At 69.4% G+C, this 111,810-nt stretch carries 109 protein-coding genes, 1 tRNA gene, 3 pseudogenes and 1 riboswitch (2 of these 114 running past the window's edge); of the genes and pseudogenes, 64 read left to right on the plus strand and 49 right to left on the minus strand.

The window, feature by feature from the left end; genetic code table 11:
- From ACYVKA_RS11780 to ACYVKA_RS11795, 4 genes are all read right to left on the minus strand, one after another.
- Positions 1–166, minus strand: partial view of a DEAD/DEAH box helicase gene (locus tag ACYVKA_RS11780; protein WP_460705623.1) — the 5' portion only. It extends 2,108 nt beyond the left edge of the window; only the first 166 of its 2,274 coding nucleotides appear in the window; it begins with the start codon at positions 164–166; the stop codon falls past the left edge of the window.
- Complete coding sequence (locus ACYVKA_RS11785; protein WP_460705625.1) at positions 138–440, minus strand: hypothetical protein; 303 nt, start codon at positions 438–440, stop codon at positions 138–140. The genes ACYVKA_RS11780 and ACYVKA_RS11785 overlap by 29 nt, the downstream gene beginning before the upstream one ends.
- 53 nt (positions 441–493) lie before the next feature.
- On the minus strand, positions 494–1,015 hold the full coding sequence (locus ACYVKA_RS11790; protein WP_460705627.1) for a hypothetical protein: 522 nt from the start codon (positions 1,013–1,015) through the stop codon (positions 494–496).
- 771 nt (positions 1,016–1,786) lie between these two features.
- Positions 1,787–3,493, minus strand: a complete 1,707-nt coding sequence (locus ACYVKA_RS11795) for an alpha-glucosidase (RefSeq protein WP_460705629.1) — start codon at positions 3,491–3,493, stop codon at positions 1,787–1,789.
- 229 nt (positions 3,494–3,722) lie between these two features.
- Between ACYVKA_RS11795 and ACYVKA_RS11800 the strand changes: the two genes are divergently transcribed.
- The 6 genes from ACYVKA_RS11800 to ACYVKA_RS11825 all read left to right on the plus strand — a co-directional run bounded on the left by ACYVKA_RS11800 (position 3,723) and on the right by ACYVKA_RS11825 (position 12,458).
- Entirely contained in the window at positions 3,723–5,204 is a 1,482-nt protein-coding gene (locus tag ACYVKA_RS11800; protein ID WP_460705631.1) for a DUF7059 domain-containing protein, read from the plus strand.
- 147 nt (positions 5,205–5,351) lie between these two features.
- Complete coding sequence (gene topA, locus ACYVKA_RS11805) at positions 5,352–8,216, plus strand: type I DNA topoisomerase (RefSeq protein WP_460705633.1); 2,865 nt, start codon at positions 5,352–5,354, stop codon at positions 8,214–8,216.
- Positions 8,217–8,222: 6 nt separating this feature from the next.
- Positions 8,223–9,659, plus strand: coding sequence for a hypothetical protein (locus ACYVKA_RS11810; RefSeq protein ID WP_460705635.1), 1,437 nt, complete (start codon positions 8,223–8,225; stop codon positions 9,657–9,659).
- Positions 9,656–10,354 carry a dTMP kinase gene (gene tmk / locus ACYVKA_RS11815; RefSeq protein ID WP_394277281.1) on the plus strand — a complete coding sequence of 233 codons (699 nt, stop codon included), beginning with the start codon at positions 9,656–9,658 and terminating at the stop codon, positions 10,352–10,354. The genes ACYVKA_RS11810 and tmk overlap by 4 nt, the downstream gene beginning before the upstream one ends.
- 2 nt (positions 10,355–10,356) lie before the next feature.
- On the plus strand, positions 10,357–11,565 hold the full coding sequence (locus ACYVKA_RS11820; RefSeq protein ID WP_460705792.1) for a DNA polymerase III subunit delta': 1,209 nt from the start codon (positions 10,357–10,359) through the stop codon (positions 11,563–11,565).
- A 98-nt stretch (positions 11,566–11,663) separates the two neighbouring features.
- Complete coding sequence (locus ACYVKA_RS11825; RefSeq protein ID WP_460705637.1) at positions 11,664–12,458, plus strand: hypothetical protein; 795 nt, start codon at positions 11,664–11,666, stop codon at positions 12,456–12,458.
- Positions 12,459–12,563: 105 nt separating this feature from the next.
- On the opposite strand, the gene ACYVKA_RS11830 is transcribed toward ACYVKA_RS11825, so the two are convergent.
- Positions 12,564–13,151 (minus strand): Ltp family lipoprotein, encoded by a 588-nt coding sequence (locus ACYVKA_RS11830; protein WP_460705639.1) that lies wholly within the window; start codon positions 13,149–13,151, stop codon positions 12,564–12,566.
- Positions 13,152–14,197: 1,046 nt separating this feature from the next.
- Here ACYVKA_RS11830 and ACYVKA_RS11835 point away from each other — a divergent pair.
- On the plus strand, positions 14,198–14,893 hold the full coding sequence (locus tag ACYVKA_RS11835) for a DoxX family protein (protein ID WP_460705641.1): 696 nt from the start codon (positions 14,198–14,200) through the stop codon (positions 14,891–14,893).
- 98 nt (positions 14,894–14,991) lie between these two features.
- On the opposite strand, the gene ACYVKA_RS11840 is transcribed toward ACYVKA_RS11835, so the two are convergent.
- Together ACYVKA_RS11840 and ACYVKA_RS11845 are read right to left on the minus strand one after the other, a co-directional pair.
- On the minus strand, positions 14,992–15,939 hold the full coding sequence (locus tag ACYVKA_RS11840) for an SDR family oxidoreductase (protein ID WP_460705643.1): 948 nt from the start codon (positions 15,937–15,939) through the stop codon (positions 14,992–14,994).
- Between the two features lie 131 nt (positions 15,940–16,070).
- Positions 16,071–16,319 carry a hypothetical protein gene (locus ACYVKA_RS11845; RefSeq protein ID WP_460705645.1) on the minus strand — a complete coding sequence of 83 codons (249 nt, stop codon included), beginning with the start codon at positions 16,317–16,319 and terminating at the stop codon, positions 16,071–16,073.
- 83 nt (positions 16,320–16,402) lie between these two features.
- Between ACYVKA_RS11845 and ACYVKA_RS11850 the strand changes: the two genes are divergently transcribed.
- The 7 genes from ACYVKA_RS11850 (at position 16,403) to ACYVKA_RS11880 (ending at position 21,656) form a co-directional block, all read left to right on the plus strand.
- On the plus strand, positions 16,403–17,071 hold the full coding sequence (locus ACYVKA_RS11850; protein WP_460705794.1) for a substrate-binding domain-containing protein: 669 nt from the start codon (positions 16,403–16,405) through the stop codon (positions 17,069–17,071).
- 10 nt (positions 17,072–17,081) lie between these two features.
- Complete coding sequence (locus ACYVKA_RS11855; RefSeq protein WP_460705647.1) at positions 17,082–17,273, plus strand: hypothetical protein; 192 nt, start codon at positions 17,082–17,084, stop codon at positions 17,271–17,273.
- A gap of 61 nt (positions 17,274–17,334) precedes the next feature.
- On the plus strand, positions 17,335–18,621 hold the full coding sequence (locus ACYVKA_RS11860; protein WP_460705649.1) for a Na/Pi cotransporter family protein: 1,287 nt from the start codon (positions 17,335–17,337) through the stop codon (positions 18,619–18,621).
- Positions 18,609–18,785 carry a hypothetical protein gene (locus tag ACYVKA_RS11865; RefSeq protein WP_460705651.1) on the plus strand — a complete coding sequence of 59 codons (177 nt, stop codon included), beginning with the start codon at positions 18,609–18,611 and terminating at the stop codon, positions 18,783–18,785. Before ACYVKA_RS11860 ends, ACYVKA_RS11865 begins: the two co-directional genes overlap by 13 nt.
- Positions 18,786–18,803: 18 nt before the next feature.
- Positions 18,804–19,004 (plus strand): hypothetical protein, encoded by a 201-nt coding sequence (locus ACYVKA_RS11870; protein WP_460705653.1) that lies wholly within the window; start codon positions 18,804–18,806, stop codon positions 19,002–19,004.
- A 154-nt stretch (positions 19,005–19,158) separates the two neighbouring features.
- A complete protein-coding gene (locus ACYVKA_RS11875; protein ID WP_460705655.1) occupies positions 19,159–20,025 on the plus strand; it encodes a PSP1 domain-containing protein in 867 nt (288 codons plus the stop codon).
- Positions 20,022–21,656 (plus strand): alpha/beta hydrolase, encoded by a 1,635-nt coding sequence (locus ACYVKA_RS11880; protein WP_460705657.1) that lies wholly within the window; start codon positions 20,022–20,024, stop codon positions 21,654–21,656. The genes ACYVKA_RS11875 and ACYVKA_RS11880 overlap by 4 nt, the downstream gene beginning before the upstream one ends.
- Positions 21,657–21,795: 139 nt before the next feature.
- On the opposite strand, the gene ACYVKA_RS11885 is transcribed toward ACYVKA_RS11880, so the two are convergent.
- Both ACYVKA_RS11885 and ACYVKA_RS11890 read right to left on the minus strand, forming a co-directional pair.
- Positions 21,796–23,268: an NAD-dependent succinate-semialdehyde dehydrogenase gene (locus ACYVKA_RS11885; RefSeq protein WP_460705659.1), complete on the minus strand. Its 1,473-nt coding sequence runs from the start codon at positions 23,266–23,268 to the stop codon at positions 21,796–21,798.
- Positions 23,269–23,383: 115 nt separating this feature from the next.
- Complete coding sequence (locus ACYVKA_RS11890; protein ID WP_460705661.1) at positions 23,384–24,310, minus strand: PfkB family carbohydrate kinase; 927 nt, start codon at positions 24,308–24,310, stop codon at positions 23,384–23,386.
- Between the two features lie 40 nt (positions 24,311–24,350).
- Between ACYVKA_RS11890 and ACYVKA_RS11895 the strand changes: the two genes are divergently transcribed.
- Together ACYVKA_RS11895 and ACYVKA_RS11900 are read left to right on the plus strand one after the other, a co-directional pair.
- On the plus strand, positions 24,351–25,544 hold the full coding sequence (locus ACYVKA_RS11895; RefSeq protein WP_460705663.1) for an amino acid aminotransferase: 1,194 nt from the start codon (positions 24,351–24,353) through the stop codon (positions 25,542–25,544).
- 69 nt (positions 25,545–25,613) lie between these two features.
- A tRNA-Thr gene (locus ACYVKA_RS11900) sits at positions 25,614–25,689 on the plus strand.
- A 109-nt stretch (positions 25,690–25,798) separates the two neighbouring features.
- Here ACYVKA_RS11900 and ACYVKA_RS11905 read toward each other — a convergent pair.
- From ACYVKA_RS11905 to ACYVKA_RS11945, 9 genes and pseudogenes are all read right to left on the minus strand, one after another.
- Positions 25,799–26,644, minus strand: a complete 846-nt coding sequence (locus ACYVKA_RS11905) for an IS5 family transposase (RefSeq protein ID WP_460705665.1) — start codon at positions 26,642–26,644, stop codon at positions 25,799–25,801.
- Between the two features lie 141 nt (positions 26,645–26,785).
- The gene (locus ACYVKA_RS11910; protein ID WP_460705667.1) at positions 26,786–27,829 is read right to left on the minus strand and encodes a hypothetical protein; all 1,044 of its coding nucleotides are present in this window, start codon (positions 27,827–27,829) and stop codon (positions 26,786–26,788) included.
- Between the two features lie 111 nt (positions 27,830–27,940).
- The gene (locus ACYVKA_RS11915; protein WP_460705668.1) at positions 27,941–29,092 is read right to left on the minus strand and encodes a tyrosine-type recombinase/integrase; all 1,152 of its coding nucleotides are present in this window, start codon (positions 29,090–29,092) and stop codon (positions 27,941–27,943) included.
- Positions 29,089–29,265, minus strand: coding sequence for a helix-turn-helix domain-containing protein (locus tag ACYVKA_RS11920; protein WP_460705670.1), 177 nt, complete (start codon positions 29,263–29,265; stop codon positions 29,089–29,091). The genes ACYVKA_RS11915 and ACYVKA_RS11920 overlap by 4 nt, the downstream gene beginning before the upstream one ends.
- Before the next feature lie 37 nt (positions 29,266–29,302).
- Complete coding sequence (locus ACYVKA_RS11925; protein ID WP_460705672.1) at positions 29,303–29,683, minus strand: replication initiator; 381 nt, start codon at positions 29,681–29,683, stop codon at positions 29,303–29,305.
- A gap of 62 nt (positions 29,684–29,745) precedes the next feature.
- Positions 29,746–30,873 (minus strand): annotated as a pseudogene (locus ACYVKA_RS11930) (replication initiator); the annotation flags it as partial.
- Positions 30,774–31,940: a hypothetical protein gene (locus ACYVKA_RS11935; protein WP_460705674.1), complete on the minus strand. Its 1,167-nt coding sequence runs from the start codon at positions 31,938–31,940 to the stop codon at positions 30,774–30,776. The gene ACYVKA_RS11935 and the pseudogene ACYVKA_RS11930, both read right to left, overlap by 100 nt.
- Before the next feature lie 54 nt (positions 31,941–31,994).
- The gene (locus ACYVKA_RS11940) at positions 31,995–32,219 is read right to left on the minus strand and encodes a hypothetical protein (protein ID WP_460705676.1); all 225 of its coding nucleotides are present in this window, start codon (positions 32,217–32,219) and stop codon (positions 31,995–31,997) included.
- Positions 32,216–32,620, minus strand: coding sequence for a hypothetical protein (locus ACYVKA_RS11945; protein ID WP_460705678.1), 405 nt, complete (start codon positions 32,618–32,620; stop codon positions 32,216–32,218). Before ACYVKA_RS11945 ends, ACYVKA_RS11940 begins: the two co-directional genes overlap by 4 nt.
- A gap of 104 nt (positions 32,621–32,724) precedes the next feature.
- On the opposite strand from ACYVKA_RS11945, the gene ACYVKA_RS11950 reads away from it, so the two are divergent.
- Positions 32,725–33,375, plus strand: coding sequence for a GntR family transcriptional regulator (locus tag ACYVKA_RS11950; RefSeq protein WP_460705680.1), 651 nt, complete (start codon positions 32,725–32,727; stop codon positions 33,373–33,375).
- 426 nt (positions 33,376–33,801) lie between these two features.
- On the opposite strand, the gene ACYVKA_RS11955 is transcribed toward ACYVKA_RS11950, so the two are convergent.
- From ACYVKA_RS11955 to ACYVKA_RS11975, 5 genes are all read right to left on the minus strand, one after another.
- The gene (locus tag ACYVKA_RS11955; protein WP_460705682.1) at positions 33,802–34,683 is read right to left on the minus strand and encodes a hypothetical protein; all 882 of its coding nucleotides are present in this window, start codon (positions 34,681–34,683) and stop codon (positions 33,802–33,804) included.
- A 672-nt stretch (positions 34,684–35,355) separates the two neighbouring features.
- Complete coding sequence (locus ACYVKA_RS11960; protein WP_460705684.1) at positions 35,356–36,204, minus strand: hypothetical protein; 849 nt, start codon at positions 36,202–36,204, stop codon at positions 35,356–35,358.
- Between the two features lie 24 nt (positions 36,205–36,228).
- A complete protein-coding gene (locus tag ACYVKA_RS11965) occupies positions 36,229–37,290 on the minus strand; it encodes a DNA adenine methylase (protein ID WP_460705686.1) in 1,062 nt (353 codons plus the stop codon).
- A gap of 508 nt (positions 37,291–37,798) precedes the next feature.
- Positions 37,799–39,097: a restriction endonuclease gene (locus ACYVKA_RS11970; protein WP_460705688.1), complete on the minus strand. Its 1,299-nt coding sequence runs from the start codon at positions 39,095–39,097 to the stop codon at positions 37,799–37,801.
- Between the two features lie 61 nt (positions 39,098–39,158).
- Complete coding sequence (locus ACYVKA_RS11975) at positions 39,159–40,100, minus strand: alpha/beta fold hydrolase (protein WP_460705690.1); 942 nt, start codon at positions 40,098–40,100, stop codon at positions 39,159–39,161.
- A gap of 144 nt (positions 40,101–40,244) precedes the next feature.
- Here ACYVKA_RS11975 and ACYVKA_RS11980 point away from each other — a divergent pair, with 144 nt between their 5' ends.
- Entirely contained in the window at positions 40,245–40,835 is a 591-nt protein-coding gene (locus ACYVKA_RS11980; protein ID WP_394277580.1) for a winged helix-turn-helix domain-containing protein, read from the plus strand.
- Complete coding sequence (locus tag ACYVKA_RS11985; protein WP_460705692.1) at positions 40,832–41,293, plus strand: hypothetical protein; 462 nt, start codon at positions 40,832–40,834, stop codon at positions 41,291–41,293. Before ACYVKA_RS11980 ends, ACYVKA_RS11985 begins: the two co-directional genes overlap by 4 nt.
- A 17-nt stretch (positions 41,294–41,310) precedes the next feature.
- Here ACYVKA_RS11985 and ACYVKA_RS11990 read toward each other — a convergent pair whose 3' ends face one another.
- Together ACYVKA_RS11990 and ACYVKA_RS11995 are read right to left on the minus strand one after the other, a co-directional pair.
- Positions 41,311–42,021, minus strand: a complete 711-nt coding sequence (locus tag ACYVKA_RS11990; protein ID WP_460705694.1) for a hypothetical protein — start codon at positions 42,019–42,021, stop codon at positions 41,311–41,313.
- A gap of 29 nt (positions 42,022–42,050) precedes the next feature.
- Positions 42,051–42,168, minus strand: a riboswitch (SAM riboswitch).
- Between the two features lie 114 nt (positions 42,169–42,282).
- Positions 42,283–42,924, minus strand: coding sequence for an HAD-IA family hydrolase (locus ACYVKA_RS11995; RefSeq protein WP_460705696.1), 642 nt, complete (start codon positions 42,922–42,924; stop codon positions 42,283–42,285).
- A gap of 217 nt (positions 42,925–43,141) precedes the next feature.
- Between ACYVKA_RS11995 and ACYVKA_RS12000 the strand changes: the two genes are divergently transcribed.
- From ACYVKA_RS12000 to ACYVKA_RS12010, 3 genes are all read left to right on the plus strand, one after another.
- Positions 43,142–43,702, plus strand: a complete 561-nt coding sequence (locus tag ACYVKA_RS12000; RefSeq protein ID WP_460705698.1) for a DUF2382 domain-containing protein — start codon at positions 43,142–43,144, stop codon at positions 43,700–43,702.
- A 129-nt stretch (positions 43,703–43,831) separates the two neighbouring features.
- Entirely contained in the window at positions 43,832–45,073 is a 1,242-nt protein-coding gene (locus ACYVKA_RS12005; protein ID WP_460705700.1) for a sensor histidine kinase, read from the plus strand.
- Positions 45,070–45,747: a response regulator transcription factor gene (locus ACYVKA_RS12010; RefSeq protein ID WP_394275346.1), complete on the plus strand. Its 678-nt coding sequence runs from the start codon at positions 45,070–45,072 to the stop codon at positions 45,745–45,747. Before ACYVKA_RS12005 ends, ACYVKA_RS12010 begins: the two co-directional genes overlap by 4 nt.
- 70 nt (positions 45,748–45,817) lie before the next feature.
- On the opposite strand, the gene ACYVKA_RS12015 is transcribed toward ACYVKA_RS12010, so the two are convergent.
- Both ACYVKA_RS12015 and ACYVKA_RS12020 read right to left on the minus strand, forming a co-directional pair.
- The gene (locus ACYVKA_RS12015; protein WP_460705702.1) at positions 45,818–46,762 is read right to left on the minus strand and encodes an ROK family glucokinase; all 945 of its coding nucleotides are present in this window, start codon (positions 46,760–46,762) and stop codon (positions 45,818–45,820) included.
- A gap of 71 nt (positions 46,763–46,833) precedes the next feature.
- Positions 46,834–47,841 carry a Gfo/Idh/MocA family protein gene (locus ACYVKA_RS12020; RefSeq protein ID WP_460705704.1) on the minus strand — a complete coding sequence of 336 codons (1,008 nt, stop codon included), beginning with the start codon at positions 47,839–47,841 and terminating at the stop codon, positions 46,834–46,836.
- A gap of 150 nt (positions 47,842–47,991) precedes the next feature.
- On the opposite strand from ACYVKA_RS12020, the gene ACYVKA_RS12025 reads away from it, so the two are divergent.
- Positions 47,992–48,918, plus strand: a complete 927-nt coding sequence (locus ACYVKA_RS12025; RefSeq protein WP_460705706.1) for an alpha/beta fold hydrolase — start codon at positions 47,992–47,994, stop codon at positions 48,916–48,918.
- 79 nt (positions 48,919–48,997) lie between these two features.
- Positions 48,998–49,360 carry a hypothetical protein gene (locus tag ACYVKA_RS12030; RefSeq protein WP_394275350.1) on the plus strand — a complete coding sequence of 121 codons (363 nt, stop codon included), beginning with the start codon at positions 48,998–49,000 and terminating at the stop codon, positions 49,358–49,360.
- Positions 49,361–49,773: 413 nt separating this feature from the next.
- Here the strand turns inward: ACYVKA_RS12030 and ACYVKA_RS12035 are convergent, their stop codons facing one another.
- A complete protein-coding gene (locus tag ACYVKA_RS12035) occupies positions 49,774–51,462 on the minus strand; it encodes a DUF885 domain-containing protein (protein WP_460705708.1) in 1,689 nt (562 codons plus the stop codon).
- 185 nt (positions 51,463–51,647) lie between these two features.
- Between ACYVKA_RS12035 and ACYVKA_RS12040 the strand changes: the two genes are divergently transcribed.
- A complete protein-coding gene (locus ACYVKA_RS12040) occupies positions 51,648–54,347 on the plus strand; it encodes a S8 family serine peptidase (RefSeq protein ID WP_460705710.1) in 2,700 nt (899 codons plus the stop codon).
- A 199-nt stretch (positions 54,348–54,546) separates the two neighbouring features.
- Positions 54,547–55,884 carry a flavin monoamine oxidase family protein gene (locus tag ACYVKA_RS12045; RefSeq protein ID WP_460705712.1) on the plus strand — a complete coding sequence of 446 codons (1,338 nt, stop codon included), beginning with the start codon at positions 54,547–54,549 and terminating at the stop codon, positions 55,882–55,884.
- Between the two features lie 21 nt (positions 55,885–55,905).
- Here ACYVKA_RS12045 and ACYVKA_RS12050 read toward each other — a convergent pair whose 3' ends face one another.
- Positions 55,906–56,505: a TetR/AcrR family transcriptional regulator gene (locus ACYVKA_RS12050; RefSeq protein WP_460705796.1), complete on the minus strand. Its 600-nt coding sequence runs from the start codon at positions 56,503–56,505 to the stop codon at positions 55,906–55,908.
- 159 nt (positions 56,506–56,664) lie between these two features.
- Between ACYVKA_RS12050 and ACYVKA_RS12055 the strand changes: the two genes are divergently transcribed.
- From ACYVKA_RS12055 to ACYVKA_RS12070, 4 genes are all read left to right on the plus strand, one after another.
- Complete coding sequence (locus ACYVKA_RS12055; RefSeq protein WP_460705714.1) at positions 56,665–58,776, plus strand: MDR family MFS transporter; 2,112 nt, start codon at positions 56,665–56,667, stop codon at positions 58,774–58,776.
- 179 nt (positions 58,777–58,955) lie between these two features.
- The gene (locus ACYVKA_RS12060; RefSeq protein ID WP_394277546.1) at positions 58,956–59,330 is read left to right on the plus strand and encodes a hypothetical protein; all 375 of its coding nucleotides are present in this window, start codon (positions 58,956–58,958) and stop codon (positions 59,328–59,330) included.
- A gap of 240 nt (positions 59,331–59,570) precedes the next feature.
- On the plus strand, positions 59,571–60,932 hold the full coding sequence (locus tag ACYVKA_RS12065) for an ammonium transporter (RefSeq protein WP_394277547.1): 1,362 nt from the start codon (positions 59,571–59,573) through the stop codon (positions 60,930–60,932).
- Positions 60,929–61,267: a P-II family nitrogen regulator gene (locus ACYVKA_RS12070; protein ID WP_394277548.1), complete on the plus strand. Its 339-nt coding sequence runs from the start codon at positions 60,929–60,931 to the stop codon at positions 61,265–61,267. The genes ACYVKA_RS12065 and ACYVKA_RS12070 overlap by 4 nt, the downstream gene beginning before the upstream one ends.
- A 12-nt stretch (positions 61,268–61,279) precedes the next feature.
- On the opposite strand, the gene ACYVKA_RS12075 is transcribed toward ACYVKA_RS12070, so the two are convergent.
- Positions 61,280–61,771, minus strand: a complete 492-nt coding sequence (locus ACYVKA_RS12075) for a SixA phosphatase family protein (RefSeq protein WP_460705716.1) — start codon at positions 61,769–61,771, stop codon at positions 61,280–61,282.
- On the minus strand, positions 61,768–62,805 hold the full coding sequence (locus ACYVKA_RS12080) for a TRM11 family SAM-dependent methyltransferase (protein ID WP_460705718.1): 1,038 nt from the start codon (positions 62,803–62,805) through the stop codon (positions 61,768–61,770). The genes ACYVKA_RS12075 and ACYVKA_RS12080 overlap by 4 nt, the downstream gene beginning before the upstream one ends.
- 51 nt (positions 62,806–62,856) lie before the next feature.
- Here ACYVKA_RS12080 and ACYVKA_RS12085 point away from each other — a divergent pair, with 51 nt between their 5' ends.
- Entirely contained in the window at positions 62,857–63,267 is a 411-nt protein-coding gene (locus ACYVKA_RS12085; RefSeq protein ID WP_460705720.1) for a fluoride efflux transporter FluC, read from the plus strand.
- Positions 63,267–63,638, plus strand: coding sequence for a fluoride efflux transporter CrcB (gene crcB, locus ACYVKA_RS12090; protein ID WP_394277552.1), 372 nt, complete (start codon positions 63,267–63,269; stop codon positions 63,636–63,638). Before ACYVKA_RS12085 ends, crcB begins: the two co-directional genes overlap by 1 nt.
- Positions 63,639–63,801: 163 nt before the next feature.
- Here crcB and ACYVKA_RS12095 read toward each other — a convergent pair whose 3' ends face one another.
- Positions 63,802–64,365, minus strand: coding sequence for an inorganic diphosphatase (locus ACYVKA_RS12095; RefSeq protein ID WP_394277553.1), 564 nt, complete (start codon positions 64,363–64,365; stop codon positions 63,802–63,804).
- A gap of 66 nt (positions 64,366–64,431) precedes the next feature.
- Here ACYVKA_RS12095 and dacB point away from each other — a divergent pair, with 66 nt between their 5' ends.
- The 4 genes from dacB (at position 64,432) to ftsH (ending at position 70,095) form a co-directional block, all read left to right on the plus strand.
- Positions 64,432–65,937: a D-alanyl-D-alanine carboxypeptidase/D-alanyl-D-alanine endopeptidase gene (gene dacB / locus ACYVKA_RS12100; protein ID WP_460705722.1), complete on the plus strand. Its 1,506-nt coding sequence runs from the start codon at positions 64,432–64,434 to the stop codon at positions 65,935–65,937.
- Positions 65,937–66,899 carry a tRNA lysidine(34) synthetase TilS gene (gene tilS / locus ACYVKA_RS12105; protein WP_394277555.1) on the plus strand — a complete coding sequence of 321 codons (963 nt, stop codon included), beginning with the start codon at positions 65,937–65,939 and terminating at the stop codon, positions 66,897–66,899. The genes dacB and tilS overlap by 1 nt, the downstream gene beginning before the upstream one ends.
- Positions 66,900–66,908: 9 nt before the next feature.
- The gene (gene hpt / locus ACYVKA_RS12110) at positions 66,909–67,460 is read left to right on the plus strand and encodes a hypoxanthine phosphoribosyltransferase (protein WP_460705724.1); all 552 of its coding nucleotides are present in this window, start codon (positions 66,909–66,911) and stop codon (positions 67,458–67,460) included.
- Positions 67,461–67,788: 328 nt separating this feature from the next.
- Positions 67,789–70,095: an ATP-dependent zinc metalloprotease FtsH gene (ftsH, locus tag ACYVKA_RS12115; RefSeq protein WP_460705726.1), complete on the plus strand. Its 2,307-nt coding sequence runs from the start codon at positions 67,789–67,791 to the stop codon at positions 70,093–70,095.
- A gap of 79 nt (positions 70,096–70,174) precedes the next feature.
- On the opposite strand, the gene ACYVKA_RS12120 is transcribed toward ftsH, so the two are convergent.
- From ACYVKA_RS12120 to ACYVKA_RS12130, 3 genes are all read right to left on the minus strand, one after another.
- On the minus strand, positions 70,175–71,317 hold the full coding sequence (locus ACYVKA_RS12120; protein WP_394276321.1) for a cytochrome P450: 1,143 nt from the start codon (positions 71,315–71,317) through the stop codon (positions 70,175–70,177).
- 82 nt (positions 71,318–71,399) lie between these two features.
- Positions 71,400–72,434 (minus strand): LLM class flavin-dependent oxidoreductase, encoded by a 1,035-nt coding sequence (locus ACYVKA_RS12125; RefSeq protein WP_460705728.1) that lies wholly within the window; start codon positions 72,432–72,434, stop codon positions 71,400–71,402.
- The gene (locus ACYVKA_RS12130) at positions 72,431–73,195 is read right to left on the minus strand and encodes an MBL fold metallo-hydrolase (protein ID WP_460705730.1); all 765 of its coding nucleotides are present in this window, start codon (positions 73,193–73,195) and stop codon (positions 72,431–72,433) included. Before ACYVKA_RS12130 ends, ACYVKA_RS12125 begins: the two co-directional genes overlap by 4 nt.
- A 139-nt stretch (positions 73,196–73,334) precedes the next feature.
- Here ACYVKA_RS12130 and ACYVKA_RS12135 point away from each other — a divergent pair, with 139 nt between their 5' ends.
- The 7 genes from ACYVKA_RS12135 (at position 73,335) to ACYVKA_RS12165 (ending at position 77,289) form a co-directional block, all read left to right on the plus strand.
- Positions 73,335–73,601, plus strand: coding sequence for a metal-sensitive transcriptional regulator (locus tag ACYVKA_RS12135; protein ID WP_301408284.1), 267 nt, complete (start codon positions 73,335–73,337; stop codon positions 73,599–73,601).
- Between the two features lie 49 nt (positions 73,602–73,650).
- Positions 73,651–74,256: a GTP cyclohydrolase I FolE gene (folE, locus tag ACYVKA_RS12140; RefSeq protein WP_394276325.1), complete on the plus strand. Its 606-nt coding sequence runs from the start codon at positions 73,651–73,653 to the stop codon at positions 74,254–74,256.
- Positions 74,253–75,095 carry a dihydropteroate synthase gene (gene folP, locus ACYVKA_RS12145; protein WP_460705732.1) on the plus strand — a complete coding sequence of 281 codons (843 nt, stop codon included), beginning with the start codon at positions 74,253–74,255 and terminating at the stop codon, positions 75,093–75,095. Before folE ends, folP begins: the two co-directional genes overlap by 4 nt.
- A gap of 97 nt (positions 75,096–75,192) precedes the next feature.
- Positions 75,193–75,555, plus strand: coding sequence for a dihydroneopterin aldolase (gene folB, locus ACYVKA_RS12150; protein ID WP_394277637.1), 363 nt, complete (start codon positions 75,193–75,195; stop codon positions 75,553–75,555).
- Positions 75,552–76,103 (plus strand): 2-amino-4-hydroxy-6-hydroxymethyldihydropteridine diphosphokinase, encoded by a 552-nt coding sequence (folK, locus tag ACYVKA_RS12155; protein WP_394277638.1) that lies wholly within the window; start codon positions 75,552–75,554, stop codon positions 76,101–76,103. Before folB ends, folK begins: the two co-directional genes overlap by 4 nt.
- An 83-nt stretch (positions 76,104–76,186) precedes the next feature.
- Positions 76,187–76,642 carry a DUF3180 domain-containing protein gene (locus ACYVKA_RS12160; RefSeq protein WP_394277639.1) on the plus strand — a complete coding sequence of 152 codons (456 nt, stop codon included), beginning with the start codon at positions 76,187–76,189 and terminating at the stop codon, positions 76,640–76,642.
- Positions 76,643–76,701: 59 nt separating this feature from the next.
- Positions 76,702–77,289 carry a hypothetical protein gene (locus ACYVKA_RS12165; protein WP_460705734.1) on the plus strand — a complete coding sequence of 196 codons (588 nt, stop codon included), beginning with the start codon at positions 76,702–76,704 and terminating at the stop codon, positions 77,287–77,289.
- A 101-nt stretch (positions 77,290–77,390) separates the two neighbouring features.
- Here the strand turns inward: ACYVKA_RS12165 and ACYVKA_RS12170 are convergent, their stop codons facing one another.
- Positions 77,391–78,572 (minus strand): NADH-quinone oxidoreductase subunit D-related protein, encoded by a 1,182-nt coding sequence (locus tag ACYVKA_RS12170; RefSeq protein WP_460705736.1) that lies wholly within the window; start codon positions 78,570–78,572, stop codon positions 77,391–77,393.
- 160 nt (positions 78,573–78,732) lie between these two features.
- Between ACYVKA_RS12170 and ACYVKA_RS12175 the strand changes: the two genes are divergently transcribed.
- From ACYVKA_RS12175 to ACYVKA_RS12190, 4 genes and pseudogenes are all read left to right on the plus strand, one after another.
- Positions 78,733–79,050, plus strand: a complete 318-nt coding sequence (locus tag ACYVKA_RS12175) for a histone-like nucleoid-structuring protein Lsr2 (RefSeq protein WP_394277642.1) — start codon at positions 78,733–78,735, stop codon at positions 79,048–79,050.
- 263 nt (positions 79,051–79,313) lie between these two features.
- Positions 79,314–81,797, plus strand: a pseudogene (locus ACYVKA_RS12180) (ATP-dependent Clp protease ATP-binding subunit); the annotation flags it as partial.
- A gap of 496 nt (positions 81,798–82,293) precedes the next feature.
- Positions 82,294–82,389 (plus strand): annotated as a pseudogene (locus ACYVKA_RS12185) (hypothetical protein); the annotation flags it as partial.
- A gap of 365 nt (positions 82,390–82,754) precedes the next feature.
- Positions 82,755–84,458, plus strand: coding sequence for an FG-GAP-like repeat-containing protein (locus ACYVKA_RS12190; RefSeq protein WP_460705738.1), 1,704 nt, complete (start codon positions 82,755–82,757; stop codon positions 84,456–84,458).
- Between the two features lie 24 nt (positions 84,459–84,482).
- Here ACYVKA_RS12190 and ACYVKA_RS12195 read toward each other — a convergent pair whose 3' ends face one another.
- A complete protein-coding gene (locus tag ACYVKA_RS12195) occupies positions 84,483–85,385 on the minus strand; it encodes a phosphotransferase family protein (protein ID WP_460705740.1) in 903 nt (300 codons plus the stop codon).
- A gap of 123 nt (positions 85,386–85,508) precedes the next feature.
- Between ACYVKA_RS12195 and ACYVKA_RS12200 the strand changes: the two genes are divergently transcribed.
- The gene (locus tag ACYVKA_RS12200) at positions 85,509–86,219 is read left to right on the plus strand and encodes a rhomboid family intramembrane serine protease (protein ID WP_460705742.1); all 711 of its coding nucleotides are present in this window, start codon (positions 85,509–85,511) and stop codon (positions 86,217–86,219) included.
- 175 nt (positions 86,220–86,394) lie between these two features.
- The gene (locus ACYVKA_RS12205; protein WP_394276155.1) at positions 86,395–86,556 is read left to right on the plus strand and encodes a hypothetical protein; all 162 of its coding nucleotides are present in this window, start codon (positions 86,395–86,397) and stop codon (positions 86,554–86,556) included.
- Between the two features lie 129 nt (positions 86,557–86,685).
- Here ACYVKA_RS12205 and ACYVKA_RS12210 read toward each other — a convergent pair whose 3' ends face one another.
- The gene (locus tag ACYVKA_RS12210) at positions 86,686–88,197 is read right to left on the minus strand and encodes an MFS transporter (protein ID WP_460705744.1); all 1,512 of its coding nucleotides are present in this window, start codon (positions 88,195–88,197) and stop codon (positions 86,686–86,688) included.
- A gap of 88 nt (positions 88,198–88,285) precedes the next feature.
- Here ACYVKA_RS12210 and ACYVKA_RS12215 point away from each other — a divergent pair, with 88 nt between their 5' ends.
- Positions 88,286–88,804 carry a hypothetical protein gene (locus ACYVKA_RS12215; protein WP_460705746.1) on the plus strand — a complete coding sequence of 173 codons (519 nt, stop codon included), beginning with the start codon at positions 88,286–88,288 and terminating at the stop codon, positions 88,802–88,804.
- On the opposite strand, the gene ACYVKA_RS12220 is transcribed toward ACYVKA_RS12215, so the two are convergent.
- The 6 genes from ACYVKA_RS12220 to ACYVKA_RS12245 form a co-directional block, all read right to left on the minus strand.
- Positions 88,774–89,343, minus strand: a complete 570-nt coding sequence (locus tag ACYVKA_RS12220) for a hypothetical protein (RefSeq protein ID WP_460705748.1) — start codon at positions 89,341–89,343, stop codon at positions 88,774–88,776. The genes ACYVKA_RS12215 and ACYVKA_RS12220 overlap by 31 nt on opposite strands.
- Positions 89,344–89,601: 258 nt before the next feature.
- Entirely contained in the window at positions 89,602–90,129 is a 528-nt protein-coding gene (locus ACYVKA_RS12225) for a nucleoside/nucleotide kinase family protein (RefSeq protein WP_394276151.1), read from the minus strand.
- A gap of 13 nt (positions 90,130–90,142) precedes the next feature.
- Positions 90,143–90,904 (minus strand): energy-coupling factor transporter transmembrane component T family protein, encoded by a 762-nt coding sequence (locus ACYVKA_RS12230; protein ID WP_394276150.1) that lies wholly within the window; start codon positions 90,902–90,904, stop codon positions 90,143–90,145.
- A complete protein-coding gene (locus ACYVKA_RS12235; protein WP_460705750.1) occupies positions 90,901–92,430 on the minus strand; it encodes an ABC transporter ATP-binding protein in 1,530 nt (509 codons plus the stop codon). Before ACYVKA_RS12235 ends, ACYVKA_RS12230 begins: the two co-directional genes overlap by 4 nt.
- A gap of 36 nt (positions 92,431–92,466) precedes the next feature.
- Positions 92,467–93,072 (minus strand): ECF transporter S component, encoded by a 606-nt coding sequence (locus ACYVKA_RS12240; protein ID WP_460705752.1) that lies wholly within the window; start codon positions 93,070–93,072, stop codon positions 92,467–92,469.
- A gap of 170 nt (positions 93,073–93,242) precedes the next feature.
- Positions 93,243–94,103, minus strand: a complete 861-nt coding sequence (locus ACYVKA_RS12245) for an HhH-GPD family protein (protein WP_460705754.1) — start codon at positions 94,101–94,103, stop codon at positions 93,243–93,245.
- 102 nt (positions 94,104–94,205) lie between these two features.
- Here ACYVKA_RS12245 and ACYVKA_RS12250 point away from each other — a divergent pair, with 102 nt between their 5' ends.
- A complete protein-coding gene (locus ACYVKA_RS12250) occupies positions 94,206–94,925 on the plus strand; it encodes a hypothetical protein (protein WP_460705756.1) in 720 nt (239 codons plus the stop codon).
- A gap of 44 nt (positions 94,926–94,969) precedes the next feature.
- On the opposite strand, the gene disA is transcribed toward ACYVKA_RS12250, so the two are convergent.
- On the minus strand, positions 94,970–96,049 hold the full coding sequence (gene disA, locus ACYVKA_RS12255; protein WP_460705758.1) for a DNA integrity scanning diadenylate cyclase DisA: 1,080 nt from the start codon (positions 96,047–96,049) through the stop codon (positions 94,970–94,972).
- A 144-nt stretch (positions 96,050–96,193) separates the two neighbouring features.
- Here disA and hcp point away from each other — a divergent pair, with 144 nt between their 5' ends.
- Together hcp and ACYVKA_RS12265 are read left to right on the plus strand one after the other, a co-directional pair.
- Positions 96,194–97,858, plus strand: a complete 1,665-nt coding sequence (gene hcp / locus ACYVKA_RS12260; RefSeq protein ID WP_460705760.1) for a hydroxylamine reductase — start codon at positions 96,194–96,196, stop codon at positions 97,856–97,858.
- A complete protein-coding gene (locus tag ACYVKA_RS12265; RefSeq protein ID WP_394276143.1) occupies positions 97,855–98,916 on the plus strand; it encodes an FAD-binding oxidoreductase in 1,062 nt (353 codons plus the stop codon). Before hcp ends, ACYVKA_RS12265 begins: the two co-directional genes overlap by 4 nt.
- Before the next feature lie 108 nt (positions 98,917–99,024).
- Here the strand turns inward: ACYVKA_RS12265 and radA are convergent, their stop codons facing one another.
- From radA to ACYVKA_RS12280, 3 genes are all read right to left on the minus strand, one after another.
- Positions 99,025–100,419 carry a DNA repair protein RadA gene (gene radA, locus ACYVKA_RS12270; RefSeq protein ID WP_394276142.1) on the minus strand — a complete coding sequence of 465 codons (1,395 nt, stop codon included), beginning with the start codon at positions 100,417–100,419 and terminating at the stop codon, positions 99,025–99,027.
- A 143-nt stretch (positions 100,420–100,562) separates the two neighbouring features.
- A complete protein-coding gene (locus ACYVKA_RS12275; protein WP_394276141.1) occupies positions 100,563–101,201 on the minus strand; it encodes a VOC family protein in 639 nt (212 codons plus the stop codon).
- Positions 101,202–101,262: 61 nt separating this feature from the next.
- Entirely contained in the window at positions 101,263–102,093 is an 831-nt protein-coding gene (locus tag ACYVKA_RS12280; protein ID WP_460705762.1) for a hypothetical protein, read from the minus strand.
- A 48-nt stretch (positions 102,094–102,141) separates the two neighbouring features.
- Between ACYVKA_RS12280 and ACYVKA_RS12285 the strand changes: the two genes are divergently transcribed.
- The 5 genes from ACYVKA_RS12285 to proC all read left to right on the plus strand — a co-directional run bounded on the left by ACYVKA_RS12285 (position 102,142) and on the right by proC (position 106,719).
- Positions 102,142–103,062 carry a sugar phosphate isomerase/epimerase family protein gene (locus tag ACYVKA_RS12285; protein WP_460705764.1) on the plus strand — a complete coding sequence of 307 codons (921 nt, stop codon included), beginning with the start codon at positions 102,142–102,144 and terminating at the stop codon, positions 103,060–103,062.
- Positions 103,059–104,018, plus strand: a complete 960-nt coding sequence (locus ACYVKA_RS12290) for a proline dehydrogenase family protein (RefSeq protein ID WP_460705766.1) — start codon at positions 103,059–103,061, stop codon at positions 104,016–104,018. Before ACYVKA_RS12285 ends, ACYVKA_RS12290 begins: the two co-directional genes overlap by 4 nt.
- Entirely contained in the window at positions 104,015–104,797 is a 783-nt protein-coding gene (locus ACYVKA_RS12295; RefSeq protein ID WP_460705768.1) for a CPBP family intramembrane glutamic endopeptidase, read from the plus strand. Before ACYVKA_RS12290 ends, ACYVKA_RS12295 begins: the two co-directional genes overlap by 4 nt.
- 62 nt (positions 104,798–104,859) lie before the next feature.
- Positions 104,860–105,909: an aspartate-semialdehyde dehydrogenase gene (locus tag ACYVKA_RS12300; protein ID WP_460705798.1), complete on the plus strand. Its 1,050-nt coding sequence runs from the start codon at positions 104,860–104,862 to the stop codon at positions 105,907–105,909.
- 3 nt (positions 105,910–105,912) lie between these two features.
- A complete protein-coding gene (gene proC, locus ACYVKA_RS12305; protein WP_460705770.1) occupies positions 105,913–106,719 on the plus strand; it encodes a pyrroline-5-carboxylate reductase in 807 nt (268 codons plus the stop codon).
- A gap of 132 nt (positions 106,720–106,851) precedes the next feature.
- On the opposite strand, the gene ACYVKA_RS12310 is transcribed toward proC, so the two are convergent.
- The gene (locus tag ACYVKA_RS12310) at positions 106,852–106,983 is read right to left on the minus strand and encodes a hypothetical protein (RefSeq protein ID WP_460705772.1); all 132 of its coding nucleotides are present in this window, start codon (positions 106,981–106,983) and stop codon (positions 106,852–106,854) included.
- 325 nt (positions 106,984–107,308) lie between these two features.
- On the opposite strand from ACYVKA_RS12310, the gene ACYVKA_RS12315 reads away from it, so the two are divergent.
- The 6 genes from ACYVKA_RS12315 to ACYVKA_RS12340 form a co-directional block, all read left to right on the plus strand.
- Positions 107,309–107,410, plus strand: a complete 102-nt coding sequence (locus ACYVKA_RS12315; RefSeq protein ID WP_002550589.1) for a 30S ribosomal protein bS22 — start codon at positions 107,309–107,311, stop codon at positions 107,408–107,410.
- A 195-nt stretch (positions 107,411–107,605) separates the two neighbouring features.
- Positions 107,606–107,857, plus strand: coding sequence for a glutaredoxin family protein (locus ACYVKA_RS12320; RefSeq protein WP_460705774.1), 252 nt, complete (start codon positions 107,606–107,608; stop codon positions 107,855–107,857).
- A 157-nt stretch (positions 107,858–108,014) separates the two neighbouring features.
- On the plus strand, positions 108,015–108,701 hold the full coding sequence (locus tag ACYVKA_RS12325) for a redox-sensing transcriptional repressor Rex (protein WP_460705776.1): 687 nt from the start codon (positions 108,015–108,017) through the stop codon (positions 108,699–108,701).
- Positions 108,698–110,071, plus strand: coding sequence for a glutamyl-tRNA reductase (locus tag ACYVKA_RS12330; RefSeq protein ID WP_460705778.1), 1,374 nt, complete (start codon positions 108,698–108,700; stop codon positions 110,069–110,071). The genes ACYVKA_RS12325 and ACYVKA_RS12330 overlap by 4 nt, the downstream gene beginning before the upstream one ends.
- Complete coding sequence (hemC, locus tag ACYVKA_RS12335) at positions 110,068–111,036, plus strand: hydroxymethylbilane synthase (RefSeq protein WP_460705780.1); 969 nt, start codon at positions 110,068–110,070, stop codon at positions 111,034–111,036. Before ACYVKA_RS12330 ends, hemC begins: the two co-directional genes overlap by 4 nt.
- Positions 111,033–111,810, plus strand: partial view of a uroporphyrinogen-III synthase gene (locus ACYVKA_RS12340; RefSeq protein WP_460705782.1) — the start only. It continues 857 nt past the right edge of the window; 778 of the gene's 1,635 nt are visible here — the first part of the coding sequence; its start codon is at positions 111,033–111,035; the stop codon falls past the right edge of the window. The genes hemC and ACYVKA_RS12340 overlap by 4 nt, the downstream gene beginning before the upstream one ends.

Below are 111,810 nucleotides of genomic sequence, written 5' to 3' on the forward strand. Positions count from 1 at the left end.
CGAGCACGGCCTGGTGGCTCCACAGGCGGGCCACCCCGCGGGCCTCGATCGAGGCACGCACCGGTTCGGGCAGCCAGGCGGGCCACTCGGTGGTGCGCCCGGCACTGGCGGGCCGGTGGTGCACGTGCACCACCTCGTCACCCGTCATCCACGCTGGAAGAGCCATGGGTCTCAGGATGCCACGCAGCACTGACACGGCGACGGCCCGCGCCGCCCGTGGGTGGGGCGCGGGCCGGTGTCGGTGCCGGCGGTGGGCTCAGCGACGAGCAGCCGCCCAGGGCGCCGTCGAACCAGGAGGCGCGGTCGTCGGGCAGCACGCCGGCACGGTTGCGGGCCACGCCGATGCCGTTGGTGAGCGCGTTGGTGTCCCTCTGGTCGTTCATGCGGTTGCCACTGGTCTCGCCCAGGCGCCAGGAGTGGGTGGGTTGGCTGCTCAGCACGGCCTTGGTCCAGGTCTCGGAGGGTGTGGTCGGGGCGGCGGTGATGGTGGGCTTCAGTTCGGTACCGCCCTCGAGCGGGCCCTGCTGGCCAGGGGCGATGCGGGACGGGCGAAGCGCGCCAGGCCCTGCTGGGCGGTGCCGGTGGCCTGATAGGTGAAGGCCTGGGCGTACTTGAACGTGGTGCTGTTGACCTGCGGGAAGGAGTTGATGTTGTCGCAGTGGTGGTGATGGCTGGCGACGTAGACCAGGCCGTGGCCCGCGGCGGCGGAGTAGGAGTCGCCGTGGCAGTCGGCCATCCAGGCCAGGGCGCCGGTGCCGGGTTCGATCAGGGCGGCCCCTTCGAACTGGCCCGACAGGTAGCTGTAGCCGGTGGCGATGATGTTTCGGCCGTCGGTGCCAAGGCTGTAGATGCCGGCATTGGTGCCGGAATTGTGCACGACCTGGTTGAAGTCCCAGCGCTGGACGTTGCCGTCGGTTGCCGAGAGGGCGGCGCTGCCGCGCCGGGTGGTGCCGTTGACGAGGTTGAAGTTGCCGCCGATGTGGACGGCGTCGTCGGTGACGGCGATGGCGTCCACGGTGGCGTTGATGGTGGGGCGAAGCCGGGCACGACGGCTCCGGTGGCGATGTCGATCGCGGCGAGGCGGTAGCGGGTCTGGCCGGCGATGCTGGTGAAGGAGCCGCCGACGTAGAGCCGACTGCCGTCGGACGACAGGGCCAGCGCCTTGACGGTGGCGTTGGTGTCGAACCTCAGCTCGCTGCGCAGCTCGCCGGTGACCAGGTCATAGGCCAGCAGGTTGGCGCGCGGGGTCAGCTGGGTGCCGGGCGCGGCGCCGGCGGGGCGGGCATTGGCGAAGTCGCCGCCGATGAAGACGGTCGTGCCGGCGATCACCTGGGTGTAGGCGACCCCGTCAATCTGGGTGGTGGGCAGGGCATCGGCGGTGACGCCGTCGGTCTCGGCACGGTCCACGACGCGGTAGTCGGCAGGGTTGGCCTGCGCCGGCGCGGCCAGAGGCCCCATGGCAGCGGCCAGGGCCAGAACGGTGGTGGACACGCAGGTGCGCAGGCGTGCTGACATGGTTCTCCCCGAGCTCGTGCCCAGGGGGACGTGCGAGGTGCCCCCTGCACCTCGCTCGGGATCGAAGATAGCCCAGTCAGGTGTCCCACAGTTTTCGTGGAGGAGACGGGGTGGCGGGTTGTCGCGGCGGGGCGGGGGGACGGATCCTGTGTTTCCGCAGGGGTCGCGCCGTCTGGCCCGCCACCTGGGGATGGCCTGAGCGGACTCTTGGCCCGTGCCGGGGACGGGCCGCCGGGTGGCATGACCGTCCCCCGGTCCTCGCCTGGACCTTTCAGGCCAGCCGCAGGATCCGCGACTCCCACGGCTCCAGCCGTGCCGGATCCTGGCCCTCATGGGTGCCGAGCAGCAGCTCCGCCCCCTGGCTCGACGGCAGGCCCTCCGCAGGAATCTCCACCCCTTGTGAGGAGCAGTTGGCCAGCACCAGCAGGCGCTCGCCGCCGTCCAGGGTGCGGGTGAAGGCCCACAGCTGCGGATGGTCGGCCAGCAGCAGCTCGAAGCGGCCCTCTCGCACCACCTCCACCTCATGGCGCAGCGCGATCAGGCGCCGGTAGTGGTTGAAGACCGAGCCGGGGTCGTCGTACTGGGCCTGGGCGTTGATCTCGGTGTGGTTCGGGTTGACCGCGAGCCACGGCCTCGCGGTGGTGAAGCTGGCCTGGTCCTCGTCGCTCCACTGCACCGGCGTGCGCGCGTTGTCGCGGCTCTTGGCGCGCAGCGAGCGCAGCACCTCGTCCTCGGACTGCCCTGCAGCGGTCGCGAGGCGGTGGTGGTTGAGGCTCTCCACGTCCTGGAAGTCGTCGATGGAGGTGAAGGGGAAGTTGGTCATGCCCAGTTCCTCGCCCTGGTAGACGTAGGGCGTTCCCTTGTGCAGGTGCAGCACGGTCGCCAGGGTCTTGGCCGAGGCCACCCGGTGCTCGGGGGAGTCGTCCCCGAAGCGCGAGACGGGACGCGGCTGGTCGTGGTTGCCGAAGTAGAGCGAGTTCCAGCCGGCCTCGGCCAGGCCCTCCTGCCAGGTGGCCAGGTTCTCCTTGAGCCTGGGCAGTTCCAGCTCGGCCAGGTTCCACTTGGCGCCGTCGGAGTCGAGGTCCATGTGCTCGAAGGTGAAGACCATCGACAGTTCGTCGCGGGCAGGGTCGGTGACGCGGCGCGCCACCTCCAGCGTGGCGCCGGGCATCTCGCCGACCGTGAGCAGGTGCTGCTCGGTGAGGCCGACGGCCTGGTTCATCTCGTGCAGGAACTCGTCCAGCCGCGGGCCGTTGGCGATCTGCTCGAAGCTGGCCGCTCCGGGTGCGACGGCCCCGCCCCGGGTGAGGCCCTCGGGCTTGGAGATGAGGTTGATGACGTCCATCCGGAAACCGTCGACGCCGCGCTCGATCCACCAGCGCATCATCTGGTGCACCGCCTGGCGCACCTGGGGGTTCTCCCAGTTGAGGTCGGGCTGGCCGTGGCTGAACATGCTCAGGTAGTACTCGCCGCTGGTCTGGTCGAAGAACCAGGCCGACGGCGCGAAGGCGGCAGCACTGTCGTCGGGTTCCGCGCCGGGCTCGCCAGGGGTCATGCCCTCGCGCGCGGGACGCCACCAGTACCAGTCGCGCTTGGGCGAGTTGGGGTCGCGGGACTCGACGAACCAGGGGTGCTCGTGCGAGGTGTGGTTCACCACCAGGTCCATCACGAGCTTCATGCCCCGCGAGTGCAGTCCCTCGAGCAGCTCGTCGAGGTCGGCCAGCGTGCCGAAGGTCGGATCGATGTCGGTGTAGTCGCTGATGTCGTAGCCGTTGTCGACCATGGGGGAGCGGTAGACGGGGGAGAGCCACAGCACGTCGACACACAGGCGCTGCAGGTGGTCGAGCCGGCTGGTGATGCCGGGGATGTCGCCGATGCCGTCGCCGTCGCTGTCCTGGAAGGAGCGCGGGTAGACTTGGTAGACGACGGCGGAGCGCCACCAGTCTTGGGGGCGGGCCTGGGTGTCGATGGTGGGCATGGGATTCCTCTCGTGCTGCTGGATGTTTCGACCCTAGCTGTCGCCACGGGGTGGGCTCCGGGCTGCGCTGCCGTCGCCAGCCCGATCGCAGGTCCGGGCGCTCCCTGAACCTCGGGGCGTCTCCCGGACGCTGCAACGTCCGGGTCGTGCTCCTCGTTTCAGGGTGCGGTGACGAGCGTCGGGGTGCGCGCAGTTGCCGTCGCCCACCCCACCCGGGGACGATGGGCGCATGCTCACCCCCGACCAGATCGAGTCCCTGCGCCAGGCGCTGGTGGCTGCCCACTACACCGTCGACGAGGTGGTGGAGCGCATCGGCGAGGCCGGGCAGGCAGGTCTGGGGCGCAATTCCACCATTCCCGCGCTCGACATCCTCGGTGACGCCACCGATCCGCAGGCCACGCTGGTGCGGCTGTGGCCGCTGCAGCGACCCGTCGCCCGTGCCGATGCCGCGGCGGCGCTCCCACTCGACGACCTGGTGGCGGCAGGCCTGCTGCGCCTCGACGGCAACCAGGTACTGGCCGAGGTGGACATCCGGCCCTATGGCTCGCCCGACGACGGTGCCTCGGGCTGGGTGGTCAGCGACCTGTCGCCCGGCCTCGACCAGATGGTCACCCGCACCCGTCCCGACTACGTGCTGGGCGTCTCACCGGCCTCCACCTCGCTGGCGCAGATGACGATGCGCACCCCGGTGGGCAGCGCCCTCGACCTGGGTACCGGCTGCGGCGTGCAGAGCCTGCATCTGCTGCAGCACGCCGAGCAGGTGGTGGCCACCGACGTCAACCCGCGCGCGCTCGAGCTGGCCCGGCTGACGGCGGCCCTCAACCGGGCCAGCGTCGACATCCGCGACGGCTCCCTCTACGAGCCGGTGGCCGGCGAGACCTTCGACCTGATCGTCACCAACCCGCCCTATGTGATGAGCCCGCCCAGCACCGACGGCGAGCGTCTGGTCTACCGCGAGGGCTCCTTCGCCGGCGACGGGCTGGTGGAGGCCGTCGTGAAGGGGGCACCCGCCCACCTCAATCCGGGCGGTTCGCTGCAGGTGCTGGGAAACTGGGCGATCGTCGAGGGCCAGCCGTGGCAGGGGCGGGTCGCGGGCTGGGCCGCCGGCAGCGACTGTGACGTGTGGGTGGTGGAGCGCGAACGGCTCGACATCTACGACTACATCGAGGTCTGGCTGACCGATGCCGGACTGGCCGGCAGCCCCGAGTGGGAGCAGCGCTACCGCGAGTGGCTCGACTACTTCAAGGGGCTGGGGATCGTCGGGGTCGGGATGGGCTGGATCACACTCACCCGCGCGCTTCGCCCCACGCCCGACGTGCAGGTGGAGAGCTGGCCGCACGCCATCGCCCAGCCCGTCGGACAGGCGCTGGCCGAGCACCAGTCCTGTGTCACGCATGCCCTGCTGGGTGACAACGAGCTGCTGGCGGGCCACTGGCGGCTGGCCGAGCACGTCGACCAGGAGACGATCGGGGAGCCGGGCGCCGAGGACCCGCGCCACATCGTGCTGCGCAGTTCGGCGGGGCTTCGCCGCGCCATGGAGGTGGACACGGTGCTCGGCGGCGTCCTGGGTGCCTGCGACGGGGATCTCTCGCTGGGGCAGATCATCGAGGCGATCGCGGTGCTGCTGGAGGCCGATCCGCAGGCGGTGCGGGCCGAGGTGTTGCCGAAGCTTCGCCAGGCCCTGCGCGACGGCCTGCTGGTGGCCGCCTGAGGGCACACTCGCACGGGACGGGACCGTGCTGTGCGGGGGTGTGGATAGCATGTGCCCCAATGGCCCCGGCAGGACTGCCGAGACCGAGGCCCTCATCACCGAGGTGTCCGCACCACCGCACACTCCCGACCCAGAGGTATGGTCCCCATGTCTTCAGCCCCCCGCCGTCTCGTGATCGTCGAGTCGCCCACCAAGGCGACCAAGATCGGGAGCTATCTGGGCGACGGCTACATCGTGGAGTCCTCCCGCGGCCACGTCCGCGACCTTCCCGGTGGCGCCTCCGAGGTGCCGGCCAAGTACAAGGGTGAGAAGTGGGCGCGCACCGGCGTGAACGTCGACGGCGACTTCGAGCCGCTCTACGTGGTGCAGGCCGACAAGAAGGCCACGATCCGCAAGCTGAAGGACGACCTGAAGGGCGTCGACGAACTGCTGCTGGCCACCGATGGTGACCGCGAGGGCGAGGCCATCGCCTGGCACCTGCTGCAGGAGCTGAAGCCGAAGGTGCCGGTCAAGCGGATGGTCTTCCACGAGATCACCCAGCAGGCCATCACCGAGGCCGTCGAGAACACCCGCGACCTGGACCTCGACCTGGTCGACGCCCAGGAGACCCGCCGCATCCTCGACCGCCTCTACGGCTTCGAGGTGAGCCCGGTGCTGTGGAAGAAGGTGAAGCCGCGCCTGTCGGCCGGCCGCGTGCAGTCGGTGGCCACCCGCCTGGTGGTGGACCGCGAGCGCGAGCGCATCGCCTTCCGCGCCGCCTCCTACTGGGACCTGGAGGCCATCCTCGATGCCGGCGAACAGGCCGAGCCGCGCCAGTTCAGCGCCCGGCTGGCCACCGTCGACGGTCACAAGGTGGCCGCGGGCCGCGACTTCGACGCCTCTGCACAGTTGACGGCCAAGGGTGCGGTGGCGCTGGACGAGACCGCCGCGAAGGCCCTGTCGAAGGGCCTGGAGCAGGCCGGCTACCGCGTCGTCTCGGTCGAGTCGCGTCCCTACACCCGCAAACCCTATGCGCCCTTCCGCACCACCACGATGCAGCAGGAGGCCGGCCGCAAGCTCGGCATGAGCGCGCAGGTGGCGATGAGCGTGGCGCAGCAGCTCTACGAGGGCGGCTACATCACCTACATGCGTACCGACTCGGTGCAGCTGTCGAGCCAGGCGATCACTGCCGCACGCAGCCAGGCCGAGCAGCTCTTCGGCGCCGACCACGTGCCCGACAAGCCGCGCATCTACTCCTCCAAGGTGAAGAACGCGCAGGAGGCGCACGAGGCGATCCGTCCCGCCGGCGACTCCTTCCGCACCCCCGCCCAGACGGGGCTGCGCGGCGACCAGTTCCGCCTCTACGAGCTGATCTGGATGCGCACCATCGCCTCGCAGATGGCCGACGCCCGGGGCAACACGGTCACGGTGCGGATCGAGGCCACCCCCGGCCAGCCGATCACCATCGACGGCGGCACCAGCGGCCTGCAGCAGGTCTCGGGGGCTGGCTTCGTCGCCAGCGGCCGCGTGATCACCTTCCACGGCTTCCTCAAGGCCTACGTGGAGGGCAATGACGACGTCGAGGAGAAGTCCGACGACGCCCAGGCGCGCCTGCCGAAGCTCGCCGAGGGCGCGGCCCTGGAGGCGGCGAAGGTCAATGCGGCCGGCCACGAGACCCGTCCGCCGGCCCGTTACACCGAGCCGAGCCTGGTGGCCAAGCTCGAGGAGCTGGAGATCGGCCGCCCGTCCACCTATGCGTCGATCATCCGCACCATCACCAGCCGCGACTACGTCTTCAAGAAGGGCTCGGCGCTGGTGCCCACCTGGCTGGCCTTCAGTGTCACCCGCCTGCTGGAGGAGCACTTCCCGAAGCTGGTCGACTACCAGTTCACTGCCTCCATGGAGGGTGACCTGGACGAGGTCGCCAAGGGCAACATGAAGCGGCTGCAGGTGCTCAACCAGTTCTACTTCGGCAGCGAGGAGCGTCCCGACGACGTCGAGACCCCCACCCCCGACGGCCACGAGGGCCTGTACCAGCTGGTCAACCACCTGGGCGACATCGACGCCCGTGGGCTGTCGACCTTCCCGATCGGCGACATCGACGACGGCATCTACGTGCGGGTGGGCCGCTATGGCACCTATGTGGAGGGCGAGGACGAGAAGCGCGCCTCGGTGGCCGACGACCTGCCGCCCGACGAACTGACCGTCGAGCTGGCCCGCGAGCTGCTGAGCAAGCCGATGGGCGAGGAACGGGAGCTGGGAATGGACCCCGAGACCCACACCATGATCGTGGCCCGCAATGGCCGCTTCGGTCCCTATGTCACCGAGGTGCTGGGCGAGGACGTGCCCACCAGGGGCAGGAATGCGGTCAAGCCGCGCACCGGCAGCCTGTTCAAGACGATGACCGTCGAGGACGTCACCCTGGAGCAGGCGCTGCGCCTGATCAACCTGCCGCGCGTGGTGGGCACCGACGCCGAGGGCGTCGAGATCACCGCCCAGAACGGCCGCTACGGCCCCTACCTGAAGAAGGGCACGGACTCGCGTTCGCTGACCAGCGAGGAGCAGATCTTCGACATCACGCTGGACGAGGCGCTGGCGATCTATGCCCAGCCCAAGCAGCGGGGCCGGGCGGCCGCGAAGCCGCCGCTGAAGGAGCTCGGCAATGACCCGGTCAGCGGCACCCCGGTGCTGGTGAAGGACGGCCGCTTCGGGCCCTATGTCACCGACGGCGAGTACAACGCGACGCTGGGCCGCGACGACTCGGTGGAGGAGATCACGCTGGAGCGCGCCGCCGAGCTGCTGGCCGAGAAGCGCGCCAAGGGACCGGCGAAGAAGGCCACGCGCAAGAAGACCACGGCCAAGAAGACGACCGCGAAGAAGACGACGGCCAAGAAGGCCACCGCCACCAAGACGGCCGCCACGAAGACCGCCACCAAGACCACCGCGAAGAAGACCGCGAAGAAGACCACCACCAAGACCACCGCGAAGAAGACCACCGCGAAGGCCGCTGCCACGACCCCTGACGCGAGCTGATCCGCCATGGCCGGCAAGACGCGGGTGCTGCGCTTCGCCCTGCCCTATGGCGCCACCAATCCGGTGGTCGTGAACCCGGAACTGGGGCTCGACAAGGTGGTTCGTCGCGGCGGCGGGCACTCGGCCGCGACCGATGTGACGCTGCTCGACAGCGCCGACCACCGGCTGCTGCGCGCCGGGATCGTCCTGGCCCACCGGGTCAGCGAGGGCCTGGGGGAGTGGTTCCTGGACGCCCTGGGTTGGCAGCCCTGGCTGCCGGCCGGGATGGTCGACCAGCACGGGGCCGTCGACGAGCTGCCCGAGCAGATGGCGCGCCTGGTGCACCCCTTCCGTCGCAGCGCCCCGCTGGGGCCCGTCGCGGCCCTGGGGCGCCGGCGCACCGGCTGGCTGCTGGTGGACGCCGAGGGCGCCACCGTCGCCCGGTTGCGCGACGACCAGATCACGATTCGTCGCGGGGGCGTCACCACCGCCCGCTACCGGGAGGTGACGGTGAAGCTGGAGCCGGGTGCCACCCGCGCCCAGCGCCAGCACCTGTGCGACGCGATGCTGGCCATCGGCGGTGCCAGGGTGGAGTCCTTCCCGAGCCTGCCGGCCCGCATCGGCCCGCCCGCCACCGGCCTGAGCGACTTCCGCGGGCCCTACGAGCTGGGCGAGGACAGCACACTGGAGGCCTTCGTCAGTTGGCTCTTCGCCCGGCGCCTGGACACCATGATGCGCGCGGACCTGGCGCTGCGCAGCGGCGAGAGCACCGACATGGACCTGCTGCGCGAGCAGCTGGCCGGGCTGCGCGGCGAACTGCGCAGCCTGTCCTTCGCCCTGGAACCGGCCTGGCGCGAGCGGGTGGAGCACGAGATCGGGCTGGTGCTGCCCACTCTGGCCAGCCGCACCATCGGCCAGCTGCCCGAGGACTACTTCAACGTCATCGACTCGCTGGTGTTGGGCGTGCGCGCGCCCAAGCTCGGCAACCTGTCGCAGCACCGGGCGGTCGAGGTGCTCGACGACCAGGTGATGCTGGGCGCCACCCTGCTCTTCGACCGGGCCCACAGCCTCACCCTGTCCTCCGGTGACGAGCGGTGGGCGGCCACGCTCACCGCGGCACGGCGGGTGGTGACGATGGCGCACACCGCCGCTCTGCTGGGCGAGAAGCGGGCCCGCAAGCTGGAGGAACGACTGGACGAGAGCATCAGCCTGCTCGAGCACTGCCAGATGCCGCCCGGTTTGGACGAGCCGCACCTGGAGCTCGACTGGGACGCGGCCACCGCCTTCCAGGAGGGGCGGCGCTTCGAGCGCGGCCGCCAGGAGCGGATGGGCTGGCGCGGTCGCTTCATCGAGACCTGGCCCGAGGTGGAGAAGCGGCTGCGCAAGCTGCGCAGGAAGAAGCCCGAAACCCGCGGCCACCGGAACCACGAGCATGAGCACGAGCACGACAGGGGGCAGCAGTGAGCAGGCCGTCGGACGGGCTCTTCGTCGTCCTCGAGGGTGGCGACTCGGCCGGCAAGTCCACCCAGGTTCGCCAGCTGGCCGGCTGGCTGCAGCGGGCCGGGCACCCTTACATCGTCACGCACGAGCCGGGGGACTCCTGGCTTGGAGCCCAGGTGCGACGCCTGGTGCTCAGCCCCGATTCGGGCGACATCACCGCCCGCGCAGAGTGCCTGCTCTACATCGCCGACAAGGCCCAGCACGTCGTCGAGGTGGTGCGCCCGGCGCTGGCCCGCGGCGAGGTGGTCGTCTGTGACCGCTACGTCGACTCGACGATCGCCTACCAGGCTGCCGGCCGCAACCTGCCGCCCGACGATGTCGAGACGATCGCGCTGTGGGCGACGCAGAGCCTGCGCCCCGACCTGACCGTGCTGCTCGACGTCGACCCGTCGCAGGCGGTGAGCCGGATCGCCGACAAGGACCGAATCGAGGGTGCCGGCGATGACTTCCACCGGCGGGTGCGCCAGGGCTTCCTGCGGCTGGCCGAGCGCGATCCGGAGCACTACCTGGTGCTGCCGGCGCGCGACTCGATCGAGTCCGTCGCCGCCCGGATCCAGCAGCGGGTGCAGCAGCTGCTCGACCAGCGCGCCGCGGCCGCCGGGCAGGACGGCCCGGAGGCACCGGGACTGTCGGGGGCGGCTGGCAGACTCGACCCATGAGCATCACACAGCTGCCCGGCGGGGTCTGGGGCGAACTGGTCGGGCAGGAGCGTGCCGTCGCCACCCTGCAGCGGGCGGTCAGCGGCGAGGCCTATGCCATGACCCATGCCTGGCTGGTCACCGGCCCACCCGGATCGGGACGTTCGAATGCGGCCCGCGCCTTCGCGGCGGCGCTGCAGTGCCCGCGCGGCGGCTGCGGCCAGTGCAATGAGTGCCGCACCAGCCTGTCGGGGGCGCATCCGGACGTGACGCTGGTGCGCACCGAGGAGTTGAGCATCGGTGTCAAGCAGGTGCGCGACCTGGTGCGTCGGGCCGCGATGAGCCCGACGATGGGCCGTCACCAGGTGATCGTGATGGAGGACGCCGACCGGGTCACCGACCAGGGCGCCGATGCACTGCTCAAGGCCATCGAGGAACCGGCCCCCAAGACGGTGTGGATCCTGTGCGCCCCCACCGCCGACGACGTGATCGTCACCATCCGCTCGCGCTGCCGGGCGCTGGCCTTGTCCACCCCGCGCGACGATGCCGTCGCACACCTGCTGCAGTGGCGCGACGGCATCGACGCCGAGGTCGCCAGCCATGCCGCCCGGGCCGCGCAGGGCCACATCGGTCGGGCCCGGGTGTTGGCCCGCAACGAGGACGCCCGCAACCGTCGCCATGCCGTGCTGAAGATCCCGGGCCAGCTGGTCAGCGTCGGTGCCTGTCTGACGGCCGCCGACAACCTGGTCAAGGCTGCCGCCGAGGAGGCCAGCAAGGCGACCGAGGCCACCGATGCCGCCGAGCGGCAGAAGCTGGAGGAGGCGCTGGGCTTCGGCACCAAGGGGGCGCGTCCCCGGCAGGCCGCGGCGGCGCTGAAGGAGCTCGAGGAGCAGCAGAAGGCCCGCGCCAAGCGGATCCAGCGCGATGCCCTCGACCGGGTGCTCACCGAGCTGACCACCTGGTACCGCGACGTGCTGGCCCTGCAGACGGGTGCCATCGCCGCGCCGCTGCCGGCCCAGGCGCTGCACGGCCAGATGCCGTCGTCTTCGGGCCCGCACCTGATCAATGGCGAGATGCGTCCGCAGCTGGAGCGTTCGGCCCGCGCCTGCCCGCCGGAGGTGACGCTGCGCCACATCGACGCGATCATCGCCTGCCGCGAGGCCCTGGAGACCAATGTGGCGCCCCTGCTGGCGATGGAGTCGCTGCTGCTGTCACTGGCCGAGAACCGCTAGCTGTACCGATAGGAGAGGGCGGTCTACCACGGGAACGACCATGCTTTGCTGCTGGGGCAGGGTTCTCTGCATGGAGCTGCTTGGGCAGGATTCTCTGCATGGACATTGGTTTGGAGACCGAAGACGACGTGCGCATTCTCGAACGCACGATGTCGATCATCGATGACGTCGCTGATCGGCGTGCGAGGATCTTTGGGGAGGAGCCGCCCCGCATCTGTCGTCAGGGAACGAAGCTGGCCCAGCTGCTGCAAGGGCTCCCGGGGCCTGCTGTTGATCCTCGGCTGAGCATCCACCATTCACTGTTGGCGGCCAGTGGAACGCTGGAGCAGCTGGGTTCCTTCTGCAGGAACAAGATTACGACCACGCCAGTGGTGATGAGTTCGCTGCTCCGAGTTGCGCTGCTGGGTGGGTCCCGGGTGGTCTTCGCACTGGGGCCCGACGCCCCCGCCGAGAGGAAGTCCAATCTTGAGGCCGTCGTTCGGCAGGAACACGCACGCCTGGCCCGTTGCTACAGGGAAGCGGAGAAGTTCACTTCTTTGGACGGTCTGGTGCCGCCTCCAGAGCTTTTGAAGGACCAGCGCGCCCGCTTCGCGCAGTGGAAGATCCCTGGCCAGTCCATGCGAGAAGGGGACATGTTGTCGCAGATGGCGGGTGTCGTGGCTGCCCGGCTCGCAGGCCACGGAGCTCAGCCGGACAATGCCATTGCAGAGCACATGTCGTGGATGTTCAACACGAATAGTGGTGTGGCTCACGGGTACGGCTGGCCCAATCTGGTGCCAGGGACACAGGATCTACCTGGCAACTTCATCGCCGATCTGTTCATGGTCTCCAGCGTCGGCCAGCTCGCGTTCGATTTGGCTGAGGAGCACACCGACTACTTGGACAGGGAGTAGAAGATCACGGGCCCATGTCTTGGACATGAACACGCTCTTCGTCCCTTCAGACAATTGGGCCCTATCGCCAATCTTGGCGATAGGGCCCACAGCAGGGGCGTTGGATCAGCAGGCCTTGGTCTGGTTGGCGCCGTAGGTGGCCTGTTCCTTGGTGTACTTGTCGCCTGCCTCGGACGACAGCTGTTCAATGAGCGCGTCGCAGGACATGGGCATGGTTTCCAGGTAGTTCTTGCCGGCCTTGGCCGCCTGCTCCTTCCAATCGACTTCCAATGTCTCGACAGCGGCAACAGCATCAGCCTTGTCGAACTGGCTACCAGCATCGGAGGAGAGCTGCTCGATCAGCCCTGCCTTCGAGAAGGGCATGGTGGCCAGGTACTGCTCGGCGGCTGCCTTGGCCAGCTCCTGCTTGGCGGACAGTCCCGATCCCTGCTCTTCGTCGGCCTGCTGGGTTTCGGCGGCCTGGGTGGTCTCCTTGGCCTCAGCCTGGGTAGTGGGCGCCGCTGCCGTCGTCGTGGCGGCGGGAGTGGCTTCGTCGCTCTTGCCCATGTTCTGGCAGGCGGCGATGAGGACTGCCAGGAGGACGAGAGCGAGGAGGATCTTGAGACAGCCGCCCTTCTTCTTGGGCTGGGGGTGGATGGGTGTCGCGCCGCCGGGGGCGTCGCCGAACTGCACGGTGTTGTCGCGCTTGGCCATTGGAAGGTGTCCTTTCGATATGACCAGGGGGAGGTCCAGCTCTCTGCGCGGTGCACAGGCTTGTGACGGCCCCCGACGCTGGCCAGCGTCGGGGGCCCCTGGTCACCGGACGAGTTCCGGGACGGACGAGAGGTGGGATTTATCGCCGCAGCTGAAGACTACAGAAATCTGATGACTTACGAAGAAGGAAGCCTCGTGTCCCAGCTGAGCATCGCCTGAACCCTGGGGGCGTTCTTGGGGTGTCAGGAATCTCATCACTGCAAAGTGTTGGTTTCTGATGCTCCCGAGACCGCGTAGGGGTGGCCTGGATGTATTGACCGGGATGTTGTCGCTGTCACCGACCGGGGAACGGAACAAGGGGCCGGACACATGCTGTCCGGGCCCTTCAGGTCCTGCGGATCGATGATTCCCCCGAATTCAATCCATGGCGTCTGGTTCCCCCGAACCTCTGCCGTGTTCGGCCCTTGGCGGATTCCCCGAATCGGCTGGCGGGTGGCTTCCCCCCGAAGCCTGCGCCGGTAGTGCATCCAGTTCCCCGAACTGGGTGGGTCGCTTCCCCCGAAACTTCCCTCCGCTGGGCCCGGATCCCCCGATCAGCGCCCTGCGACGTGACAACCATGCCTCGAAGTGGAAAGTGATCACAAGTGATCGAAGTGGCGCTCGACCAGCCAGAACGTCGCCCGATTCAGCAGTTCTTCAACTTCGGGGGCGCGATTGTCACGTGCTGGGGGGGACATTTGACCCACTGTGGCGTCGAAATGTCGCGCCAGGCGTGTCACGCCATCAGGGGACACACCCTTTTGGGTCCCTTCAGTTCCCCGACAGGTTCGAGCCCCGGCGCCCGTGGAGTCCGTTGGGTGCGGCGCAGGACCGGGGTCAAGTCACGACGGATACCCGTCCTTGCTCTCCTCGGTGCCCGGCCGGCTGGTGTGGGGGAGTGCACAGGCAGGGCTGCGGATGGGATCATGGTCGGGCATCCCTGCACCCATGGGAACAGCAGCCCCCGGCGACCAGTGCGGCGCACTTCCCCGACCAAAGGACGCATCGTGACCGACAACAGGTACGACAACTACCACCGATCCGACGAACCCACCCAGGTGCACCGCACCCTCGGCGGCGCCACCGAGGCCACGCAGGTCTTCCAGAGCGAGGAACTGCGCCAGGCCCAGATCGCGGCCGAACAGGCCGAGGCCGACGACCGCGCCGCCCAGCGCGCCCGCGAGCGCGCCGCGCGTGACCGCAGCCTGGGCAAGGTGGCGGTGGCCGACGGCCCCGATCCCGTCGCCCCCGTGGTCCCCAAGCCCACCACCGACCGTTTCCCCGCCTCGCTGGGGCTCTTCCTGCTGCGCCTGGTGACCGGCGCCATCATGGCCATCCACGGCGTGCAGAAGCTCACCAACATCGCCGGCACCGAGGCCTTCATGACCTCGCTCAACCTGCCCAGCCCGCACTGGATGGCCTGGGGCGTCGGGGTGGCCGAGGTGCTGGCCGGCGTCGCGCTCATCTTCGGCCTGCTGACCCGCCTGGCCGGCCTGGGCGTGGCCGCCGTCGCGATCGGCGCCCTGGCGCTGGTCAAGTGGGGCAAGCACAACCCCTTCGTCTCCGGACAGCCCGGCTTCACCGGCGAGTTCGAGCTGCTGCTGGCCGCCGCCGGCCTGGCCCTGATGCTGCTCGGGGCCGGCCGCTGGAGCATCGACGGGTCCTTCCGCGCCGCCCGTCGCCGCGCCAAGGCCGCCCGTTGAGGCAGCCCGCCTGCACAGTCTGCGACTGCCCCACGGCAGCACGACCAGGCCCTCACCCCGACCGGGGTGAGGGCCTCGTCACGTGATGGGGCGGCGGGTCAGAAGACCGGCTTGCCGCCGGTGACCCCGAGCACGGTGCCGGAGACATAGCTGGCCTCGTCGCTGGCCAGGAAGACATAAGCGGCGGCCACCTCGACGGGGTGCCCGGCCCGGCCCAGGGGGGTGTCGGAGCCGAAGCCCTTGATCTTCTCGGGCGCCATGGTGGCGGGAATCAGCGGCGTCCAGATCGGTCCGGGCGCCACGGCATTGACGCGGATGCCCTTGGGGCCGAGCTGGCTGGCCAGGTTCACCACCAGGTTGTTCAGCGCGGCCTTGCTGGCGGCGTAGTCGAGCAGCGGTTCGGAGGGGGAGTAGGCCTGCACCGAGGTGGTGACGATCACCGAGCCGCCGTCGCTGAGCTCCTCCTCGGCGGCCTTGACCAGCCAGAAGGGGGAGAAGACATTGGTCTCGAAGGTCTGCTCGATCTGCCCGTCGGGGAAGTCCTGCAGCTCGGGGTGGGTCATCTGGTAGGCGGCATTGGCCACCAGGACGTCGATGCCGCCCATCTTCTCGACGGCCCTGGCCACCACCTTCTGGTTGGCCTTCGCGGTGCGCAGGTCTGCCTTGATGACGTGGCAGGTGCCACCCAACTCCTTGATGGTCTTCTTGGTGGCCTTGGCGTCCTCGGCCTCGTCGGGCAGGGCGACGATCGTCACGACGGCGCCCTCGTGGGCCATCGTGGTGGCCACGGCCCGGCCGATGCCCGAGTCGCCGCCGGTCACCAGGGCGCGCTTGGCGTCCAGGCGCCCGCGCGGGGTCCAGCTGCGCTCACCGTGGTCGGGTTGCGGGCTCATCTCCGCGGTGGCGCCGGGCCACTGCTGGGTCTGTTCGGGGATGCGGGTGAGCTTGGGGCGACGCTCGGGGCTGGGCACGGCTGGAGGGGTCGCCTGCGCCGCCTGGGCCTTCGCGCTCTTCTTCGCGGTCTGGGTCTTCTTGGGGCTGCTCATTCATCCAGTCTGGCGCGGACGGGGTGCCGTGACGAGCAGAGAAGGCCCGGATTCACCCAGCGCGGAAGACGAGGTGCGGCCATGTCGCCGTGAATCGTTTACCTGCAGGACACTCCGGGCTATCCGAGTGGTCATCCGGGGAAGCGTTCGATGGCTGGGACATCGTCTTGGAGGGGGATGAAGATGCTCGGTTCGCCGGACAACGGGGTGCCCGTGCTGCGCACGCGTGAGGCCCGGCGCCGCCAGCTGGTGGTGCCGATGGTCGTCGGGGCGCTGGTCTCGGTGCTGGTGTTGGCACTGGCCTGGAACCGCGGCCGCGAGTCGCAGGTGCTCGGGGCGGGCTCGACGCTCGCGGCGCCGCTGGTGACCGGCTCCGCCAATGCCTACCGCTCAGCCTTCTCGGCCGACAATCCTCAGCGTCCGGACCAGACCGGTGGCGACTGGGTAGCTCGACGGCTCGGGCATCGGCTACGAGCCGGTCGGCTCCCTGGGCGGCGTCATGCGCCTGGCCGACCCCGAGGTGGACTTCGCGATCAGCGACTACCCGGTGAGCGCCAAGACGCTCGACGAGCACGGCCTGGGCCAGTTCCCGGTGGCCATCGGCTCGCTGGCCCTGGTGCACTGCGTCGAGGTCGAGGGCAAGCAGCTGCGCCTGGACGCGCCGTTGGTGGCGCGCATCTTTCGCGGCGAGGTGACGCGCTGGAATGACCCGGCGGTGGCCAAGCTCAATTCCGGCCTGGCCCTGCCCGACCAGCAGATCGTGCCGGTCCACCGGGGCGACGGCTCCGGTTCCACCCGCGCCTTCAGCGCCTGGCTGTCCGCAGGTGATGCCACCTGGAAGTCCGAGGTGGGTACCGGCCCGCAGCTGGAGTGGCCCGCCAGCGTCGGCCGCGCCGTCGAGAAGTCCGAGGGGGTCGTCAAGGCCGTGCGCGAGGTGCCCGGCGCCATCGGCTACGTCGACCCGGGCCAGGCTCGCGAGGCGGGGCTGTCGATGGCCCAGCTGCGCAATGGCGCCGGAGGATTCGTCGCCCCCGACCGGGCCGGCATGGCCGCCGCCGTGCAGGGCATGTCCTGGGATGCCGAGGGCCAGTTCACCGGCCTGGCGCCCCGCGCCGACGCCAAGGGCGCCTAACCCGATCACCGTGCCCGTCATGGCGGTGCTCAAGCGCGAACCCCAGCAGGAGGCCGACGCCCGGCGTGCCCTGGGCTACCTGCGCTGGCTCGTTGACGACTACGACGCCGAGGCCCGCCAGATGGGCTTCCTGCCGCTGCCCGCCGCCGGCGCGGCCCAGGTGCACGAGCACATCGCCAGGACCTTCACCTACGCCCGCTGATCCAGCAGGCGCCCCCACACGCTGGACCGACCCATCCCCGACCGGAACGGACACGACTGCAATGGAAGCTGACATCTTCAAGGAGATCCTGGTGCCCGTCGTGGGCGGCCTGGGGATCTTCCTGCTCGGCCTGGAGTTCATGGACACCGGCATCCAGGCGCTCAGCGTCAACAAGATGCGGGCCTGGCTCGCCAAGATCGCCGGCACCCCCGTCAAGGGCGTGATGGCCGGCACCGTGATCACCGGCGTGATCCAGTCCTCCACCGCGATGACGGTGATGACCGTCGGCCTGGTCAATGCCGGCGTGCTCAACCTGCGCTCGGCGATCAGCGTAATCATGGGCGCCAATGTGGGAACCACGCTCGGCAACGGCCTGATCGCGCTGCCACTGGGCCCGATCGGCCTGCTCTTCAGCGGCATCTTTGCGTGCGTCTACTGCTTCGCGCGGCAGGACAAGACGCGCAACATCGCGCTGGCCTCGATGGGCTTTTCGCTGATCTTCTACGGCCTCAACCTGATGACCGGGGGCCTCAAGCCGCTGCGCAACATGCCCGAGGTGATGGCGGTCCTGCAGCGACTGGACTCCTCCAACATCGTCGGCGTCGTCTCCTGTGCCCTGATCGCCGCCCTGATCACCGCGATGATCCACTCCTCTTCGGCCACCATCGGCATCGTGATGGGCCTGGGTGCCTCCGGCGTGCTGCCCTGGCAGACGGCCATCGCCTTCGCCATCGGCGCCGACCTGGGCACCACCGTCACCTCGTGGATCGCCTCGCTGAACCTGAGCAAGAATGCCAAGCGCACCGCCTACGCCCACATCGCCTTCAACTTCATCGGCGTCTTGGTGGTGCTGGCGCTCTTCTTCCCCGCCATCCGCGTGCTCGGCTGGGGCCTGGGCCTGTTCGGCATCGACCCCGCCGCCCCGACGGTGGTCGACGGGCAGCAGACCTTCCCGATGGTGCCGGTGGCCGTGGGTGTCTTCTCGATCATCTTCAACATCTTCAACGTGCTCATCATGTTCCCCTTCATCGGCACCTTCGAGCGGGTGCTCAGCAAGGTGGGGGCCGACGAGAACGTGCCGGAGGAGTATGCGGTGCCGCGCTTCCTCGACCCGAAGGCGGTCGACGACCACCCGCGCGCCGTCGCCGGCGTGCTGGCCGAGACCCGTCGCCAGCTGCAGGCCGGAACGGCCTTCCTCGACATCGCCCGTGGCCGCCCCGGCGCGCCGGTGGAGCTGGAGGAGCATGCCGAGGCCGTCGACTCGCTCTCCCGCGAGATCCGCGCCTACTGCGCCACCTCTTCCGCGACGACCTGGACCGCGGCCAGAACGACCTGGTGGCCAGCCTGATCGAGGAGGTCGACTTCACCTCGGCCCTCAACGAGCAGCTGCACCAGGTGGCCCGCCGCGCCGACCGCGAGGTCTTCAGCCCGGCCAGCCAGGTCTTCCTGGAGGAAAGCCTGGACGTGCTCGACGCCCGCCTGTCGCGGATCGTCGCGGTGGACGATGCCTAGGCCGCGGTTCCGCAGGAGATGCGCGAGGAGAAGGACGTGCTGGAGCTGCGTGAGCGGATCGTCAGCTCCCCGTCGCTGCCGGCCGGTGAGCGTGGCGCCCTGGTGGCGCTGCTCGGCTCGGTGGAGCGCGCCCAGCAGCTGGTGGAGCGGATCGAGGTCGAGCGTGCCTCGGTGGACCGCGGCACGATCGGCGTCGTGGAGCCGGTGGCCAGCGCCTGAGCCCTTCGGCCAGCCCGAACGGCGGCCCGCCATCGTCACGCACGATGGCGGGCGCTTCTCATTGTTGGGCCCTGTTCATTGTTGGGCCTTGTTCGTGGTTGGGCCTTGTTCGTGGTTGGGCCGGGCTGTCGTGGGCGGCGTCTACGCTTGCGCCATGGCGCGAGTGATGGCGGTCACCTTCGAGACCCACGGGCAGTTGCACTACCTCGATCCGGGGGAGCAGCAGTGGCAGGTGGGCGACATGGTGCTGCACCCCACCGAGAACGGCCCAGAGGTGGCACAGGTGGTGTGGGCGCCCGAATGGGTGGACAGCGAGAACCTCACCGACCTGCCGGTGGTGGCCGGACGGGCCACCGAGAAGGACCTGCGCCGCGACGAGGAGAACCGCCGCCACCGCGCCGAGACCTTCGAGGTGGCCAGGGCGATGGTCGCCGAGCACGGGCTGCCGATGAAGGTGGTGGCCGTCGACTGGATCGACCGCGGGCCGACGCCGGGGCTGCAGGTGGCGATCTACTTCACCGCCCCGGAACGCGTCGACTTCCGCGCGCTGGTGGGAGACCTGGCCCGGGCCCTGAAGGCGCGCGTCGACCTGCGCCAGGTGGGTGGGCGTGACGCGGCCCGCCTGACCGGCGGCATCGGCAACTGCGGACGCGACCTGTGCTGCTCCACCTTCCTGACCGACTTCGAGCCGGTCGGCCTGCGCGTGGCCCGCGACCAGGGCCTCTCGACCAATCCGCTGGCCATCCAGGGCCAGTGCGGCAAGCTGATGTGCTGCCTCAAGTACGAGCACCCCCTCTACGTCGACTTCGCCCAGAAGGCCCCGGCGGTGGGGAACCGGGTCTCCAGCCCGATCGGCGAGGGCGTGGTGGTGGGCCACAACGTCCCCAGCCAGAGCGTCGCCGTGCGCAACCGCGACGGCGAGGTGGCGCGCTGCCCGCTGACCGAGGTGTGCCCCACCTCGAAGCGCCGCAAGGAACGCCACAAGGCCGTGCAGCGTCGCGAGGAGGGCCAGCAGGCATGAGGATGCGACGGATCGTCGCGGCGCTGGCCGTGCCCCTGCTGCTGGCCGGGTGCCAGCAGGAGCCGTCCATCCCCACGCCCGGGCCCGGCGCCAGCGCGCCGGCCTCCCCGTCGTCGGCGGTGGCGGTGCCCTCGGGCAGCGCCACCGTGACGACCACCTCCAAGGACGTCGCCGGCTTCCAGCTCTCGGCCCATCGTCGCCAGGAGCAGTACACCTCGCCCGACCGCACCAGCGTCGCTTCGGATGCCACCCCGCCCGGCTTCGCCGCCCCGCCGCCCGGCCAGGGCCGTCAGCGCTACCTGGACCAGACGATCCGCTGGAGTGCCTGCGACGGCTTCGAGTGCGGCACCGTCCTGGTGCCGCTCGACTGGGACCGTCCCGACGGCCAGGCCATCACGCTGAAGATCAAGCGGCGCGTGGCCGACCAGAAGCGCACCGGCACCCTGTTCATCAACCCCGGCGGGCCGGGCGCCTCGGGCCAGCAGATGCTGGAGACCTTCGACTGGAACTCCTTCCCGCAGCACGACGTGATCGGCTGGGACCCGCGCGGCACCGGGGAGTCGACGCCGGTGGTGTGTGGCACGCCTGAGCAGACCGAGGCCTACCTGGCCTCGGAGAGCTCGCCCGACGACGCGCAGGAGTTCCAGGCCGCCGTCGCCCAGAACAAGCACTTCGCCGCCCAGTGCAGGCAGGGCTCCGGGGCGCTGCTCGACCACATCTCCACCATCGACACCGCCCGCGACCTGGACTACCTGCGATACCTGGTGGGCGACGACACGCTCGACTACCTGGGCATCAGCTACGGCACCTACATCGGCGCCATGTATGCCGAGCTCTACCCGCAGCGGACCGGGCGGATGGTGCTCGACAGCGCCGTCAACATCACCACCGACGACTCGGTGATCCAGGCGATGGGCTTCGACCTGGCGCTGCGCAACTACGCCACTTGGTGTGCCGAGCAGAAGTGCGAGCTGGGCAGCACCGCCGACGAGGTGATCGCCTCGGTCACCGGCATCTTCGACTCCCTGGACCAGGAGCCGCTGGAGGTCGAGGACCGCGAGCTCACCCAGGGGCTGGGCGTCACCGGTGCCGTCACCTACCTGTACATGGGCTCAACCGGCTACACCCAGCTCACCCAGGCGCTGGTCTCGGCCCGCGACGGCAAGGGCCAGCCGCTGCTCGCCACCGCCGACATCATGAACGGCCGCCAGAGCGACGGCAGCTATGACTCGATGACCTACGGCTTCCCCGGGGTGGGCTGCGTCGACGCCGAGGACCCGGGCATCGACGGCTCGGTCAAGGAGTTCGAGCAGGACAAGAAGAAGGCGCCGGTGCTCGCCCCCTACTTCGGGGTCAGCCTCACCTGCCCGGTGTGGTCGGCCACGCCGTCACCGCAGCTGGAGCTGCGGGCCAAGGGCGCCGCGCCGATCCTGGTGCTGGGCGCCACCGGAGACCCGGCCACCCCCTATGAGCAGGCCGTCAGCATGGCCGAACAGCTGGAGCCCGGCGTCCTGCTCACCTGGAAGGGCGCCGGGCACTCCGCCTGGGACCTGGGCAATGCCTGCGTCAAGAGCGCCGTGCGCGACTTCGTCAACGACGGCACCGTGCCGCCGGACAAGAAAGTCTGCTGAGCCTGGGGCGGCTCGCCTGGCTGGGATCCGCCCCGAGACCGGCACTGGGCACGTCGAAAGCTGACCCCGCCCGTGCTGCGGCGGGTGCGGGGTCGGCGTGCGACGTGCGGGGTCGAGTCCAAGGTCCCGGGGTGCGGGGTCAGGCCTCCCGGTAGGGGTCGGGCAGGGCGACGAGGATGGTCTCCAGGTACTCCTCGATGCCCTCGTGGCTGCCCTCGCGGCCCAGGCCCGACTGCTTGACGCCGCCGAAGGGGGCGGCGGCATTGCTCAGCAGGCCCTGGTTGACCGCCACCATGCCCACCTCGAGCTGTTCGGCGACGCGCAGCACCCGGTCCATGTCGCGGGTGAAGACGTAGCCGGCCAGGCCCACCTCGCAGTCATTGGCGAGCTCCAGCGCCTCCTGCTCGGTGGTGAAGGTGGTGATCGGGGCGACGGGGCCGAAGACCTCCTCGCGCAGGATCTTCGCGTCGTGGCCGACACCGGTCAGCACGGTCGGCTCGTAGAACCAGCCCTCGCCGTCGACCTTCTTGCCACCCACCAGGGCCGTCGCGCCCTGGGCGAGTGCCGCATCCACCAGCTCCGCGACGCCATCGCGGGCCTGTTCACTGACCAGCGGGCCGACGGTGGTGTCCTGGTCGAGGCCATCACCCACCTTCAGCGTCTTGAACTTCTCGGCGAGCCTGCGGCCGAAGTCCTCGGCGACGTCGGCGTGCACGATGAGCCGGTTGGCGGCGGTGCAGGCCTCGCCCATGTTGCGCATCTTGGCCAGGTAGGCGCCCTGGACGGCCTCGTCGAGGTCGGCATCGGCGAAGACCAGCAGCGGAGCATTGCCGCCCAGCTCCATCGAGGTGCGCAGCACCCCGTCGGCGGCCTGCTTGAGCAGCTGCTTGCCGACGCCGGTGGAGCCGGTGAAGGAGAGCTTGCGCAGCCGCGGATCGGCGATCAGCGCGTCGGTGGTCTCGTGCGAGGTGGAGGTGATGACATTCACCACACCCTTGGGTAGCCCGGCATCGGCCAGCACCTTGGCGAAGAGCAGGCTGGTCAGCGGGGTGAGGACGGCCGGGCGCAGCACGACGGTGCAGCCCGCGGCCAGCGCCGGGGCGATCTTGCGGGTGGCCATCGCCAGTGGGAAGTTCCACGGCGTGATGAACAGGCACGGGCCTACCGGGCGCTTGGTCACCAGCTGGCGCTGCGTGCCCTCCGGCGACGGGCGGTAGCGGCCGGCGATGCGGGGCGCCTCCTCGCTGAACCAGCGCAGGAACTCGGCCCCGTAGACCACCTCGCCCTTGGCCTCGGCATAGGGCTTGCCCATCTCCAGGGTCATCAGGCGGGCGAAGTCGTCGGTGCGCTCGATCACCAGCTCGAAGGCGCGGCGCAGCAGCTCGGCCCGCTCCCGGGTGGGGGTGCGGGCCCAGCCCTTCTGGGCAGTGGCGGCGGCGTCGAGGGCGCTGGTGGCGTCGGCGACCGATGCGTCGGCGATGGTGGCCAGCAGCTGGCCGTTGGCGGGATTGTGCACCTCGAGGGTGCCCTCGCCGCCGTCGCGCCACTCACCGTTGATGAACAGTGCGGTGGGAAGGTCGTGCGGCAGCTCGTGGGAGAGGGTCTGCGACATGGGGATGCCTCTCTGTGCGTCAAATGTGTGCTCACTTCGATGGTAGGCACCGGCACGGACACTTCGGGGGTCATCAGCCACCAGCTGCACCGGCGGGCGGCCGCGCCGGCCGGGGTTACTTGCCCCAGCCGGCCAGGAAGTCGTCCACCTCGGCCCGGGTGGGGGCGGTGGCCGGTCCGCGACGGGTCACCTTGAGCGCCGCTGCGGCATTGGCTCGGCGGGAGGACTCCACCCAGTCGCCGCTGAGCGCGTACTCGGCGCACAGCACGCCGGTGTGGCAGTCGCCCGCACCATTGGTGTCGACGGGCTTCTGCGGGAAGCCGGGCACGCGGTGGGTGGTGCCGTCCAGGTGCACCGCGCAGCCCTCGGATCCGTCGCGCACGAGGGAGACCGCCCCTTCGGGCAGGAAGTGGGAGCAGGCCTCGGAGGCCTCGGCCATGTCGCGGTGCATGGTCATCTGGTGGGCCTCGTCGGCATTGCTCGTCCACACGGTGGTGAGTGCCAGCATTCGGGTGCGCACCGGGACGGGCAGGGCGCTGAAGGCGGCACCCGGGTCGAGCACGACGTGGACGCCCTCGGGCAGGGTCTCGAGCCAGTCCAGCAAGGGGCGTCGGGTGCTGGCGACGGCCAGCGAGTAGCCGGTGACGTTGACCAGGTCGCCCGGCTGCGGGGCGCTGGTGGCCAGGGACTCGACGCTGATCTGGCGTTCCGCGCCCAGGGTGGTGACGAAGGTGCGCTCGGCCGAGGGTTCGACCATGACGAAGCAGATACCGGTGTCGCTGTCGGTGATGGGCGGGGCCGAGAGGGCGATCTTCTCCTGCGCCATCACCTGGCGGATCAGGTCGCCATTGGGGCCGGTGCCGTGGGCGCCGGCGTGGACCGACTCGGCGCCGGTGCGGGCCGAGGCCACCAGGATGTTCGTCGCCCCACCGGCATAGCGGGCATGGCTGGTGGCCATGGAGTTGTCACCCCGCCACGGCAGTGCCGGGATCTCGACAACCTCGTCCACCAGGGCCTGGCCGGTGTGGATCACGCGTGCCATCGTCACTCCTTCGTCGTTCGCGCCAGACTACTGTGAGCCCATGGCCAGCTTCGACGACCTCGAGTTCTACCCCGGCGACCCGATCTTCGGGCTCAACGACCTGTTCCGCGCCGACACCCGGCCGAGCAAGGTGAACCTGGGCGTCGGTGTCTACCTCGACGAGCTGGGCCGCCTGCCGTTGCCGCGGGCGGTGGCGACGGCCGAGCAGCGGCTGGCCGAGCAGCCGGCGCCGCGCGGCTACCTGCCGATGGCCGGTGACCCGGAGCTGCTGCCGCTGGTGCAGGAGCTGGTCTTTGGTGCTGGATCGCTGCCGCTGCTGGAGAAGCGGGTTGCTTCGGTGCAGACGCTGGGCGGTTCTGGTGCCCTGAAGGAGGGCGCAGACTTCCTGCACGGCCTGCTGGGGGCCTCGACCGTGGCGCTGAGCGATCCGTCGTGGGCGAACCACTCCGCGATCTTCGGTGGGGCGGGCTATGAGGTGACCAGCTACCGTTACCACGGCGCCGCCGAGCACCGGGTGGACGTCGACGGGATGCTCGAGGACCTGGCGGCGCTGCAGCCCGGCACCGTCGTGGTGCTGCACGCCTGCTGCCACAACCCCACCGGCCATGACCTGACCGGCGACCAGTGGGTGCGGGTGGCCGAGGCGGTGGAGCGGTCGGGGGCGGTGGCCTTCCTCGACATGGCCTACCAGGGCTTCTCGCACGGGCTGGAGGCCGACCGGGTGGCGGTGGAGGCCTTCGTCGCCAGCGGACAGCGCTTCTTCGTCGGCAACTCCTTCAGCAAGAACCTGGGGCTCTATGGGGAGCGGGTCGGCGCGCTGCACGTGGTCTGCCGCGACGAGCAGGAATCCGCGACGGTGCTCTCGCAGCTGGCGCGGGTGGTGCGCACCAACTACTCCTGCCCGCCGGTGCACGGCGCGGCGATCGTGAAGATGGTGCTGGGTGATGCCGAGCTGCGCGCCGGCTGGACCGCCGAGCTCGACGCCATGCGCGAGCGGATCCGCGGGATGCGCCAGCAGCTGGTGGCCGGGCTGGCCGAGCGCGGGGTCGACTTCGGCTTCGTCGCCCAGCAGGCCGGCATGTTCAGCTACTGCGGCCTCTCGGTGGAGCAGATGCACCGGCTGCGCACCGACCACGGCGTCTACGGCACCGACGACGGCCGCATCTGCGTCGCCGGGCTCAACCAGGACAACCTGGACACGGTGGTGACGGCGATCGCTGCGGTGGTGGGCTGAGCCGGACGCGCCGTTTGGCGGCAGGCGCCCCCGCATGGCTATAGTTGTGCAGTCCGCTCACGCGGGCATGCCGCCCTAGCTCAGTTGGTAGAGCAACGCACTCGTAATGCGTAGGTCAGGGGTTCGACTCCCCTGGGCGGCTCCATCGGAGCCCCTCGTCGGAGGGGCTTTTTCATTTGTCCAGTGAGCGGGAACGCCCGCCGATTCTGACGTTTGGGAGCCTAGTTGGCAGCCTAAGAGTTCGCGCGGATAGGTCAGGGCCGCCTTGTGGGTCGTGCGTCCCATCGGTGGGTGGTCCAGGCCTGTCTCACGAGGCGCCGGGTGATGATGATCGCGTTCGCGAGCGCGATGAATGCGTCGATGACGCGGATGCGGCGTTCGGTGCAGCAGCGGAGTTTCCCGAAGCCTCGGTTGTGCCAGGCGTTGGTGCGCTCCACCACCCACCTGGCCCCGGCCTGCAAGGGGGTGCCCTTCGCGGAAATCTCCCAGTCGCAGCCCAGGGTGGCGAGCCGTTGGCGGGTGGCCCTGGAGTCGTAGCCGGCATCCAGGTGGACAGTGATGCGCTCGGGCATGCCGCAGCCCAGGCCGTGATCGAAACGCGCCAAGCGTTCCAAGGTTGGTTGGAGCCAGATGGAGTCGTTGCGGTTCGCCGGGGCGACCACGCACCCGATCGGGATCCCTTGCGCGTCGACCATCAACGAGCGTTTGGTGCCCTGTTTTCCCCTGTCGACCGGGGATTTTCCGGCCGCTTCGCCGCCGCACGGGGCTTTGACCAGACAGCCGTCGACGGTGATGTTGTCCAGGTCGAGGCCGATGAGGCGGTCATAGGCCTCCAGGCACAGGTCCTCCAGTCGGGTGAAGATGCCGGCGGCGATCCACTCGTCACGTCGGGCCCGCAGGGTGGTGGCCGAGCAGGTCGAGTCGGCGATCGTGGCATAGGAGCAGCCGAGCACGAGGACTTGGACGAGCTTGTCGAACACGATCCGATCAGGAATCCGGGGCCGATGGCAGCCCCACGGATGGGTGTCGACACGCTCGGGAATCAGTGCGGCGAACTGGCTCCACACCGGTTCGAGGATGAATGATGGGACGGCAGGCACGAGTACCTCGCAGGGGAAGTGGCGAGACTAGACACCTTCATCTTCCCCGGTGGCCTCGTGCCTGCCCCGCGTCGTCCTTGAGGCCTATCCGCGCGAACTCTAAGCGCTTGGTCCAGAATCGACGGGCCTCGAAGTCCGGGGTTAGTTCCCGCTCGTCAACGAGTTCTTGGCGAAGAGCGCTTCGCGGGCCTCAGGATCGTCGACCAGTTCCAGTAGCCGACGGAAGTCGTCCCGAGTCCTGGCCAGATCCACCCGGCGCCCAGCGGCGGTGTCGAGCAGGTAGTACGTGTCCCAGGTGATCCCCGCAGCGTGACGCGCCTGGTAGTAGTGCACCCGCTCGATGTTGAACCGGTCGTCGTAGTCACGAAGCACGTACCCGATGAGCTGGGCAACGTGCTCCTTCTGCATGGCGACCCGATTCGCGGCCTTCTTGGGCTTGTTGGTCTTCAGCTCCACCAGGGTGCCGTCGGCCAGCAGGTCGAGCGAGGCCTCACAGACTCGACGCCCCTTCGCCTGGGCGAAATCGAAGACGCTGGACCGGACCGAATCGCAAGGCGCCAGCGACGGAAGCAGGGAGTTCTCGGCGAGCCGGAGCAGCTGGTCCAGTTCGATTTGCTCCTGATCGGTCGCCAGGTCGAGGAGGTGGCCCGGGGAGCCAGCCAGCGTCGAGCAGGCCTCGCGGACTCGATCGGCCCCGGGGTGGCGCAGGTCGGTGATCCGGGCCAGGCCCAGCAACATGCGGATCAGAGCCTCGCGGTCGGTGCCGCTGGCAATCCTGTCGATCGAGGTCATCAGCTCCTTGGTGTCTTCTCGGAGGCAGAGCATCAGCTCCTCGGCGTCGGCGCTGAACGCGTCGGGGTCTGCGAGGAGCGCGATGCCCAGTCCGAAGGCGGTGCCCACGAAGTGCCCGGTCTCGGTCAGCGACGGCACGAGCAGGGGCCGGGAGGCCATGCGCTGTTTGTATTGCTTGACCACATCGGACATGTTCGGGAAGCGGTCTTCGAGGAAGCCGCGCAGCGGGAAGACGTCGGGACGAGTGACGGGCTGGCCTGCGACCGCAGTCACGGTGTCCGCATGACAGATCCGGGTGGTGGGGTAGGCCGTCGCGACGTCGCCATACGGATGCTCGGCGACGGGCAGCATGCACGGGTTGAGGTGGCGAAGGTGGTTGGGCCACTGGGACATGGGTGATTTCTCCTGCTGTTCGAAGGGGCCCGGTGACCCGTTCACTGGTCTAGACAGGTGGAGGCGGCGAAACGTGACATGCGATTTCGAGATTTCTCAAAATGCGCCGATTCAGGCGGTGGGCTCCGTTGCCCACAGGGCTGCGCCCATGGCGTCGGCGGCGTCCCGGGAGACGGTCGGTGCGACGTGGCTGTAGGTGTTCATGGTCAGGCTGATCTGGGAGTGGCCCAGAGTTTCCATCACGACGCGAGCATGGACGCCCTGCGTGAGCATGTTCGATGCGGCCGTGTGGCGCAGGTCATGCAGGCGGATCTCAGGCAACCCAGCGGCCGCCGCATAGCGCTTGAAGGTGCGGTAGTCATTGCGCGGTGAGAACGGCGTCCCGTTCGCTGTCGTGAAGACCAGGCCATGCTCCTGCCACCCATCGCCAGCCGCGGCCCTCTGCTCATCCTGTTCGGCGCGGTGACGCTGCAGGGTCTCGACCAGATGATCGGGCAGGGCGACAGTGCGACGAGAGCGGGCCGTCTTGGGCGGCACGAGGACGAGCCCGCGGCCGGGCTGGTACTGCAGGGCCTGCGCAATGCGCAGGGTGCGCTCCTCGAAATTCACATCCGCCCTTGACAGGCCCAGGACCTCGCCTTGGCGCAGTCCCAGGGCAATGGCCAGCTCCCAGCGGGCGGCCGTGGGTTTGGTGCTCACGAACGACAGGAAGGTCTTGGTCTGTTCGAGGGTCCACGGCGTCACCTCGGAGCGGGTGATCGACGGCGGGTCGACGGACAGCACGGGGTTGGTCGGGATCAACTTCCACCGCACAGCCACCGTCAAGGCCCGCCGGAGCAAGGCATGGAGGCGACGGACGCTTCCCGGCGCGAGCTTGCGCAACATCACCTGGTAGAAGTCGGAGATGTGCGCGGGGCTGAGCTTGTCCAGCTTCCAGCGTCCAAGCGCGGGCGCGATGTAGAGCCGGTTCTCCTGCTTGTAGCGCGCCAGCGTCGACGAGCGAACGGTGCTGCCCGCCACCTCGGCCAGGTACTGGTCCATCCAGGCCGACAGCGTGGGTACTCGCCCGGGTTCGATCCGGCCTTCTTCGGCTAGTCGAGTGAGCTGGCGAACCTTGCTCTGGGCTTCTGCCTTGGTCTTGGCCGTGACGTACTTGCGCTGCCGCTTGCCTTCCTTCCACCCAAAGTCGACGTAGCCGCGCCAGCGGCCGGCCGCGGTCTTGTAGACGGCGCCTTCGCCTTGTCCACGGCGCTGTCTGGTCATGCCGCCACCGAGTTTTCGGCGACGAAGCGCTTGAGGTCGTCGACGGAGATCCGACGAGAGCGGCCCATCTTCACGGAGGCCGGCTGTCCGGAGTAGATGAGTTCGTAGACGCGATTGCGGCAGACGCCGAGCATTTGGGCGGCTTCTGCGACGGTGACCATGAGCTTTTCCATGGTGGGGGTCCTTCCTGATGGTGGGGTGGTTGCTGGGCTAGGTGGAAGTTGCTGAATTGCTGTTCACAGGGTCTCGCGCGGCGCGGAGTGCCTTGGCGTGCTCGTATTGGGTGCGCCAACGGTGGCGTTCTTGGATCCCGGCAAGGATCGTTCGCGTGTAGAGGCCGGGGGACTGCTCGACGGGGTGCCACTCGTAGCGTGGGCGGCCGTCGTCGGCTTGGACTTCTGCGCTCAGGCGCTCGATGTCGGGCGCCGTGATCCCGGCCTCTTCCAGGGCTTCACGGACGACGGCGGCTCGATCTGCGCGGTGCCGCTTGAGGGTCTTGCCGGACCACTTGCGGGAGACGAGGCAGCGGCGTCCGCCGAGGCCCAGATGCTCGCGGTCGTGGTGCTTCTTGGGGCAGGAGCCGGGCACCATGCCTTCCTTCGCCCCGGGGGCTGCACCCCGTACCGCAGCCAGTTGGTGCACTGTTCGGAGCAGGGGAGCCAGCGCAGTTCGGCGTGTAGGCGGTCGATGTGGGCTTCGTAGGCGGCGTCCGCCGCGTCGGTGTCCGTGTAGGGCTCGGCAATCGACTTGTTGAGGTACTTGACCAGGTATCGGATGGCGCGGTCCGCATCGGCAGACGAGGCGACGATTCCTTGGATGTCGGTCTGCGTCCCGAACCGCATCACGTGGGCAGGCCGCGCGACCTGGTCGGCGTCCAGCGCATCCATGGCCTCGCCCCAGGTGGGCAGCATCACGCCGGTTTCGGGGTCGGCGTAGCCGTCGCCAGTCCAGATGGGAAGGTTCTCCTGGCTGTACACCACCCGGCTGAACTGTGGCCACCAGACCTGCAGGTAGACGGCGTTGGCCACCTGGCGCAGGAGCTGGCGGGGGATGGCACCGCGGATGGCGGCATGGAGATGGGGCGCCAGACGCTTCTGGGGTTCGACGGCGCTGAAGTACTGCACGTCGTATCCAGCGCAGCGTCGCAAAGCCTTCCAGAACTGGTCCACCAGCCGGGAGAAGAACAGGGCGTCCAGAGCGGCGCGTCGGTAGTCGTAGCGCGCCGGGTCGGCCGGAATACCCGTACCGGGAATGATTGCCCCGTAGCTGGGCAGCGTGAGCGTGACGAACATCGAGGGTCGGTACTCGCGTCCGTCGGGTGCGGTGAAGGTGGTGCCGATGGTTCGTGCATCCATCGGGGTCTTGGGCAGGTTGGGCATGCCCTGGCGACGGCGGGTGGACCGCACGCGGCGACTCGTGCCCGTGGCGGGATTGTTGACGGTGGCCCCAGGACGCGCCGGTTCCTCGGAGAGATGCCATCCTTCGCGGCACTGCTGCATGCGCAAGGTCCGGGCCTTGTGGGCACAGGCGGGGCAGCGGGATTCGAGGGTGGCGCCACAGGCCATGGCGACGGTCTGCTCAGCGCCGGTCTGCCGGTCATGCACTCGCCGGACCACGGGGCGACGGCACACGTGGTTGGCGTCAGCCAGTTCAGCGGCCATCGCCGCCGTGATCGTGGGGGTCATGCTGCATCGCTCCCTTCGAGGCGTGGGGTGCGGCGACTGCGCGTCTTGGGCGCGGCCTCGGGCACGGTGATGGGGATGTGGACGGGCGCGGGCCATCGCTGGGCAGCCTCGCGGATGGCGTCGTCGCTGGTGTACGCGGCGCGGACCCGAGTGACCTGGCCGGTCTCGTCGAGGACGTACCCGACACCCGGCATGGTGCGCGGGATGTCCTGGCACCGAGCGCCGGAGCGAACGGCGTCGTGGGAGAGGATCATCGCCGCCTCTTCGGACCCATTGAGACGAAGGCCGATGGACTGGGTGAACAGGTTGCGGATCTTGAGGACTTCCTTTCGTGGGTCCTGCAGGAAGCCGTAGACATAGAAGCCGACAGCCCGGCCCTGGCTCAGGAGGATCGCGAGGGCGCTTTCAGCGCGGCGCATCAGGTCGCGATCGGGGAGGTAAGCCACCAGCGATGCCAGCTCGTCGACGACCACCAGCACGAGCGGCTCTTCGACGGTGGGCTCGTGCAGGCGCGTGATTCCGGCCAGCCTCTGGGCACGTGCCTGGCACTGCACCGCGGCCTCTTCGAGGAGTACGACGGCCTCAGCGGGTTCGGTCGCCAACCGGGTGAACAGCGGTGCACCCAGGGAGAGTTCCATGCCGCCCTTGAGGTCGATGCCCTGCAGCTGCACCAGGCCGGATTCGATGTTGGGCCCCTGTGCCGTCACGACTCCCCACAGGACGGAGCCCTTGCCCGCGCCGGTGGCGCCAGCGGTGAGGGTGGAGATCCTCAAAGGCAGCATCCAGGGCTGACCGTCTTCGGTGGTGCCCAGCTCGACGTGTTCCGTGGGAACGAGGTCACCGTCTGGCGCTTCCAGACTGAAGGATTCGGCCAGATGGTCGACGAGGGAGAAGACCAGCTCGACTCGGTTGCGTGCCGGGTCCGTGGAGACACGTACGCGCTGGGCGTCGGAGGCGGTGCGCAGGATGTCGCAGGCGTTCTCCCAGTCCTGCACCGTCTGGCCCAGGAGAAGGCCGGGGTGGGCGACCAGCAGCCCCGCTTCGTTGACGTCGAGCCCGTACAGGGGCGGAGTGACGGTGAGACCACTGCCCGCCAGACCAGGACGAGCGAGCCCCGCGGCAACCATGAGGTCCGGCCAGCGTCGGTGGAAGTGCCGCATCATCCGACGGTGCGAACGCGGGGCACGCAGGTAGCGGACGAGGGGATCGAGCTCCTCCTACGGAATCGACATGCAGAACCACGACCAGGCGACGAGCACGCCCATGGCCATGGTCGCCTTCATGAAGACGTTGAGAGCCTCCATGGTGGGGAGGAGGATCCCGACGGCCACCCAGGCCAGGGTCAACAGGACGATGCGTCCCCGACGGAACAGGGGCTCGGTCCAGACGACGACGTGTGCCGGGACCTCCTGCGTGACGAGGGTGAAGGTACGCATGGTCACGCCGCCTTGGACTCACGGGCGGTGCGGGGAGCGGCCAGTCCGGTGGCGCGCAGGGAGTATGCGACGCGGGCGCGGCCGTTGCCAGTCTCCTTGGCGTAGGGCGTCACGGTCAGCCCCTCCAAGTAGACGGGGCGGATCGGCGCGTTCGCGATGGCATCCGGCGGGACGGGCTGCACGTCGGCAGCGACCTTCAGGCGCATGGTGCGTTCACGTGCCTCGGGGTCGAAGTCCATGATGTCGACCTGCCAGACGAGCTTGCCCGTCTCCTTGTCTCGCTCCTGGACGCGGTTGTCCTTGCTCGACTTCTCGAAGTCGATGGCGGGGGTCACGTCACCCACCAGCGCCACGCCGAATGGGAAGGCATCGCTGCAGTTCACCTTGATACGTCCGCCAATGCTCATGTCAGGTCTCCTCTGTCTTTGTTGCCATGTTGTCTATGCAACATAGACTATGCACAGGGCTGACTCACATGTCAAGGCTTCGCGCGCTATGGGACTATGTGTCTATGACACCTAGCGAACCTCAGCGCCTTGGCTATCGAGAGATTGCCGCCAAGCTGCGCGACGAGATCAACCAGGGCGTCTACGCGGAGGAGCTGAAGCTTCCGACGCAGGGTGAACTGTGCGAGCGCTTTGGGGTTTCGCGCATGACAGTGTCGCACGCGCTGGCGGAGCTGCAACGGAGCAGCATCATCTACACGATCCAGGGCAAGGGCATCTTCATCACGCCGCCCAGCAGCGTTCCACCCACATCGCCCATGTCAGGTCTGGCTGAGGATCTCAACAATCCCCAGGGCAAGGTCGTCTATTGCTACTTTAACTCCTTGGCTGACGCGGACGCGACTCTCTCGCCACTTGTCATCGAGCACCCCCGGTTGGATCCGATCGAGATTCGTGTGCTGATGCCGGTCGACGCGGAGGGATTTGAGCCTCCCAAGGTTCCCGGAGCCATCATTCGTGTCCGGCACGCTGAGACGCCGTTGCAGCCGATGATCCGCTTGACGACTGGGGATGCTGTGATGTCGCTTCACCAGGACGGCGCCCTGGCATTCACAGATGAGTGCGTCTGGTTCCGGCGGGAGCCCGTGTACGTCGACACAATCCTAAAGTGGTTCGAAGACGAGTGGGCCCTGGGGGAACCTCAGGGGCGCGAGTGACGGCCGAAGCTGACCGGCAGCCCCACCAGGGCGGGTCTCGCCGCGAGTGGACCAACGACAACGGTGAGCCCGAGATCTTTCCCGGTCCGTGGTTCGCGGAAGCAGTCAACGGACTGTGCCTCGGCCATACGCATAGAGAGCAGGGGAGTGCACCAAGAACGGCCAGTGGCGAACGCGTAGACGGATCTCTCGCTGCTGAATAGACCTCTACTAGATCAAGGCCTCGCTGCGCTCGGTCGCCGCTGCGGTCCGTGTCCTTGCGCGCTGGCGCTCGCTGCGGGCCGGTTCTCACGCCGTTGGCACAGGGCGCTGTAGGCCTGCTGATGCTCACATCTGGTGCTGCTGCTCAAAGCGCCGTGTCTCCCTGCAGCCATGTTCTTGATACTTTGGTGTTTGCCTATTGGCCGTTTCTCGTGGGGCAACTGCTTACTTCAGGTCATCAATACGGGCGATCTCGCCAGTCATGAGCTTCTTTGCTCTTCGGCTGGAGCACGTGCTCAATCCGGCGCCGGGGTCCTTCGGGAATATCGTGGGCCTACTCGCGTTGAAATCTCGGAGATCTATTCCATTCGCGACTTGGAGAAATAGCGCCAGTTCTCGGCTTGGATGCCCTTGGAGTAGGGCTCTGCCGATGTAGTGGCCAGATCTTGACTCCGTGAGACGTTGTTCAATGAATTGCCGGACAGAATGCGCCAGGTTGACGCAGTTCTCTAGATCTCGCAAAGAGATCTCTGCGGCGGCGTGGATGGCTTGATTTCGCGTCGACCAAATAACGCCAAATTTGTTCTCAATAGTTTCACGCCAGAGGTGTGCCGAGCCGCCCAGGTGGTGTTGCAGGTAAGTGAGGACGAGAGAAGCGTTCACGTGCTTCGCCTCCTCGAGGATTTCCGTCCGTGAGAACCCATGCTCAATAAGAACAATTTCAAGTTGGAACCACAGGTACTGCTCAAGGCTTGCCTCCAGCGAAACCACGGCTTCGGCCCACTCGCCCCTGTTTCGGTGGCGCTCGAATCTATTCCTCCACACGCTAACGCGCCGAAGGTGGTCAGAGGCAAAGTCCAACGCGGGTGGCTCTTGGCCGCAGGATGGATACCAGTCGGGAGAGGGGGAGTGAACTCCCCAAGCGCCGAGTGGCGGTAAGGGAACTAATGGGAAGTGCACCAAGTCTCCCTTCCAGTCGATGACCTCAATAATCCCGCATCCCACGAGATCTCCGGCGCATAGAGGCCCCACGGAAATCCCATCGGCCTCGTCGGGTGGATTCGATTCCAGGGCCGCTTGGAGTAGCTCGCTCCCCATTCTCAGCAAGAGGTCTTCTAGGTCATGCAGAGCGCTATGGGACACCCAACGTCGGCTCTGATCATCTATGCCAATCAACTCCGATATGTCGATTTCAGTGACTTGCAGGTGGATGGCACACGCGGGCAATTGGAAGGGTCTGGACAGTGGGTGGATGATATCGTGATCGTTCGCTGGGTCGTACGGTGACAGGACCTCGGGAAGTGCCGATAGCGTTGGCTCGCCTCTGGTGGGGTGTATCGACTCGACGATCCCGTCGCCCGAGATCTGATACTCATTGAATCGACCTGAAATCAGACGCGTGAAAGTGTCCTGCCGTTTTCCGAGACTGAAGGGTACCGCAAAGCTCGCGCGAAGTGGGCTGCAGCCATCCCAGGCATAGAAACTTCTCCATGACTCCGCAGTTTCTGCTGGGGTCGGATCGTTTGTATCCCCAGATGATATTTGATCACTTGACAACTGATCTAATGACTGCCACTTGCGGGCGAAAAATATGTCCCACAGCCATGAAAGTGGGTCTATGGTGGGGGTGGGGTGAATTCTCGCGAAGAGGGAATTGGGTAAGCGTGACTTCATTGACGGAACCAACCATTGGAGCTGAAGTTGTGGGTCTTTGCAGGGGCTGCGGCGCTGCGCATGACGTCTGTGGACGTTCGGTGCGGTGGAGAATTCCTGCAGGGCCTATCGGCGGGGGATCTGGCGGAGATCGGCGATTCGCGTGAGGTCTTCGCGGAAAATGTCAAGTGTGGCTAGGGTGTACAGGCCATCGATTTCTTGGGAATCCCACAGATTCCAAATGCGCTTGAGATCGGCCTGGCGACTCTTCCATCCAATCCCGTCTACTACGGCCATTGTGATCTGATTTCCGGTTCGGGCGTCCGCCATTTCCTCGATCTCTCGAACGGCGTCCGTCAGTTTCGAACCTGTGGAGTCGAACCCCTTGGCGGCCACCGCGACAATGCATCCCCGTCCTCCTGAGGGGATTGCGATGTCCGCAGGTGCCGTCTTGCCGGATCTCCCTTCAAAGCGAGTTCTAAGCTCGTAGGGTAGTCCCAAGTCATCTGCGATTCTTTCGAGTTCATCTTCGATCTTTCGGCCACTCCTTCCTGCGCTGGTGGCTGTTACTCGTGTTCCAGCCCGAGCAACGAGAATGTCACCAAAGTCATAGGATTCGTGGATCTGCGTGCACAGCAGGCGGATGAGGTCGGTTTCTTGATCCAACTTGCTTACCAGGGCCGCTGGGGTATCGACCGCTGCCTTGTTCCAGCTGGAGGTCCCGAACCAGTCCTTCAGCTGATTCTTGAACTTCTCCCGACTGAGCCCTGCCGCGAGTGCTAGGACGTAGGTGTCTTTGGGGTTGGCCAAGACCCAAGCTGTGATCGTCTCCGCTGTGATGGCCGGCAGTTCGCGAAGAGATCGAAATGATTGCCGAATCGCCTCGGCATCGGGCGTAGAGTTCGTCGGATCGATGTGGGCGGTGAGCCGCCCAAGCGACGCCAAGTAGTCAGGGAAACTGATCGCAGCAGGCACAGCCATACTCTTGCATACCTGCAGCTATGGCGCGACGATGATGAACTCCTGCACCTGACGGCGCCTGGCAGCAGCATGTGTGCCGAAGTGATAACGGTGGTGCATCTTGATCAGCTCGGGTGACTCGCCCCTGCTCTCCTTGACTACGTCGAGGAGCCGAGGTAGTTCAGGCACGGCGTTCGACCCGTAAGACAGAACGACGGATGATGCCCTGAAGCGGTCGAGCAGAGTGGAGAGGGCAGCCTCGATTGTCTTGCGGGAGCCGAAGGCGGTTGGGCGCTTCGGAAGTTTGCGTGTCTTGGTGGACTCCATTACTTGAGCGGTCCCGCTGCTCCAGTAGTTGGCGAGGCCGTCCAAGAACCAGTAGCGCTTTAGGTAGTCGGCGTCATCCCGCGGTGGAGCGTACGGAGGATCCAGGTAGACCAGGTCCATGCCGGTAGGGGCTGAGTGTGCGTCCGCCTGCAGTGCCGTGCATTCGGAACCGGTGAAGACAGCGGCATTCCAAGCCGCTGCAGCAGATCGCACTTGCTCCGCCAGAGGTTGGTGCAGCTGTGCACGTCCGTCGTCGTAACGGAGACCCGTCACTGTGAAGACTCCACGTGGCTGCTTCCTGGCCGCAGCCAGCACGAGGGCCGCGATGGCGAGATCCTTGGTCGAGCCTTCCAGCCGGTCGATCTTGGACCAGGCGGCGTCGAGGTAGCGCAGATCGTCTTCGGTGAAGAAGCGGTCAGCATACGTCCGTGAGATGAAGTCACGCCCGTCCAGGTTGTCGCTCGAGGTGAAGTAGTCAAGGAAGTCGGCCGAGAGTCGATCACTTTGGTTGACACAGGCGGCCCGCGCTAAGGCGACAGGGAAGTCGAGATAGTCGGACGACGTGACCTGGTATCCCAACGACTTGAGCAGGTAGGACACAACGCCGGACCCGGCAAAGGGGTCGAGGGCTGTTGTGCCGCCTAGCTGAGAGAAGACGTCGGCAAGGGTGGGCAGGATGCGGTACTTCGAGCCCATGTAGCGCAGGTGTGGGTAGGCGGCGGCCTGTTGAAGGGCAGCGGTGTAGGTTGCCTGCAGAAGGGGGGCTTGGGACATGTCTCCTCGTCTCCGGTTGGGTCCACCATACGGTGGAAGGGCGCTCAGGTGCGCATCGACGATCATGGCTCAGCGGTGTTGTCTAGGGTGTTGTCCGATGGGGCTTCAGTGTCTTCCGCCTCTCGATGGTGCAGCCAAGGTGGCAGCCAACTGGGCGTCCGTGAGAGGATTCCCGTGGACGCTGGAGGACCTCAGTGATGCTGGGAGGCGATCTACCAGCCCCGCCCGATCGTTCTCGTAATGCGCAGGTCGGGAGGTCAACTCTCCCGGGCGTCACTGAACGTCTTAAGTGCAAGGGATTTCCAGAATCATTGGAGCCCCTTGTTCCATCTGGCCGGCACTCGGTCAGCTCTCGCGTCCGGCTCCCGGCGCCACCCGCGCTGGGGCGCGACCCTGGTTGACGAGCCAGAGAAACACGATACCCCGCTGAGGGTGGGGTATCGGTGGGTGCGGGAGGCTCAAGGGCGTCCTGCATTCAGGAGTATGCCATGCTCCAAGCAACGCGCCCCTATCGCGCTGACTGCGTTCGCCGCTCGAGGTACTCCGTGGCATCGGGCAGGGGCGTTTCATCGCTGAGCCTGTTGATATGGGGCGAGTTCGCTGCCGGTGCCTCGACGGCCAACGGCCAGTCATCCTGCAGCATCCGCTGCACTTCCGCGACGCTCCGGAGTCCCTGTTTGCGCAGGATGTCGATGATGTCCCCGCCAGTGATGAAGACCACCGGATGCCCGTCGGCGCGCACTTCTTGGTAGGTCTGCCTGTCGATGTGAGACGTCGTGACGAGCACGCCGAAGTCACGGTGCTTCAGGCGCGAAATCAGGCGAGCGACTTCGCGCACGCCGACGCTGTTGCGGCCGGGTGCGTAGCACTTGGCTTCCAGAGCGAAGGAAATCTCGATTGGATCCGTGGTCGGTCCGATCCGGTACGTGCCCAGCGCGTCCCGCCCTCCATCCCGAGAAGCCCTCGTCACGTCAACTGCGGTTACGGATGGATCCTGGAGCGTCCACAAGTGGGCCGCGAAGTGTTCGAACTCGGTCGGGCGAGGACTGAAGTGTCCATGAATCAGCTCAAGCATGGCTTGCTCGTCCGGGCGCTGTGGGAGTTGCTCGTCCTTGGACCGGACCTGCAATGTGCGAGGCGCAGCCAAGGGTGAGTAGATGCGCCCCTGTACCCAGCGTCGCCACGCCGGTGGACAAGCTTCACGTGCACGGCCGGCAGCGATGTTGTCGAGCCAGTCGCGCTCGATCGTCGCCACGTCGAGAACGGTGAAGTGGGCGTGGTAGTTCTGGAAGCGCTTGCGCTGCGTGGTTCGCCACACCGCCACAAGCTCCTCCTCTTGGCTCAGGCCCTTGAAGCCCGGAACCAGTAGCCCGCGAAAGCGCACGTCGCGCCCGGTGCCGACCTTCTCGAACAGGAAGATGGGCGGAACCGTTGCCCTGGATTCAGGGCTCTCGTGTGACGCCTCGAAGATGTTGCGCAGCAGCAGGTTGCCCTTGCGCCGGGTGTCGTGCAGCTCATGCCCGGCCGTGCGGTTGTCGCCGTAATAGGTGAACTGGCCAGTCTCCGGATCCAACCGATCGGGCCAGTCGGTCTCTCCGCCCGAGGTGTAGAGCACGATGACCCTCACGTCATTGCGCATAGGGCTGCCCTTGTAACGAAAACCGCCCTGGTTGCCGACGGGCAGGATCTTGCCGATTGGGTCGTCTCCGGCATGGCCTGCGGTGCCGCCTTCATAGATGGCATCAATGACCAAGGGGCAGGTCGACAGTTCGTCGTGGCTGAACCTGCGATCCTCGGTGGGCGGCATGGCAGCCATCCTGCCAAGGGACGGTCCCGCGCGGGGGAGGGCCGATCGTGTCACCTCCGGACTACTTGCCCACCCGCCCCACGAACTCCACCAGCTCGGCGACCACCTCGTCACGGCTCTCCGGCTCGTTGTGCACCTCGTGCCGCAGACCGCTCCAGACGCGTGTGCGCACGTCGTCGTGGCCGGTGGCGCGCAGGCGATTGGCCACGTGGTAGGCGCCTTCGCCGTAGTTGGCGACGGGGTCCTGGTCGCCGGCCAGGATCAGCACGGGCAGGTCGGCGGGCAGCTGCTCGTAGAAGCTGTCGGCATTGGCCTGGTCGTAGAGGGCGACGAATCCCTGCAGGAAGCGGCTGCTCAGGGGAGCGCCGAAGTTGTTGAAGGGGTCGCGGCCGTGGTCGGCCACCACGTCGACATCCTTGGCCACCCACGCCGTCGGGCCGGCATCCTCACCGAAGCGCTCGACGAAACCGTCGAAGAGCTGCCCCACCAGGTCGTCGGGGGCAGGCTCGGCAGCACCATCACCTGCAGCCAGGGACTGCAGGCGGGCCCGGTCGACCACCGATTCGATGCCGCGCATTTGCGCCGCCACACCACACAGCGCCAAGCCGTCCAGTGCCGACCCCTCGCGGGTCGCCATCACCCGCGCGATCATCGAGCCCCAGCTGTGGCCGAAGAGCACATAGGGCAGCTCCGGGTAGAGCTCGCGGGCCTTGGCCTGCAGGGTCAGCTCGTCGGCCACCACCACGGCAGCGGCGTCATCGCCGGCGTCGGCCCAGATGCCCTCGCGCATCGCGGTGCGGCCGTGCCCTGCATGGTCATCGGCCACCACGACGAGACCGGCATCCACCAGCGCAGAGACCAAGCGGTGGTAGCGACGGGCGTGTTCGCCCAGCCCGTGCACCAGCTGCACCACCGCGCGGGGCGTGCCCACCGGTGACCACACCCACGCCTGGATCTGGTCGCGTCCGTTGTGCGAGGTGAACTCGATCTCCTGCAGGGCCATGCCGACCTCCTCGTCAAAGCGCCGCCGGGGTGCGGCGCATGACCCGATGCTATTCGTCGCGACGATCCTGGGCCAGGCGGGTCTCTGGGGATCAGTGATCATGCCCCATTGATTCATCTCATAGATGGAGGATATCTTCCATCTATGAGAACAAAGGCGCCGGCGTTGTTCCCGGTCTTTCGTAGCGGAGCGGTGGCAAGGATCCTCGCGTTGTTGTGCCTGCACCCCACGGAGCAGTACTCACTGGCCGATATCAGCCGCCTCACCGACGTGCCTTCGGGGACGGTCCATCGAGAGGTGAGCAGGCTGGTCGGAGCTGACATCCTGGACGAGACGTATGTCGGGCGTACGCGCCTCGTGCGCATGAACCGCGACCACCCCGCCGCCGATCCGCTCACGCGACTGGTCGAAGTGGTCTTGGGTCCCGCCACCATCATCGGGGAGGAGTTCTCCCAGATTTCCGGCGCGGTGAAGGTGCTCATCTTCGGGTCCTGGGCTGCTCGCCATCACGGCGAGGCAGGGCACCAGCCGCATGATGTCGACGTGCTGGTGGTGGGGGATGTGCGGCGAACCGAGATGTACAAGGCTGCTGACCGGAGTCAGGATCGGTTGGGCATCGACGTCAATCCGACGATGCGGTCCCTGGCCGAGTGGGAGGATGGCAGCGATCGACTGGTCAGCGAGATCAAGGCACGGCCTTGGCTCGACGTCACCCCGGCGCTGGAGGAGACATGAGCAAGCGATGGCCCAAAGGGGCTGCCGTCATCGAACAGCTGGTGGAGGCACGTTCGCTGGAGCGGCTCCAGCGGGGAGCTTCGGACGGCTCGCTGCAGCTGGACCGTGCCCGCCGTACCTTGGCTGCGGCGCGCGCAGTTGTCACGATCGATCCAGACACCGCCTATGCCAATGCCTATGATGCGGCTCGCATGGCCGGAACTGCCCTTCTCGTCCACCAAGGGCTGCGCCCCACCCAGTCCGGCGGTCACCGGGCCGTCGAAGAAGCGCTCCGAGCCCAGTTCTCGCCGGGATTCCAGGAGTTCAGCACGCTGCGTCGCCGACGCCATGAGATCGAATACCCCTCCAGTACCTTCAGCCAGACAAGTGAGGCCGAGGCGAGCGAGGCCGTCGAGCTTGCGGCCGGGTACATCGAGAAGGCGGGCCTTCTGATGGAACAGATCGGCCTGTTCTGGTGACCTCGCCCGCCCGGCGATCACTGCACCCGCACTGTTCGTCGAGGATCGATGACCTCGCCGCCGTGGCACACGCCACAGCCCAGCGCTTCGACGAGCATCCGCCGGTGCTGCTGCCACATCATGAAGGCCACGCGGGACTGGCTCGTCCACGGCCCGCCGCGGGGCACGCAGAAGTCATCGAGCCCTGCCCGCAGCGGGCATCCCAGCGTGGCCTCGCGCACCACGACGGCCGCGCGTGGCAACCAGTCCAGGCGTCCGTCGCCCGAGCAGACCCGCAGGCCGTTCGGGCACACCTGCAGCCAGACCTGCAGCCCGAGCGCCTCGGCCAGCTCGCGCATCCGCTCGTCGCCTAGCCCGTGGACCATGACGCCCGGTTTCGCCCAGTCCAGCGACGGGGCCCAGCGGGCCGCGCGGTTCCACTGGATTCCCTGAGCGGTCAGGGTTTCCAGGGCGTCCGGTCCGGGGAAGATGATGTGGGTGCCCACGATGGATTCCAGCAGTGCGGGGCTGCCCTCGGCAGGCTGGACGGCCGCAGCCACGGCATGGCGGGGGAGCAGGTCGACCACGGCACCCGTCGGGAGCCACAGCCGCAGGTTCGCCAGACGATAGGACTCGACGAGCGCCGGACGCGGCGCCAGCTGGGGCTGACCGTCCTCGTCGAACAGGAAACCGACGGACGTCTGGTCGGCAGGAAGGGGCCGCGGGAAGGGCGGCAGGGGACGATTCATGCGAACTCCTCGCTCCGGGCCTCGAAGCGAGGCCGCTTTGCCCAGCGCGGCGGGAGTGCCGGCTGGCCGGGTCTTCCCTGGAAAGCACCGGAGCGGCTCCGGTTGCTGCGCGACCACTCCAGAGGGTTGGCGTCGCGACTCGTGACCTGCAGCCATGGTGGCACCCACCTGCCCGTGGATGCCACCGGATTTGGGAAGTCATCAGGGGCGGCCGTCACCCCGGGAACCTCGGGGTTTGGCTCAGGACCCCAGCAGCCCAGCTCAGGACCCCAGCTCGAGCACCAGCCGATCAGTCGCCTCCACCAACCGGGCCGAGCGCAGGTCTGGCAGCAGCACGTCGACGCTGGCCGGGTCCAGCTCGTCGCCCACGCCCACCACCAGACCGATGCCGGCGGCCCGGGCAGCCGCCACCCCGGCGGCGGCATCCTCGAAGACGGCCAGGCGGGACGGGTCCATGCCCAGCACCTCGGCCCCACGACGGTAGGGCTCGGGGTCGGGCTTGCCACGCGTCACGTCGTCGGCGCTCACCACATGGCGCGGAGCATGACCGGCGGCAGCCAGACGGGCCTCGGCGAGCGGGCGCCCGGCCGAGGTGACCACCGCCCACCGCTCGACGGGAAGGCTTGCGGTGAGCTCAACGGCGCCGGGCATCGCCCGCGTCCGGTCGGCGCAGGCCAGCTCGCCGGCATCCAGTTCGCGATAGGCGCGCTCCACGTCCCCGGGCGCAACCAGGCCGGCGATGATGTCGCGCACGGGCGTGCCGTGGGGGAAGTCGACGGTGGGGTCATGGGGGAGTTCCCACCGGCGCCCCCAGTCTTGCCAAACCTCCATCGCGGCGGCCAGCGAATCCACCAGCACCCCGTCATTGTCGAAGAGGATGCCGTCCACGATGTGCCTGCTCATGCCAGCAGCCTATGGGGCTTCCGAATCGCGTTGTCCCGGTCGGGCCGCCCTCACCCACGCATCGCCTCGACACCCCGGAACCACTACGCCCAGCGTGAATCGAGCTGACTGGCGCGCGCCCGCTGTGGAAGCATCAACCCAACGCCACAGCGTTCGACACCAGCAGGGTCCGACACCAGCAGGGTCCGACACCACGGGCACAGCACCTAGGAGTGACATGAGCAGCGACGACATCCGCGACGAGCGCCTGAGCCACGACGACCGCATCGTCCACGAGGAGGTCGAGGCCCGCGACGACCGACTGGCCGGCGCCGTCGACCACGACAGCTCCCACCTCCACGATCGCGCCGAGGTGGTCCACGTCGGCGAGCTCGACGCCAGGGGGATCACCCTGCACGGCGAGCGACTCGTCGCAGAAGTGCACCCCCACGAGTGGGCGCGGGTGAAGGTGACCCGCCGCGTCGTCACGGAGGAGCGCACCATCACCGTGCCGGTGCGCCGCGAGGAACTGGTCATCGAGTACCCCGATGCCGTCCCGCAGGGCCACCCGAACACCATCAAGGGCTCCACCGACACCGTCGGCAGCCGCGTCGCCGAGACCTACGTGCTGCACCAGGAGGTGCCGCGCGTCGAGGTCGACACCGTGCCCTACGAGAAGGTGGAGTTGATGGTCGACACCCAGCGTTCGGTGGTCAGCTTCGACGGCACCGTCGCCCGTGAGCGCCTCGAGGTCGACGAGGACATGGCCGTCGAGCGCACCGACCTGCCGCGCGCCTGAGCCCAGCACGCCTGGCCCCATCACCCGGCCCAGCCCGGCACCATCGGCCCACCGACCCATCCTTCGGGAGCGGTGGGCCGAGCCCGTTGCAGCACCAGATCCCCGCCCCGGATGCCTAGACTCCGGCGCATGAGTACCGCCGCCACCGCCCCGCTGCCACAGTTCCGGCAGCCCTGGTGGCGACGGGTGCTGTCCCACACCTGGCGGATCGGGCTGTGCTACCTCCTCGGAGCCATCACCTGGCTGTACAGCTGGGAGACGGCCCGCGGACTGCCGGCGCCCAACATCACCCACCTGTTCATGGCCACCGATGTCGCACTGATGCTGCTGGTGACCCCCCTCATCGTCCTGCGGCACTCCCGCACCCGTCTGGTGATGGGTATCCTGCTGGCCGCCTACTGCCTGAGTTTCTCGCTGGGTCCGGCGCTGGCGGTGGGCATCCTCGCGATCGGCGCCCGTCGGCGCTGGATCGAAGTGATCCTCGTCGGGGCAGGCTCGATGGTGGCCGGGGTGGTCTCGGACCTGGTGCTGGGCCCCCATGCCGACGACGGGACGCCGCTGCTGCTCGGCTCGGTCTCGGACGTGGTGCTGCTGTTCACCTTCGAGCTGCTCTTCGTCGTCATCCTCACCGCGATCGGCTGGAACAGGGGAGCGCGGGCCGAGCTGGTCGCCTCCTGGCGCACCGCCGCCGAGCTGGCCCGGCGCGAGCAGAGCGCCCGCGTCGCCCAGGCGCAGACCGCCGAGCGGGCCCGCATCGCCCGCGAGATGCACGACGTGCTCGCCCACAAGATCAGCCTGATCAGCCTCCACGCCGGGGTGCTGGAGATCAAGGACGACCTGACCCCCCAGGAGACCCGGCAGACCGCCGCGACGATCCGCGAGGCCAGCCACCAGGCCCTGGAGGAGCTGCGCGAGGTGCTGGGCGTGCTGCGCACCGAGCAGCACGAGGCGATCAGCCCACCCCAGCCCTCGCTGCTCGACGTCCCCACCCTGGTGGCCGCGGAGGAGTCGGCCGGGGCCAGCATCACCCTGCAGGTGCCCGACGAGTTCTGGCCCCGGGCCGGGGAGATCGGCCCCGCCACGGCCCGCCACGCGCACCGCATCATCCAGGAGGCGCTGACCAATGCCCGCAAGCACGCCAGCAGCCTGCCGGTGACGGTGCAGCTGGACGGCGATCCCGATCGCGGACTGCTGATCAGCATCAGCAATCCGCTCGGCAACACGCCCAGCACCGTCCCCGGCGCGCAGATGGGCCTGGCCGGGCTGCGGGAACGGGCCGCCCTGGCCGGCGGTGAACTCCAGGCGACGCGCACCGACACCGACTTCGTGGTCCGCGCGCACCTGCCGTGGAATGCCAAGATGGGGTCATGACCGAGTCATCCACCAGCTCGACCCGACCCTTGCGCGTCATCATCGTCGACGACGACCCACTGGTGCGTGCGGGTCTGCGGCTGATGCTGCGCGGTCCCCGGATCGACGTTGTCGCCGAGCACGACGACGGACTGGGGGCCGCCGAGCTCGTCGCCAGGGAACAGGCCGACGTGGTGCTGATGGACATCCGGATGCCGCGGATGGACGGCATCGAGGCCACCCGCAAGGTGCTGGCCGCCCGTCCCGCGGCGCGGGTGCTGGTGCTGACCACCTTCGACGCCGACGAGCTGGTCGTCGAGGCCATCCGGGCCGGTGCTGCCGGCTTCGTCCTCAAGGACACCCCGCCCGACAAGATCATCGACGCGGTGCTGTCGGTCGCCGCGGGAGACCCTGCCCTGTCACCGACGGTGCTCTCCCAAGTGATGGACCGGGCCGCCGGCACCGGCCGCGACAACGGCCAGGCCCGTGACGCCCGCCGTCGCCTCGAGGCGCTCACCGCCCGGGAGCGTGAGGTGGCCGATGCGCTGGCCGACGGCCTGGCCAATGCCGAGATCGCCGCCCAGATGAAGCTTTCGCTGCCGACGGTCAAGGCCCACGTCTCCAGCATCCTGGCCAAGCTGGGTGCCGAGAACCGGGTGCAGGCCGCGCTGGTGGTGCACGACGCCCTGCGCTGACGCCCGCCCGACCGGGTCCGGCCCAGAGGGGCAGCCCAGACGGCTCCTGGCTGGCCCAGACGGCTCCTGGCTAGCCCAGACGGGACAGGTCGGCGGCACCGATCAGGCCCGCGTCATTGCCCAGGCTCGCCACCTCGACCCGCGGCTCCGGCCGGTGCTTGCGGGCCGTCAGTGACTGGCGGAAGGCGCGCTGGGCCGGGGCGCGCAGCAGGTCTCCCGCCTCGCTCACCCCGCCGGCCAGCACGAAGACCTCCGGGTCGAGCACGGCAGCCAGCACGGCCATGCCGCGCCCGATCCAGGTGCCCAGGGTGGTGAAGCAGTCCAGGGCGGCGACATCCCCCTCCTGCGCGGCCTGGGTGACGTGCAGGCCGGTGATCTCGCGCGGGTCGTCGTCGGCCAGCTCCAGCAGCCGCGCCCCCAGCCGTGCGTCCAGCCCGGCCAGTTCGCGGGCCTCCATCACCAGGGCACTGCCCGAGCCGTAGCGCTCCCAGCAGCCGCGCAGCCCACAGCCGCAACGCCGGCCGTCGGGGCGGATGATGAAGTGGCCCAGCTCCCCGGCGAAACCATTGGCGCCGCGCACCAGGCGGTCGTCGGTGATGATCGCGCCGCCGATGCCGGTGCCGATGGTCAGCACCAGCGCCGAGCGGGCATCGCGGGCGGCACCGAAGCGGCTCTCGGCCCAGCCGGCGGCATTGGCGTCGTTCTCCACCACGGTGGGAAGTCCGGTGGCCTGCTGCACCAGGTCCTGCAGCGGTTCGTCGCGCCAGGCCAGGTTGGGGGCGAAGATGACGCGGCTGCGGTCCTGGTCGACGAAGCCGGCGGCGCCGATGCCGATGGTGGTGGCGCCGTGCTCGTCGGCCAGTGAGCGGGCCATCGTGGAGATGACGCGGGCGATCTGGGCCGGGTCCCCGGCGGGGGTGGGTTCGCGCAGCTGGGCGACGATGCGGCCCTGCTCGTCCACGACCCCGGCAGCGATCTTGGTCCCGCCGACGTCGACGCCGATGGCCAGTGACATGGTGCTAGCTCCCTCGCTTGGTGCCCGGCAACCCCGGACGCGTCCAGCCTAGTGGAAGGGCATCGGCAGGCTCAGCCCAGCTGCCAGCCCGGATCGCCCGGCAGCACCAGCCCGGTCTGGCGACGGGCCTGCTCGTGCACCCGCAGCACCTCCAGGGTGGTGCGCTGGAAGGCTTCGGCCAGTTGGGGGTGCTCCACCATGCGGGCGAAATCGGCCAGCACGTGTGCCTGCTGCGACAGGCGCTTGTCCACCTCCAGCTCGACCACCTCGGCGCCGCGGTGCAGCCAGAGGTGGTGCGGGTCGTCGACCCGGTCGAGCACCAGCGACGCATCCTCGCCGGCAACCACGCTGGGCGCGGGATTGCTGGAGACCTTGGAGGCGGTGATGGTGCTGGTGAAGCCGTCGTGCTCGTTGAGCAGGGTGGTGGCGCCGTCGATCCCGTTCGACAGGGCGACGCTGGAGGCCTGCACCCGGCTCGGCGCCCCCAGCAGGTGCACCAGCACCGAGGTGCAGTAGACGCCCAGGTCCATCAGGGCACCGGCACCCATCTCGGGACGGAAGATGTTCTCCACCACCCCGGCCAGGTAGTTGTCATAGCGCCGCGAACGCTGCGCCAGGTGCAGCTCCACCTGGCGGATCGGGCCCAGCTCGTCGAGGTGGCCGGTGATCGTCTGCCAGACCGGCTCGTGGAGGGCCCGCACCGATTCCAGCAGCACCAGGCCGCGCGCGTGCGCCAGCTCCACCAACTCGCCCCACTGCCCGGAGGTGACACAGGCCGACTTCTCCATCAGCACGTGCTTGCCGGCCTCCAGCAGGGTGCGCGCCTGCTGGTGGTGCAGCGCATTGGGGCTGGCGACGTAGACGGCATCGACGTCCCCGGCCGCGGTCAGCTCGTCGATCCCCTCCACGGCGCGGGCCCCCTGGGGCGAGCCCAGCAGCTCCGCCCTGGCCCGGTCGCGGGAACAGGCCACCGTCCAGCTGACCCCCTCGGCCTGCTCCACGCCCGTGCCGAAGAGCTCCACGATGGAACTGGTGCCGATGCTGCCGAAACGGATCATGGTGCCTCCCGTGGTGCGCACCCGGCCACGGTGGCGGGGTGTGGCCGGGGCTCGCATCCACTCCTGGACGAGACTTCCCGTGCCCGCGGCGCCTGTCCTAGCCTAGGGCGAGCGGGCCTGTCGGGGGTGACGCGAGCGACGCGTCGCCAGGACGCGGAAAGGCAGGACGCCATGGCCCACGGGAACGGTCCACGCAGCACGAGGGCCCCGCGCACGGTGCGGCTCATGCTCCAGGTGCTGGAGCGCACCGCCCCGGCCCGGGCCGCCGTGCTCGCCGAGAAGCTGTGGTTCGCCGTCCCGCCGCTGGCCCCCACCTCCCGCGCCGCCCGCGTCACCCCCTCCGGAGGCGCCCCCTTCTTCCTGATGAGCGGCAGCAGCGAGATCAGCGGCCAGTCCTTCGGCCCCGAGAAGGGACCGCTGGCCCTGCTCGTGCACGGCTGGGGCGGCCACTGGCAGCAGCTGGCGGCCCACATCCCCGCACTGGTCGAGGCCGGCTACCGGGTGGTGACCTGGGACGCCCCCAGCCACGGCCGCTCCACCCACTCCCACCTCGGCCAGGGGCACAGCTCGGTGCTCGAGCTCACCCAGGCCCTGGTCGACGTCGTGGACCAGATGGGCACCCCCTCGCTGGTGCTGGCCCACTCCATCGGCGCCATGGCCACCCTACGGGCGATGCGGCAGCGCGACCTGGGCGGGCAGTTCGTCTTCTTCGCCCCCGATGTGCGGCTCGAACCCGCCCTGGACTGGTTCGCCGGTGCCGTCGGCATGGGCCCGCGCACCCGCGAGCTGATGACCGGCAAGGTCCTCGACGACCTGGGCCTCGACCTCGCCGGCTTCGACATGACCCGCGACGTGCGCCGCCTGGCCGAGCAGGACATGCTGCCCGGTCTGCTGGTGGTGCACGACCTCCTCGACCCCGATTCGCCCTTCGCCGAGGGGGAGCGGCTGTGCGAGCTGTGGCCCGGCGCCGAGCTGGTGCGCACCGAGGGCCTGGGGCATCGCGCCGTCATCTGGGACAAGGAGGTGGTGCAGAAGGTGGCCGAGCACATCGCCGCCCTGCCCGAACCGCGCCCCCGGGGCCCGCGCGGCCTGGGCTGACCATGCGGCCTGGGCTGATCATCGGCCGTCACGGCACACGGCCCACCCGGCGCCGGCCGGGCGGGGTTAGGCTCGGGGCATGGCATGCACGAAGAAGTCCCCCTGCCCCTGTTCCCGACTCACCGGCTCGACGAGCTGCCCCTGCCGCTCGGTGCCCAGCGCTGCCACGAGCGCCTTTGGCCTGGTCGGCGGCTTCGCCGTCGCCCGCTACACGAAGAATCGTCCGCTCGGCGGCGCCGTGCTGGCTGCCGCCGGCGTCTGCTCCGGCCTGAAGTGGAAGCAGCAGGGCGCCCCCACCACGGCCGCCCTCAGCGCCCTCTACCTGGCGGCCTTCGGCGGCTCCCACCCGCTGGCCAAGAAGATCGGCGCCTGGCCGAGCGTCTTCAGCGTCGCCGCCGTGACCGCCGCCGCCAGCTGGGCTCTGGTCGACCGCAAGGCCTGAGTCCGGCCGTCGCCGCGATCGCGCGACTCACGGAAAATCGGTTGCCGCCCCTTGTGTGCCCGTCGCAGACTGGTGCCACACAAGGAAGGAGGTGGTCCTGACCGATGAATGACCAAGGGACATGTGAGGTGGCTCGCGCCTGAGCGAGCCCGACCGGCAACGGGACGCGTGGCAATCCACACGAGCCACCGGAACCCGCGGGGCCAGGCCGTCGTCCAGCCTGGGGCACGAATGGTGCACCCCGCGGGTTTCTCCATGCCCGGGCGGCGGAGCCTGCGCCCCCCATCCACAAACCACATCGTGGAGAGCCCTCACTGCACATGCCGCAGTGAGGGCTGCTGTGGATGTTGTTTCTGGACGGGGCCCCCGGGACAAACCGCAGGGCTGGCGCACCAGAGCCCGAAATCCCCGGCTCAGACCCCCGAAAGGTCCAACACGGCGGCGCGCAGCACGTCCAGACCGAGCCCGCCCAGGTGCAGGGCCGTGCGGTGGAAGTCCTTCAGGTCGAAGTCCTCACCGCGGGCGGCCTTCACCTCCTCGCGCAGCTCCAGCCACAGCCGCTCGCCCACCTTGTAGCTGGGTGCCTGGCCCGGCCAGCCCGCATAGCGGCTCAGCTCGAAGTCACAGCTGCCCTCGTCCATCAGGATGTGGTGCTTGAAGTAGCGCTCCATCTTGTCGAAGTCCCAGCGGCCGCCGCCCACCAGTTCCGGGGCCTCGAAGCCGGGCTCGTCGGCGCAGTGCAGGCCGATGTCGACCACCACGCGCACCGCCCGCAGCATCTGGGCATCCAGCAGGCCCATGAAGTCGCCCGGATCGTCCAGGAAGCCCAGGTCGGCCATCAGCCACTCCGAGTACAGCGCCCAGCCCTCGCCATGGCCGGACACCCAGCAGCCGTGACGGCGCCACGAGTTGAGCATCGCGCTGTTGAAGGAGGTCTGGCCGATCTGCAGGTGGTGGCCCGGGATGCCCTCGTGGTGCACCGTGGTGAGCTCACGCCAGGTGGTGAAGACCTCCACCCCGCTGGGCACCGACCACCACATGCGCCCGGGGCGGGAGAAGTCCTCGCTCGGGCCGGTGTAGTAGATGCCGCCGTCGCGGGTGGGGGCGATGCAGCACTCGATGCGGCGCATCGGCTCGGGGATGTCGAAGTGGGCGTCCATCGCCTCCACCGCGGCATCGGCACGCTGCTGCATCCAGCGCTGCAGCTCCTCGGTGCCGTGCAGCCGGTAGCGCTCGTCGGCATCCAGCAGCTCGACGGCCTCGCGCACACTGGCGCCCGGACGGATCCGCTCGGCGGTGGCCTGCTCCAGCTCCAGGATGCGCTGCACCTCCGCCAGTCCCCAGCGGTAGGTCTCCTGCAGGTCCACCTGCGTTCCGAGGAAGTTCTGCGAGCACAGGCGGTAGCGTTCGATGCCCACCCCGTCCTGCTCGATGGCCAGCGGGGCGAACTCACGGCGAAGACGCTCCGCCGCCTGACGGAAGCCGCGCCGGGCCACCTCGATCGAGCGGGCCACGTCGCTGGCCACCTCGTCGGTCTGGCCGGCGGTGCGGGCGCGCAGCTGGTCCAGGAAGTCACCCTCGGCGGTCCACTGCTCCACGGCCGTGGCCAGCCCCTCCACCTGGCGGCGGGCGGGGCGGATGCCCATCTCGACGGCCAGGTGCTGCGAGATGAACCAGGTGACCACCGCGGTGGGCACTGCGCGCAGGCGGGCGGCGATGTCGTGCCAGTGCTCCGGGGTCTGGGTCGGCATCAGGTCGAAGCCCTCGCGGATGGCGTGCAGGCCCGAGGTGATCGTGTTGATGCTGGCCAGGTCGTGGCCGCGCTCGTGCCTGGCGATGGCCAGGCCCAGCCGCTCGCGCATCGCAGCGACGGTGACCTTGTCGGTGACGTCGACGCACTCGGCCTGCGCCAGGCGCGCCAGCGTCTCCCGGTTCAGCTCGTCGAGGGCCCCCATCCCGGCGGGGGAGAAGTCGTCCAGCTCGTCCTGCCGCTGCGGGCGGCCCAGCGCGGTCAGCGCCAGCGGGCTGAGCTGCACCGAGCGTTCGAAGTGGTCGTCGGCGATCTCGTCGATGGCGGTGCGGGGGCGCTGCGGCTGGCTCATGGGGCCAGCCTAGACACAGTCCGGCCAAGACTCCGGGCGGTTCGCGCCAAGCCGCCCACGTGCCCGTCCCAGCCCCAGAAAGAAATGGTGACGCTCCACCGTGGTGCTCGACCATGCCCGTGCATTAGGTTGCCGAGAGGGCCCGCAGACGTGCCGCGGGCCACCCCACCCCTGGAGGATCACACATGCAGCACAAGAGGATGGTGTCGGGGCTCGCGGCCACGGCGCTGGCCGTGTCGGGCCTGTGCACCGTCGCACCCGCCCACGCCCAGGACCGCGACCTGGGACGGTTGTCGGACTACATCCGGCTCGCCGAGAACGACCACACCGGCCAGGTGGTCAAGAACCGCTGGCTGGTCAAGGTCGAAGGAGCTCCCGTCGTCGCGGGTGGCAGCACCGCCGCGGCCACCAAGACGCAGAAGAAGGTGGTCGATGCCGCCAAGCGCAAGGGTGTGCGCCTGACGCAGCAGCGCAGCTTCTCGCGCACCTTCAACGGCATGGCCGTCACGATGGACGCCAAGCAGGCCCGCAAGCTCGCCGGCGTGGCCGGTGTCACCGGCATCTACCCCGTGGTCTCGGTGGGGCGTCCCGTCGAACCCGCCGGCACCAGCAAGCCCGCGATGGCCACCGCCGGCAACCTGACCGGTGCCGCCGTCGCCCGTGACGACCTCGGCCTGGACGGTGAAGGGATCAAGGTCGGCGTCATCGACTCCGGCATCGACATCGACCACCCCGACCTGGGCGGCAGCGGCACCAATGGCATGACCCGCTTCCCGACCAAGCGCGTCACCGTCGGCCACGACTTCGTCGGCGACGCCTACGACGCCGACGCGGACGGCTCGGTCCCCGTGCCCGACCCGGTCCCCGACGACTGCGGCGGCCACGGCACCCACGTCGCCGGCATCATCGGCGGCGACGGCAACCCGTCGGCCCAGGGCGTCAAGGGCGTCGCCCCGAAGGTGACCTTCGGTGCCTACCGCATCTTCGGCTGCGAGGGCAGCTCCAGCTCCGAGATCATCATGGCCGCCATGGAACGCGCCCAGGCCGACGGCATGGACGTGGTCAACATGAGCCTGGGCGCCTCCTTCATGACCTGGCGGGACTACCCGACCGCCGTCGCCGCCGACGCCCTGACCGACTCCGGCGTCACCGTCGTGGTGGCCGCCGGCAACTCCGGCGAGGACGGCAGCTTCTCCAGCGGCGCCCCCAGCGTCTCGAAGAAGGTCATCTCGGTGGCCAGCTTCGACAACACCCACGTCACCCGCCGGGCCTTCTCCGTCGGCGGCAAGGACTTCGGCTACCAGGACGCCGACGGCGTCCCCGTGCCGCGCCGGGGGACGATGGAGCTGGTCTCCCTCGGCGCTCCCGCAAGCCCCCAGGCCAAGGGCTGCCCGCCCTGGGACGAGGCGATGAATGCCGCAGTCAAGGGCAAGGCGGTGCTCATCCAGCGCGGTGAGTGCAGCTTCCACGAGAAGTCCCTGGCCGCCCAGAAGGCCGGGGCCGTGGCCGTCATCCTCTACAACAACCAGCCCGGGTCCCTGACCCCCTCGACCAAGGGCGACGAACCGATCACCATCCCGGTGGTCATGCTCAGCCAGGCCGACGGCGAGGCGCTGGTGGCCGCGGGCCAGGGCCAGGCGCTGACGTGGACCGAGCGCACCGTCGCCAGCGAGGACCCCAATGCCGGACGCATCTCCAGCTTCTCCAGCTGGGGCATGACCGCCGACCTGGTCCTCAAGCCCGACCTGGGCGCTCCCGGCGGCAACATCTGGTCCACCTACCCGCTCGAGAAGGGGGCCTACAGCTCCCTGTCGGGCACCTCGATGGCCACCCCACACGTGGCCGGTGCCGTCGCGCAGCTGATGCAGGCGCGGCCCGAGCTGAAGGGCCGCCCGCGGCAGGTGCAGACGCTGCTGCAGAACACCGCCGACCACGACGCCCTGTTCGCCCTGGCACCCGACCTGGGCCTGAAGGAGTCGGTGCTGCGCCAGGGTGCGGGCATGATCCAGGTGGATCGCGCGGTGGGCACGCTGCAGCGCATCAGCCCCTCGTCGATCAGCCTGGGCGAGCAGCGGGCCAAGCCCGTCACCACCACCCTGACGCTGCGCAACCAGTCCCCGCGTCCTGCCGTCTACCAGCTCTCGCACGAGGGCTCGGTGGGGGCCGTGGGCACCAGTGACCCGCAGTTCGACGTGCACGAGGCGACGGTGACCATGCCCAAGCGCGTGGTCGTCCCGCCCCGCGGCACCGCAGCGGTGAAGGTGACGATCGGCGCCCCGGCCGATGCCCCCAATGGCTACCTCTACGGTGGCTGGATCACGGCGAGGTCGGCCACCGGCACCACGCTGTCGGTGCCCTATGCCGGCATGGCCGGTGACTACCAGCGAGTCGACGTGCTCAATGCCCCCGACGGCACCCAGCCCTGCCTGGGCACCCTGGTGGACAAGAAGCCGCAGTGCGTCGATGGCACCGAGCTGTCCTACTCGATGAAGGAGGGCGACCGTCCGATGGCGGTCTTCCGCCTGGAGTACCCCACCGAGCGCTTCGAGATCCTGGTGCACCGCGCCACTCCCGACGGTGGCAAGGGCGAGCTTCTGGGCACGGTGATGCAGGCCGACAAGAACGGGCGTGAGCCCGGCCCCCTGCACGTGGAGTGGGACGGCACCTACCTGACCACCGATGCCACCTCCTACCTGGCGCGGGCCTCGAAGGGTGACTACGTCTTCGAACTGCGCGCGCTGAGGGCTCTGGGCAAGGCCGAGGTCGCCGCCGACTGGCAGACCTGGACCAGCCCGGCCTTCACCGCCCGGTTCGACGACGGTGCCAAGGCCGACCCGGCCACCAACCCGGTCGACCCGATGATGATGGAGCGTGCCCGCTCCTGAGCCATCAGCGTGGGCCGGCTGACAGGAGCCCACTGGTTCAACAGGGCCCCATCCGCACGGGTGGGGCCCTGTCCTCGTCGTGCGGGGGACCCGGATCCGGGCGTGCCACTGGCCGGGGGTGGGGCGGTGGGGGAGCGTCGGCACTGGGTAGAGTGCAAGGGCCAGATTGAATGCTTGACCAGACCCCCAGGAGGTCCCCATGCTCGACTACGTCGTGGTCGGAGCTGGCCTTGCCGGCCTTGTCGCCGCCACCCGTCTCGCCGAGGCCGGACGCGATGTCGTCGTGTTGGAGGCCCGTGACCGTGTGGGCGGCCGGCTGGAAAATGTCACCGTCGAGGGGGCCGTGCTCGAGATGGGCGGCCAGTGGATCTCGCCGAGCCACGAGCGGATGCGCGAACTGGTCGACGACATGCAGCTCACGCTCGTCGACCCCGCGCAGGGTGCCGGCGTGGTGCGGGTGGCCGGGCTCTCGCGCACGGTGCCCACCAGCAGCGACATCGAGGACCACCTGTCGCCCTTCGAGATGGCCGACCTGGGCCAGGGGCTGATGCGTTTCCGCCGCCTGGCAGAGCGCGTCGCCAAGGATGCCGCCTGGCGCGATGCCAACGAGAAGTGGCTGTCCCAGACGATCGAGACCTGGAGCCAGACGAACCTGCGCACCCCCGGCGCGCGGCTGTGGTTCGAGAAGCTCTACGAGAGTGCCACCGGCCGCACCAGCGGCGAGGTGCCCCTCAACGAGGCCCTGCGCAGCGTCAACGACGGACTGGACCTGGAGGCCCTGGTCTCGGCCAATGGCGGTCTTCGCCAGCAGCGCGTGGCCGGCGGCATCGTGCAGGTCTGTGACCGGCTGGCCGAGTCGCTGGGCGCGCGGGTGCGTCTGTCCAGCCCGGTGCGGCGCCTGGTTCAGGCCAAGGACCACGTCGAGCTGACCCTGGCCGATGGCTCCACCGTCCAGGCCGGCGAGGTGGTCCTCACCCTGCCGCCGCGTCTGGTGCAGAAGCTGGACATCCAGCCCGCCCTGCCGCAGTGGCGGGCTGAGGCCACCGAGCAGATCCCGGCCGGCAATGTGATCAAGGCCGCGCTGGTCTACGAGGTGCCATGGTGGCGTCGCGCGGGGCTGTCGGGCCAGCTGGGCTCCGATGCCGGCGCGATGCGCGTCATCATGGACAATTCCGACGATGCCGACGGCCGCGGCGTGCTGATGGGCTTCTTCGAGGGTGGCGAGGCCTCGGGCATGAGCCGTCGCTCCGGTTTCCTGCGCCAGCGGGCCATGGAGGAGACGGTCAAGGCCGCCTTCGGCGACGAGCACCCCGCCGCGATCGGCTACGTGGACCGCGACTGGACCCGCGAGGAGTTCACCGGTGGCTGCCACGGCGCCCACTTCGCGCCCGGCGTGTGGGGCGTCAACGGCCCGACGCTGGCCGCCTCGGAGGGCCGCATCCACTTCGCCGGTTCCGAGTACGCGAAGCGCTACAACGGCTACATGGAGGGCGCGGTGCTCTCCGGCGAGGACGTGGCCGCCCAGCTGCTGGGCTGATCCCCGGACGGTGCGACGGTCTCAGGCGTAGAGCGCGTCGTGGAAGTCGAGGATCTCGCGCAGCAGGTGCTCGACGTCCTCGGGGTCGTCGCCGACCTGGGTCGCCACGCGCACGGCATTGAGTGCCGTCATGGCCAGCATCGGCGCCCGCCAGGGCTGGGTGAGTGTGGGGGTTGCCTGGGCGCGGGCCACCAGCGACTCCACGAGGCCGAGCTCCAGGGCGCGCTCGCTGCCCATCACCAGGGCCGCCGCCTCGGGCTGGTTGGCCATCATGCGGCGGCGCTGGCGCCACAGCTCGGGCTCGCGCAGGCTGATGTGGGCCAGCGTCGTGGCCACCAGTCGCGCCGTGGCCCACAGGTCCTCGTCGACGGGGCGCTCGGCCACCAGGTGGGTGATCTTCTCGACGATCACCTCGGGCACCCCAGCCAGGGCGGCCTCCTTGGTGGGGAAGTAGTTGAAGAAGGTCCGGGGTGAGACGCCGGCACGGCGGGCGATGGCATCGGTGGTGACGGCGGCCAGCCCGTGCTCCAGCACCAGTTCGGTCGCGGCCCGGTGCAGGGCCCGCCTGGTCTCGCGCTTCTTGCGCTCACGCACGCCGGGTTCGTCGGCAAGGGGATCCATCACGCGGAATATTTTGCAGTAACTGCAATTTTTTGTCACCATGTGGGAGCGGTCGAGTCCCGGACTCGCCGCCACCTGCTTGGGCCCGCCCGCCGCGCACGACGCCCCGTCCGGCCCACACCTGCTTTCACCACTGCCATCCAGCACCACAGGAGTTCCATGTCCACAACCGCCAGGCCCGACGCGGTCCAGGCAGCCGAGGGGGAGGTCTTCGAGGGCCTCAGCCCCCAGAACCGGCGCATCTTCATCGGCCTCATGCTCGGCATGTTCGTCGCCTCCATCACCCAGACCATCGTCGGCCCGGCCATGCCCCGCATCGTCGCGGAGCTCGGCGGCATGGACCACTACTCCTGGGTGGCCACCGCCACGATGCTCGTCTCTGCCATCGTCGTGCCGATCGTCGGCAAGCTGTCCGACCTCTACGGCCGCCGCGGCTTCTACCTCGCCGGCCTGGTCGTGTTCATGCTGGGCACCTGCCTGGCCGGGGCCGCGAACAGCTTCGGCTTCCTGGTCTTCGCCCGCGCCATCCAAGGCCTGGGCACCGGCACCCTGATGCCGCTGAGCCAGACGATCATCGGCGACATCATCCCCCCGCGCCAGCGCGGCAAGTACCAGGGCCTGATGGGTGCCGTCTTCGGCATGAGCTCGGTCGCAGGCCCGCTGGCCGGCGGCTTCATCACCGACCACTGGGGCTGGCGCTGGCTCTTCTACGCCTCGCTGCCCATCGGCATCGTCGCCTTCTTCGTCATCTTCCGCTTCCTGCGCCTGCCCTTCGAGAAGCGCGAGGTCAGCATCGACCGGGCAGGCATGGCCACCCTGGCGGCTGCCCTGGTCTGCCTGCTGCTGCCCACCTCGATGGGCGGCACCACCTGGCCCTGGTCCAGCGCGCGGGTCATCGGCCTCTACATCGCCGGAATCGTCCTGACGATCGCCTTCGTGCTGATCGAGCGCAGGGCCGCCGAACCCGTCATCCCGCTGCGGCTGTTCCGCAGCTCGCTGTTCACCCTGAGCAACCTGGCCGGCTTCTTCATCTCGATGCTGATGTTCGGCGCCATCATCTACATCCCCGTCTACGCCCAGGGCGTGCTGGGGGTCTCGGCCACCAACTCCGGGCTGATCCTGATGCCGATGAACATCGCCCTGATCGGCCTGTCGATCATCGGTGGCCTGCTGGTGAGCCGCACCGGACGCTACAAGGAGTTCATGCTCGGGGGCGTGGCCATCATGGGCATCGGCTTCTGGCTGCTGACCCGCCTCAGCGTGGACTCCTCCCAGCTGCAGCTGACCGTCGCCATGGCCGTCTTCGGCATCGGCCTGGGCCTGTGCATGCAGCAGTACACGCTGGCCGTGCAGAATGCCGCCTCACGCCGCGACCTGGGCGTGGCCACCGCCGCCACCCAGTTCTTCCGCAATGTCGGCAACACCGTGGGCATCGCCGTCTTCGGCACCATCATGACCACCGAGATGAAGACCGCCATCCCGCGGCACATGCCGCCCGAGATGCTGCAGCAGATGCAGGCCAGCGGCCAGGAGCTGTCCACCGGCGACGTCCTCGACCCCGCCGCCCTGGCCACGATGCCCCCGGCCGTCGCACACGCGATCCGGGCCGGCCTGGGCGACGCCCTGCACACCGTCTTCGTCATCGGGATCCCGCTGAGCGTCCTGGTCTTCGCCATCACCTTGTTCATCAAGGCCGTCCCGCTGCGCGACTCGGTGCACAAGGCAGAGGAGGCCGGCGCCGAACTGCTCGACAGCTTCGGCAACTCGGCCGCCGACGCCGACCGGCTCCCCCTGGGGCGGCTGGCCGGCAACACCCGTAGTGGTGAGCGGCTGTTGGGCCTCCAGTTCGACCAGGTGGCGCGCCAGGCACGGCGCGAGGACCGTCCGCTGCTGCGCCGGGCCATCACCGACCTGGGCAATGGCAACTTCGACGACGGCCTGTTCATCCTCGGCCAGACCGGCCGGATGCTCACCACCGAAGAGGGTTCAGAGGTGGCCGAGCTGGAGAAGTACGGCGCCGAGGTGGCCCACCGCGCAGCCCGCAAGGGTGGCGTCCTGGGCGAGGACCTGCGACGGGAACTGGCCGTGCGCGCCGCCCAGATCAGCAAGGCCGATGACGAGCACGTGCTGGCCGCGGCCGAGACCACCGTCGCCGAACGACACGAGGCGGTCGACATCGACAAGCTGCGCCAGGCCAGCCACGACCTGGTGAACGCGCTGCTGATCGACCTGCACGACCACGCCGGCAAGGCGGCGGCCCCCCGTCAGTGAGGAGCATCCTGGCGCAGGGACAGCAGGGCCGCGGGGTGGGGGCGGGACCGCAGCATCCGGCCCCGCCCCCGCGGCGCGTGTGACGAAGATGAAAATGCGTTCATCAGGATTTCACGGGGGCATCATCAGTTCGTTGTCTTCTGGATGGTGACGGTTTTCCATCACGGGCAGGAGATGACATGGGGGGCATGACGCCGGCACCAGTGCGTGCGGTCTTCTACTCGCACGACGCACAGGGCCTGGGGCACTTCAGCCGCAACACCGCCCTCGCCCAGTCCCTGGCCCGCGACCTGCCAGGCCTGCTCGGACGCCCCGTCACCGGACTGCTGGTCAACGGCGTGCCCGAGAGCGATCCGGTCAACCTCCCCGAGGGCTTCGACGTCGTGACCCTCCCGTCGGTGTCCAAGCAGGGACGACGCTATGACCCGCGCCGGCTGGACCTGAGCCTCGACACCGTCACCTCCCTGCGCAGCGACATCATCCGCGATCGCACGGCTGGCCGGGGTCTACGCCCACCGGCCGTGCTGGCGGCAGCCGGTGCTCGACTGGGCTGAAGAGGTCTGGGCCGAAGGGGGCTGGACAGAAGGGGCCTGGGCGGAATCGGCGGCGGAACAGTCGTGGGCTGGACGGGCGTGAGCTGGACGGGCGTGAGCTGGACGGGCCGGGGGAGTCGGGGACGGCCCCCTCCACGCCCCGCCGCGCCCGGAACGGGGGGCGACGACGCCTGGGAGCGGTTACACATCCGTAACGTGGACCGAACAGTCCTGAAATCTGGACTTCGCAGGATGGTTCGCATGATCCAGACAAATACCGGAGACACCGCCTGGTTGCTGGTCAGCGCCGCACTGGTGCTGATGATGACGCCGGCGCTGTCCCTCTTCTACGGCGGAATGGTGCGCTCCCGGGGCGTGCTCAACATGATGATGATGTCGGCCTCCTCCATGGGGGTCGTCGGTGTGCTGTGGGTGCTGTTCGGCTACTCCGCCGTCTTCGGCGAGAGCTGGCACGGCCTGATCGGCAATCCCTTCCAGTACTGGGGGATGGCCGGCCTCGAGACGGCCGTGGTGGGTCCGGAGGGCCACCAGGTGCCCGCCCTGGCCTTCGCCGGACTGCAGGTCGCCTTCGCGGTGATCGCCGTGGCGCTGGTCAGCGGTGCCGTGGCCGAGCGGCTGCGTTTCGGGGCGTGGGTCTGCTTCGCCGCCCTGTGGACCGTCCTGTGCTACTTCCCCGCGGCCCACTGGGTCTTCTCCCTCGACGGCCTGGCCGCCGAACGCGGGGGCTGGATCGCCAACCAGCTCGGCGCCCTCGACTTCGCCGGAGGCACCGCCATCCACATCAATGCCGGTGCCGCAGCACTGGCCCTGGCCTGGGTGCTGGGCCCCCGTGACGGCTTCGGCACCACCCCGATGCGTCCCCACAACCTCACCCTGGTGATGCTCGGTGCGGGACTGCTCTGGTTCGGCTGGTTCGGCTTCAATGCCGGCTCCGCCCTGGGCGCCTCCCCGCTCGCCGCGACGGCCTGGACCAACACCCTGGCCGCGCCCTGCGCCGGCATGCTGGCCTGGTTGGCGGTGGAGCGGGTCCGCGACGGCCACCCCACCAGCCTGGGTGCGGCCTCCGGACTGGTCGCCGGACTCGTGGGGATCACCCCGTGCGCCGGTTTCGTCTCCCCGCTGGCGGCGCTGGTCGTGGGCGCGCTGACCGGGGCCTGCTGCTGCTTCGCCATCCAGCTCAAGCACCGCATCGGCCTCGACGACTCGCTCGACGTGGTCGGTGTGCACCTGGTGGGTGGCGTCGTGGGCACCCTTGCCCTGGGCCTGTTCTGCCTGGGTGACGATGCCGGCGCCCCGGCGGGCCTGCTGCACGGCGGCGGTGTCGGACTCCTGGCGCGCCAGGGGCTCGGCGCAATGGCCATGCTGGTCTTCGGCTTCCTGGTGAGCCTGGCCATCGCCCGCCTCGTCGACGCCACCGTCGGCCTGCGGGTCGGCACCCGTGAGGAACAGCTCGGCGTCGACCTCGTCGAGCACGCCGAGGCCGGCTATGACCTCAGCCGGGTCCAGTTCTCCAGCTACCGCCGCTCCATCCGGGTGCCCGTCGAGGCATCCGAACCGCCAGCCGGCCGCACGGCCGACACGACCGAGGAGGTCTCCGCATGAGGCTCGTCACCGCTGTCATCCAGCCCGATGCCGTCGAGGGGGTGCAGGTGGAACTGCACCTCCACGGGATCAGCGGCATGACCGTCACCCCCGTCTTCGGCTACGCGCGCCAGCGCGGGCACACCGAGGTCTACCGCGGTGACACCGTCACCATCGACTTCACCGACAAGGTGAAGCTCGAGGTGCTGTGCCGCGACGAGGAGTCCGACGGCATCGTCGAGGTGGTCTGCCGCAGCGCCCGCACCGGGGAGCTGGGCGACGGCAAGGTCTGGGTGGTGCCGGTCGCCGACGTGGTGCGCATCCGCACCGGCGAACGGGGCGACCAGGCTCTCTGAGAGGGCGCGGGATCAGGCCTCGGGGCGCTCCACGCCGATCATCCGCAGGCTGTCGTCCTCGAGCAGGCCCGCCCACGGGCCGTCCAGCTCGAAGCGCACGAAGGCGCCGGTGGGGTACCAGCACTGCAGGTCGTCGGCGGCCTTGTGGTCCTGGGCGTAGGCGAGTTCCGCGGCCAGGCCGGGGATGCCGGGGGCATGGGCCACCACCAGCAGCACCTGTACCTGGGCGTCGATCTCGGTGATGCGCTGCGCGATCGTCTCGCTGCTGCAGTTGTACAGGGCGTCCATGTACTCCACCGGGGCGTCGAGGCCGAGCTCGTCGACGGTCTGACGGGTGCGGGTCGCGCTCGAGCACAGCACGTGCTGGACTCCCAGGCCCGACAGGTCACGCCCCACGGCCCGGGCCTCCTCGCGGCCCTCGGGGCTCAGGGAACGGCCCTTGTCGCCGGCGGCCGAGAAGCCCTCGGCGGCGGCATGGCGCAGCAGGATGAGGGTGCGGCTCACTGGTCCTCCTTGACGGCGACCATCAGGTCGCGGTTGATCGACGAATCCACGCGGTGGCCGAAGCCCAGCCATTGCGGGCCCTCCTGCGGTTCCAGGCCATTGCGACGCATCAGGTCGGCCAGGTCCTCGCGGGCCAGACCGTGGGTGTTCCAGCTGATCCCCAGCGCCCCACCCGGCTTGAGCTGGCTGGCCCAGACCGGCAGTGCCTCGCCGAGCAGCCCGGCGGGAGAGCGGTCGCGCTTGCCGGCGTGACCGCGCACGTCGCTGGTCTGGTGGGCGCCGTGCACCACGCCATAGGGGGCGTCGGTGACGATCGCGTCGAAGGTCTTCTTGCCGTACAGGTACTGCGACTGCCGGGTGTCGCCGGTGAAGACGGTCAGCTCCAGCTGTTCGGCGGGCAGCTCGACGCCCGGGCGTGCACTGCGCAGGCGGGCGTCGAAACGGCGGCCGATGCTCTTGCCCTCGCGACGCACCGGGGTCATCTCGGCGGTGTGCTTGAGCCGCTTTCGGCGCAGCCAGGTCTTGAGGTAGGCGCTCATCTGCTCCACCGCCTTCTCATCGCCCTCCACCCCGTAGCCGTGGTGGCCGAGCATCCAGGCGGTGGTCAGCGTCGTTCCCCGGCCGCACAGCGGGTCGAGGATCGAGCGGGGCCCGTTGGCGGGGCGACGGATGCTGGCCAGGGTCACATTGAGCAGCAGGCGGGTGAACTGCTCGTTGGTCTTGCCGGGGTACTTGGGGATGGTCACCAGGTCGTCGTCCAGCAGCAGGGCGTCGGGCAGCTGCATCGGCGCCAGCAGCTCGCCCTCGGCGCGGAAGAGCGCCAGGACGGCGGACTGTCGGGCCAGGGTCGCCAGCTGGTCGGCCTCCAGCGGGTCCGACTCGAAGCCCAGGTAGTCCACCCCGGCGACGGTGGTGGCCTCGATCCCGCGCGCGAAGGGGGCGCTGATCTGGAGCTCGTGGGCCGCCAGGGTCGACGACTCCCCGGCGTAGACTCGGTTGGCGGACGGGGCAAGCAACATCAGGTGGTGTGGCACCGCCCCATTCTTCCATGCACAGCCGCACCCCGGAGATGGACGGAGCCCACGGTGGAGACTGCAGTCCGGGCCCGCTCGTCCCAACCCAGCGCGGTGCTGCTGGTCGCCATCGGGGGAGTGCTGGGCACCCTGGCCAGGTGGGGCCTGTCCCAGCTTGTCCCGGCCCACGGTGGCTGGCCCCTGCCCACCCTGCTGGTGAACCTCGTGGGTGCCTTCTGTCTGGGCCTGCTGCTGGAGTCCCTGCTGCGTGCCGGGCAGGACGTGGGCCGTCGACGTTCGGCCCGCCTCCTGCTGGGCACCGGCCTGCTGGGCTCCTTCACCACCATGTCCTCGTTGGCCACCGAACTGGTGCTGTTGGCCAAACAGCCCCTGGTGGCCGTCGGCTACGGCGTCACCAGCCTGGTGGGCGGCCTGCTCATGGCCTGGGGCGGGATCGTGCTGGCTGCCCGCAGGAGGTCGTGATGTCCGCCTTCCTGGTGCTGGTGATGGCCCTGGCCGGGGGCGCGGGAGCCGTCTGCCGCCACCTCGTCGGGCAGTGGGTGGGCGCCCGCAGCAGTCTCGCCCTCCCGCTCGGCACGTGGTTGGTCAACCTGCTCGGCTCGCTCGTGCTCGGCGCACTGGCCGCGCTGACGGTGCGCCAAGGCCTCGACGCCGGCTGGCGGCTGGTGCTGGGCACCGGCTTCTGCGGGGGCTTCACCACCTTCTCCACCGCCGCCGTGGAAACGGTCCGGCTGGTGCAGCAGGGACGCCCCGGGCTGGCGCTGGTGCACCTGCTGGGCGGGAGCCTTGCCTGTGTCGCGGCGGCCGCGGCCGGATGGTTGCTGGCGGCCTGAGCATCGGGCAGCGAGGCCAGGACAAGCCAGGCCGGGACATGACGAGGGGCCCGCTGCGGTGCAGCGAGCCCCTCGTCATGTTCAGCAGCAGCCGGTTTCCAGCAGGACTGGTGGGCGCCGGTGCGACTCGCACCCTTGCGAGCGTGCCTGGTGTGTCCGTCGGTCAGTGCGAGACGAAGACCGTGTGGTGCTCGTAGGCGGTCCCCTTGGCGCGCTCGAAGGAGTTGTGCACCTCGGCCTCGGCATTGGCGCGGCCCGTCCAGGTCGCGCCCTCGACCGACTTGCCGGGCTCCAGGTCCTTGTAAACCGTGAAGAAGTGCTCGATCTCGAGCAACATGTACTCGGGAACGTCGTTGATGTCGTTCAGGTGGCCGCGACGCAGGTCGGCGGTGGGGATGCACAGCAGCTTGTCGTCGCCACCCATCTCGTCGGTCATGCGGAACATCGCGATGGCGCGGCACTCGATCAGGCAGCCCGGGAAGGTGGGCTCGTCGCCGATCACCATGGCGTCCAGCGGGTCGCCGTCCTCGCCCAGGGTGCCCTCGACGAAGCCGTAGTCGTAGGGGTACTGGGTGGAGGTGAACAGCGTCCGGTCGAGACGGATACGACCGGTGTTGTGGTCCATCTCGTACTTGTTCTTGGTGCCCTTGGGGATCTCGACGGTGACGTCGAAGGTCACGCCCGGGGGCAGTCCGGTGAGGGTGGGCTTCACGAATTCATCTGACACGTTGAGCTCTCTCTATGATTGGGGCACCTGAACATTCCAGAGGATACCGCCTGAGGAGGGAACGTCGTGACCCGTGTGCCCACCCGTCGCCACGACGCCCCCGGAATTGCTGTCCAGACAGGGGTCGGGGGTCCTGCCGCCCGCCGCCCCTGGGGCCTGGTGGCGCTGGCCGTGCTGGTGGCTGCTGCCCTCGTCACAGCGGCCGTGGGCTGGCGTCCAGCCCTCTACCGCACGGGTCTGCTGGTCGACGGCGGGCGCCCCACGGTGCCCCCCACCTTCTACGACGCACTGCCCGTGCCCCGCGGAACGTCCGCCAGTCCTCAGCCCGGCAGGCCGGCCGCCACCCCCGTCGCCGCCGCATCCGCAGCCCCCAGCGGACCGGCCCCCGACCGGGCAGCCCTGGCCAAGGCGCTGGGTCAGGTGGATGCCACGAAGATGGGCAAGACCAGCGGCATGGTGCTCGACGCGCGCACCGGCCAGCTGCTGTGGGCCAGCGACCAGGGCCGCAACCTGGTGCCCGCCTCGACGATGAAGGTGCTCACCTGCGCCGCCGCCCTCGACGCCCTGGGCCCAGACCACCGCTTCACCACCCGCGCCCTGCTCGACGGGTCCCGGCTGGTGCTGGTGGGCGCGGGGGACCCCTACCTGGCCTCGAAGCCCGGCAAGGACTACCCGCATCCCGGCACCTCGGCCGCGCTCGCCCAGCAGGTCGCCGCCGCGCTCAAGGCCAAGGGCGCCACCACCGTCTCGCTCGGCTTCGACGAGAGCCTCTTCTCCGGCCCCGGCTGGAACCCGAACTGGCCCACCAGCTATGCCGACCAGGTGAGCACCATCGGCGCGCTGTGGATCGACCAGGGCCGGCCCTCGGACAAGGAGCCACCCAGCGCCACCCCCGGGGCGAGCGCCGCCACGGTCTTCGCCGCCCAGCTCAAGGCCCAGGGCATCACCGTGGAGGGAGAACCCGCCGCGGCGAAGGCTGCTGACACGGCCGAGCAGGTGGGTGCCGTGCAGTCGCTGCCGGTCTCGGTCCTGGTGCAGGAGACCCTGGTGCACTCCGACAACTCCGCCGCCGAGGTTCTGCTGCGCCATGTCGGGACCGCCGGCGGCCAGGGCGGCAGCTTCACCGGCGGTGCGAAGGCGCTGGCCCAGCGGCTCGACGCGATGGGCGTGATGGCCCCAGCCAAGGGGCTCCCGGCGACCACCGCCCCGCGCCTGCTCGACGGCTCCGGCCTGAGCCGCGGCAACCAGGTCAGCGCCCAGCTGCTGGCCCGCGTGCTGCAGCACGCCGCGGTAACGCCCAGGCTTTCCGCGCTGCACGAGGGGCTGCCGGCAGCCGGTGTCACCGGAACCCTGCATGCCCGTTTCTACACCCCCGCCTCCGAGGCCGGGCGCGGCATCGTCAAGGCCAAGACCGGCACCCTGAGCAAGGTCTCCACCCTGGCCGGCCGGACCCGCACGCGCGCCGGTGGCGAGGTGGTCTTCGCCTTCATGTCCAACAGCCCCCAGCAGGAGTGGGACGTGCGCAGCTGGCTCGACCAGATGTCCACCACGCTCGCCACCTGCCGCTGCTGATGGCTCGCAAGGCACTCACCCCCGCGCAGCTGGCCATGGTCCAGACGGTCCGCCCTGCCCTGGAGCGGCTGCACGGCCCCGTCCTGGTCGGCGTCTCCGGCGGCGCCGACTCGCTCGCCCTGGCCGCCGCAGTCGCCCACCTGGACGCCGGGCGCGCGACTGCGGTCGTCGTCGACCACCAGCTGCAAGCCGGATCGGCAGAGCACAGCCAGGCCGTGGTGGAGCTGATGTGTGGCCTGGGCCTGGATGCCCGGGTTGAGCTGGTCGAGGTGCGCCGCGACGGCCAGGGCCTGGAGGCCGCAGCCCGCGCCGCACGGCTGGAGGCCCTGTGTCGCGAGGGGCTGCCGGTGCTGCTGGGCCACACACTCGACGACCAGGCCGAGACCGTGCTGCTGGCCCTGGCCAGGGGTTCCGGCGCGGCCTCGCTGCGTGGCATGATGCCCGTCACGCCCTTCCACGGCGCCCAGCTGGTGCGGCCCCTGCTCGAACTGCACCGCGCCCAGGTGCGCCAGGCCTGCCGCGACTGGGGGTTGGAGCCGTGGGACGACCCGATGAATGCCGACCCCTCCTTCCTGCGGGTGCGGGTGCGCCAGGAGCTGCTCCCCGTGGCCGCCGATGTGCTCGGCGGCGGCGTCGCCGACGCACTGGCCCGCACCGCGGAACTGGCCCGCCAGGACAATGACCTGCTGGAACGGCTCGGCGCGGATGCCGTGCGCGACCTGGCCCGGGGCGATGCGCTGGATGCCGTGGGACTGCTCCACCTGCATCCCGCCCTGAGGGGACGGGTATTGCGCCGTTGGATGGTGGGGCGGGGGGTCCGGCACCCGTCGATGGTCCACGTGCAGGCGGTCACCGCGCTGGTGGAGGACTGGCGCGGCCAGCAGGGCGTCGACCTGCCCGGGGGGGTGACGGTGCGCCGCCAGCAGGGGTCGCTGGTGGCTGGCCCGCGCACTGCTGGGTAGGCTGGCGTGGTGGACGCATCTGACATCACCGCTGACCTGACCCGAGTGCTCTACACCGCCGACGAGGTCTCCGCGCGCATCGCGGAACTGGCGGAGCAGATCGACACCGACTACGGCGGTCGGGAGGTGCTGCTGGTGGGGGTGCTCAATGGGGCCATCATGGTGATGAGCGACCTCTCGCGCGCCATGCGGACCCACTGCACGATGGACTGGATGGCCATCAGTTCCTATGGCTCGGGCACCAAGAGCTCTGGAGTGGTGCGCATCCTCAAGGACCTCACCACCGACATCTCCGGCAAGCACGTGCTGATCGTCGAGGACATCATCGACACCGGCCTGACGCTCAGCTACCTGGTGCAGAACCTCAAGAGCCGCGAGCCCGCCAGTCTGGAGATCGCCGCCATGTTCCGCAAGCCGGCCGCCGTCACCTCCCCGGTGGACGTCAGGTACGTCGGCTTCGACATCCCCAACGAGTTCGTCGTCGGCTTCGGACTCGACCACGACGGCCGCTACCGCAACCTGCGCGATGTCGGCACCCTGTCGCCCAGCGTCTACGAGTAGGCCGCCGCACCACTTTGGCCTGACCTCCCACCTGCCCTGCTCGGGTCGCACTGCCCGGGCGCACCATCGAACCAGCATCGAGCCCGCCGGAACCTCGTTCCGGCGGGCTCGCCGCATCCTGGGGCCGCGGTCCCTCGCCAAGCCGCCCTGTCGCCGTGCCTGCGCGCAGAAAATGCAGCACATACGGCCACGGAGGAGATTTGAACGAGTCGTGGGCCGTCAGGGCTGCGATTGCTGCGTCCACCCCGGAGAGCCCGGAACCCCCAGGGGGCATTGTTGCCCGCTGGTAGTCTGCGAGCAGCTTCGTCGTCCCTACGTCAGGTAGTCCATGAACAAACTGCAGAAGGCCACCAAGAGTCCGATCCTGTGGATCCTGCTGGCCATCGTCTTCGTGCTCAGCGCGGTCCAGCTGGTCAACTCCGCCTCGGGCAATGACAAGGTGCCCACCAGCAAGGCCCTGTCGGTGCTCAATGGCAACGAGCCGATCCGCGAAGTGGTGCTGAACCAGCGCGACCAGTCCATCCGGATCAGCATGAAGTCTGGCGACGAGACCTATCTGTCCACCTGGGTCGGGACGCAAGACGAGCAGATCGTCGAGCGCCTCAACCAGCGCATGGCCAACAAGACCCTGGACGAGTGGCGCGGCGAGAACCCGCAGCCGAGCATGCTGTCGAGCCTGCTCTACACCGGCATCCCCTTCCTGCTGATGATCCTGCTGTTCTTCTTCGTGATGAACATGGTGCAGGGCGGCGGCGGGGCGCGCGGCGTGATGGGCTTCGGCAAGTCCAAGGCCAAGGTGGCCACCAAGGACACGCCGAAGACCACCTTCGCCGATGTGGCCGGCTGTGCGGAGGCCATCGAGGAGCTGCAGGAGATCCGCGAGTTCCTGGCCGAGCCGGCCAAGTTCCAGCGCGTCGGGGCGAAGATCCCCAAGGGCGTGCTGCTCTACGGCCCTCCCGGCACCGGCAAGACGCTGCTGGCCCGCGCCGTCGCGGGTGAGGCGGGCGTCCCCTTCTTCTCCATCTCGGGCTCCGACTTCGTCGAGATGTTCGTGGGCGTGGGCGCCAGCCGTGTGCGTGACCTGTTCGAGCAGGCCAAGGAGGCCAGCCCGGCGATCATCTTCATCGACGAGATCGATGCCGTGGGCCGTCACCGCGGTGCCGGCATGGGTGGCGGGCACGACGAGCGCGAGCAGACCCTGAACCAGCTGCTGGTGGAGATGGACGGCTTCGACGCCACCAGCAATGTGATCCTGATCGCCGCGACGAACCGTCCCGACGTGCTCGACCCGGCCCTGCTGCGTCCGGGTCGCTTCGACCGTCAGATCCCGGTCGAGGCCCCCGACCTGAAGGGCCGTGCGCAGATCCTGAGGGTGCACGCCGAGGGCAAGCCGATGGCCGCCGATGTCGACCTGGAGTCGATCGCGCGGCGCACCCCAGGCTTCACGGGCGCCGACCTGGCCAATGTGCTCAACGAGGCCGCGCTGCTCACCGCGCGGCTGAACCTGCCGCTGATCGGCAATGCCGAGCTGGGCGAGGCCATCGACCGCGTCATCGCCGGCCCGCAGAAGCGCACCCGCCTGATGAATGACCACGAGTTGCTGGTGACCGCCTACCACGAGGGCGGCCACGCACTGGTGGCGGCGGCGATGCCCGGCACCGACCCGGTGCAGAAGATCACGATCCTTCCCCGCGGCCGCGCCCTGGGCTACACGATGGTGATGCCCGACGAGGACAAGTACTCCAACACCCGCGGCCAGCTGCTCGACCAGTTGGCCTACATGCTGGGTGGGCGTGCCGCCGAGGAGCTGGTCTTCCACGACCCGACCACGGGCGCCAGCAATGACATCGAGAAGGCAACCAAGGTGGCGCGCGCGATGGTCACCCAGTACGGCATGAGCGAGCGCCTGGGGGCGATCCAGCTGGGCGGCGGCGACTCCGAGCCCTTCCTGGGGATGAGCGGTTCGCAGCCCAGCCGCAGCTACTCCGACATCACCGCTGCCGTGGTCGACGAGGAGACCAGCAAGTTGCTGATGGCCGCCCACCAGGAGGCCTTCGACTGCCTCAAGGAGAACCGCGAGGTGCTCGACGAGCTGGTCCGCCAGCTGCTGGAGCACGAGACCCTGGACAAGGCGCAGATCGCCAAGATCTTCGAACCGCTCAAGAAGTGGCCGAACCGCGGCGCCTGGACCGGCTCCGACCAGCGGATCCCGTCGGAGCAGCCCCCGGTGGAGATGCCGGCCCGCCCCAAGCGCGGTGAGGACCAGGACACCGATGATGCTTCCGCCCCCACTGCACAGGGCAGCAGCCCTGCCGGTGAGTGGAAGGCGCCTGGTGACTGGGCGCCGCCCGGTGTCTCTCCGGCCCCGCAGCCGCCGGTCAACGATCCGTGGAACACTCCCTCGGGTCCGAATCCGCAGCCGCCGGCCGGTGACCCATGGAGCGCCAAGCCCGACTCCTGGCCGTCGCAACCTCCGGCCTCCGGCCCGTCCGTACAGCCGCCGCTGCCCGGGCAACCGGCGCAGCCGCCCGTGACCGGTCCGTCCACGACGCCCGGCCTGCCCGGCCAGGACCCGCAGCCGCCCACGGAGGGCGGTACCGGTGCCAGCCCGTGGGGCCGTCCGCCCCAGTCCTGAGCGGCCGACAGGGCCAACAAGGGCCCCGATCCACCCAGCGTGGATCGGGGCCCTTGGCATTGCTCAGCCGAGTACGAGGTCAGTCCAGCACAACGGGCACCTCGGCCCAGCCACCGAGGGGAGCATCGTTGCGGTCGCCAGTCCCGTCGGGGGTGATGTTCGTCGTCCCCCGAAGCAGCGCGGTGAGCACCACCCGCAGCTCCATGGTCGCCAGCTCACGGCCGGGGCACACATGGGGACCGATGCCATAGACCAGGTTCTGGGCCGCATGGCCCTGCGGGTCATGGTGGTCCGGATCCGGGAAGACGCGTCGATCACGGTTGGCGCCGGTCCAGGCCAGCACGACGCGCTCCCCGGCAGGCAGCTGCTGGCCGCCCAGCTCCACCTCACGCGTGGTGACGCGGCGGTTGGACAGGAAGGGGTCATCGATGCGCAGCAGCTCGTCGATGGCCCGGTCGAAATCGTCGCGCCGGCCGGGAAGGTCCGCTGCAATCTCGCGCAGTTCCTGCTGCAGCTCGGGTGCGACGGCCAGCGAATGCACCAGTACCCCCAGGCAGACGGCCAGCGAGCCCAGGTCGCCGGCAGTCCAGTTGCGCAGGATCGACACCACCTCGGCATCATTGAGGGGCTGCTGACCGCCATCGGCAGTCTCCACCGTGGCGCGGGCCAATTGCCCGGTGACGTCGTCGGGGCTCTCGCCACGACGACGCGCCGCCACCTGCTCGCCCACGATGGCGTCGAAGCGTTCGGCCACCTCCGCCAGGGCGGCATCATCGCGTGCGGCGGTGGCGCGCTGGTTGTCGGCCATCCAGTCCACCAGGACTGGCTCGATCCGGGCTGGCCAGCCCAACCAGTGGCACTGTGCCTTCACCGCGAAGGGCGCCCCGAGGTCGCTCACGACGTCCAGGCGCTGGCCGCGGGGAAGGTCCTCGACCACCTGGTCGGCGATGCGCTGGCAGCCCTCCTGCAAGGCGTCCACCTGCTGGCTGGTCATGAAGGAATCGACCACCCGTCGGTAGCGGGCGTGCTCGTCGCCGTCGAGGCCATTGGGAACTTGCAGGAAACGCGAGACGGCACTGGAGAAGGTCTGGGGATCGGTGGCCGCGGCCACCACCTCGGCATGGCCGCTCACCAGCCAACTGCCATCGGCCTGCCGTTGTACGGGGCATCCGGCGTGCAGGAGGCGGTCATACTCGGTTCGGGGGTCGGTCTGGGCATCCATGTCTCCACGGTAGCCAGACGGTCCGTCCTGGTCCCGATGGGGGAGGTCCCTTGTTCCTCGCGGCGCGGCAGTCGCCTCCGCGTCACATGCCGAAGTGGTCGGCCACCAGCTCGAGGGTGCGACGCAGTACCTGGCGTGAATGCCCCGTCACCACCAGCATGACCTCGTCGGCCTGAACCTGCTCGTTCAATCGCTCGATGCCCTCACCCACCTGCGCGCCGGTGCCGTGCAGTGTGTTGGCGGTGTAGGAGGCGATCACTTCCTGCTCCTGCGGGCTCGCACGGTAGGCATCCACCTGGTCGGGAGTGAGCAGGCTGAAGGGTTTGCGTTGGAACATGCGCAGCATCGCCATCGCCCCCGAGCGGGCCTGACGTCGAGCCTCTTGGGGATCGTCGTGGGCGACGGTGCTGACGCTGAGCAGGGTGTGGGGCTCGGCCAGGTGTCGCGAGGGCTGGAAGTTGTCACGGTAGATCTTCATGGCGCCGAGCACATCGGCCCCACCGAACTGCAGGGCGAAGGCATAGGGGCGTCCGAGTTGGGCGGCCAGCTGCACCGAGTGGGGCGACGATCCGAGGATCCACAGCTCGGGTCCAGCAGCGGGGGCAACGCCGTTCTCGGCGGCCTGCCAGGGGCCGGGCACGGCGTGCACCGCGGCGTAGGGGTGTCCGGCGGGGAAGTCGTCACCGAGGAAGCCGACGAGTTCCTCGACCTGCTGGGGGAAGTGGTCATTGGCCTCGTGGTGGCGGCGCAGCGCCATGGCGGTGGCATGGTCGGTGCCCGGCGCACGCCCCAGACCCAAGTCGATGCGGCCCGGGGCAAGCGCGTCGAGCATGCCGAACTGCTCGGCCACCAGAAGCGGGGCGTGGTTGGGCAGCATCACGCCACCGGCGCCCAGTCGGATGGTGCTGGTCTCACCGGTGAGGCGGGCGAGCATCATCTGGGGCGAGGAGGTGGCGGCTCCGGGCATCCCGTGGTGCTCGCTCATCCAGAAGCGCTGGTAGCCGCGTTCCTCGGCAGTGCGAGCCAGGACGACCACCTCGGCCAGGCTCTCCTGCGCGGTGATGCCGTGGCCGGTGAAGGCATTGTCAAGGACGGAGAGGGTGAAGTCGGCGCTCATGCGAGCTCCAATGTGGTGCTTTCTCCGGGTGCCAGCAGGTGCAGGCGATCGGCGACTCCGGCGGCCTCGAAGGCGGCCCGCAGCTGGTCAGCGTGCTCACGGGAGTGCGCCCAGCCGTCGATGTGGGCGGGCACCACCTGCGCCTGGGGGAAGAGGCCAGCGACACGGGCAGTGTCCTCACTGGTCATGGTGAGGGGCTGGTTGTCGAGCATCTGCTCTCCGTGACGGACTCCACCGGCGAACAGGATCGCGAGGCTGGTCTCGGGGAATCGTTCGGCCACCTGCCCGGCCAGCGCCGGGGAGGCATTGTCGCCGCTCACGTACACGTTGGGCAGGCCATCTGCGTGCAGGACGAAGCCGGTGACGGTGCCACTCACGGGCTCGCACCCTTCGGGGCCGTGCAGGGCGGGGACAGCGGTGATGTGAACGGCACTGCCGTCGGGGGCGGTGAGGGTGGTCTCCTGCCAGGCTTCGAGTCCTTGGATCCAGTCTTCACGCTGGCCTGCCTCGGCGGTGCTGACAACGTGCTCGACACCTTGGGCGAGTTCGCGTCCGGAGTTGTCGAGGTTGTCCTCGTGCTCGTCGTGGGAGAGCAGGACGAGGTCGATGTCGGGCAGGTCTTCCAGTGCGACGCCGGGGCCGTCGGTCTTGGTCATCACCAGGGGGGTTCCGGCGACGGGGAACTCACCCGGGGCATCGAAGGTGGGATCGGTCAGGACGGTCAGTCCTGCATAGGTGAACAGGACGGTGGGGCCGCCCACGAGGGTGATGTCTGTCGAGGGGATGGCGTGCGCCTTTCGATAGGGGTCTTTCCTCCAGCATGGCATATACCCCCCGGGGTATTCAAGATACCCATGGGGTATCTTCGTAGAGGTCGTTGAACGCACGTCGGGAGTTGTCATGGAGATGGATCCGCAGGAAATGAGGCCGGTGGTCAACCGACTCAAGCGCGCGCGGGGTCAGCTCGACCTCGTGATCCGACAGATCGAGGAGGGGCAGGAGTGTTCGACCGCTGTGCACAGCCTGGCCACCGTCTCGGGTGCTCTGGATCGCGCCGGATTTGCCATCATCTTCACCACCATGAAGCGCATCCAACGGGACCCGGATCACGAGGTGTCCGACGAGGAGTACGAGGAGCTGCAGAAGCTCTTTCTCTCCCTGTCCTAGCCTCGGACATCCATCTGCGACCAACACCTAGGATGGGATGGTGACCCAGATGCCAGACGCCAGCGCGCTCCCAGAGGTCCCACCCCAGGTGGACCAGGAGCGGATCGCCGCAGCCGTCCGAGAGATCCTGTTCGCCATCGGCGAGGACCCGGACCGCGAAGGTCTGCAGGAGACGCCGGCCCGGGTGGCCCGCAGCTACACGGAACTGTTCGCGGGGGTGGGCAAGGACCCGGCCGAGCTGCTGGGGACCACCTTCGACGTCAGTCACGACGAGATGGTGCTGGTGCGTGACATCGAGCTGTGGAGCATGTGCGAACACCACCTGGTGCCCTTCACCGGCGTGGCCCACGTCGGCTACATCCCCGCCAAGGACGGCCGGGTCACCGGGCTGAGCAAGCTCGCGCGGCTGGTGGACCTGTACGCCAAGCGTCCCCAGGTACAGGAACGCCTGACCACCCAGGTGGCCGACGCGATCGTCGAGCACCTGCACGCCCGCGGCGTGATCGTCGTCATCGAGTGCGAACACCTGTGCATGACCATGCGCGGCGTCCGCAAGCCCGGCGCCAAGACCGTCACCAGCGCCGTGCGGGGCTATCTGCGCGAACCGGCCACCCGCGCCGAGGCGATGGCCCTGATCATGGGAGGTCACCGATGAAACCCGTCGTCCCCGCAGTGCCCGGCCGCACCATGGTGATGGGCATCGTCAACGTCACCCCGGACTCCTTCAGCGACGGCGGCAGGTGGGCCACCACGGAGACCGCCGTCGCCCACGGCCGCCAGTTGCTGGCAGACGGCGCCGACATCCTCGACGTCGGCGGCGAGTCCACCCGTCCCGGGGCGGTGCGTCCCAGCGTCGAGGAGGAACTGGCACGCGTCGTGCCCGTCGTCGAGGCCCTCGCGGCCGAGGGTGCCGCCATCAGCGTCGACACCATGCGCGCCGACGTGGCCCTGGCCACCGCCCGCGCCGGAGCGAAGATCATCAACGACGTCTCCGGGGGGATGGCCGACGAGCGGATGATCCCCACCGTGGCGGGGCTGGACGTGGACTTCGTGTGCATGCACTGGCGCGGCTTCCTGGGCACCGGCGACACCAATGCCGACTATGACGACGTCGCCACTGAGGTGCTGACCGAGCTGGTCGAGCGCCTCGACGCCTGCCGGGCCGGGGGCATCGCCGCCGAGCGGCTGGTCACCGATGTCGGGCTGGGCTTCTCCAAGACCCACGAGCAGAACTGGGAGCTGCTGCGCCACCTGGACCGCGTCCAGGCGCTGGGCCATCGGCAGCTGGTGGGCGTGAGCCGCAAACGTTTCCTGGGAGACCTTCTCGGCCCCGACCATCCCGGCGGCGCCGATCCGCTGGCCCGCGACGCCGCAACCCAGGCCGTCACGGCGCTGTGCGCACAGCAGGGCATCTGGGCGGTACGCACCCATGAGGTGCGGGCCAATGCAGACATCTGCAGGGTCTTCTCCCGTCTTGGGGATGCCCCCGCCTGATCCCGACGGCCCAGTCCGTGCGGGGCCGCCCGGCAGGGCATCGGGCCCGGCTCGGGTATCCTTCGAGGTGTTCCACCAACCCATCTCGGGAGGCCGCATGCAAGACCTGGACTGGATCAGGGTCCAGGGTCTGGCCGCGTCCGGATTTCATGGCGTCCACGAGTCGGAGCGCCGCGACGGGCAGCTCTTCGTCGTCGACCTCGCGCTCGGGGTGGACGCCCTGGCCACCAGCGACGACCTGTCCGACACGGTCGACTACTCGGTGATCGCCACCGATGTCGTCGCGATCATCACCGGGGAACCGGTGGACCTGATCGAGACGCTCGCCGGGCGTATCGCCGACCGTTGTCTGGCCGAACCGTTGGTCCGCGCCGTGGAGGTCTGTGTCCACAAGCCGCAGGCACCCATGGGTCTCACCTTCACCGATGTCTCGGTGACCACCTCCAGGAGCAAAGCATGAGCAATCCCTTCGTCCCCGATGTCGACACCCTCGGCAACCTCAAGCCCATCGCGAAGGTCATCTTCAGCCTCGGGTCCAACCAGGGTGACAGCATCGAGCTGCTGCAGCATGCCGTCAATGCCCTGGTCGACACCCCCGAGCTGATCCCGGTGGAGCTGTCCAGCGTCTACATCACCAAGCCGGTGGGGCCGGTCACGAACCAGCCCGACTTCTTCAACCTGGTGCTTGAGGCCGAGACGGTCATCGAGCCCAGCATCCTGCTGGAGCGCGCCCACGCCATCGAGGACGCCCTGGGCCGGGTCCGCGACGAGGAGGGTGGCCCCCGCACCATCGACATCGACCTGGTGATGGTCGGCAAGCGCGCCAGCGACAAGCCGGAGCTGACGCTGCCGCACCCCCGCGCCCATGAGCGCGCCTTCGTGCTGGTGCCGTGGCTGGAGATCGACCCCAAGGCCGAGCTGGCGGGCCACGGGCCGGTCGCGGACCTGGTGGAGAAGCTGGACGTCTCCGGCGTCACCCGCAGTGACGAGGTCGTCGAGCTGCCGTGAGCATCCCAGAGCCTGGCGGAACGGGTGCGCCGGATCCCCGTGGGTCCGGTGTGCTCGGCCTGACCACCCGGCACCATATGGCCGTGGCCGGCTTGGGTGGCGCGGTCGTGGGCTGGTTCGTGGTGGGGACGCTGCTGGCCCTGGGGCGGTTCGTGCCCGTCACCCCGTGGAGCCTTCCGGTGATGCTGGCCGCAGTGGCGGGGATCGTGTGGGTTGCTGCCGGTGTGCTGCGCCGCAAGGTGGTGCAGGAGCGGGCCGATGTCTCGTCGGAGCTCGGCCTGTGGGCCTTGGTGGGCGGCAAGACGATGCTGCTGTCGGGCCTGGCCCTGGCCGGCGGGCACTTGGTCTACGTGCTGTCCTTCGCGGGCCAGTTCGACGCCCCGGCGCCGCGTGAGCGGGTGCTGCGTGGTCTCTTGACGCTGTTGGTGGCCCTGGTCTTCGCCCGGGCCGGGCGTCGTCTGGAGCGGGCCTGTCTGGTGCCGCCGCAGGAGCCGCCGGTGGCCGAGGACGAGCTGCCGGACGCGCAGCACCAGGGCTGAGCCGACACGACCAGGCCCCGATGTGGGCAATCGGGTGGCTCAGCACCTACACTCGCCGTGTGGCCACCCTCTCCAAGTCTTCCAAGACCCCCAGCCCCCGCCGTCCGACCTTCCTGGTCCTGTGCATCGGCACGGTTGCCGCGCTGGCGTGCGCCGTCGGGCCGCTGTGGATGGTGCGTCTGGGCGTGCTGATCGCGATCGCCATGGCCGCCATCTCGGTGGTGTCTGCCTGGCGCCAGATGGACCGCATGGTCACCGAGCACATGGCCCAGCTGCGTGAGCTGCGCGAACAGGCCCGCCAGGCCTCCAGCGCCCACCATCAGGAGATGATGGCCACCATCGAGCGCTTCACGGCGCGCTCGGCCTCCTACAAGGCGGAGATCGCCCGTCACCGTGCCGAGCTGGACGAGCTGCGCGCCGGCCTGGCCAGCGCCAACCTGGACGCGGAGGCCAAGCAGACCCGTATCTCGGCGCTGAACAAGATCGTCAGCGACCTGGAGAAGCAGCTGGAGCAGGCGGTCGACGAGGTGGAGCTGGCCCGCCAGGTGATGAGCCTGCCGCGACGCGGGGTCTCCGGGCGCCGCAGCACCCCGGACATCTCTGGCCTCCCGCTGGTCTATCCGACGCAGGAGCGTCGTCAGGCCTGAGCCACACCGCACACCGCGCTCGAGGCGCCATCCCCGCGGGGGTGGCGCCTTGAGTCGTTCCTGCAGGCTGCCCCACGAGTTCACCAGCGAGGGGGCAGGGGCTACTTGTCCAGGTCGCCGCTGGTCCAGCCCAGTGAGGCGATGGCAACGTCGGCCTCGTCGAGGGGGCATCCCTGCAGCGCCATCTGCAGGGCCTGCACATTCGCGAATCCGGGCGTGCGCATCTTGAGCCGCCAGGGCGTGCGTTCGGAACGCGAGACCAAGAACCATCCGGCCATTCCCCACGGGGCCTCGATTGCCAGGTATCCCTCGGAATCGGGCACCTTGATGTTCTTGGACAATTTCGTGTCGACGGGTCCGGTGACCGACTGCAGGTGGCGGGCACAGGCCTCGATGAGCACATGGCTGGTAATGACCTGGTCGGCCAGTGCCAGCAGCCGTGAAGCTGCATCGCCCTGTTCCCGAAGGATTTCGTGGGCGAGTAGTTCGTCCTGCAGCTGGGCGTGGGCGAGGTAGGGGGTCTGGATTCTGCAGTCGGTACGGACCCCGCTGGCCGCCGCGACGGGGCCGGACAGCGAATAGCCATTGATGGTGGCGCGGTCGAGGATTGCGATGCCTCGTCCGAGTGCGGAGTCCACCACGGCCCGGGCGAGTTCCCGGGCACATTCGCCCGCCTCGGCTGCCCATGGGACGAAGGCCTCCACCTGGCTGGAATCGAGGTCGGTGGACAGTCCGCCGAGCCGGTTGAGCATCGGGTGCACCCGGTTCCCGCTGACGGCCAGCATGAGCTCGCGCCCCTGCTCCCGCAGCTGCCGCACCCGACGGACCAGGGCCTCGTCCTGCAACCGGAAGCCGACGAAGGACAGGTGGGCCAGGTGGCTGGCGATCCGGGCCTGCTCCGAGAGCAGGGTGCGCAGCCAGGTGGCCCTCGGCGGCGGGACAAGTCCCATCAGCTGCTCGCAGACCAGGGCGGCGCCCAGTTCGCCGATGAAGGGCGCCTGCCAGTCGTGCCGGTCGGCCAGCACCAACACCTGGCGGTAGTCACGCACCTCGAAGAGTTTCTCGGCACTGCGATGGCTGAATCCGGGCTGGACGCGGGCCGACTCGATCCGGGGTGTGCCGGCATCGTCGTGGCACTGTGCCTGGATGAGCAACAGCCCGGTACGGCTGGGGTGTTCGGGGCCGAGGTCGAGGTGCATTCGAGGCCCGTCGGCCTGCGAATCGGCGCCCGGCAGCCACTGTGGCGAAGCAAGGGAGCCGATGCCCATCACGATCTGTTTCACCCGGCAATCCTAGCGAATGGGCATGCTGCCAGAACGTGCCCAATGAACGGCGGCGAAGGCACGCGCATCATCAAATCAATTGCAACTTTCATTTTCAGGGGCATGGGGGTTACTCTTTTTGGACGAGATCAATTGCTTGAAGCCCAGGAAAGGATTGCCAATGGCCCAGCGTGTGCACATCGTGCTCGAGGACGACATCGACGGCTCCGAGGCGGCAGAGACCGTTTCCTTTGCCCTGGACGGAGTCAGCTATGAAATCGACCTGAACGAGGCCAATGCGGCGAAGCTGCGCGACGAGTTCGCCGGCTGGGTCGGTCATGCACGTCGTACCGGTGGTCGCAAGGCGAGCGGCAAGCGCGCCAAAGGTCCGTCGGCCAATGACATCCGCGCCTGGGCGATGGAGGCGGGCCTGCAGGTGAGCAGCCGTGGCCGTGTCTCCGCCGAGATCCGTGAGGCCTACGAGAAGGCCCACGCCTGAGTGGTGGGGCCAGTCCGTTCGTCGGACCCCCGCCCGAGGGGCTGGAGCCCCATCGGTCCTCGTCGTCGGCGGGGCCGGGCAGTTGCCCGGCCCCGCCGACGCGTCTGTTCCCGTCCGGGTCATGCAAGAGGCGAAATGGTTGGCGCCGTCGGGAACAGGACGGGGCCTTGTGCGGTTACTAGACTTGACGCATCTGCGGCGCGACCGGACCCACCGGCAGGCGCTGCGCAACCCAGGCCTCTGGGCCTGCAGTGAGGAGTCCCATGTTTGAGCGCTTTACCGACCGGGCACGGCGCGTCGTCGTGCTCGCCCAGGACGAAGCCAAGATGTTGAACCACAATTACATCGGCACCGAGCACATCCTCCTGGGTCTGATCCATGAGGGTGAGGGCGTTGCCGCCAAGGCCCTGGAGCAGATGGGGATCTCGCTCGAGGCCGTGCGTTCCGAGGTCGAGGAGATCATCGGCCACGGCCAGACGGTGCCCACCGGGCACATCCCCTTCACGCCGCGTGCCAAGAAGGTGCTGGAGCTGAGCCTGCGCGAGGCCCTGCAGATGAACCATTCCTACATCGGCACCGAGCACATCCTGCTCGGGCTGGTGCGCGAGGGTGAGGGCGTCGCCGCCCAGGTGCTGATCAAGCTCGGCGCCGACCTCAACCGCGTCCGCAACACCGTGCTGCAGCTGCTGCAGGGTGGCCAGGGCAAGGAGGCCGCCACCGCTGGTGCCCCCGATGTAGGCCCGGCCCCCAGCTCGGCGACCGTCCTGGACCAGTTCGGCCGCAACCTGACGCTGGCCGCTCGCGAGAACAAGCTCGACCCGGTGATCGGGCGCGAGAAGGAGATCGAGCGGGTGATGGTGGTGCTGAGCCGCCGCACCAAGAACAACCCGGTGCTGATCGGAGAGCCCGGCGTCGGCAAGACGGCCGTCGTCGAGGGCCTGGCCCAGTCGATCGTGCGCGGTGACGTTCCCGAGACCCTGCGCGACAAGCAGATCTACACCCTCGATCTGGGCGCACTGGTGGCTGGTTCCCGCTACCGCGGTGACTTCGAGGAGCGCCTGAAGAAGGTGCTCAAGGAGATCAAGAACCGCGGCGACATCATGCTGTTCATCGACGAGATCCACACCCTGGTGGGTGCCGGTGCCGCCGAGGGCGCGATCGATGCCGCCAGCATCCTCAAGCCGATGCTGGCCCGCGGCGAGCTGCAGACCATCGGTGCCACCACGCTCGACGAGTACCGCAAGCACATCGAGAAGGATGCGGCGCTGGAGCGACGCTTCCAGCCGATCCAGGTGGCCGAACCGTCGATCGCCCTGGCCATCGACATCCTCAAGGGCCTGCGCGACAAGTACGAGGCACACCACCGCATCACCATCACCGACGAGGCCTTGGCGGCTGCGGCCAACATGGCCGACCGCTACATCCAGGACCGCTTCCTGCCCGACAAGGCGATCGACCTGATCGACGAGGCCGGTGCCCGGATGCGCATCCAGCGGATGACCGCCCCGCCGGACCTGCGCGAGTTCGACGAGAAGATCGCCGCCGTGCGCCTGGAGAAGGAGGCCGCCATCGACGGCCAGGACTTCGAGCGGGCTGCCTCGCTGCGTGACGACGAGAAGAACCTCCTGGCCCAGCGTGGCGAGAAGGAGGAGGAGTGGAAAAACAGCGATTCCGAGGCTCCCGCCGTCGTGGGGGAGGACGAGATCGCCGAGGTGCTCTCGGGTGCCACCGGAATCCCGGTCTTCAAGCTCACCGAGGAGGAGTCGAGCCGTCTGCTCAACATGGAGCAGGAGCTGGGCAAGCGATACATCGGCCAGCACGACGCGGTCAAGGCTCTCTCGCGCTCGATCCGCCGTACCCGTGCGGGGCTGAAGGATCCCAAGCGCCCCAGCGGTTCGTTCATCTTCGCCGGCCCTTCGGGCGTCGGCAAGACCGAGCTGACCAAGGCGCTGACCGAATTCCTCTTCGGTGATGAGGATGCCCTGATCACGCTCGACATGAGTGAGTACTCCGAGAAGCACACGGCCAGCCGCATGTTCGGCTCGCCTCCCGGCTATGTCGGCTACGAGGAGGGCGGCCAGCTCACCGAGAAGGTGCGTCGCAAGCCCTTCAGCGTGATCCTCTTCGACGAGATCGAGAAGGCCCACCCCGACATCTTCAACTCGCTGCTGCAGATCCTGGACGAGGGTCGCCTGACCGACGCCCAGGGCCGCGTGGTGGACTTCAAGAACACCGTCATCGTGATGACCACGAACCTTGGTTCGCGCGACATCTCGAAGTCGGTCAGCCTTGGCTTCAACCGCCAGGGCGACGAGGCCTCCAGCTACGAGAAGATGAAGGCGAAGGTCTCCGACGAGCTCAAGCAGCACTTCCGTCCCGAGTTCCTGAACCGTGTGGACGAGGTGGTGGTCTTCCACCAGCTCAACCAGGGCGACATCGAGAACATCGTGGACCTAATGGTGGCGCAGCTGGAGAGCCGTCTGAAGGACCGCGACATGGGCATCGAGCTCACCCCGGCGGCCAAGTCGCTGGTGGCCAAGCGTGGCTTCGACCCGTTGCTGGGAGCCCGTCCGCTGCGTCGTGCGATCCAGCGCGACATCGAGGACATCCTGGCCGAGAAGATGCTCTTCGGCGACCTGACCAGCGGTCAGATCGTGGTCGTCGACGTCGCGGAGGAGGGGGCGGAACTTCCCTTCACCTTCAAGGGCGTCCAGCGCACCGAGCTGCCCGACAGCCCGCCGGTCGAGTTCGCCGAGCAGCCCGCCTCGCCGGCGATCCCCGAGGCCGAGCAAGACACCGAGCAGCGCGCCCTGAGTGCCGAGGAGCAGGCACAGGTCGAGCAGCTGCACCAGCAGGAGCGTGACGAGCAGCACGGGGACCAGCAGGGCTGATCCCGACGGTCATCGCACGCCTCCGACGGGGGTGCACACCACCAGGTGTGCGCCCCCGTCGGCTTGTCGGACCGGCGTGTCAGGACGGTCCTGCGGCCGGCGCGGTTCCTTGTCCGGTGAGATTGTTGAACGGTCATGGGCCGCCGTTCGGGCTCCGGCGGTCCCCACCGGCCGGCTCCGACCGTTCCCACCCGAAGGTTTCCCCCACGTGTCCGAGATGTCCCCAGCGCGCGGCCGCACGGCACTGACCGTGCGTCTGCTCGGCCTCGGGTCCCTGGCCATGACCCTGTCCAACGAGACGCTGCCCTTCGTCCTGGAAGGAGTGCAGATCTCGCCGGCGACCTGGCCGGGCATGGTCGGCCTGCTCGCCGAGATCGAGCTCACCCGGCCGGTGGGGCAGCGGATCACGAAGTTCACCCTGGACGGCGTCCCGGTGGCCGGCGACCAGCAATTCGTCGTCGCGGTGAACAACTACCGCCGCAGTGGCGGTGGCAACTTCCCGCACATCGCCACGGTTGCGGTGGTGCACCAGCAGCAGCAGGAGATCCGCCAGCTGCTCATCGACTGGGCCCAACAACACCAGACGATCGGACGCCGACGCCTTCTTCGAGCCGAACTGGCAGCTGACGGTCGACGGCAGGCCCGCCGTCTGAGCCTGGCCGCTGCCCCGGCCCGCCGGATTGGTGGCAGGCTTCGACGAAGCGTCCTGCGGACCCACCGCGGGGCGCTGCGTCATTGTCGCGCGGTGGTGGTGCACACTGATGGTCCCGGCCGGTTTCGCCCAAGGAGCCCGCCCCCTCGAAGGAGTCGTCCATGGCCCGGTTCCGCCCGTCCGCCGCCCGCACGTGCGTCGCTGGCACGTCCGTCGCTGGTGTGGGGGGGGCCGCCCGTCTCGCTGCGGCGGCGGTCCTGTGCCTGGGCCTGGTCACCGGGGCCACCCCGGCAGCAGCCGCACCGGGTACGAGCGAGGACCCGCGCCAGGCGCGGGCCGAGGCCCGGATGGCCCAGCCCGTGCAGGTGCGGGCCCAGGCCACGGCCGACATGACCCCGGCCCAGGCGATCGTCACGATCAATGCCCACCGCTCCCGCCACGGCATCCAGCCGGTGACCCTCGACACCGCCTCCACCGCGGCGCTCAATGCCCACGCGAAATATGTGCAGCTGAACGTCGATGATGACGACTGGTACAGCCAGGAGCAGGGCATGCCGGGTTACACCGAGGCCGGAGCCGAGATCGCGCAGTATGCCGAGGTGCTGCCCTCGGTGACGCTGCGCGGGGCCGTGGCCCAAGCGCTGAGCGATCCCTACCTGCGTGAGAGCCTGCTGTTGGACCCGACCATGCAGACCATCGGCTTCGGCGGCTACTCCGAGGTGCGCACGATCGTCGGGCGCGCCTCCGGGCAGGCACCGACCGGCTATCCGCGCAGCCATCCGGCCGGTGCCAATGTCACCGAACTGCGCAACAGCGCCCCCTGGCTGGCGGGGGCCGGCTGCGGCGGCGCGGGCTTCCCGGTGACCGCGGCCTTCGACTACATGACCTACGGTGACCGGGTCGTCTCCTCCGGGAAGCTGCTGGCCGACGGTGTGCCCGTCGATGTCTGCCAGTTGCCCACCATGGCCCTGGGTGCGGCGCAGGTGGCGATGGTCCCGCAGCAGGCGCTACGGCCCGGCACCCACTACAGCGGCTCGATCACCGCCACCCTGGAGCGTCTCGATGGTGGCACGCAGAGCCTCACGCAGGCGGTGGACTTCAGCACCAGCTCGTCGGCCTCGAAGGTGACGGGGGACCAGACCGGCGACGGCTTCGCCGACGTGCTGGCCGTCAGGAACTCGGGCGAGCTGTACCTGTACAAGGGCCGCGGCAACGGCACCCTGGGCCACGGCTGGAAGGTGGGCCGCGGCTGGGACGCGATGAACTGGATCGCCGTGGCGGGCGACCTGAACGGTGACGGCCGCAGTGACCTGCTGGCCCGGCGCACCGACGGCACGCTGTGGCTCTACCAGTCCAGGGGGATGGGCACCTGGCAGGCGGGGCGCCAGGTCGGCCGGGGTTGGGGCGGACTGTCGGTGCTCACCGTAGTCGGTGATGTGGACGGCAATGGCCGCCCCGACCTGGTGGGCCGCACCGCGACGGGTGACCTGCTGCGCTATGAATTGGGCTCGACGATCAGAGCCCTGGGACGGCTCGGGCGGAACTGGAATGGCTTCACCCACCTCGCAGGTGTGGGATCCCTCAACGGTGATGCCAGTGCCGACATCCTCGCGATCCGCTCAGACGGCACCCTGTGGGCCTACTACACCAGCGCCGGCAAGATCACCTCCTACCGGCAGGCTGGGCGGGGCTGGAGTGGCTGGACCGGGCTCTTCGTCCCGGGTGATCTCAATGGTGACGGCCGGCTCGACATGATCGGTCGCAATCCGGCCGGCGAGCTGTACAGCTACCTCAACCGCGGCAGCTCCTTCTTCCCGGGCACCAGGGCCGGGTACGGCTGGCAGGACTTCCGCCTGCTGGCCTGAGCCCGGGCTGCCGACGTGCTGGCCTCAGGCGAACGCGGCCAGGGCGTCGATGGCCGCCTGCAGCGCACTGGCATGAGTGGCTGAGGCGACCTGTCCGCGGTGGGCGTCGACGACGCAGGCCTCCAGCGCCTCGCGCAGGTCGTAGAGGGCGCGGCGCCGTGCCGCGGCGGCCGACAGTCCGGTGCGGGGCGCGTCGAGGTCCATCAGCGGGTCGCCCCAGATGCCGTGGCCGTGGTCGAGCAGGGCCAGTCCTTCGCCGGTGTCCAGCAGGTCTGCCGGGTCGGTATTGGCCCAGCACCAGACTGCCTCGGTGACCTCGTCGAGGCAGTCGCCACGGTCGAGCACGAGCTGGTGCAGGTGCTCGACATCGACGTCGAGCTGCTGGCCGACCAGCTGGGCGTCGGCCAGCAGGTCCTCCACGATGCTGGTGAAGGCGTCCTGCCAGGAGCCCTGGGGGCTGGCACCGGCCCGGCCGAAGCCGTCGCCGGAGATCTGGTGCAGGGCGGCGAAGGTCTCGGCCAGGCGGGGATCGCCGGCGCCGAGACCGGCGGGGTGGCCCTCGACGTGGGACATGGCGAACCATTCGGCGTCGACCAGTTCGTGGGAGTCGTCGTGGTGGTGCATCTGGGGCGCGGTGATGCCGGTGTGCTCGGCGACCATGTGAAGTGCCTCGACCTCGGCGCCCAGCTGGTCGGTCTCGTGGCCCATCGACGGCAGGTGGGGTGGCGGTGCGATCTTGAGCACCACCTGGCGTCCGTCGCGCAGGGCGGTGCGCAGGACGAGGTTGCGCGAGGTGGTCGACAGGGCGTGCACGACGGGCTCCTCGCGCGGCGCCCGGGGGCCGTAGGCGTGCTCGAGCATGCGGCGCAGGGTGCGTGCGTCGAGGGGTCGGGCGGCCCAGGCGGCGCCCGGGTCGAGCTCGTCCATGGTCCTCCTCGGGTGCCGTGGCCGGGTGCGGCCGGTGCGTCCAGCCTAGCCCGCCGGTGGTGGTGGCCCGGGGTGTGCGCGGCCCACAGCATTCTCTTGGCCGCTGCTGCCTACAGTTCTGGGGTGACTGAACAGTGGCCGACAGCCGATTCCCAGCCTGTACGACGCCAGCGTCCCCAGCTCGAGGTGGTCACCTATTCCATCATCGCGGTGTGCATCGCGGTCTGGTTGGCGCAGCGGAGTGTCCCGGGTTTCACCGAGCTCGTGGCGCTGAGTCCTGCGCTGGGCGAGGTGGAGCCGTGGCGCTTCGTCACCTCGGCCTTTGCCCACTCCGAGTGGATCACGCACATCCTGTTCAACATGTTCGCCCTGTGGTCGGTGGGCCGGTGGATGGAGCTGGCACTGGGCCCCGCCCGGTTCGCGGCGCTCTACATGGTCAGCGCGCTGGGCGGTGGCGTTGGTTTCGTGTTGCTGGCCTTGCCGCCTACGGCCCAGAACCCCGCGGGGGTGGGTTGGTACAACGGCGTGGTGGGCGCCTCGGGCGCGGTCTTCGGGCTCTTCGGGGCGCTGTTGGTGATGTACCGCCATGTCGGGGCCTCGTCGCGCTCGATGTGGGGCGTGCTGCTGGTCAATGCGGTGATCTCGTTCACCATCCCGGGGATCGCCTGGCAGGCACACCTGGGCGGCTTCATCACGGGCCTGGTGACCGCGCAGCTGATGACCATGGCGGTGCAGCGCACTTGGAAGGGACTGCCGAATCGCACCTGGCAGTGGACCGGGGCGGTCGTCGTCGTGCTGGTGCTCGCGCTGGTGGTGCGCTATGTGACCGTCTGATCCAGACGTGCTTGGGGTTGCGGCGTCTTCGGGGCGAGGATCTGAAACTGGTGCGAGCCGGGACTACCTGACGCGATCCTGAACGAATGTCCCACAATAGTTATGACGGGCGTGCGAGATGGCAGGCTTCGGGGTGTCGGAAGGTCCGATGTCCCCCACACGGAAGCAGTCCCCCATGATCACCCTGCTCATCGTCCTGGCCACCCTCTGGATCACCGCCCTGGTCGTCATCACCCTTGCCGGCAACTCCACCAGCGCCATGGCCGACCGGGCCCTGTCCTCCGACGAAACCATCGTCGTCAGCCCTTCGCGCGAGCACTCCAGTCTGGCGGCCTGAACAGCCCAACACCGCCGCGCACCGGACCGCCGCGCACCGGCGCGGCACCCGCAATTCCAGCGGGGGCAGCACGATGGCGGGGTGACCCGTTCGACGTCTCCGCTCCCATCGGGACGCGCAATCCAGCGCTCAGCGCGCCACGGCACCCGCGGGCCAGTGGATGCCATTGCCGTTGAGCTGACGGTCGCGCACCGCCAGGCCCACCGCGGCCAGCAGCACCACCACGATCACCGCATAGGCGGCCATGCATCCCTTGGCGGCGCCATGGGAGGCGGTCACGCCGAAGTAGACGGCCGTGATCATGGCATTGCCGATCGCGGTCGCGGTGCGCTCGGCCGCCGACTTCACGCCGCCTGCCGTCCCGCCCGAGTGCACCGGGACGTCCTGCAGGCTCAAGGTCTGGTTGGCCGAGCCGACTGCACCCACGCCCAGGCCCGACAGGCCCAGTGTCAGCAGGAGCCACCAGAAGCTCACCTGCCAGGTGTCCACCGCCCACACCACGACGAGGCTGCCCAGCACGCCCAGCGTGCACAACAGCAGGCCACCGATGATGATCGGGCGCCCCATGCGCAATGCGTGACGCCCCGACCACATCGCCGACCAGGCCGAGGCCGCGGCATTGGGCAGGCCGATCAGGCCAGCGGCGAAGGCCGAGGCGTGCAACCCGTTCTGCAGGTACATGGCCACCGTGACGAAGATCGAGGTGGCGCCCAGGAACTGCACCGCCGAGGTGGCGGTGCCCATGGTGAAACTCGAGTGCCGAAAGAGCGCCAGGTCCACCATCGGGTCTCCGCCGCGCGCCTTGTGCCAGGTCTCCCAGCGCACCCACACCCACAACAGGCCCAGCGCTGCCGGCACCAGCGCCCAGACCAGCCCGCCGGACTTCAGCGTGAAGGGCAGCATCACGCCAAGGATCGCCAGAGTCAGCAGCAGGGCGCCCACGGGGTCCAGGTCGACGTGCGAGCGCGCTCCCTGCCGGCGCGCGCCGCCGTCGGCCGTCACCCGGCGTGCGGCGTGATGGGCACGTTCGGTCTCGAAAGGCAGCCAGCGCAGAGCCAGCAGGATCCCGGCCAGGCCCATCGGGACCATCAGCAGGAAGGACCAGCGCCAGCCGTCCTCGGCCCCGATGGTGCGGATGATGCTGCCGGCGAAGACCGGGCCGATGGCCACCGAGACCGAGACCACCATGCCGAGCAGGCTGAATGCCCGGGCCCGGCCCTGACCGCTGAAGTACTGCTGGATCATGCCCATCGTCTGCGGGTTGAACAGCCCCGCACCCAGGCCCTGCAGCAGCCGCGCCCCGTTCAGCATGAAGGAGTCCGTCGCCAGGCCACAGCCCAGCGATGCCAGCGTGAACAGTGCCAGTCCGGCGATGTGCAGGCTTCCCCGGCCGAAGACGTCACCCAGGCGCCCGGCCGGCACCAGGGCCACGCCGAAACTCAGGGCATAGCCCGACAGCACCCACTGCAGGTGGGAGGAGGAGGCTTCGAGGCCCACGCCGATGCTGGACAGGGCGACATTGATGGAGCTGATCTGGATCAGGCTCATCGCCACCGGCACCAGCAGCACCGCCAGGATCTTATAGCGGTGGAAGGTGCGATCGGTGTGCTCGACGGTGATCACGTTGCGGTCTGGGGTCACCAGCACGTTCTACGAGATTGCCGCCCGCCGGGCAAGCCGATGCCACTGGTTGTCCCCGCGGGGGTGACTGCTCACTAGTCTGGTCGTCATGCTGTTGGTCGCCTGGGGAGCCCTGGTGCTGGCCGCCGATTCGGTGCTCAATGGTTTCGACCTGTTGCCCGATGCCATCGGCTGGGGCCTGGTCACCGCGGGGCTCGTCGAGTCCCGGATGCCGGACGGCCCGCGCGTGCTCCTGCTGGCTGTCGCCGGGCTGGCCTGCTCCCTGCTCGACTTCGCCGTCTTCTTCAGCGAGAGCGCGCCACCATGGCTCGGCCCCGCGCTGCACGCGGCGGCAGGCCTGGCGTGGATGGCAGTCCTGTGGCTGCTGCTCGCACGCCTGGCCGACGGGCTGCACGCACAGCAGTCGTCGCGGGCCCATGGGGTGCGACGGCTGCTGGTGGTGCTGGAAGTCTTGCTGGCCCTGCAGGTGCTGTGGGGCCTGGCGCAGGCCCTGCCGGGAGTGGTCCAGTGGCCCGCCGTGGGCGTGCTGCTCGCCATGGCGGTCCTGCTGGCCCACCTGCCGCTGGTCAGGCTGGCTCAGCGGGCGGCTGCGATGGCGGCCTCGTAGTCCTTGAGGAAGGACTTGCACTGACTCCGGGGCACCAGCTTCATGCCCTTGTGGTTCGGGCTGCCATAGGTGCAGTTGACCACGCTCTCGGCCAGGCGCTCGCGGGGCGACTGCTTCCAACGGGCCAGGGAGCCGTTGTGGTAGTAGGAGTCCTTGACGTCGAAGTAGTTGCCCTTGGCATCGCCCAGGCCGACGTAGCCGTAGAGCTTGGCACGCCTGGCGGGGGTGGTGCGGTACTCGACGTGGTGGGTCAACTCGTGCAGCGTCGCCTTGCCCACCTGCTGGTTGGAGGTGCGCCTGGCGCTGTAGTTGACCACGATGGTCTTGCTGGCCAGTTTGGCGACGCCCGAGGTGCCGTAGGCCAGGCTCTGGGAGCAGACACGCCTGGTGGGCATCGTGGAGAAGTTGTAGCCGGCGACGGTGCGGGCCTGCACGATGGCGCACTTGGAGCTGGCGGCCTCTGCCTGCGTGGGGGCGGCGATGGCCAGGCCGGCGGTCAGCGAGAGGGCGGCGAGGGCGCGGAGGGCGGTGCTGTTCACGGTGGGGGATTCCTTGCGACGGGGGCCTTGGCAAATCCCCCGAGTCGCAGCTCCCCAGCTGCGGCCGCCACGAGGGCGACTCGGATGAGGTTAACCTTTCGTGGGCGTGTGCCCCGGCCGCCCCGCCAGCTACGATGCGGCATCGCAGTCCGGGGGGTGCCGGGACGGGCCCCACCGAACCTGGTGTGACAAGGCCCTGTGGAGATCCAGTGGTTTAACCGATTCAGTCGGCGGCGCTGGCCGGTCTTCAGAACCCCTTCAGCGCCAATCCAGCTGCCCACGGGTGTCCCGGCCAGGTGCGACGACCAGGTCGGCCAGCTGCTGGGGGCTGTGTCGTTGCCAGTGCAGCTCCTCCTGCTCGGCCCAGGTCTGCCACCACGGCGCATAGCCCTCACCATCGCGGTCCAGGGCCCGCCGGCGCCTGGTGGGCTCGTCCAGCTCCACCCACAGGGCCAGGTCTGCCAGCTCCCGCGAGGCAGGAGTGAGCGCTCCGCAGCCCTCCACGACCATCGGGCGGGCGGGGTCCAGCGCCACCCACTCCCCAGGCGCCTGGCGTTGCCAGTCCCATCGGCGGTAGCCCGGGTCCCGGGGGCGCAGGATCGTCTCGTGGACGGCGCGCGAGCCCGCCGCCAGGCCATGCCAGCCCGGGTAAGCGTCGTCGAGGCTCACCAGCTGCACCTGCTCGCCGCACAGCTCGCCCCAGGCCGCGCAGAGCCGACGGGCCAGCGTCGTCTTGCCCGAGCCGGAGCCACCGTCCACCAGGATCCGGCGCAGCGTGGCGGTCATGATGAGGGGGCGGTCATGAGAAGACCGTGCGCAGCGTTCCCATGTGGATCGCAGCCGCGACGGCGATGCCACCCACCAGCACCGCCAGCAGCAGGGCGACCGCATCCGGCCAGCCCACCCGCGAGGGCCTCGCCCAGGTGCGCTCCACAGCGCCGCCGAAGCCCTTGGCCTCCATCGCCGTCGCCAGCCGGCCCCCGCGGCGCAGGGCCAGCACCAACAGCGAGAAGCTCATCAGCACCCAGCGCCGCAGCCGCCCCGCATCGCCCAGACCGCGGGCCCGGCGGGCCTGGCCCAGCTGGCGCCAGTCCTCCTGGAAGAGCCCGAGCATCCGGAAGCCCGCCAGGCTGCCCAGCACGAAGCGCGAGGGCAGCCGCAGCACCTGGGCCAGCCCGTCGGCCATCCGGGTGGCGTCGATGCCCTGCAGGAGCACGATGGCGGGCATCGCCAGCGCGAAGACCCGAAGCGTCAGGGCCAGGGCCAGCATGGCCGAGCCGTCACTGACCTCCACCGGCCCCCACTGCCACCAGGTGCGGCCCGAGGGAGCGCCGTAGAGCAGCATGCTCACCGCCCCGAAGGGCGCCACCACCAGCAGCGGCAGCACCCGGCGCAGCAGGGTGCCCAGACCCACGCCAGCGGCCAGGAAGACCAGCACCTCGAACACCAGCGCCACCGAGGCACTCACCCAGTCGACGGTCAGGGCCAGCGGAAGGCTCAGCACGATCCCCGAGAGCACGCGGATGGCCGGGTTCACACGATCGAGTTGGGTGCGCCTCATCGGTCGGCCTCCGTCCCGATCGGCTCCAGGTGCAGGTGGTCCTGGCCCAGGGCGTCGATGAAGTCCCCGTCGTGGGTGATCGAGACCACGCTGCGGCCCTCGTCGACCATCTGGCGCACCAGCGAGACCATGTCGAGCCACGTGTTGCGGTCCTGGCCGAAGGTCGGCTCGTCGAGGAAGATCAGCTCGGGTCCGGTGGCCAGCACCGTCCCGACGCTCAGGCGTCGCTTCTCGCCGCCCGAGAGGGTGAACGGATTGGCCGTGGCAATCCGCTGCAGGTGCAGCATCTCCAGCAGGCGCTCCACCTGCTCGTCGATCCGTGCGGGCGTCCAGGACTGGTCCACCCGGGCCAGGGCGACCAGTCCGGCGGCCAGCTCCTCGCGCACGCTGGCAGCGACGAACTGGTGCTCGGGCTGCTGGAAGACGGTGCCGATCCTGGTCACCAGGTCGCGGGAGGCCCAGTTGGCCGGGTCGGCCGGGTCGAGCTGGCGTCGTCGCAGCCGGCCCCGGGTGATGGTCGGGGAGGGCCACAGCTGCTGGTCGGCCACCACCCGTCCGCCGAGTTTGGGCAGCAGCCCGGCCAGGGTGAGGGCCAGGGTCGACTTCCCGGCACCATTGGCGCCGGTCACCACGGTGGAGCGGCCGCGCGCGATCGCCAGCTCCAGATCCTGCTGCACCACGTGCTGGGGGGTGTGGCCGATGGACAGCTTCTCGGTGTGCAGGACCGGCTCGCGGCCGGTGGCAGACGGGGCCCCCTCGGTGCGCGCCGGGGTCCCGCCCAGGCCTGGTGGCAGTGCCGCGCCTGGCACCCACACCCCGGCGGCGAGCAGGGCATCGCGCTGTTCGGTGAAGACCCTCGCCGGAGGCCCGTCGGCCAGGACGCCCCCACCGGGGGCGAGCACCAGCACCCGGTCCACCAGCTCGGCCCACAGCTCCACGCGGTGCTCCACCACCACCAGGGTGGTCCCGCGCTCCCGGCACAGCCCGGCGACCACGTCGCGCACCTCCCGCGCCCCCTCGGGATCGAGGTTGGCGGTCGGTTCGTCAAGCAGCAGGGTGTTCGCCTGCATCGCCAGCGCGCCGGCGATCACCAGCCGCTGCTTCTGGCCTCCTGAGAGGGCCGAGGTGGGGCGGTCGAGCTGCACGTCCAGGCCGACCGCGTCCAGGCAGGCGCGCACCCTGGGCCAGATCTGGTCGCGCGGCAGACCCATGTTCTCGCAGCCGAAGGCTACGTCGTCGCCCACCCGCGCCAGCACCACCTGCGTGTCGGGGTCCTGCATCACCAGGCCCACCTGGCCGCGCCCTCGGGTGGGGTGGCGGCCGTCGACGAGCAGCCGGCCGGACTCCTCACCCTCCTCGGCGCCGCCGAGCACGCCCGCCATGGCATGCACCAGGGTGGACTTGCCCGCGCCGGAGGCGCCGAGCAGAAGCACCTTCTCACCGTCCTCGATGGTGAAGCTGGCGCCGTGCACCGCCCAGCCGGTGCGCCCGGCGTGGCGCCAGCCCCAGTCCTCGGCGACGATCATGGCGCGGTTGGGTTCATGAGGTGGCTGGTGCCGCGCTCAGCGGGACTCGCGCCCGGAGGCGAAGCGGTCCAGCGCACCGGCACTGGCCAGGGCACGGGTGAGCAGCCAGCCCAGCAGTCCGGCCAGGATGGCGCCCGAGACCAGCAGGCAGACCAGGTAGGTGCCGTTGAAGGCCAGCGACTTGGCATGGTTGCCCAGGATGAACTCGTTGACCCAGGCCGCGGCACCGGCACCGGCGCCGGCCAGCATGGCCACGCCCAGGTTCCAGCGACGGTAGGCGGCCAGGGCGAAGACGACCTCGGCCCCGAGTCCCTGCGCGAAGCCCGAGGCGACGGTCTCCCATCCCCAGATGGTGCCCAGTGCCATCGAGACGATCGCGGCCAGCAGCTCGACGAACAGGGCGGCGCCGGGCTTGCGGATCACCAGCGCCCCGAGCGGGCCACCCAGCAGCCAGACTCCGGCGAGCAGGCCGCCTAGGCCGGGGGTCAGCGCGTCGACCGACTCGAAGGCCGCATAACCGGGGCCGTTGTAGGCGAAGAAGACCAGGCCGATCGCCACGCCCAGCACGGCGGCCACGACGATGTCGACCACGCGCCAGCCCTTGGTCGACGCGGGGCGGGTGAGGTCTTCGGTGGTGTCCATGGTGTGCCTTCATCGTCGGGGGCACGGGTGGCAGCCGGATCTCGACTGCCTGCAAGAGGCCTCCCTGCGCCGGCATGACCCGGGTCAGGTTCGACGGTCGAGGGCGCGTGCCCTCCTCTCAGCCCGACGCTTCGGACTCCCGTGTGCGCCGCCCAAGCTACCAGCTGTCCTCACAGGCGCAGAAGTCCCGCGTCGCGGCGCACCAGCTCGTCGTCCAGCAGCCCGGACAGGCAGCGTTCGGCCTGGCTGCGGTCGGTCCACGCCTCCAGCGCCAGCTCGACGGGCACGCCGTCGGGGCTGTGCCGCACCAGGTCGAGGATCACGCCCCGGCACTGGCGGTCAGTGCCGTGCCAGGCCTGTGGCCTGCGGGGCGGTCCTTCATGGGCGGGGTACCCGGCGACCCGCCAGGCGCAGAGCTTCGAGACCGGGCAGTCCTCACACCGGGGGCTGCGCGCGGTGCAGACCAGCGCCCCCAGCTCCATCGAGGAGGCCGCCCAGAGGGCTGCAGTGGCCTCGTCCTCGGGCAGCCAGGCCTCGGCCTCGCGCCACTCCGCCACGGCGGGTGAGGCCGAGGGGAACTGCTGGCCGCCCTCGACGCGCGCGAGCAGGCGGCGGATGTTGGTGTCCAGGACGACGGCCCGCCCGCCATGGGCAAAGGACAGGATCGCGGCGGCGGTGTACTGCCCGACCCCGGGCAGGGCCCGCAATTCCTCCAGGGTGGTGGGCACCTGGCCCTGGTGTTCCTGGGCGATGGCGACGGCGGCGCGGTGCAGGCGCTGGGCGCGTCGCGGATATCCCAGCCGGCCCCAGGCCGCGACGGCCGCGCCCGGCTCCTCGGCGGCGAGGTCGTCGGGGGTGGGCCAGCGCTCCATCCACTCCTGCCAGGGGCCGAGCACCCGGGCCACGGGCGTCTGCTGGAGCATGAACTCGCTCACCATCACGCCCCATGGGGTGCTGCGGCGCCACGGGAGGTCACGCCGGTTCTGTTCGAACCACTGGTTGACCAGCCACACCACCCGCTGCCTGTCCATCGCGCCAGCCTAGTGGTCCCGCACGGGCTCGTTCGCCACGCGCAGGCCCGCCTCTTGGCAGGGCTGCTGGCCGTGGTCGCGGTTCGCTCCTACGATCAGCACATGAACTCGCTGATGCAGCCCTCCGACCCGGAGTCCAGGAACACCTACTGGCTGCGTCGCGGCATCGTCGCGCTCGCCGCCCTGGTCTCGGTCGCCCTGGTGTGGTGGGTGCTGTCGGGCCTGTTCGGCAACAACAAGTCCGACATCAGTGCGGTCCCGCAGAACCCTGCCTCGCTGGCCTCGGTGGGCGTGACGCCAAGCCCCAGCGCCACGCCCAGTGCCTCACCCAGCCCGAGCGCCTCGTCCACGCCCAGCGCCTCGGCCAGTCCGAGCAGCTCGGCGAGTGCCAGCGAGTCGCCCACGCCGACCCCCAATCCCACGCCCACGGGGCCGGTGCACTGCACGACCGAGGTGCTCTCGGTGACGGTCGAGGGCGACAAGCGCCCCACCGCGGGTGCCTCCACCGCCTTCCAGGTCCAGGTGGCCAATGGGGACTCCATGGCCTGCGTCCTCGACCTGGACGAGAGCCCGCTCGTGCTGGAGGTCACCTCCGGCCCAGACCGGATCTGGACCACGGCACACTGCGCCAAGTGGGCGCCCCGCGGCACCCAGACCATCCGTCCCGGCGAGCCGTGGAAGACCTCGGTGACCTGGCAGGGCAAGCGCTCCAAGGATGGGTGCGGCCTGCGCGAGGAGGCGCTGCGGCCGGGCACCTACCGTGCCGCCGCCACGCTGGACGGCGTCAGCTCCCGTGCCCTGGTGATGAACCTGCAGGCCTGATCCGGCGACGCCCCGCCCCACGGGGTCGGCGCAGGGGCACGGGCTCAGTCCAGGCGGTCGCCGTAGGCGGAGTCGGCCACCCGTCCCAAGCCCTCGCGCACCAGGCGGGCGCGGCCCTCACCGATGCCGTCGACCTCCATCAGGTCGCGGGTCTTGGCGCCGAAGAGTGCCTGCAAGCTGCCGAAGTGCTCCACCAGGCGGCGGCACAGGCTGGTGGGGATGCGTCCCAGCTGGGCGATCTGGCGGTGGCCGCGCGGGGTCAGGTGGGTCTCCAGGTGGTGATCCTCGCCGAAGCCCATGGTGCGTGCGACCGTCAGCGGTTCCAGCAGTTCGGTGGAGGTGAGCTCCTCCAGGGCAGCCAGCCGGAAGCTGGTGGACTCCTCGTCTTCGGGCCCGTAGTCCAGCTCGACGAGCGTGGCGAGGTCGTCGACACCGTGGGTGAGCTCGTGGAGCTGCATCTCGAGCAGCCGCCCGTCGACGCCCAGGGCCGCGACATAGGCGCGCAACTCCCGGTCCAGGCGGCGGATCATCTCGATGCGCTGCGCCACCAGGGCCACCTCCTTGACGCTGACCTGGTCGTGCACCTCCAGCGAGGTGAGCACGCGCGTGGTCTCCAGCAGCCGCTCCCGGTAGCGGGTGAGGGTGGCCAGGGCCTGGTTGGCACGCGAGAGGATCCGCTCGGAGGTCTCGATCGGGTCGCGCTGTCCGTCCAGGAAGAGGGTGATGGTCGACATCGAGGCCGAGACGGTCACCACCGGCAGTTCGGTCTGCTGGGCGATCCGGTCGGCCGTGCGGTGCCGGGTTCCGGTCTCGACGGTGGGGATGTCGCCGTCGGGGACGAAGTGGACACCCGCGGCGAGGATGCGCTCGAAGTCACTGGAGACGATGATGCCGCCGTCCATCTTGGCCAGCTCGCGCAGGGCGGTGGGGGTGAACTGCACGTCCAGGGCGAAGCCCCCGGTCGAGATCTTCTCCACCCGTCGGTTGCTGCCCAGCACCACCAGCGCGCCGGTGCGACCCTTCTGGATGCGCTCCAGTCCCTCGCGCAGGGGGGTGCCGGGGGCCAGGAGGGCCTGGAAACGGCGCTGTCGTGCCTGGTGCTCGGCGGGGGAAGGTGCGGCCATGCCCCGATCGTAGTGCGACCGGCGGCGTAGCTCGTCGCGCGCAGGGTGTCACGAGGCAAGGGTCGCCTTGCTTGCCATGGGCCACGACGAAGGGTAGTTATTAAGCAAGAGATTTTCCGTATCAACGAAGTGAGTGTGAGGCCAATGTTCTGCTACCAGTGCGAACAGACCGACCGGAGCGACAACCTGCTGCTGGGCTGCCACTCCCTCAAGGGCAATTGCGGCAAGGACGACCGCACTGCCACCCTCCAGGACATCCTGATCACCGTCTGCTACGGCATCGGCCAGTACGCAGCCCTGCTGCGCGAGAAGGGCGAGTCGGACCCCGCCCCCGCCCACCGGGCCTCCTACTGGGTCTTCACCACCCTCACCAACGTGAACTTCAATGCCACCAGCTTCCAGCGCATGATCGACCAGGCCCACGCCTACCAGCAGGAACTCAAGCAGCGTTACCTCGACCTGTGCGCCGAGCGTGGTGAGGAGCCGCAGCTGCCCTCGGGCGCCGCCGAGTTCGTGCCCGGCAAGGGATTCGCCGCCCTGCTGAAGCAGGCCCCGCTGGTTCGCGTCGACGCCAACATCGACGTCCTGGGCGCCGACGTGGTCGGGGTGCGCAACCTCAACCTGTACGGACTCAAGGGTCTGTGCGCCTATGCCCACCACGCCCACGTGCTCGGGCACCGCACCGACGAGACCGATGCCGGCATCGAGAAGGCGCTGGCCTTCCTCGGCGATCCAGCCACCGACCTCGACACCCTGCTCGGCCACGCGCTGAAACTCGGCACCTTGAACCTGAAGGTGATGGAGATGCTGGATGCTGCCAACACCGGCGTCTTCGGCACCCCGGTGCCCACCGAGGTCCCCGTCACCGCCATCGAGGGCAAGGCCATCCTGGTCTCGGGCCACGACCTGGGCGACCTGGTCGCCATCCTCGAAGCCACCAAGGACAACGGCATCAACGTGTGGACCCACGGCGAGATGCTGCCGGCCCACGGCTACCCGGGCCTGAAGAAGTACCCCCACCTGGTCGGCAACTACGGCTCGGCCTGGCAGAACCAGCACGAGGAGTTCGCGGCCTTCCCCGGCCCGATCGTGATGACCTCCAACTGCCTCATCGAGCCCCAGCCCACCTACCGCTCCCGCATCTTCACCATGGGCCCGGTCGGGTGGCCCGGCGTGCGCCACCTGGAGCACGAGGACCTCGCGCTGGTGGTCAAGGCCGCCCAGGCGCTGCCCGGCTTCAATGTCACCGATCCCCAGCGCACCGTCACCGTCGGCTTCGGGCACGGCTCGGTCCTCGACCACGCCGACGCGATCGTCGAGGCCGTCAAGACCGGCCAGATCAGCCGCTTCCTGGTGATCGGTGGCTGCGACGGCGCCAAGCCCGGTCGCAACTACTACACCGAGATCGCCGAGAAGTCGGGCGAGGACACCGTGCTGCTCACCATGGGCTGCAACAAGTACCGGGTCAACGGCCATGACTACGGCACCGTCGCGGGCCTGCCCCGGCTGCTCGACATCGGCCAGTGCAATGACTCCTTCACCGCGGTCAAGATCGCCCTGGCGCTGTCGGAGGCTTTCGACTGCGGCGTCAACGACCTGCCGTTGAGCATGTTCGTCAGCTGGTTCGAGCAGAAGGCCGCCGCCGTGCTGCTCACGCTGCTGAGCCTCGACATCAAGCACATCCGCCTCGGACCGACCCTGCCGGTCTTCCTCACCCCGGCCGTCGTCGACATCCTGGTCGACAAGTTCGACCTCAAGCCGCTGGGAGATCCCACCGAGGACCTCGCCCTGGCCATGGCGGGCGCATGAGCTGCCAGGTGAGGATGGTCACCACCGACGGTGACGTGCGCACGGTCCAGGCCCTGCAGGGCCAGTCCGTGGTGGAGGCGGCCAAGGATGCCGACATCATCCTGCCCTCGCTGTGTGGCAAGGGAACCTGCGGCACCTGCATCGCGCAGGTGAGTGCCGGCGACTACACGATGCGGCCCTTCGAGGCCGACGCCCTGGGTGCCAACGCGCCCGAAGCTTCCGCCCTGTTGTGCTGCGTCGAGCCCACCAGCGACCTGGACGTCAACCTGCCCTTCGACTCGGCCAAACTGATCGACCAGGCGCCGCTGGAGCGCACCGCCACGATCGCCTCGATCGAGCACCTCAGGCAGCACATCGTGAAACTCACGTTGCAGCTCGACGAGCACGAGGTGAATGGTTCGGCCGCCGAGTTCGAGGCCGGGCAGTACATGCAGCTGGTCGAACCGGACTCGGGCGTGCTGCGTGCCTACTCCATGTCGAACGTGCAGAACTGGGACGGGACGCTGGAATTCCTGATCCACATCCGCGAGCACGGCACCTTCTCCACCTTCCTCGACGAGCGCGCCGAGGTGGGCCAGAGGCTCACCGTGGTCGGTCCCCAGGGCACCTTTGCCCTGGAGGAGAACGGGATGCGGCCCCGCTGGTTCGTGGGTGGCGGCTGCGGCCTGGCGCCCCTGCTGAGCATGCTGCGCCGGATGGCGGAGTGGGGCGACCCGCAGGAGACCCGCCTGGTACTGGGCGTCAACACCGTCGACGACGTCTTCGGCGTGGCGGAGATCGGCGAGCTGCTCGACCAGATGCCCGAACTGAGGGTCACCCTGGCGATCTGGCATCCCGAGGGCGGACTGGAGGCCCCCGACGAACGCTTCGAGTGCGTCGCGGGCTCGGCCGTGGACGTCCTGGAGGCAGGGCTCGCGGAGGCCGGCTCCGATCCCGAGCTCGTGCCCGACATCTACGTCTGTGGCCCTCCCGGCATGGTCACTGCGCTGGAGGAGGCGACGGCCGCTGCCGGAGTGGCACCGGAGCTGGTGCACACGGAGCGGATCAGCCAGAACTGAGGCTTCCATCCGGCCCGGGCCGTTGGTGACAGACACCTGTGCTGGTGGCCCCGTAGCCCGGGGCCCCCAGCACTGGGGCACCGTCCGGGGCCCGCGAGCCCCACCCGCTCAGCCGCGTTCCCGCGGGGCTCGCTTCAGCCCAAGCACGCCGAGCGCCTCGGCCACCGACTCCACCTCGACGACCTTCAGCCCACCCAGGTTGGGCACCTTCTGCGTCGTGTCACGGCTGCGCGCGGGCACGATCGCCAGCTCGAAGCCAAGCCTTCCTGCCTCGGCCAGGCGACGTTCCAGCCCGGGGACCCGTCGCAGGTCTCCTGCCAGGCCCACCTCGCCGACGGCCAGCACCCGCTTGGGGAAGTTGACGCCCAGCTGGCCACTGGCCACCGCGACCGCGATCGCCAGGTCGGCGCACGGGTCGGCAACCTTTGCACCACCCACGGTGGAGACGTAGACATCCTTGGCGGCCAGGGTGATGCGCGCCTTGGTCTCCAGCACCGCCAGGATCATCGCGACCCGGCTGCCCTCCACCCCATTGGTGGTGCGCCGCGGGTTCTTCTCATTGGGTGAGGGGGCGACCAGGGCCTGCACCTCGGCCAGCAGGGGCCGTCGTCCCTGCATGGTCACCGTGACGCAGGTGCCGGGCACGGGCTGGTCCCGGTGCGTGGTGAACAGCCCCGACGGGTCGGTCACCTCGACGATGCCCTTCTCGCTCATCTCGAAGCAGCCCACCTCGTCGGAGGGGCCGAAGCGGTTCTTGACCGCGCGCACCATCCGGAAGCCGGAGTGGCGGTCGCCCTCGAAGTTGAGCACCACGTCCACCAGGTGCTCCATGGTGCGGGGCCCGGCAATGGTGCCGTCCTTGGTGACGTGGCCGACGATCACCACCGCCATGCCGCGGCGTTTGGCGACGCGCACCAGCGCCCCGGTCACCTCCCGCACCTGGGTCACCCCGCCCGGGGAGCCGTCGGCCTGGGCGGTGCCGACGGTCTGCACCGAGTCGAGCACCACCAGGTCGGGCTCCACTTCCTCGATGTGCCCCAGTACGGTGCCCAGGTCGGTCTCCGCGGCCAGGTAGAGCTCGTCGGCCAGCGCATTGGTGCGGCCTGCCCGCAGCCGCACCTGGGCCGCGGACTCCTCACCGGTGACATAGAGCGTCCGCCCGCCCCCGGAGGCCCACTTGGCCGCCACCTCCAGCAGCAGGGTCGACTTGCCCACGCCCGGCTCGCCGGCCAGCAGCACCACGACCCCGGGCACCAGGCCACCGCCGAGCACCCTGTCGAGCTCACCGATGCCGGTGAGCGTGCGCTGGGTGGTGTTGGTCGGCACCCTGCCGATCGGCATCGCCTTGGACACCGGCGTGCTGCTGGCCACCTCGGCCAGCTTCGGCGCGCCTCGCTCGGCCACTGAACCCCAGGCCTGGCACTCGCCACACTTGCCGACCCACCGGGCCGAGGTCCACCCGCACTCGGTGCACTGGTACGCGTCCTGCTTCTGCTTCGCCACGTCGACGACCCTAGGCGACGGCTCTGACAGTTCTCGTGCCCAACGCCCACGCACCCCCGGGCGGGTGCCTTGGAATGCAGCAACGGCGCGCCCCGAAGGGGACGCGCCGCCGTGGCTGCAGGTCGATCAGGGAGCGCAGGGCCTCAGATGCGCACGATCTCGCCCGAGGCGGTCTGGAAGGTGACCGCGTCGAGGCCAGGCATGCCGTTGGGGGCGGTGAAGTTCAGCTTCACGCCGTCGAATTCATCACCGAGCTCGACGCCCATCCAGTCCTCGACGCGCGGGCGGGAGCCGGCGATGTCGAAGCCGACGACGTCCACGTCGCCCTTGAGGGCGCTGGGACGGACGTCCTCCGGCGAGGTCCACTGCAGGAAGTAGGGAAGCTGCGGGTCGGCCATCAGGCCCTTGATGCCCACCTGCTTCCACTCCAGCAGGCGGCCGTCGGGGAAGTGGCGGGAGCCGTCGACGGCCGCGCGGCCCTCACGCTCCTCGTAGGGGGTGATGTCGTCAACCGACACCACCCAGCCGAGCCAGCCACCACCCAGTTCGGTACGGGCGCGCACGGCCTGCCCGAACAGGGCCTTGTCAGCGGCCGGATGCTCCAGCACCTCGACCAGTTCCAGGTAACGATCGTCGGCGAGCGGGAGGATGTGGTTGCGGGTGCCGAAGCGGGGGTGGAAGCCACCGTCCTTGAACTCGGCACCAAGAAGGTTGCCCAGACGCTCCGCCTCCGCCTTGAGGCCGTCGGGACCGGCTGCGAACACGAGATGGTCGACATGCATGGCCACATTCTTGCCGGTGACCTGTCGATAAGCGAAAACGGGGGTGGTGAAAGCTGTCTGACTAGGCGGTCGAATTCCCCACGGCGCCCTCTGTTGCCGCAGTGGTGGCCGGATGGTGTGCCAGCCCGGCCAGGTGCTCCTCGGCCAGGCGCACCAGTTCGTCATAGGCCGGCTGGCCCATGAGCTCGACCAGTTCGTCGCGGCTCGACTCGTAGACCGGGCTGGCCCCGACGTGGGCCACCGGGTTCGACGTGCAGTACCAGTCCAGGTCTGCGCCGCCCGAGCCCCAGCCCTCCCGGGTGTACTCGCCGATGGTGATCTCCAGCCAGGGCGTGCCGTCGGCCCTCTCCATGTGTCGGTAGGTGCGCCGGATCGGCAGTTGCCAGCAGACGTCCGGCTTGGTCTGCACCGGGCTGATCCCCTCGCGCAGGGCGAGGCCGTGCAGGGCGCATCCGGCTCCGCCGGGAAAACCCGGCCGGTTCTGGAAGATGCACACGCCGTCCACGACGCGGGTCTTGCGGGTCTGCTCCTGGTCCGCATCGGCCTCGGGGTCGGCCTCCTCATCCTCGGTGTCAGGGTCGGACTCCTCGTCCTCGGCCCAGCCGTGCTGGCCCTGCTCGTACTGCTGCCAGGTCTGGGGGGTCAGGCGTGCGACGTGTCCGGCGACGCGCTGCTCGTCGGCCGCTTCGCTGAAGTGCGCTCCCAGGACGCAGCAGCCGTCCTCGGGTCGGTTCGCGTCGATGCCGCGGCAGGCCTCGCCGAAGATGCAGCTCCAGCGGGAGGTGAGCCAGGTCAGGTCGCAGCGCAGCAGCTGGTCGTCGTCGGCGGGGTCCACGAACTCCACCCAGGTGCGGGGGAAGGGCTGCCTGATCTCGACGTCGACGGGATTCACGACCGGCACCCTACCGGGGCGGCTCCCGGCAGGCACTAGTTTGGAGGAATGGTCCCCACAGGCGAGAGCACCCAGCCCCTGCGCGGCGACGGCAGCGCTGATGCCGTCGCCCCCGTGCGACGCCCCCGCAGCCCGGCCCGCGTGGGACTGTCCTCCAGTTGCGTCTATCCGGAGTCGACGGCCGCCGCCTTCGAGCTGTCCGCCGAGCTGGGCTGGGACGGCGTCGAGGTGATGGTGGGCATCGACCCACTGGCGGCAGACATCGACAAGGTCGCCGAACTGCAGGACCGGCACCAGGTGGCGGTGCTGTCGATCCACGCCCCGACCCTGCTGGTCACCCAGGCCACCTGGGGCACCGACCCGTGGGAGAAGCTGGAGCGTTCCGCCGAGGCGGCCCAGCGCCTGGGGGCCGAGGTGGTCGTCGTGCATCCGCCCTTTCGCTGGCAGGGGCGCTATGCCCGCACCTTCGTCGACGGGATCCGCGAGCTGAACTCCCGCACCGGCGTCATCGTCGCCGTGGAGAACATGTACCCGTGGCGCACGCCCGGCACCCACTTCCAGGCCTATGTGCCCAGCTGGGACCCCACCGAGATGGGCTACGAGCACCTGACCCTCGACCTCTCGCACGCCTCCACCTCCCGAAAGCAGTCCTTGGACTATGTGGAGGAGTGGGGGCCCAGGCTTCGTCACGTGCACATCACCGACGGCAAGGGTTCGCCCAAGGACGAGCACCTCTTCCCTGGCGAGGGCGACCAGCGTGCCTTCGAGCTGCTGGACCGCCTCGCCGAGAGGGCCTTCGACGGCCACGTGGTGCTCGAGGTCAACACCCGCAAGGCCGGTTCGCGCGAGGTGCGCGCCCAGTGGCTGGCCGACTGCCTGGCCAAGTTGCGACACCACCTCGGCCAGGACCAGCCGGACGAGGTGGACGCAGACACCTTCGGGACGACGCGCGAGGGGGCCGCACGGTGAGCGGGCACGACCAGGTCAGCAGCCCCTTCGGACGCGCCAGCGAGTTCGTGGCGCGGCTCGGAAGCTCGGATCGTGCGCAGCGGGCGGTGACGGCGAGTCCGGCCGCGCGTGAGGTGGCCCGCCGTTTCATCGCGGCAGAGAACACCGGCGAGGCGGTGGAGACGGTGCGGCAGAACCACAGCAAGGGCCTGCGATCCACCTTGGAGCCCCTGCTTGCTCCGGCACGGGGAGTCGACGACGTCCGGGCGGCGGTGGGGGCGCACCGCGAGCTGGTCCAGGAGGTCTCGCGGGCGGGCCTGGCGTCCGTGGCGGAGGTGACGGTCAAGCCGAGCACGATCGGGCTGGGGCTGTCCGATGCCCGTCTGGCGCAGGCGGCCCTGGGTGAGATCTGCCTGGCGGCCCGCAATGCCGGCAGCCTGGTGAGCCTCGACCTGGAGGAGCCGTCGACCACCGACGAGACCTACGCCCTGTTCTCGCTGTGCCACCAGGACTTCCCCCAGCTGGGGGTGACGGTGCAGAGTCGTCAGCGGCGAAGCCTGGTGGACAGCCGCTGGCTGGCATCGATGCCGGCGCGGGTGCGGCTGTGCAAGGGCGGCTACTCGCAGCCGTGGGCGACGGGCCACATCACCGGCCAGGACGTGGACCAGAGCTTCATCGCCTGCCTGGAGGTGCTGATGGCCGGGCGTGGGCATCCGATGGTCGCGACCCATGATCCGCAGCTCGTGGAGGCCACCATCCAGATCGCAGGCCAGCACCAGCGAGCCGGGGACAGCTATGAATTCCAGATGTACCACGGGGTGCGGCCCTGGGAGCACCGCCGCCTGGTCGACACCGGCCACCAGGTGCGCGTCCACCTGCCCGTGGGCAGCGACTGGTACGCCTACCTGCTGCGACGGGTCACCGAGCGCCCGGCCAATGTCATGCCCCTGCTGCGGGCGCTGGTCACCAGGCGATGAGCGCGTCCCCGCCCGGCCGGTCCCGCCTGCGCCGGGTGATGCTGCTGGAGGTGGCCCTGCTGCTGGGGGTGAGCCTGGGCCGCTCGGCCATCTACTCGGTGCTGAGCATCATCGAGCGCACCACCCGTGCCGTGCCGCTGGACCAGCAGACCTCCTCGTTGAACCAGGCCGCCACGCCGGACCGGCCCTGGCTCAGTGCCCTGTACCAGCTGGTCGACGTGCTGCTGCTGCCCGTCCCGGCACTGCTGGCACTGCTCCTGTTGGCCACCGCCTGGCCTCCCCGCCACGGGGTGCTGGCCGCCACCGGGCTCGACCTGCGGCGGGTGCGGAGCGACCTGCTGTGGGGCCTGGGCATCTTCGTCGGCATCGGGGTCCCCGGGCTCGCGCTCTACCTGGGTTCCCGGGCGCTCGGGCTGAACACGACGGTCCAGGCCGCGGGGCTGGGAGAGCACTGGTGGGTGGTTCCGCTGCTGGTGGCCTCGGCCGCGGGCAATGCGGTGCTCGAGGAGGTCGTGATGGTCGGCTACCTGTTCGTCCGTGGTGCGCAGGCGCGAGTGTCGCCCCGGCTCGTCCTGGTCGGCTCTGCGGTGGTGCGCGGCAGCTACCACCTCTACCAGGGCTTCGGCGGCTTCGTCGGCAACCTCGTGATGGGGCTGCTCCTGGGGTGCTTCTTCCGGCGCACCGGGCGCCTGTGGCCGTTGGTGGTGGCCCACTTCCTGCTCGACGTCGCCAGTTTCGTCGGCTACGCCGCGCTGGCCGGGCGGGTCTCCTGGCTCTGAGGGCAACCAGCAGGCCCGACGCCACGTGGACCGGGCCGGACGAAGCCTGCCGGGCACCTAGTCTGGGTCCCATGCGCGTAGGAATCTTTGGAGCAACTGGTCAGGTCGGCGGCGTGATGATGACGCTGCTGGAGGAACGTGACTTCCCCGTCGACGAGCTGCGGCTGTTCGCCTCCGCACGCTCTGCTGGGAAGACGATCACCTTCAAGGGCCAGGAGATCACCGTCGAGGACACCGAGACCGCCGACTTCTCCGGTCTCGACATCGCCCTGTTCAGCAATGGCGGGTCGACGTCGAAGGTCGTGGCCCCCAAGGTGGCCGCCGCCGGCGCCATCGTCGTCGACAACTCCTCGGCCTGGCGGCTGGACCCCGAGGTGCCGCTGGTGGTCAGCGAGGTGAACCCGGACGACGCCAAGAACCCGCCCAAGGGCATCATCGCCAACCCCAACTGCACCACCATGGCGGCCATGCCCGTCATCAAGCCGCTGCACGACGCAGCAGGCCTGAAGCGCCTGGTGGTGGCCACCTACCAGGCCATCTCGGGTTCCGGCGGGGACGCGGTGCTCAATGCCGAACGCCAGTTCCGCGTCGGGGTGGAGTCCGGGAAGCTCGACGAGCTGCGCCTGGACGGGCAAGTGATCGACTTCGGTGACCCGGCCCCCTATGTGAAACCCATCGCCTACAACGTGCTGCCGATTGCCGGTGGTCTGGTCGACGACGGCAGCGGCGAGACCGACGAGGAGCAGAAGCTGCGCAATGAGTCGCGCAAGATCCTGCACCTGACCGAGCTGCGGGTGGCCGGAACCTGCGTGCGGGTGCCGGTGCTCAGCGGCCACTCCCTGGTGGTCCACGCCGAGTTCGAGCGCGACATCACTCCCGAGCAGGCCGCCGAGATCCTCGCGGGCGCTCCCGGTGTGGAGCTGATGGACGTCCCCACCCCGCAGGACGCGGCCGGCAAGGACCCGTCCTTCGTCGGGCGTATCCGCCGTGACCAGTCCGCCCCCGAGGGCAAGGGCCTGGTGCTCTTCCTCAGCAATGACAACCTGCGCAAGGGTGCCGCCCTCAACGCGGTGCAGGTGGCCGAGCTGGTTGCCAAGAACCTGAAGGGCTGAGCCGTGGTCATCGCACTGGTGGGCGTGGGAACGATGGGCGAGGCGGTCCTGTCCGGGCTGGCCCGCTGGGGCAAGCACGAGTTGCTGGTCGTGAACCGTCGTACCGAGCGGGACCGTGAGCTTGAGGGGCGCTACGAGGGTGTGCGTGCTGCCACTCTCGAGGAGGCCGCCGCGAGTGCCGACGTCCTGGTGGTGGCCGTCAAGCCGCGCGGCGTCCGTGAGGTGCTCGGCCAGGCAGCCGGGCACCTGAGGGAGCAGGCGGTGGTGGTGAGCCTGGCGGCGGGAATGCCCCTGGCCGTGATGGAGCGCCAGCTGCGCGAGGGCCAGCCACTGGTGCGCGTGATGCCCAACACCCCGTCGCTGGTGGGGCGCGGGGTCAGCGCCCTGAGCCCCTCGCAGTCCACCAGCGAGGAAGACCTGGAGCGGGTGCGCGAAGTGATGCAGGCCTGCGGTCACGTGGTGGTGGTGCCGGAGGACCAGCAGGACGTGGTCACGTCGATCTCCGGATCGGGCCCGGCCTACCTCTTCCACGTGGCCGACGCGATGGTGGAGGCAGCGGTGCAGATGGGGTTGTCCCGGCCGACCGCGACGGACCTGGTGGCGCACACCATCGACGGTGCCGGTGCCATGCTGCGGGAACCGGGCGCCCACCCGGCCAGTCTGCGCGAGGGCGTCACCTCGCCGGGCGGCACCACGGCGCAGGCACTTCGGGTGCTGGACCAGGACGGCGTGCGCTCCGCCTTCTCCCGGGCGATGCACGCCTGCCGTGACCGCTCCGCCGAGATGTCGCGCGAGGCGGGGCAGGCCTGAGGGGCAGCTGACGAGTCCTGGCACATCGCGCATGCTGGACGGGGGCCGGCGAACCCAGCGGGTTCGCCGGCCCCCGTCTGTTGCGCTGTTCTGCCGTGGCTGGGCCGTGACGCCCGGGCCGTCGGTCCTGGGTCAGCGGCTGAGGTCGTTGAACAGGTCGCGGCTGGTCAGGAAGAGCTCCGGATTGCGCGCGGCCACGTCGCCGAGGACGGCCTGCGGGTAGGCGTCGACGAGGCGGCTGATGGTGGTGAACAGCTTGTTCATGGTGTCTCCTGTGGAAGGGGTCGGACCTGATGACCGCAGGAATCCACGCTGACCGCCGGACCGTCACGGTGGTGACGGCTGCCCGGCCGAGCCTGCTGCACGGCACCCGGTGCCGGGCGGCGACCCGGGGCGTGTGCCCGGTGCAGCGCGTCCGGGCCGAGTTCTATTCCCACCGCGGCAGGGCACGTCCTCGAGTCACGCAATTTCCTTGGTCCACGCCGGGACGGTAAGGTTGGGGGGTCGCCCCCGTACCGACCGGGTCGCAGGGGGATGTCACTGTCTTGGCTGGAATCACCTCCAGTCCCGTTCGAGGAAAGGCTCCATCGTGGGTTCTGTCATCAAGAAGCGTCGCAAGCGCATGGCGAAGAAGAAGCACCGCAAGCTTCTGAAGAAGACGCGCATCCAGCGTCGTCGCGCGGGCAAGTAAGTCCCTTCACGGTCCGTGCTGCCTCGAGTGGCACGCCGTCCATACGACATGCGTCTGTGGCCCTACTCGGGCAGGCGTCGGTCCGCGGCCTCACCTGGGTCCGCGGACCGTGTCGTGCCCGGGCGTGCGCGATCGTTCGAGGATGGGCCGGCGTCTGCCGGCCCCGTCGAGGCGTGGGCGAGCGGCAGTGATGTCGTGCTCGTCACCCGCCAGGGTTGCCACCTGTGTGAACAGGCCGAACCGAGGGCCCGCTCTGTCTGCGAGGAGCTTGGCGCGAGCCTGGAGCTGGTTGACGTCGATGTCGATCCGGTGCTGCGGGAGCGCTTCACCCATCACGTCCCGGTGACCTTCGTCCATGGTCGGATGCTTGCCTACTGGGCCCTGGACGAGGGCCTGCTGCGACGCGCCCTGCGCGGTGAACCCGTGGAGCCGCCACCGCCGCTGTGACGTCCCGCCCGCCCACCCCCCGACCGACCCGTGGTCGAGTTCTTTGTGAGCCGGTGGCTGCGTGGTTACAGTCCAGACGTGCCGTTGGTTCCCTCACGGGTCCCAAGGGACGCGCCCGATCGAATCAGGCTTGCCGGTAGGCGGGCCAGGAGTGTGGATGACAAGCCCTGTCGAGTTGCAGATCCCGGAGGCGACGATTGCCCGTCTTCCGGACTACCGCCATGCGCTCGAGGGCCTGCAGCTGGCGGGCACCACCCATGTCAGCTCCAGTGACCTGGCCGAGCTCGCGGGGGTCCAGCCGGCCCTGCTGCGACGCGACCTGTCCTGGTTCGGCAGCTATGGAACGCGCGGGATCGGCTACGAGGTCTCGGTGCTGCTGCGCGAGATCGGTGAGATCCTGGGCGGCGGGAGCTCCTGGCCGGTCGTGATCGTCGGGGTCGGCAACCTCGGGACGGCACTGTCCACCCACCGCGAACTGCTCCAGCGTGACTTCTCGCTGGCGGCCCTGCTCGACGTCGACCCCGCCCTGGTGGGGACGATGGTGGGCGGCACCCTGGTGCAGCACGTCGACGAGCTCGACGAGGTGGTCGCCCAGACCTCGCCCCGCATCGCCATCATCACCACCCCGCCCGAGGCGGCCCAGTCGATGGTCGACCGGTTGGCTGCGGCGGGGCTGCGCAGCATCCTCAACTTCGCCTCGGGCGCGGTCAACGCACCGCCCGAGGTGACGGTGCGCACCGTCGACCTGTCCCGCGAGCTCAACATCCTTGCCTTCCACGAGACCCGCCGCACCATGCAGCGGGTCTCGAAAGTCCCCACCACCGCGCAGGAGCATGACCAGTGACCCTTCTGGCTGTCAGCATCAACCACCGCACGGCAGACCTCGATCTGCTGGCCCGGGCCTCCATGGATCGCCAGGCCAGCCGTGAGCTGTCGGACCGGTTGGTCCACGCGGCCCATGTCGACGAGGCGCTGGTGATCTCCACCTGCAACCGCACCGAGGTCTACGTCGACACCGAGCGTTTCCATGCCGGGCTGGAGGCGATCGCGGAACCCCTGGCCGCCCAGGCTGGCATCACGCGCGCCGAGCTCTCCGACGTCTGCCGTGTCTTCTACGACGAGGCGGCGGTCAAGCACTGCTTCTCGCTGGTGGCCGGCCTGGACTCGCTGGTGGTGGGTGAGAACCAGATCCTGGGGCAGGTGCGCGAGTCGCTGTCGGCGGCGCAGGAGGACCAGACCTCGGGGCCCGCGATCAACCAGCTCTTCCAGACGGCCCTGCGGGTCGGCAAGCGGGTGCAGTCCGAGACCTCGATCGGTGCCGCGGGCCGCTCGGTGCTGACCGCGGCCATGCAGCAGCTCGAGGGCGACTTCCAGGTCGAGGGTTCCCGGTGCCTGGTCGTGGGCGCAGGCGCGATGGCCGGTCTGGCCGCGCGCACGCTGGCCGCCCACGGAGCGGTCGTCGACTGCGCCAACCGCACCCTGGTCAAGGCAGAACGGCTGGCCGCCGAGGTGGGCGGAATCGCCATCGCGATGGAGGACCTCGACGCCGCAGTGGCGGAGCACGACGTGGTGGTCACCTGCACTGGTGCCGCCGGCAGCCTGGTGAGCGCCGAGAGCCTGGGGAACGGACCAGCACCCCAGGTCCTGATCGATCTCGCGATGCCGCCGGACGTAGACCCGGACGTGGTCACCCGCGGTGTGCACCTGGTGAACCTGGCCAGCATCAAGGAGGCCTCGCAGGGGGAGGACGAGCTCGACGTCGAGGCCGCCACCCGTCTGGTGGCCTCCGAGGTGACGGCATTCCTGGCCAAACAGCGGGCCCAGGCGGTGACACCGACGGTGGTGGCGTTGCGCCAGATGGCCAGCGGGGTGGTCGAGGCCGAGATGAGACGCCTGACCCGGCGGATGCCCGGTCTCGACGAGGCGGCGCAGGCCCAGGTGCACAATGCGCTCAACCGGGTGGCCGAGAAGTTGATCCATTCGCCCACCGTTCGGGTGCGCGAGTTCGCTGGCGGGGAGGCCCCGGTGGACTATGCCGCGGTGCTCCGCTCGCTGTTCGCCCTCGAGGGCAAGTCCGTGGCGCTGAGCGACCCGGACGACTGCCCGCCCGAGGCCCGTCGCGCCGTGACCGAACAGGTCCACGGCATCCTCCCTGCCGAGGGCTTCCTGGCCCCGGTCGTCGTGGAGGACTTCCAGGAAGGAGCTTCAGCATGATCAGGATCGGAGCAAGGCGGTCCCCGCTGGCTGTGGCGCAGGCCGAATGGGTGGCGGCCCGACTGCAAGAGCTCGGCCACGAGTGTGAGCTGACCGGCATCGACTCCCTGGGTGACATCGACCGTCGCCGGCTCAGCGAGATCGGCGGCACCGGGATCTTCGCGACGGCCGTGCGCGACCTGCTGCGGTCGGGCCAGATCGACGTCGCGGTGCACTCCCTGAAGGACCTGCCGGTCGCACCGGCCCCCCAGTTGGTGGTGGCAGGCATCCCGGAGCGTGAGGACGTGCGTGACGTCCTGGTGGGCCTGGACCTCGCGCAGTGGCGCGACGGCACCCGGGTGGGCACCGGCTCACCCCGTCGTGCGGTGCAGCTGGAGGCGCTGGCGCGCCGGAGCGGGGTGCGTATCGAGGTGGTGCCGATCCGCGGCAATGTCGACCGGCGCCTCGACCTGGTCCGCGTGGGCGAGGTGGATGCGACCGTCCTGGCGGCCGCTGGGCTGGTGCGCCTGGGCCGGCTCTCGCCGGAGGTGATCGGACAGGACGTCACCGCCACCGTCCAGAGACAGCTGGGCGGCCTGCCCGTGCGGGTGATGGGAACTGACGAGTTCCTGCCGGCCGCGGGGCAGGGCGCCCTGGCGGTGGAGTGCCATGAGGATGCTCCCGAGCACGTGCGGCGGGCGCTGGCCGAGATCGACCACCTTCCCACCCGGGCAGCGGTCGAGGCGGAGCGCGGCTTCCTGTCCCGTCTCGAGGCGGGATGCCTGGCTCCCGTCGGGGCACATGCGGTCGTCACGGGCGAGGATTTGACCCTGCGGGCAGTGGCCGGTGAAGAATCATCCCACGGGGCCCTTGTCAGGGCTCAACACAAGGGGCCGGCGGCCCGTGCGGTGGAGCTGGGCCAGACCCTCGCTGGAGAGGTGCTCGGTCAGTTGGACGCCACGCGTGCCAGGCCAGAGGCGGAGTGAACCAAGTGGACATCCAGAACGCGCCCCAGGCCGCTGGAGGACGTGGACGTGTGGTCTTCGTGGGCGCAGGCCCCGGCGATCCGAACCTGCTGACGCTGGCAGCCGTCCTCGCGCTCGAGGAGGCCGACGCGGTCTTCGTGGACTCCGAGGCCCTGCGCCAGGTGGTCCACCTCTCGCAGGTCAAGCTCTCGCCCAGCGCGGTCGTGCTGAACTTCGCACCCGCGGGCGAGGTGCCGGCCTCGCGCGATGCGCGGATCAAGGCGCTGGTCGAGGCGGCGGCCGGCGCGGCGCAGGTCGTCCACCTGGTGGCCGGTGATCCTTTCCTCGATGGGGGTATCGCCCGCGAGGCAGCGGCCTGCGCGCAGGCGGGGCTCGACATCGAGATCGTGCCGGGGGTCTCCGCGATGACGGCGGTGCCCGAATATGCCGGCGTGGCCCTGCACCAGGAGCGGGTGCAGCTGATCACACTGCCCGAGGCTGCCGACCAGGCCGGCCTGGAGAAGAACGGCACGTGGGCCGAGGACGGCAACCTCGTGGTCCATGCCCGGGCACAGCAGCTGGCCCTGGTCCACCAGCACGCCCTGCATTCGGGGCGGCGTGGCGACGAACAGGTCCTGCTCACCTTCTCCGGGGGCAGTACGTCCCAGCACTCGCGTCAGCTGAAGCTCTCCGAGCTGGTCAAGGCCTCACGCACCTTGGACCCGTCGGCCCAGGTGCACGTGATGATCGGGGCGGCCGTCGACGTCCAGGAGCGCGAGGAGCTGGACTGGTTCG

Source organism: Luteococcus sediminum (assembly GCF_054783495.1).

What these genes read in the sequence shown, in the direction of transcription:
- ACYVKA_RS11795 (WP_460705629.1), bottom strand. Translation starts at nt 3,493, where the DNA reads ATGCCCACCATCGACACCCAGGCCCGCCCCCAAGACTGGTGGCGCTCC.
- ACYVKA_RS11800 (WP_460705631.1), top strand. Translation starts at nt 3,723, where the DNA reads ATGCTCACCCCCGACCAGATCGAGTCCCTGCGCCAGGCGCTGGTGGCT.
- topA (WP_460705633.1), top strand. Translation starts at nt 5,352, where the DNA reads ATGTCTTCAGCCCCCCGCCGTCTCGTGATCGTCGAGTCGCCCACCAAG.
- ACYVKA_RS11810 (WP_460705635.1), top strand. Translation starts at nt 8,223, where the DNA reads ATGGCCGGCAAGACGCGGGTGCTGCGCTTCGCCCTGCCCTATGGCGCC.
- ACYVKA_RS11825 (WP_460705637.1), top strand. Translation starts at nt 11,664, where the DNA reads ATGGACATTGGTTTGGAGACCGAAGACGACGTGCGCATTCTCGAACGC.
- ACYVKA_RS11830 (WP_460705639.1), bottom strand. Translation starts at nt 13,151, where the DNA reads ATGGCCAAGCGCGACAACACCGTGCAGTTCGGCGACGCCCCCGGCGGC.
- ACYVKA_RS11840 (WP_460705643.1), bottom strand. Translation starts at nt 15,939, where the DNA reads ATGAGCAGCCCCAAGAAGACCCAGACCGCGAAGAAGAGCGCGAAGGCC.
- ACYVKA_RS11860 (WP_460705649.1), top strand. Translation starts at nt 17,335, where the DNA reads ATGGAAGCTGACATCTTCAAGGAGATCCTGGTGCCCGTCGTGGGCGGC.
- ACYVKA_RS11870 (WP_460705653.1), top strand. Translation starts at nt 18,804, where the DNA reads ATGCGCGAGGAGAAGGACGTGCTGGAGCTGCGTGAGCGGATCGTCAGC.
- ACYVKA_RS11875 (WP_460705655.1), top strand. Translation starts at nt 19,159, where the DNA reads ATGGCGCGAGTGATGGCGGTCACCTTCGAGACCCACGGGCAGTTGCAC.
- ACYVKA_RS11880 (WP_460705657.1), top strand. Translation starts at nt 20,022, where the DNA reads ATGAGGATGCGACGGATCGTCGCGGCGCTGGCCGTGCCCCTGCTGCTG.
- ACYVKA_RS11885 (WP_460705659.1), bottom strand. Translation starts at nt 23,268, where the DNA reads ATGTCGCAGACCCTCTCCCACGAGCTGCCGCACGACCTTCCCACCGCA.
- ACYVKA_RS11890 (WP_460705661.1), bottom strand. Translation starts at nt 24,310, where the DNA reads ATGGCACGCGTGATCCACACCGGCCAGGCCCTGGTGGACGAGGTTGTC.
- ACYVKA_RS11895 (WP_460705663.1), top strand. Translation starts at nt 24,351, where the DNA reads ATGGCCAGCTTCGACGACCTCGAGTTCTACCCCGGCGACCCGATCTTC.
- ACYVKA_RS11910 (WP_460705667.1), bottom strand. Translation starts at nt 27,829, where the DNA reads ATGTCCCAGTGGCCCAACCACCTTCGCCACCTCAACCCGTGCATGCTG.
- ACYVKA_RS11915 (WP_460705668.1), bottom strand. Translation starts at nt 29,092, where the DNA reads ATGACCAGACAGCGCCGTGGACAAGGCGAAGGCGCCGTCTACAAGACC.
- ACYVKA_RS11920 (WP_460705670.1), bottom strand. Translation starts at nt 29,265, where the DNA reads ATGGAAAAGCTCATGGTCACCGTCGCAGAAGCCGCCCAAATGCTCGGC.
- ACYVKA_RS11925 (WP_460705672.1), bottom strand. Translation starts at nt 29,683, where the DNA reads ATGGTGCCCGGCTCCTGCCCCAAGAAGCACCACGACCGCGAGCATCTG.
- ACYVKA_RS11935 (WP_460705674.1), bottom strand. Translation starts at nt 31,940, where the DNA reads ATGATGCGGCACTTCCACCGACGCTGGCCGGACCTCATGGTTGCCGCG.
- ACYVKA_RS11945 (WP_460705678.1), bottom strand. Translation starts at nt 32,620, where the DNA reads ATGAGCATTGGCGGACGTATCAAGGTGAACTGCAGCGATGCCTTCCCA.
- ACYVKA_RS11950 (WP_460705680.1), top strand. Translation starts at nt 32,725, where the DNA reads ATGACACCTAGCGAACCTCAGCGCCTTGGCTATCGAGAGATTGCCGCC.
- ACYVKA_RS11965 (WP_460705686.1), bottom strand. Translation starts at nt 37,290, where the DNA reads ATGTCCCAAGCCCCCCTTCTGCAGGCAACCTACACCGCTGCCCTTCAA.
- ACYVKA_RS11970 (WP_460705688.1), bottom strand. Translation starts at nt 39,097, where the DNA reads ATGCCGCCCACCGAGGATCGCAGGTTCAGCCACGACGAACTGTCGACC.
- ACYVKA_RS11975 (WP_460705690.1), bottom strand. Translation starts at nt 40,100, where the DNA reads ATGGCCCTGCAGGAGATCGAGTTCACCTCGCACAACGGACGCGACCAG.
- ACYVKA_RS11980 (WP_394277580.1), top strand. Translation starts at nt 40,245, where the DNA reads ATGAGAACAAAGGCGCCGGCGTTGTTCCCGGTCTTTCGTAGCGGAGCG.
- ACYVKA_RS11985 (WP_460705692.1), top strand. Translation starts at nt 40,832, where the DNA reads ATGAGCAAGCGATGGCCCAAAGGGGCTGCCGTCATCGAACAGCTGGTG.
- ACYVKA_RS11990 (WP_460705694.1), bottom strand. Translation starts at nt 42,021, where the DNA reads ATGAATCGTCCCCTGCCGCCCTTCCCGCGGCCCCTTCCTGCCGACCAG.
- ACYVKA_RS11995 (WP_460705696.1), bottom strand. Translation starts at nt 42,924, where the DNA reads ATGAGCAGGCACATCGTGGACGGCATCCTCTTCGACAATGACGGGGTG.
- ACYVKA_RS12000 (WP_460705698.1), top strand. Translation starts at nt 43,142, where the DNA reads ATGAGCAGCGACGACATCCGCGACGAGCGCCTGAGCCACGACGACCGC.
- ACYVKA_RS12005 (WP_460705700.1), top strand. Translation starts at nt 43,832, where the DNA reads ATGAGTACCGCCGCCACCGCCCCGCTGCCACAGTTCCGGCAGCCCTGG.
- ACYVKA_RS12010 (WP_394275346.1), top strand. Translation starts at nt 45,070, where the DNA reads ATGACCGAGTCATCCACCAGCTCGACCCGACCCTTGCGCGTCATCATC.
- ACYVKA_RS12015 (WP_460705702.1), bottom strand. Translation starts at nt 46,762, where the DNA reads ATGTCACTGGCCATCGGCGTCGACGTCGGCGGGACCAAGATCGCTGCC.
- ACYVKA_RS12025 (WP_460705706.1), top strand. Translation starts at nt 47,992, where the DNA reads ATGGCCCACGGGAACGGTCCACGCAGCACGAGGGCCCCGCGCACGGTG.
- ACYVKA_RS12030 (WP_394275350.1), top strand. Translation starts at nt 48,998, where the DNA reads ATGGCATGCACGAAGAAGTCCCCCTGCCCCTGTTCCCGACTCACCGGC.
- ACYVKA_RS12035 (WP_460705708.1), bottom strand. Translation starts at nt 51,462, where the DNA reads ATGAGCCAGCCGCAGCGCCCCCGCACCGCCATCGACGAGATCGCCGAC.
- ACYVKA_RS12040 (WP_460705710.1), top strand. Translation starts at nt 51,648, where the DNA reads ATGCAGCACAAGAGGATGGTGTCGGGGCTCGCGGCCACGGCGCTGGCC.
- ACYVKA_RS12045 (WP_460705712.1), top strand. Translation starts at nt 54,547, where the DNA reads ATGCTCGACTACGTCGTGGTCGGAGCTGGCCTTGCCGGCCTTGTCGCC.
- ACYVKA_RS12050 (WP_460705796.1), bottom strand. Translation starts at nt 56,505, where the DNA reads ATGGATCCCCTTGCCGACGAACCCGGCGTGCGTGAGCGCAAGAAGCGC.
- ACYVKA_RS12055 (WP_460705714.1), top strand. Translation starts at nt 56,665, where the DNA reads ATGTCCACAACCGCCAGGCCCGACGCGGTCCAGGCAGCCGAGGGGGAG.
- ACYVKA_RS12060 (WP_394277546.1), top strand. Translation starts at nt 58,956, where the DNA reads ATGGGGGGCATGACGCCGGCACCAGTGCGTGCGGTCTTCTACTCGCAC.
- ACYVKA_RS12065 (WP_394277547.1), top strand. Translation starts at nt 59,571, where the DNA reads ATGATCCAGACAAATACCGGAGACACCGCCTGGTTGCTGGTCAGCGCC.
- ACYVKA_RS12070 (WP_394277548.1), top strand. Translation starts at nt 60,929, where the DNA reads ATGAGGCTCGTCACCGCTGTCATCCAGCCCGATGCCGTCGAGGGGGTG.
- crcB (WP_394277552.1), top strand. Translation starts at nt 63,267, where the DNA reads ATGTCCGCCTTCCTGGTGCTGGTGATGGCCCTGGCCGGGGGCGCGGGA.
- tilS (WP_394277555.1), top strand. Translation starts at nt 65,937, where the DNA reads ATGGCTCGCAAGGCACTCACCCCCGCGCAGCTGGCCATGGTCCAGACG.
- ftsH (WP_460705726.1), top strand. Translation starts at nt 67,789, where the DNA reads ATGAACAAACTGCAGAAGGCCACCAAGAGTCCGATCCTGTGGATCCTG.
- ACYVKA_RS12120 (WP_394276321.1), bottom strand. Translation starts at nt 71,317, where the DNA reads ATGGATGCCCAGACCGACCCCCGAACCGAGTATGACCGCCTCCTGCAC.
- ACYVKA_RS12125 (WP_460705728.1), bottom strand. Translation starts at nt 72,434, where the DNA reads ATGAGCGCCGACTTCACCCTCTCCGTCCTTGACAATGCCTTCACCGGC.
- ACYVKA_RS12135 (WP_301408284.1), top strand. Translation starts at nt 73,335, where the DNA reads ATGGAGATGGATCCGCAGGAAATGAGGCCGGTGGTCAACCGACTCAAG.
- folE (WP_394276325.1), top strand. Translation starts at nt 73,651, where the DNA reads ATGCCAGACGCCAGCGCGCTCCCAGAGGTCCCACCCCAGGTGGACCAG.
- folP (WP_460705732.1), top strand. Translation starts at nt 74,253, where the DNA reads ATGAAACCCGTCGTCCCCGCAGTGCCCGGCCGCACCATGGTGATGGGC.
- folB (WP_394277637.1), top strand. Translation starts at nt 75,193, where the DNA reads ATGCAAGACCTGGACTGGATCAGGGTCCAGGGTCTGGCCGCGTCCGGA.
- folK (WP_394277638.1), top strand. Translation starts at nt 75,552, where the DNA reads ATGAGCAATCCCTTCGTCCCCGATGTCGACACCCTCGGCAACCTCAAG.
- ACYVKA_RS12175 (WP_394277642.1), top strand. Translation starts at nt 78,733, where the DNA reads ATGGCCCAGCGTGTGCACATCGTGCTCGAGGACGACATCGACGGCTCC.
- ACYVKA_RS12190 (WP_460705738.1), top strand. Translation starts at nt 82,755, where the DNA reads ATGGCCCGGTTCCGCCCGTCCGCCGCCCGCACGTGCGTCGCTGGCACG.
- ACYVKA_RS12195 (WP_460705740.1), bottom strand. Translation starts at nt 85,385, where the DNA reads ATGGACGAGCTCGACCCGGGCGCCGCCTGGGCCGCCCGACCCCTCGAC.
- ACYVKA_RS12205 (WP_394276155.1), top strand. Translation starts at nt 86,395, where the DNA reads ATGATCACCCTGCTCATCGTCCTGGCCACCCTCTGGATCACCGCCCTG.
- ACYVKA_RS12215 (WP_460705746.1), top strand. Translation starts at nt 88,286, where the DNA reads ATGCTGTTGGTCGCCTGGGGAGCCCTGGTGCTGGCCGCCGATTCGGTG.
- ACYVKA_RS12225 (WP_394276151.1), bottom strand. Translation starts at nt 90,129, where the DNA reads ATGACCGCCACGCTGCGCCGGATCCTGGTGGACGGTGGCTCCGGCTCG.
- ACYVKA_RS12230 (WP_394276150.1), bottom strand. Translation starts at nt 90,904, where the DNA reads ATGAGGCGCACCCAACTCGATCGTGTGAACCCGGCCATCCGCGTGCTC.
- ACYVKA_RS12235 (WP_460705750.1), bottom strand. Translation starts at nt 92,430, where the DNA reads ATGATCGTCGCCGAGGACTGGGGCTGGCGCCACGCCGGGCGCACCGGC.
- ACYVKA_RS12240 (WP_460705752.1), bottom strand. Translation starts at nt 93,072, where the DNA reads ATGGACACCACCGAAGACCTCACCCGCCCCGCGTCGACCAAGGGCTGG.
- ACYVKA_RS12245 (WP_460705754.1), bottom strand. Translation starts at nt 94,103, where the DNA reads ATGGACAGGCAGCGGGTGGTGTGGCTGGTCAACCAGTGGTTCGAACAG.
- ACYVKA_RS12250 (WP_460705756.1), top strand. Translation starts at nt 94,206, where the DNA reads ATGAACTCGCTGATGCAGCCCTCCGACCCGGAGTCCAGGAACACCTAC.
- disA (WP_460705758.1), bottom strand. Translation starts at nt 96,049, where the DNA reads ATGGCCGCACCTTCCCCCGCCGAGCACCAGGCACGACAGCGCCGTTTC.
- hcp (WP_460705760.1), top strand. Translation starts at nt 96,194, where the DNA reads ATGTTCTGCTACCAGTGCGAACAGACCGACCGGAGCGACAACCTGCTG.
- ACYVKA_RS12265 (WP_394276143.1), top strand. Translation starts at nt 97,855, where the DNA reads ATGAGCTGCCAGGTGAGGATGGTCACCACCGACGGTGACGTGCGCACG.
- ACYVKA_RS12275 (WP_394276141.1), bottom strand. Translation starts at nt 101,201, where the DNA reads ATGCATGTCGACCATCTCGTGTTCGCAGCCGGTCCCGACGGCCTCAAG.
- ACYVKA_RS12285 (WP_460705764.1), top strand. Translation starts at nt 102,142, where the DNA reads ATGGTCCCCACAGGCGAGAGCACCCAGCCCCTGCGCGGCGACGGCAGC.
- ACYVKA_RS12295 (WP_460705768.1), top strand. Translation starts at nt 104,015, where the DNA reads ATGAGCGCGTCCCCGCCCGGCCGGTCCCGCCTGCGCCGGGTGATGCTG.
- ACYVKA_RS12310 (WP_460705772.1), bottom strand. Translation starts at nt 106,983, where the DNA reads ATGAACAAGCTGTTCACCACCATCAGCCGCCTCGTCGACGCCTACCCG.
- ACYVKA_RS12325 (WP_460705776.1), top strand. Translation starts at nt 108,015, where the DNA reads ATGACAAGCCCTGTCGAGTTGCAGATCCCGGAGGCGACGATTGCCCGT.
- hemC (WP_460705780.1), top strand. Translation starts at nt 110,068, where the DNA reads ATGATCAGGATCGGAGCAAGGCGGTCCCCGCTGGCTGTGGCGCAGGCC.